This window comes from Ruegeria sp. S263 (assembly GCF_056780525.1).
Genome location: NZ_CM165558.1, coordinates 422,100 through 535,325, shown reverse-complemented (window position 1 = coordinate 535,325; position 113,226 = coordinate 422,100). Strand labels below are relative to the sequence as shown.

Annotated in this window: 110 protein-coding genes and 1 pseudogene (2 of these 111 running past the window's edge); 41 read left to right on the top strand and 70 right to left on the bottom strand. The window is 58.1% G+C overall.

What is annotated here, in order from left to right; genetic code table 11:
- Positions 1–552, top strand: partial view of a type I methionyl aminopeptidase gene (gene map / locus ACT2B1_RS02605; RefSeq protein ID WP_171122985.1) — the 3' portion only. It extends 261 nt beyond the left edge of the window; the window shows 552 of its 813 coding nt (coding positions 262–813); its start codon lies off the left edge, out of view; its stop codon occupies positions 550–552.
- On the opposite strand, the gene ACT2B1_RS02600 is transcribed toward map, so the two are convergent.
- From ACT2B1_RS02600 to ACT2B1_RS02590, 3 genes are read right to left on the bottom strand one after another with little or no spacing between them, the layout of a single operon-like run.
- The gene (locus ACT2B1_RS02600; protein WP_171122987.1) at positions 540–719 is read right to left on the bottom strand and encodes a hypothetical protein; all 180 of its coding nucleotides are present in this window, start codon (positions 717–719) and stop codon (positions 540–542) included. The two genes, map and ACT2B1_RS02600, sit on opposite strands and share 13 nt — an antisense overlap.
- Before the next feature lie 44 nt (positions 720–763).
- Positions 764–1,321: a 16S rRNA (guanine(966)-N(2))-methyltransferase RsmD gene (gene rsmD, locus ACT2B1_RS02595; RefSeq protein WP_171122989.1), complete on the bottom strand. Its 558-nt coding sequence runs from the start codon at positions 1,319–1,321 to the stop codon at positions 764–766.
- Positions 1,318–2,529, bottom strand: coding sequence for an NAD(P)/FAD-dependent oxidoreductase (locus ACT2B1_RS02590; protein WP_481668513.1), 1,212 nt, complete (start codon positions 2,527–2,529; stop codon positions 1,318–1,320). Before ACT2B1_RS02590 ends, rsmD begins: the two co-directional genes overlap by 4 nt.
- A gap of 99 nt (positions 2,530–2,628) precedes the next feature.
- On the opposite strand from ACT2B1_RS02590, the gene ACT2B1_RS02585 reads away from it, so the two are divergent.
- The 4 genes from ACT2B1_RS02585 to ACT2B1_RS02570 all read left to right on the top strand — a co-directional run bounded on the left by ACT2B1_RS02585 (position 2,629) and on the right by ACT2B1_RS02570 (position 4,160).
- Positions 2,629–3,114, top strand: coding sequence for a peroxiredoxin (locus ACT2B1_RS02585; RefSeq protein WP_171211657.1), 486 nt, complete (start codon positions 2,629–2,631; stop codon positions 3,112–3,114).
- Between the two features lie 101 nt (positions 3,115–3,215).
- Positions 3,216–3,461: a glycine zipper 2TM domain-containing protein gene (locus tag ACT2B1_RS02580; protein ID WP_171240333.1), complete on the top strand. Its 246-nt coding sequence runs from the start codon at positions 3,216–3,218 to the stop codon at positions 3,459–3,461.
- Between the two features lie 11 nt (positions 3,462–3,472).
- Positions 3,473–3,820: an EF-hand domain-containing protein gene (locus ACT2B1_RS02575; protein ID WP_254428738.1), complete on the top strand. Its 348-nt coding sequence runs from the start codon at positions 3,473–3,475 to the stop codon at positions 3,818–3,820.
- 28 nt (positions 3,821–3,848) lie between these two features.
- Positions 3,849–4,160: a hypothetical protein gene (locus tag ACT2B1_RS02570; RefSeq protein ID WP_171122999.1), complete on the top strand. Its 312-nt coding sequence runs from the start codon at positions 3,849–3,851 to the stop codon at positions 4,158–4,160.
- Here the strand turns inward: ACT2B1_RS02570 and ACT2B1_RS02565 are convergent.
- Genes ACT2B1_RS02565 through ACT2B1_RS02550 form a run of 4 tightly spaced genes read right to left on the bottom strand, consistent with a single transcriptional unit; the run spans position 4,157 to position 6,899 of the window.
- The gene (locus ACT2B1_RS02565; RefSeq protein WP_170387748.1) at positions 4,157–4,450 is read right to left on the bottom strand and encodes a 4a-hydroxytetrahydrobiopterin dehydratase; all 294 of its coding nucleotides are present in this window, start codon (positions 4,448–4,450) and stop codon (positions 4,157–4,159) included. The genes ACT2B1_RS02570 and ACT2B1_RS02565 overlap by 4 nt on opposite strands.
- Positions 4,447–5,634, bottom strand: a complete 1,188-nt coding sequence (locus ACT2B1_RS02560; protein WP_171240331.1) for a GNAT family N-acetyltransferase — start codon at positions 5,632–5,634, stop codon at positions 4,447–4,449. Before ACT2B1_RS02560 ends, ACT2B1_RS02565 begins: the two co-directional genes overlap by 4 nt.
- A gap of 45 nt (positions 5,635–5,679) precedes the next feature.
- Positions 5,680–6,447 carry a glycerophosphodiester phosphodiesterase family protein gene (locus ACT2B1_RS02555; protein ID WP_171240330.1) on the bottom strand — a complete coding sequence of 256 codons (768 nt, stop codon included), beginning with the start codon at positions 6,445–6,447 and terminating at the stop codon, positions 5,680–5,682.
- Entirely contained in the window at positions 6,444–6,899 is a 456-nt protein-coding gene (locus ACT2B1_RS02550; protein ID WP_171123005.1) for a RidA family protein, read from the bottom strand. The genes ACT2B1_RS02555 and ACT2B1_RS02550 overlap by 4 nt, the downstream gene beginning before the upstream one ends.
- A gap of 343 nt (positions 6,900–7,242) precedes the next feature.
- Here ACT2B1_RS02550 and ACT2B1_RS02545 point away from each other — a divergent pair, with 343 nt between their 5' ends.
- Positions 7,243–8,013 carry an MlaA family lipoprotein gene (locus ACT2B1_RS02545; RefSeq protein ID WP_481668996.1) on the top strand — a complete coding sequence of 257 codons (771 nt, stop codon included), beginning with the start codon at positions 7,243–7,245 and terminating at the stop codon, positions 8,011–8,013.
- Complete coding sequence (locus ACT2B1_RS02540; RefSeq protein ID WP_171124150.1) at positions 8,003–8,611, top strand: MlaC/ttg2D family ABC transporter substrate-binding protein; 609 nt, start codon at positions 8,003–8,005, stop codon at positions 8,609–8,611. Before ACT2B1_RS02545 ends, ACT2B1_RS02540 begins: the two co-directional genes overlap by 11 nt.
- A 56-nt stretch (positions 8,612–8,667) precedes the next feature.
- On the opposite strand, the gene ACT2B1_RS02535 is transcribed toward ACT2B1_RS02540, so the two are convergent.
- The 4 genes from ACT2B1_RS02535 to ACT2B1_RS02520 are packed head-to-tail and all read right to left on the bottom strand — an operon-like array spanning position 8,668 to position 12,839.
- On the bottom strand, positions 8,668–9,762 hold the full coding sequence (locus ACT2B1_RS02535) for an ABC transporter ATP-binding protein (protein ID WP_171123009.1): 1,095 nt from the start codon (positions 9,760–9,762) through the stop codon (positions 8,668–8,670).
- 3 nt (positions 9,763–9,765) lie between these two features.
- Entirely contained in the window at positions 9,766–10,671 is a 906-nt protein-coding gene (locus ACT2B1_RS02530) for a carbohydrate ABC transporter permease (RefSeq protein ID WP_171124147.1), read from the bottom strand.
- Entirely contained in the window at positions 10,664–11,536 is an 873-nt protein-coding gene (locus ACT2B1_RS02525) for a carbohydrate ABC transporter permease (RefSeq protein ID WP_170387762.1), read from the bottom strand. Before ACT2B1_RS02525 ends, ACT2B1_RS02530 begins: the two co-directional genes overlap by 8 nt.
- A 58-nt stretch (positions 11,537–11,594) precedes the next feature.
- Complete coding sequence (locus tag ACT2B1_RS02520) at positions 11,595–12,839, bottom strand: ABC transporter substrate-binding protein (protein ID WP_171240329.1); 1,245 nt, start codon at positions 12,837–12,839, stop codon at positions 11,595–11,597.
- A gap of 217 nt (positions 12,840–13,056) precedes the next feature.
- Here ACT2B1_RS02520 and ACT2B1_RS02515 point away from each other — a divergent pair, with 217 nt between their 5' ends.
- Positions 13,057–13,791 (top strand): response regulator transcription factor, encoded by a 735-nt coding sequence (locus ACT2B1_RS02515; protein ID WP_481668512.1) that lies wholly within the window; start codon positions 13,057–13,059, stop codon positions 13,789–13,791.
- Positions 13,788–15,230 carry a sensor histidine kinase gene (locus ACT2B1_RS02510; protein WP_171211652.1) on the top strand — a complete coding sequence of 481 codons (1,443 nt, stop codon included), beginning with the start codon at positions 13,788–13,790 and terminating at the stop codon, positions 15,228–15,230. Before ACT2B1_RS02515 ends, ACT2B1_RS02510 begins: the two co-directional genes overlap by 4 nt.
- Before the next feature lie 4 nt (positions 15,231–15,234).
- Here the strand turns inward: ACT2B1_RS02510 and fliP are convergent, their stop codons facing one another.
- The 4 genes and pseudogenes from fliP to fliF form a co-directional block, all read right to left on the bottom strand.
- Positions 15,235–15,966: a flagellar type III secretion system pore protein FliP gene (gene fliP, locus ACT2B1_RS02505; RefSeq protein WP_171134838.1), complete on the bottom strand. Its 732-nt coding sequence runs from the start codon at positions 15,964–15,966 to the stop codon at positions 15,235–15,237.
- The gene (locus ACT2B1_RS02500) at positions 15,966–16,253 is read right to left on the bottom strand and encodes a FliM/FliN family flagellar motor switch protein (protein WP_171123022.1); all 288 of its coding nucleotides are present in this window, start codon (positions 16,251–16,253) and stop codon (positions 15,966–15,968) included. Before ACT2B1_RS02500 ends, fliP begins: the two co-directional genes overlap by 1 nt.
- Complete coding sequence (locus tag ACT2B1_RS02495) at positions 16,246–16,842, bottom strand: FliH/SctL family protein (protein ID WP_481668511.1); 597 nt, start codon at positions 16,840–16,842, stop codon at positions 16,246–16,248. Before ACT2B1_RS02495 ends, ACT2B1_RS02500 begins: the two co-directional genes overlap by 8 nt.
- Positions 16,842–18,432 (bottom strand): annotated as a pseudogene (gene fliF / locus ACT2B1_RS02490) (flagellar basal-body MS-ring/collar protein FliF). Before fliF ends, ACT2B1_RS02495 begins: the two are co-directional and overlap by 1 nt.
- A 119-nt stretch (positions 18,433–18,551) precedes the next feature.
- On the opposite strand from fliF, the gene ACT2B1_RS02485 reads away from it, so the two are divergent.
- From ACT2B1_RS02485 to ACT2B1_RS02465, 5 genes are read left to right on the top strand one after another with little or no spacing between them, the layout of a single operon-like run.
- Positions 18,552–19,049: a flagellar basal body-associated FliL family protein gene (locus tag ACT2B1_RS02485; RefSeq protein WP_481668510.1), complete on the top strand. Its 498-nt coding sequence runs from the start codon at positions 18,552–18,554 to the stop codon at positions 19,047–19,049.
- Between the two features lie 9 nt (positions 19,050–19,058).
- The gene (locus ACT2B1_RS02480; protein WP_171211648.1) at positions 19,059–19,559 is read left to right on the top strand and encodes a DUF6468 domain-containing protein; all 501 of its coding nucleotides are present in this window, start codon (positions 19,059–19,061) and stop codon (positions 19,557–19,559) included.
- Positions 19,556–20,128: a MotE family protein gene (locus tag ACT2B1_RS02475; RefSeq protein ID WP_171123032.1), complete on the top strand. Its 573-nt coding sequence runs from the start codon at positions 19,556–19,558 to the stop codon at positions 20,126–20,128. Before ACT2B1_RS02480 ends, ACT2B1_RS02475 begins: the two co-directional genes overlap by 4 nt.
- Positions 20,129–20,171: 43 nt before the next feature.
- Positions 20,172–21,041 (top strand): flagellar motor stator protein MotA, encoded by an 870-nt coding sequence (gene motA, locus ACT2B1_RS02470; protein ID WP_481668509.1) that lies wholly within the window; start codon positions 20,172–20,174, stop codon positions 21,039–21,041.
- Positions 21,038–23,176: a hypothetical protein gene (locus ACT2B1_RS02465; RefSeq protein WP_481668508.1), complete on the top strand. Its 2,139-nt coding sequence runs from the start codon at positions 21,038–21,040 to the stop codon at positions 23,174–23,176. The genes motA and ACT2B1_RS02465 overlap by 4 nt, the downstream gene beginning before the upstream one ends.
- A 53-nt stretch (positions 23,177–23,229) precedes the next feature.
- Here ACT2B1_RS02465 and ACT2B1_RS02460 read toward each other — a convergent pair whose 3' ends face one another.
- From ACT2B1_RS02460 to betB, 3 genes are all read right to left on the bottom strand, one after another.
- On the bottom strand, positions 23,230–24,582 hold the full coding sequence (locus ACT2B1_RS02460) for an MmgE/PrpD family protein (protein WP_171240321.1): 1,353 nt from the start codon (positions 24,580–24,582) through the stop codon (positions 23,230–23,232).
- The gene (locus ACT2B1_RS02455) at positions 24,579–27,023 is read right to left on the bottom strand and encodes a GcvT family protein (RefSeq protein ID WP_481668507.1); all 2,445 of its coding nucleotides are present in this window, start codon (positions 27,021–27,023) and stop codon (positions 24,579–24,581) included. Before ACT2B1_RS02455 ends, ACT2B1_RS02460 begins: the two co-directional genes overlap by 4 nt.
- 141 nt (positions 27,024–27,164) lie before the next feature.
- Positions 27,165–28,619 (bottom strand): betaine-aldehyde dehydrogenase, encoded by a 1,455-nt coding sequence (gene betB, locus ACT2B1_RS02450; RefSeq protein ID WP_481668506.1) that lies wholly within the window; start codon positions 28,617–28,619, stop codon positions 27,165–27,167.
- A gap of 161 nt (positions 28,620–28,780) precedes the next feature.
- Here betB and ACT2B1_RS02445 point away from each other — a divergent pair, with 161 nt between their 5' ends.
- Complete coding sequence (locus ACT2B1_RS02445; RefSeq protein ID WP_481668505.1) at positions 28,781–29,110, top strand: hypothetical protein; 330 nt, start codon at positions 28,781–28,783, stop codon at positions 29,108–29,110.
- Positions 29,111–29,114: 4 nt separating this feature from the next.
- Here the strand turns inward: ACT2B1_RS02445 and ACT2B1_RS02440 are convergent, their stop codons facing one another.
- Both ACT2B1_RS02440 and trhO read right to left on the bottom strand, forming a co-directional pair.
- On the bottom strand, positions 29,115–29,618 hold the full coding sequence (locus ACT2B1_RS02440; protein WP_171123045.1) for a potassium channel family protein: 504 nt from the start codon (positions 29,616–29,618) through the stop codon (positions 29,115–29,117).
- A 75-nt stretch (positions 29,619–29,693) separates the two neighbouring features.
- Positions 29,694–30,599, bottom strand: coding sequence for an oxygen-dependent tRNA uridine(34) hydroxylase TrhO (trhO, locus tag ACT2B1_RS02435; protein WP_171123047.1), 906 nt, complete (start codon positions 30,597–30,599; stop codon positions 29,694–29,696).
- 97 nt (positions 30,600–30,696) lie between these two features.
- Between trhO and pncA the strand changes: the two genes are divergently transcribed.
- Positions 30,697–31,290 carry a bifunctional nicotinamidase/pyrazinamidase gene (pncA, locus tag ACT2B1_RS02430; protein ID WP_171240317.1) on the top strand — a complete coding sequence of 198 codons (594 nt, stop codon included), beginning with the start codon at positions 30,697–30,699 and terminating at the stop codon, positions 31,288–31,290.
- Here pncA and ACT2B1_RS02425 read toward each other — a convergent pair.
- Positions 31,287–31,820: a hypothetical protein gene (locus ACT2B1_RS02425; RefSeq protein WP_481668504.1), complete on the bottom strand. Its 534-nt coding sequence runs from the start codon at positions 31,818–31,820 to the stop codon at positions 31,287–31,289. The two genes, pncA and ACT2B1_RS02425, sit on opposite strands and share 4 nt — an antisense overlap.
- A 164-nt stretch (positions 31,821–31,984) precedes the next feature.
- On the opposite strand from ACT2B1_RS02425, the gene pncB reads away from it, so the two are divergent.
- Entirely contained in the window at positions 31,985–33,277 is a 1,293-nt protein-coding gene (gene pncB, locus ACT2B1_RS02420; protein WP_171211640.1) for a nicotinate phosphoribosyltransferase, read from the top strand.
- Between the two features lie 3 nt (positions 33,278–33,280).
- On the opposite strand, the gene ACT2B1_RS02415 is transcribed toward pncB, so the two are convergent.
- From ACT2B1_RS02415 to ACT2B1_RS02390, 6 genes are read right to left on the bottom strand one after another with little or no spacing between them, the layout of a single operon-like run.
- Entirely contained in the window at positions 33,281–34,732 is a 1,452-nt protein-coding gene (locus ACT2B1_RS02415) for an aldehyde dehydrogenase family protein (RefSeq protein ID WP_171240315.1), read from the bottom strand.
- 33 nt (positions 34,733–34,765) lie between these two features.
- Positions 34,766–36,364, bottom strand: coding sequence for an ABC transporter ATP-binding protein (locus ACT2B1_RS02410; RefSeq protein ID WP_481668503.1), 1,599 nt, complete (start codon positions 36,362–36,364; stop codon positions 34,766–34,768).
- Positions 36,361–37,176 carry an ABC transporter permease gene (locus tag ACT2B1_RS02405; RefSeq protein WP_481668502.1) on the bottom strand — a complete coding sequence of 272 codons (816 nt, stop codon included), beginning with the start codon at positions 37,174–37,176 and terminating at the stop codon, positions 36,361–36,363. Before ACT2B1_RS02405 ends, ACT2B1_RS02410 begins: the two co-directional genes overlap by 4 nt.
- A complete protein-coding gene (locus tag ACT2B1_RS02400) occupies positions 37,173–38,120 on the bottom strand; it encodes an ABC transporter permease (RefSeq protein ID WP_171211637.1) in 948 nt (315 codons plus the stop codon). Before ACT2B1_RS02400 ends, ACT2B1_RS02405 begins: the two co-directional genes overlap by 4 nt.
- A 40-nt stretch (positions 38,121–38,160) precedes the next feature.
- On the bottom strand, positions 38,161–39,237 hold the full coding sequence (locus ACT2B1_RS02395) for a ligand-gated ion channel (RefSeq protein WP_481668501.1): 1,077 nt from the start codon (positions 39,235–39,237) through the stop codon (positions 38,161–38,163).
- Positions 39,238–39,285: 48 nt separating this feature from the next.
- On the bottom strand, positions 39,286–40,773 hold the full coding sequence (locus tag ACT2B1_RS02390) for an ABC transporter substrate-binding protein (protein ID WP_481668500.1): 1,488 nt from the start codon (positions 40,771–40,773) through the stop codon (positions 39,286–39,288).
- Between the two features lie 170 nt (positions 40,774–40,943).
- Here ACT2B1_RS02390 and panB point away from each other — a divergent pair, with 170 nt between their 5' ends.
- The 3 genes from panB (at position 40,944) to glpK (ending at position 44,167) form a co-directional block, all read left to right on the top strand.
- Positions 40,944–41,783 (top strand): 3-methyl-2-oxobutanoate hydroxymethyltransferase, encoded by an 840-nt coding sequence (panB, locus tag ACT2B1_RS02385; protein WP_481668499.1) that lies wholly within the window; start codon positions 40,944–40,946, stop codon positions 41,781–41,783.
- The gene (panC, locus tag ACT2B1_RS02380; protein ID WP_481668498.1) at positions 41,780–42,622 is read left to right on the top strand and encodes a pantoate--beta-alanine ligase; all 843 of its coding nucleotides are present in this window, start codon (positions 41,780–41,782) and stop codon (positions 42,620–42,622) included. Before panB ends, panC begins: the two co-directional genes overlap by 4 nt.
- A gap of 66 nt (positions 42,623–42,688) precedes the next feature.
- Positions 42,689–44,167, top strand: coding sequence for a glycerol kinase GlpK (gene glpK, locus ACT2B1_RS02375; protein WP_171123062.1), 1,479 nt, complete (start codon positions 42,689–42,691; stop codon positions 44,165–44,167).
- A gap of 13 nt (positions 44,168–44,180) precedes the next feature.
- Here glpK and smpB read toward each other — a convergent pair whose 3' ends face one another.
- From smpB to ACT2B1_RS02325, 10 genes are all read right to left on the bottom strand, one after another.
- On the bottom strand, positions 44,181–44,657 hold the full coding sequence (smpB, locus tag ACT2B1_RS02370) for an SsrA-binding protein SmpB (RefSeq protein ID WP_171123065.1): 477 nt from the start codon (positions 44,655–44,657) through the stop codon (positions 44,181–44,183).
- 41 nt (positions 44,658–44,698) lie between these two features.
- Positions 44,699–45,241: an isopentenyl-diphosphate Delta-isomerase gene (idi, locus tag ACT2B1_RS02365; RefSeq protein WP_171123067.1), complete on the bottom strand. Its 543-nt coding sequence runs from the start codon at positions 45,239–45,241 to the stop codon at positions 44,699–44,701.
- Positions 45,242–45,450: 209 nt separating this feature from the next.
- Positions 45,451–45,864, bottom strand: coding sequence for a c-type cytochrome (locus ACT2B1_RS02360; protein WP_171123069.1), 414 nt, complete (start codon positions 45,862–45,864; stop codon positions 45,451–45,453).
- Between the two features lie 91 nt (positions 45,865–45,955).
- Entirely contained in the window at positions 45,956–46,996 is a 1,041-nt protein-coding gene (locus tag ACT2B1_RS02355) for a P1 family peptidase (protein ID WP_481668497.1), read from the bottom strand.
- An 81-nt stretch (positions 46,997–47,077) separates the two neighbouring features.
- Entirely contained in the window at positions 47,078–47,824 is a 747-nt protein-coding gene (locus tag ACT2B1_RS02350) for an SDR family oxidoreductase (RefSeq protein WP_171123073.1), read from the bottom strand.
- 60 nt (positions 47,825–47,884) lie between these two features.
- Entirely contained in the window at positions 47,885–48,304 is a 420-nt protein-coding gene (gene arfB / locus ACT2B1_RS02345) for an alternative ribosome rescue aminoacyl-tRNA hydrolase ArfB (protein ID WP_171123075.1), read from the bottom strand.
- A gap of 266 nt (positions 48,305–48,570) precedes the next feature.
- Complete coding sequence (locus ACT2B1_RS02340; protein ID WP_171240308.1) at positions 48,571–49,215, bottom strand: queuosine precursor transporter; 645 nt, start codon at positions 49,213–49,215, stop codon at positions 48,571–48,573.
- Positions 49,216–49,306: 91 nt separating this feature from the next.
- Entirely contained in the window at positions 49,307–50,191 is an 885-nt protein-coding gene (locus ACT2B1_RS02335) for an esterase-like activity of phytase family protein (RefSeq protein WP_171240307.1), read from the bottom strand.
- On the bottom strand, positions 50,164–51,027 hold the full coding sequence (gene mepA / locus ACT2B1_RS02330) for a penicillin-insensitive murein endopeptidase (protein ID WP_171123081.1): 864 nt from the start codon (positions 51,025–51,027) through the stop codon (positions 50,164–50,166). The genes ACT2B1_RS02335 and mepA overlap by 28 nt, the downstream gene beginning before the upstream one ends.
- Positions 51,024–52,391, bottom strand: coding sequence for an MFS transporter (locus ACT2B1_RS02325; RefSeq protein WP_171240306.1), 1,368 nt, complete (start codon positions 52,389–52,391; stop codon positions 51,024–51,026). The genes mepA and ACT2B1_RS02325 overlap by 4 nt, the downstream gene beginning before the upstream one ends.
- A gap of 130 nt (positions 52,392–52,521) precedes the next feature.
- Between ACT2B1_RS02325 and ACT2B1_RS02320 the strand changes: the two genes are divergently transcribed.
- From ACT2B1_RS02320 to yaaA, 3 genes are all read left to right on the top strand, one after another.
- A complete protein-coding gene (locus tag ACT2B1_RS02320; protein ID WP_171123085.1) occupies positions 52,522–52,809 on the top strand; it encodes a YggT family protein in 288 nt (95 codons plus the stop codon).
- 77 nt (positions 52,810–52,886) lie between these two features.
- Positions 52,887–54,926, top strand: coding sequence for a DNA helicase RecQ (recQ, locus tag ACT2B1_RS02315; protein ID WP_171240305.1), 2,040 nt, complete (start codon positions 52,887–52,889; stop codon positions 54,924–54,926).
- A 33-nt stretch (positions 54,927–54,959) separates the two neighbouring features.
- Positions 54,960–55,730 carry a peroxide stress protein YaaA gene (gene yaaA / locus ACT2B1_RS02310; RefSeq protein WP_481668496.1) on the top strand — a complete coding sequence of 257 codons (771 nt, stop codon included), beginning with the start codon at positions 54,960–54,962 and terminating at the stop codon, positions 55,728–55,730.
- Here the strand turns inward: yaaA and ACT2B1_RS02305 are convergent.
- From ACT2B1_RS02305 to ACT2B1_RS02280, 6 genes are all read right to left on the bottom strand, one after another.
- The gene (locus ACT2B1_RS02305) at positions 55,721–56,182 is read right to left on the bottom strand and encodes a VOC family protein (protein WP_481668495.1); all 462 of its coding nucleotides are present in this window, start codon (positions 56,180–56,182) and stop codon (positions 55,721–55,723) included. The two genes, yaaA and ACT2B1_RS02305, sit on opposite strands and share 10 nt — an antisense overlap.
- 18 nt (positions 56,183–56,200) lie before the next feature.
- Positions 56,201–58,408, bottom strand: a complete 2,208-nt coding sequence (locus tag ACT2B1_RS02300; protein WP_481668494.1) for a response regulator — start codon at positions 58,406–58,408, stop codon at positions 56,201–56,203.
- A gap of 98 nt (positions 58,409–58,506) precedes the next feature.
- Positions 58,507–60,549, bottom strand: coding sequence for a hypothetical protein (locus ACT2B1_RS02295; protein ID WP_171240301.1), 2,043 nt, complete (start codon positions 60,547–60,549; stop codon positions 58,507–58,509).
- Positions 60,546–63,308 carry a DUF4159 domain-containing protein gene (locus tag ACT2B1_RS02290; RefSeq protein ID WP_171240300.1) on the bottom strand — a complete coding sequence of 921 codons (2,763 nt, stop codon included), beginning with the start codon at positions 63,306–63,308 and terminating at the stop codon, positions 60,546–60,548. Before ACT2B1_RS02290 ends, ACT2B1_RS02295 begins: the two co-directional genes overlap by 4 nt.
- Positions 63,305–64,180, bottom strand: coding sequence for a DUF58 domain-containing protein (locus ACT2B1_RS02285; RefSeq protein WP_481668493.1), 876 nt, complete (start codon positions 64,178–64,180; stop codon positions 63,305–63,307). The genes ACT2B1_RS02290 and ACT2B1_RS02285 overlap by 4 nt, the downstream gene beginning before the upstream one ends.
- Positions 64,177–65,184 carry an AAA family ATPase gene (locus ACT2B1_RS02280; RefSeq protein WP_171123099.1) on the bottom strand — a complete coding sequence of 336 codons (1,008 nt, stop codon included), beginning with the start codon at positions 65,182–65,184 and terminating at the stop codon, positions 64,177–64,179. The genes ACT2B1_RS02285 and ACT2B1_RS02280 overlap by 4 nt, the downstream gene beginning before the upstream one ends.
- A gap of 64 nt (positions 65,185–65,248) precedes the next feature.
- On the opposite strand from ACT2B1_RS02280, the gene ACT2B1_RS02275 reads away from it, so the two are divergent.
- Complete coding sequence (locus ACT2B1_RS02275) at positions 65,249–65,827, top strand: DUF1285 domain-containing protein (RefSeq protein ID WP_171123101.1); 579 nt, start codon at positions 65,249–65,251, stop codon at positions 65,825–65,827.
- Here ACT2B1_RS02275 and ACT2B1_RS02270 read toward each other — a convergent pair.
- The gene (locus ACT2B1_RS02270) at positions 65,824–66,759 is read right to left on the bottom strand and encodes a DMT family transporter (protein WP_481668492.1); all 936 of its coding nucleotides are present in this window, start codon (positions 66,757–66,759) and stop codon (positions 65,824–65,826) included. The two genes, ACT2B1_RS02275 and ACT2B1_RS02270, sit on opposite strands and share 4 nt — an antisense overlap.
- Before the next feature lie 179 nt (positions 66,760–66,938).
- On the opposite strand from ACT2B1_RS02270, the gene ACT2B1_RS02265 reads away from it, so the two are divergent.
- Positions 66,939–67,694 (top strand): hydroxypyruvate isomerase family protein, encoded by a 756-nt coding sequence (locus ACT2B1_RS02265; RefSeq protein WP_481668491.1) that lies wholly within the window; start codon positions 66,939–66,941, stop codon positions 67,692–67,694.
- A 61-nt stretch (positions 67,695–67,755) separates the two neighbouring features.
- Positions 67,756–67,986 (top strand): DUF2798 domain-containing protein, encoded by a 231-nt coding sequence (locus ACT2B1_RS02260; RefSeq protein WP_171240297.1) that lies wholly within the window; start codon positions 67,756–67,758, stop codon positions 67,984–67,986.
- Positions 67,987–68,030: 44 nt separating this feature from the next.
- Here ACT2B1_RS02260 and polA read toward each other — a convergent pair whose 3' ends face one another.
- The 3 genes from polA to ACT2B1_RS02245 all read right to left on the bottom strand — a co-directional run bounded on the left by polA (position 68,031) and on the right by ACT2B1_RS02245 (position 71,626).
- Positions 68,031–70,826, bottom strand: a complete 2,796-nt coding sequence (gene polA / locus ACT2B1_RS02255; RefSeq protein WP_481668490.1) for a DNA polymerase I — start codon at positions 70,824–70,826, stop codon at positions 68,031–68,033.
- Between the two features lie 70 nt (positions 70,827–70,896).
- Positions 70,897–71,367, bottom strand: a complete 471-nt coding sequence (locus tag ACT2B1_RS02250) for a hypothetical protein (protein WP_171240295.1) — start codon at positions 71,365–71,367, stop codon at positions 70,897–70,899.
- Between the two features lie 82 nt (positions 71,368–71,449).
- On the bottom strand, positions 71,450–71,626 hold the full coding sequence (locus tag ACT2B1_RS02245; RefSeq protein WP_171123113.1) for a zinc-finger domain-containing protein: 177 nt from the start codon (positions 71,624–71,626) through the stop codon (positions 71,450–71,452).
- A 197-nt stretch (positions 71,627–71,823) separates the two neighbouring features.
- Here ACT2B1_RS02245 and ACT2B1_RS02240 point away from each other — a divergent pair, with 197 nt between their 5' ends.
- The 3 genes from ACT2B1_RS02240 to ACT2B1_RS02230 all read left to right on the top strand — a co-directional run bounded on the left by ACT2B1_RS02240 (position 71,824) and on the right by ACT2B1_RS02230 (position 76,250).
- Positions 71,824–74,742 (top strand): error-prone DNA polymerase, encoded by a 2,919-nt coding sequence (locus tag ACT2B1_RS02240; RefSeq protein ID WP_481668489.1) that lies wholly within the window; start codon positions 71,824–71,826, stop codon positions 74,740–74,742.
- Between the two features lie 48 nt (positions 74,743–74,790).
- The gene (locus tag ACT2B1_RS02235) at positions 74,791–75,204 is read left to right on the top strand and encodes a group III truncated hemoglobin (protein WP_171240293.1); all 414 of its coding nucleotides are present in this window, start codon (positions 74,791–74,793) and stop codon (positions 75,202–75,204) included.
- Positions 75,205–75,311: 107 nt separating this feature from the next.
- The gene (locus ACT2B1_RS02230) at positions 75,312–76,250 is read left to right on the top strand and encodes a DMT family transporter (RefSeq protein ID WP_481668488.1); all 939 of its coding nucleotides are present in this window, start codon (positions 75,312–75,314) and stop codon (positions 76,248–76,250) included.
- On the opposite strand, the gene ACT2B1_RS02225 is transcribed toward ACT2B1_RS02230, so the two are convergent.
- Together ACT2B1_RS02225 and ACT2B1_RS02220 are read right to left on the bottom strand one after the other, a co-directional pair.
- On the bottom strand, positions 76,209–76,985 hold the full coding sequence (locus ACT2B1_RS02225) for an NYN domain-containing protein (protein ID WP_481668487.1): 777 nt from the start codon (positions 76,983–76,985) through the stop codon (positions 76,209–76,211). The genes ACT2B1_RS02230 and ACT2B1_RS02225 overlap by 42 nt on opposite strands.
- 95 nt (positions 76,986–77,080) lie before the next feature.
- A complete protein-coding gene (locus ACT2B1_RS02220) occupies positions 77,081–78,193 on the bottom strand; it encodes an S-(hydroxymethyl)glutathione dehydrogenase/class III alcohol dehydrogenase (RefSeq protein ID WP_481668486.1) in 1,113 nt (370 codons plus the stop codon).
- A 130-nt stretch (positions 78,194–78,323) separates the two neighbouring features.
- Here ACT2B1_RS02220 and ACT2B1_RS02215 point away from each other — a divergent pair, with 130 nt between their 5' ends.
- Together ACT2B1_RS02215 and ACT2B1_RS02210 are read left to right on the top strand one after the other, a co-directional pair.
- Positions 78,324–78,611, top strand: a complete 288-nt coding sequence (locus ACT2B1_RS02215; RefSeq protein WP_171124060.1) for an I78 family peptidase inhibitor — start codon at positions 78,324–78,326, stop codon at positions 78,609–78,611.
- A 61-nt stretch (positions 78,612–78,672) separates the two neighbouring features.
- Complete coding sequence (locus ACT2B1_RS02210; protein ID WP_171211614.1) at positions 78,673–80,325, top strand: DUF6504 family protein; 1,653 nt, start codon at positions 78,673–78,675, stop codon at positions 80,323–80,325.
- Positions 80,326–80,328: 3 nt separating this feature from the next.
- Here ACT2B1_RS02210 and ACT2B1_RS02205 read toward each other — a convergent pair whose 3' ends face one another.
- Entirely contained in the window at positions 80,329–81,054 is a 726-nt protein-coding gene (locus ACT2B1_RS02205; protein WP_171123129.1) for an SDR family NAD(P)-dependent oxidoreductase, read from the bottom strand.
- A gap of 191 nt (positions 81,055–81,245) precedes the next feature.
- On the opposite strand from ACT2B1_RS02205, the gene ACT2B1_RS02200 reads away from it, so the two are divergent.
- The 5 genes from ACT2B1_RS02200 to ACT2B1_RS02180 are packed head-to-tail and all read left to right on the top strand — an operon-like array spanning position 81,246 to position 85,452.
- On the top strand, positions 81,246–82,580 hold the full coding sequence (locus tag ACT2B1_RS02200) for an NAD(P)/FAD-dependent oxidoreductase (RefSeq protein WP_481668485.1): 1,335 nt from the start codon (positions 81,246–81,248) through the stop codon (positions 82,578–82,580).
- Entirely contained in the window at positions 82,531–83,076 is a 546-nt protein-coding gene (locus tag ACT2B1_RS02195) for a hypothetical protein (protein WP_481668484.1), read from the top strand. Before ACT2B1_RS02200 ends, ACT2B1_RS02195 begins: the two co-directional genes overlap by 50 nt.
- On the top strand, positions 83,076–84,299 hold the full coding sequence (locus ACT2B1_RS02190) for an MFS transporter (RefSeq protein WP_171240287.1): 1,224 nt from the start codon (positions 83,076–83,078) through the stop codon (positions 84,297–84,299). Before ACT2B1_RS02195 ends, ACT2B1_RS02190 begins: the two co-directional genes overlap by 1 nt.
- Positions 84,296–84,913: a DUF3833 domain-containing protein gene (locus ACT2B1_RS02185; RefSeq protein WP_171240286.1), complete on the top strand. Its 618-nt coding sequence runs from the start codon at positions 84,296–84,298 to the stop codon at positions 84,911–84,913. Before ACT2B1_RS02190 ends, ACT2B1_RS02185 begins: the two co-directional genes overlap by 4 nt.
- The gene (locus ACT2B1_RS02180) at positions 84,910–85,452 is read left to right on the top strand and encodes a DUF3833 domain-containing protein (protein ID WP_171240285.1); all 543 of its coding nucleotides are present in this window, start codon (positions 84,910–84,912) and stop codon (positions 85,450–85,452) included. Before ACT2B1_RS02185 ends, ACT2B1_RS02180 begins: the two co-directional genes overlap by 4 nt.
- 64 nt (positions 85,453–85,516) lie before the next feature.
- On the opposite strand, the gene ACT2B1_RS02175 is transcribed toward ACT2B1_RS02180, so the two are convergent.
- From ACT2B1_RS02175 to ACT2B1_RS02125, 11 genes are all read right to left on the bottom strand, one after another.
- Positions 85,517–86,560, bottom strand: a complete 1,044-nt coding sequence (locus ACT2B1_RS02175; RefSeq protein WP_171240284.1) for a porin — start codon at positions 86,558–86,560, stop codon at positions 85,517–85,519.
- 418 nt (positions 86,561–86,978) lie between these two features.
- Positions 86,979–88,109, bottom strand: a complete 1,131-nt coding sequence (locus ACT2B1_RS02170) for an energy transducer TonB family protein (protein ID WP_171240283.1) — start codon at positions 88,107–88,109, stop codon at positions 86,979–86,981.
- Entirely contained in the window at positions 88,106–88,483 is a 378-nt protein-coding gene (locus tag ACT2B1_RS02165; RefSeq protein ID WP_171123145.1) for an ExbD/TolR family protein, read from the bottom strand. The genes ACT2B1_RS02170 and ACT2B1_RS02165 overlap by 4 nt, the downstream gene beginning before the upstream one ends.
- Positions 88,480–88,806 (bottom strand): ExbD/TolR family protein, encoded by a 327-nt coding sequence (locus tag ACT2B1_RS02160; protein WP_171124047.1) that lies wholly within the window; start codon positions 88,804–88,806, stop codon positions 88,480–88,482. Before ACT2B1_RS02160 ends, ACT2B1_RS02165 begins: the two co-directional genes overlap by 4 nt.
- 31 nt (positions 88,807–88,837) lie before the next feature.
- Entirely contained in the window at positions 88,838–89,503 is a 666-nt protein-coding gene (locus ACT2B1_RS02155) for a MotA/TolQ/ExbB proton channel family protein (protein WP_171123149.1), read from the bottom strand.
- Complete coding sequence (locus ACT2B1_RS02150) at positions 89,500–89,931, bottom strand: hypothetical protein (protein WP_481668483.1); 432 nt, start codon at positions 89,929–89,931, stop codon at positions 89,500–89,502. The genes ACT2B1_RS02155 and ACT2B1_RS02150 overlap by 4 nt, the downstream gene beginning before the upstream one ends.
- Positions 89,932–90,134: 203 nt before the next feature.
- Entirely contained in the window at positions 90,135–92,738 is a 2,604-nt protein-coding gene (locus ACT2B1_RS02145) for a glycoside hydrolase family 9 protein (RefSeq protein ID WP_481668482.1), read from the bottom strand.
- Positions 92,739–92,779: 41 nt separating this feature from the next.
- Positions 92,780–93,715, bottom strand: coding sequence for a glycosyltransferase family 2 protein (locus tag ACT2B1_RS02140; protein WP_481668481.1), 936 nt, complete (start codon positions 93,713–93,715; stop codon positions 92,780–92,782).
- Between the two features lie 2 nt (positions 93,716–93,717).
- On the bottom strand, positions 93,718–94,788 hold the full coding sequence (locus ACT2B1_RS02135; protein WP_171240280.1) for a glycosyltransferase family 2 protein: 1,071 nt from the start codon (positions 94,786–94,788) through the stop codon (positions 93,718–93,720).
- Complete coding sequence (locus tag ACT2B1_RS02130; RefSeq protein ID WP_171240279.1) at positions 94,769–95,641, bottom strand: sulfotransferase family protein; 873 nt, start codon at positions 95,639–95,641, stop codon at positions 94,769–94,771. Before ACT2B1_RS02130 ends, ACT2B1_RS02135 begins: the two co-directional genes overlap by 20 nt.
- Positions 95,642–95,734: 93 nt before the next feature.
- Positions 95,735–96,535 carry a WecB/TagA/CpsF family glycosyltransferase gene (locus ACT2B1_RS02125; protein WP_481668480.1) on the bottom strand — a complete coding sequence of 267 codons (801 nt, stop codon included), beginning with the start codon at positions 96,533–96,535 and terminating at the stop codon, positions 95,735–95,737.
- A gap of 290 nt (positions 96,536–96,825) precedes the next feature.
- Here ACT2B1_RS02125 and ACT2B1_RS02120 point away from each other — a divergent pair, with 290 nt between their 5' ends.
- Positions 96,826–99,024 (top strand): GumC family protein, encoded by a 2,199-nt coding sequence (locus ACT2B1_RS02120; protein ID WP_481668479.1) that lies wholly within the window; start codon positions 96,826–96,828, stop codon positions 99,022–99,024.
- Positions 99,025–99,085: 61 nt separating this feature from the next.
- On the opposite strand, the gene ACT2B1_RS02115 is transcribed toward ACT2B1_RS02120, so the two are convergent.
- Positions 99,086–99,487 (bottom strand): GtrA family protein, encoded by a 402-nt coding sequence (locus ACT2B1_RS02115; RefSeq protein ID WP_171123164.1) that lies wholly within the window; start codon positions 99,485–99,487, stop codon positions 99,086–99,088.
- A gap of 224 nt (positions 99,488–99,711) precedes the next feature.
- Here ACT2B1_RS02115 and ACT2B1_RS02110 point away from each other — a divergent pair, with 224 nt between their 5' ends.
- The gene (locus ACT2B1_RS02110; protein WP_371813484.1) at positions 99,712–100,698 is read left to right on the top strand and encodes a glycosyltransferase family 2 protein; all 987 of its coding nucleotides are present in this window, start codon (positions 99,712–99,714) and stop codon (positions 100,696–100,698) included.
- On the opposite strand, the gene ACT2B1_RS02105 is transcribed toward ACT2B1_RS02110, so the two are convergent.
- The 5 genes from ACT2B1_RS02105 to ACT2B1_RS02085 form a co-directional block, all read right to left on the bottom strand.
- A complete protein-coding gene (locus tag ACT2B1_RS02105; RefSeq protein ID WP_481668478.1) occupies positions 100,695–102,209 on the bottom strand; it encodes a hypothetical protein in 1,515 nt (504 codons plus the stop codon). The two genes, ACT2B1_RS02110 and ACT2B1_RS02105, sit on opposite strands and share 4 nt — an antisense overlap.
- Positions 102,210–102,333: 124 nt before the next feature.
- Entirely contained in the window at positions 102,334–103,641 is a 1,308-nt protein-coding gene (locus ACT2B1_RS02100; protein ID WP_481668477.1) for a polysaccharide biosynthesis/export family protein, read from the bottom strand.
- A 41-nt stretch (positions 103,642–103,682) separates the two neighbouring features.
- Positions 103,683–104,258 carry a sugar transferase gene (locus ACT2B1_RS02095; RefSeq protein ID WP_171124029.1) on the bottom strand — a complete coding sequence of 192 codons (576 nt, stop codon included), beginning with the start codon at positions 104,256–104,258 and terminating at the stop codon, positions 103,683–103,685.
- A gap of 513 nt (positions 104,259–104,771) precedes the next feature.
- Positions 104,772–104,984, bottom strand: coding sequence for a hypothetical protein (locus ACT2B1_RS02090; protein WP_171123174.1), 213 nt, complete (start codon positions 104,982–104,984; stop codon positions 104,772–104,774).
- 309 nt (positions 104,985–105,293) lie between these two features.
- Positions 105,294–106,697 carry an oligosaccharide flippase family protein gene (locus ACT2B1_RS02085; RefSeq protein ID WP_481668476.1) on the bottom strand — a complete coding sequence of 468 codons (1,404 nt, stop codon included), beginning with the start codon at positions 106,695–106,697 and terminating at the stop codon, positions 105,294–105,296.
- 378 nt (positions 106,698–107,075) lie between these two features.
- Here ACT2B1_RS02085 and ACT2B1_RS02080 point away from each other — a divergent pair, with 378 nt between their 5' ends.
- From ACT2B1_RS02080 to ACT2B1_RS02070, 3 genes are all read left to right on the top strand, one after another.
- On the top strand, positions 107,076–108,362 hold the full coding sequence (locus tag ACT2B1_RS02080; protein WP_481668475.1) for an O-antigen ligase family protein: 1,287 nt from the start codon (positions 107,076–107,078) through the stop codon (positions 108,360–108,362).
- A 193-nt stretch (positions 108,363–108,555) separates the two neighbouring features.
- Complete coding sequence (gene rfbF / locus ACT2B1_RS02075) at positions 108,556–109,470, top strand: glucose-1-phosphate cytidylyltransferase (protein ID WP_217350997.1); 915 nt, start codon at positions 108,556–108,558, stop codon at positions 109,468–109,470.
- A complete protein-coding gene (locus ACT2B1_RS02070) occupies positions 109,397–110,407 on the top strand; it encodes an NAD-dependent epimerase/dehydratase family protein (protein ID WP_371808231.1) in 1,011 nt (336 codons plus the stop codon). Before rfbF ends, ACT2B1_RS02070 begins: the two co-directional genes overlap by 74 nt.
- A gap of 15 nt (positions 110,408–110,422) precedes the next feature.
- Here the strand turns inward: ACT2B1_RS02070 and ACT2B1_RS02065 are convergent, their stop codons facing one another.
- The 3 genes in view from ACT2B1_RS02065 to rfbC are tightly spaced (at most 35 nt apart) and all read right to left on the bottom strand, a layout consistent with a single transcriptional unit that may run on beyond the window.
- Positions 110,423–111,745 carry a protoporphyrinogen/coproporphyrinogen oxidase gene (locus tag ACT2B1_RS02065; protein WP_171240273.1) on the bottom strand — a complete coding sequence of 441 codons (1,323 nt, stop codon included), beginning with the start codon at positions 111,743–111,745 and terminating at the stop codon, positions 110,423–110,425.
- 1 nt (position 111,746) lies between these two features.
- Positions 111,747–112,682 (bottom strand): NAD-dependent epimerase/dehydratase family protein, encoded by a 936-nt coding sequence (locus ACT2B1_RS02060; RefSeq protein ID WP_481668474.1) that lies wholly within the window; start codon positions 112,680–112,682, stop codon positions 111,747–111,749.
- A 35-nt stretch (positions 112,683–112,717) separates the two neighbouring features.
- Positions 112,718–113,226, bottom strand: partial view of a dTDP-4-dehydrorhamnose 3,5-epimerase gene (gene rfbC, locus ACT2B1_RS02055; RefSeq protein WP_171240271.1) — the 3' portion only. The gene runs 22 nt beyond the window's last position; 509 of the gene's 531 nt are visible here — the last part of the coding sequence; its start codon lies beyond the right edge, outside the window; it ends in the stop codon at positions 112,718–112,720.

The following is a 113,226-nucleotide window of genomic DNA, read 5'->3' as shown; positions in this document are numbered from 1 at the left end:
CACGGCATTCCCGGCGACAAGCGGCTAAAGGATGGCGATATCCTGAATATCGACGTCACCGTCATCGTCGACGGCTGGTTTGGTGACACCTCGCGGATGTATGTGGCGGGCAAACTGCCCCGCAAGGCCGAACGCCTGATTCAGGTGACCCATGATGCCCTGTTCAAAGGTATTGAGATGGTAAAGCCGGGCAACACGTTCGGCGATATCGGCCACGCGATTCAGGCCTATGTTGAAGCGCATCGCATGAGCGTTGTGCGAGATTTCTGCGGTCACGGCCTTGGGCGCGTTTTCCACGCACCGCCCAATGTCCTGCACTATGGCCGGCCGGGTACGGGCGCAGTTTTGGAAGAGGGCATGTTCTTCACGATCGAACCGATGGTGAATCTTGGGCGACCCGAAACCAAAACCCTGTCCGACGACTGGACGGCCGTGACGCGGGACAAGTCCCTGTCCGCGCAGTTCGAACATTCGGTGGGCGTGACGGCAGATGGATTCGACATCTTCACCCTGTCACCGGGCAACAAGTTCCACTCGACCTATTCGTCCTGATCGGCGTTCTGATCGCGCCAGAGTTTCAAGAGCAGTGTTTCAGACCCCCAAGGCGTCGCAGCGTCATGGATGAAAACCGGCGCGCGCAACGGTTTGCGCGCAGGGCCGGTATCGGCTGCGGCCTCATGTGACGATGCCCAGATCGGAGGAGTCAATACACGGTCCATGAACACAGCCTAACACAATCAGCCAAGTTCCCCAAAGGCACGCCTTATGCGTCCGAGACACCCTTCCACATCAACGTGATATGCGTATCGCCATATTTGCGGCTGTTTTGCAGGGTGAAACCTTCGGGCGGCTGCATGGGCGCGTTTTCCTCCCACACGATCAAGGCATCATCGGCGATCCAGCCGCGCAGCGCGCCGATTGCCTTTTCCCCCATGGATTTGCCGTAAGGCGGATCAAGGAAAATCAGATCGTAAGGCGCGTCGGGATTGTCACCCAACCGGGTCGCGTCGCGGCGGATCAACTGGGTTCGGTCGGTGCTGCGGGTCAGGTCGATATTCTTGCGGATCAGCCCCTGCGCCACGCGCCCGTCATCCACGAAGGTCACATGGGCGGCCCCACGCGACAGCGCCTCAAGCCCCAACGCGCCGGTGCCCGCGAACAAGTCCAGCACTCGCAGCCCGTCAAAGTCGATCTGATGGGTCAGCACGTTGAACAGGCTTTCGCGCACCCGATCCGTTGTGGGCCGCAAATGCGCGCCCGCATCGCCCTTACCGACCGAGGTTAGGGCCCGACCGCGGAATTCTCCGGCAATGATCCTCACGCTTTGAGCAGCGGTTTTAGGTCCGCTGCGGGGTCGGTCACCACGGCGGGATCAGCCGTTTTGCCCGCGTCGATCAGACGTTTGCCGACCATATAAGCGCGCGGGTCGTTCATAGCGTCCACCGCGATCAACTGATCGCCCTTGTAATACCAGAAGGACACGGTTGCGCCTTCTCCACGCCGGGTCACAACGCGATCATAGCCGGTGTTAAGACCGGCGATCTGCAGTTTGACGTCATACTGATCCGACCAAAACCACGGCGTCGCGGTATATTCCTTGGCCGCGCCCAGCATGTTCTGGGCCACGATCTCGGCCTGATCAATGGCGTTGGGTACGCTTTCCAGACGGATACGCCCCCCGGCATGAGGGAAAGACGCGCAATCCCCAGCCGCCCAGATAAACGGATCAGATGTGCGCCCATGCGCGTCGGTCTTGATGCCGTTGTCCAGCTCCAGCCCCGCCATTTCAGCCAGTTGAGTCGCGGGCGCGATACCCACGCCCACAACGACAAAATCAACGTCAATCTCTGACCCATCGGTCAGAACCGCGCCCGTCACCTTGCCATCCTCACCCAGCAAACGGTCCAGCCCGACCCCCTCGCGGATATCGGCCCCATACCCCGTATGCAGCGCGCGGAAATAATCGCTGGTCTCGGGCGCGGCGACACGTTGCAGGATACGGTCGGCCATCTCGACTAAGGTCACTTTGACCCCGCGCTTGGCGCAAACCGCCGCAGCCTCAAGCCCGATATAGCCGCCGCCCACGATCAGCGCGCGAGCGCCGTCGGTCACGCGCGGTTCCATCTCGTCGATATGGGCCAGATCGCGCACCACATGCACGCCCGCCAGATCGCCGCCAATCGCGGCAGGCAGGCGGCGCGGGTCCGACCCGGTTGTCAGGGCTAGTTCATCATAGGATATGACCTCATCGCCCAGCGAAACAGTCTTGGCCTTCGGATCAATCACGGTCACGCGCTGGCCCAGACGCAGGGTGATGTTGTTCTCGGCGTAAAAGCTCTCGGGGCGCAAGAACAGACGCTCCAACTCCATCTCGCCCAGCAGATAAGCCTTGGACAAGGGGGGGCGCTGATAGGGCAGATGTGGCTCGGCCCCGATCAGGGTGATGTCGCCGTCAAAGCCACCCTTGCGCAGCCGCGCCACCAGTGATGCACCCGCCTGCCCGGCACCAATTACGACAATATGGCTCATCTTTCCCTCACCCTGTCGAATTCCCGTGGCCTGATCCACGCGACCACCTATATTGCGGCTAAGCCCGACTCTGCAAATCCAAACGACAGGAGCATAAAAATGATTTCAACAGGTGACACGCTGCCCGACGCCACCCTGACCCAGATGGGTGCAGAAGGCCCCGAAGAGGTTCGGATTTCAGACAAGACCAAAGGGCGCAAAGTGGTGATTTTCGCTGTGCCTGGCGCGTTCACACCCACCTGCCATTCGGCCCATGTGCCCAGCTTCATGCGCACCAAGGACCAATTCAGCGCCAAAGGCGTGGATGAGATCATCTGCGTTTCGGTCAACGACCCCTTCGTGATGAAAGCCTGGGGCGAGGCCACCGGCGCGTCCGATGCGGGCCTGACCATGCTGGCCGATGCTGCGTCCGAATTCACCAAAGCCATCGGCATGGATTTCGACGCCCCGCCTGCCGGGCTGATCGCGCGGTCGAAGCGTTATGCGATGCTGGTCGAGGATGGCAAGGTCACCGCACTGAATCTGGAAGAAAACCCCGGCGCATGTGAAATTTCTGCCGGTGAGGGCCTGTTGGACGTTATCTGACACGGTCTGGCCCCGGCACATCCGGGGCCAAAACCTCTAATTAACTTGATAGACTGCCCCGTTGCGCGAATACTCGACCTGTATTCATCAGGGAGTTGTTTATGAGGCGCAAGGTTTTCGCCCTTTGTCTGGGCACAGCAGGCGCGCTAGCCGCCTGCGGTCCGGCCCCCACCCCGCAACAACAGGCCGCCCGCCAGCATGAGATCGCGTGCCTCAGCGGCACGGTCGGCGGGGCGCTTTTGGGCGGAGTAATCGGCAACCAGTTTGGCGGCGGGTCCGGCAAAACGATCCTGACAGCTGCAGGTGCTGCGGTTGGCGGGATCGAAGGTCAGAAATTCGCATGCTGAGAGGACGCGTCATGAAATTTGGGTTGGTAACACTTTGCCTGACCGTTCTGGCAGGGACCGCTATTGCCGAGACCGCAGCAGAACTGCATGAAAATGAGCTGAAAGCGATAGACGCGAACAACGATGGATTCCTGTCCAAGGACGAATTCAACGCTTTTTCCGATTATGCGTTTCAGGCAATGGACGAGGATAAGAACGGCACCCTTGGTCTGGAAGAGGCCAAGCCGTTTCTGGACATAAAACAATTCCAAAGCGTTGACCGCAACCGGGACAACCTTATCTCTCGTGCAGAATACGACGCGCAGATGAATGAGGATTTTTCATCTGCCGATCAGAACGGAAACGGACAGTTGGACTAGCGTCGGTCGAACCGGACAGGAGCGTGCAATGAACAAATGGTTTACTCTGGGTGTTCTTGGCGTGCTTGCGGCCTGCGATGTGCCACAAGCACCCGTGGTCACAGGTCCCGACGGCCAACAACAAATCCAGATCAGCACCAGCGGCCTGACCTGTTATGAGTCGCGTTGCCTCGAGATCAACCCTGCCGCCAGATCCGTGCGCATGGTCGGGAACCGTCGAACCGGAATACCCGGCAATATTGATGTCAGCGACGGCACGGTTACCCCTGCCGAATTCAGGCGTCTGGGTGAAGTCGCCAGCCTTGCCGGAGGCATGGGCTCACGCGGGGATCGCGGTTAGGCCAGGCTATCCATCTTGCGGGCAAGTTTTGCGTCAAGCGACGACAGCCCGCCGACGTCATGCGTTGAAAGCGTCACTTCGACCGTGCGGTAGACATTGAACCATTCAGGGTGATGGTTCCACTTTTCAGCAAAAATCGCCACCTGCGTCATCCAACCAAACGCATGGACGAAATCTTCGAAAATGAAGGTTTTTGTAATCGCATCCCGGTCCTTGACCATGGTCCAGCCGTTCTTGAACAGCGGGTCCAGAAGGGGGCCGCGGGTCTCGGTCGACAATAGTTCGGTCATTGCTGTTCCTCCGGGTTCGATTTTCTGAACGGGCCGTAATCCGTTAGAATCTCGATCTCTTCTCCCACTGCGTGGGCCTCGGCGTCCAGATATTTCTTGATCGCATCGGCAAAGCCGGGGTCATTCACCCAGTGCAGACTATGCGTGCGCGTAGGCAGATAGCCGCGCGCCAGTTTATGTTCCCCCTGTGCACCGGCTTCGACCCGCGCCAAGCCCTGTGAAATGGCGAAGTCGATCGCCCTATAATAGCACAGTTCGAAATGCAGGCAGGCATGGTGTTCAACGCACCCCCAATAGCGGCCAAATAGTGTCTCACGCCCGATGAAATTCAACGCGCCCGCAATCGGATACCCTTCGCGTTCGGCCAGCACCAAGGCCATGTCATCCGCCATGGTTTCGTTTGCAATATCAAAGAATTGCCGCGTCAGATATGGCATTCCCCACTTACGTGAGCCCGTGTCCTGATAGAACCGCCAGAACGCGTCCCAATGTTCAGGCCGCAGGTCATCGCCGCTTAGGGTATGGATCTGGCCTCCAAAACTGCAAGCCTGCGCACGTTCCTTTCGGATATTCTTGCGCTTGCGCGACGATAACGCGGCCAGAAACCCGTCGAAATCGTCATACTCGTCATTCAACCAGTGAAACTGCTGTGAATGGCGAACCATTAGACCCATTTCTTCGCCCGCGGCGGCCTCCGCCTCGGTGCAGAAGGTCGCGTGAATTGAGGACACGTGATTGTCTGCCGCCAGTTGTACCGCCCCTTGAACCAGAGCGGACATACCTACCCCTTCATAGCCCGGCCGAACCAGAAACCGCCGCCCCGTTGCAGGTGTAAAGGGTACCGCGATCTGCAGCTTGGGGTAATAGCGCCCGCCCGCGTTTTCATAGGCATGTGCCCAGTTGTGATCGAAGATGTACTCGCCCTGAGAATGCGACTTGGCATACATCGGCGCCGCTCCGATCAGCATCCCGTCAAGATAGGCGGTCAGATACTGCGGCTGCCAGCCGGTGCCGCGCCCGACCGAACCGCTTTCTTCCAATGCCAGCAGAAACCGATGCGTGGTGAAAGGATCAACCGGACGACCCCCGTCCAAGGCTTCGGGGCAAGCGCAACTGTCCCACTCAGCCGCAGGAATCTGCGCGAGTGAATTCAGTACCCGAACCTCAATCTGTGCCTGATCCATGTGCCCTCCGCGTCTGATCTTTATCTGTGACGGACGGGGTTAGGTTCAACCCGGATGAGCGGCCAAATACCCCTCGAAGGTCACATTATCCGCAACCTTGCGGGCCTCTGCCTCTTGTTCGGGCGTGCGGATGGTCCAGCACAGGATCGGAACGCCCTGCGCCTTCAGTTCGGATACGCGGGGGCGCGCCAGGTCGGCGGCTTCGTGGCTGATAAAGCTGGCTCCGACCCGGTCGAAATCCGGAATGCCACGCAGATGGTCGCAAACATTCTGCGGCAACAGCTCTACCTTCGGTTCATAGGCGCAGGTTGTGATCCCACGCGGCAGATGCGGAGCGATACGCGCCAGTTCCGCCACCGAATTGGGGTTGAACGACATCAGCGCCACAGGGCCGTCATAGCCCTGCAAAGCGCGGACGGTGTCGTGCTCCAACGGGCCGACATTAGGGCCCATGGCACCATCCTGATCCTTGAGTTCGATCAAAAGAGGAACCTGGCCCGCGACGATGTCCAACACCTCGTCCAGTGCTGGAATGCCGTCATCGCCAAACAACAATGGCAGCTTCGAGGCCTCAGCCGACGAAACCTGACGGATCGGACCCGATTGGCCGGTCAAACGCGCCAAGTCATAGTCGTGGAACACCACGGCCCGGTCGTCTGCTGTCAGTTGCAGGTCGATCTCGATTCCATATCCGGCCTGAATCGCTGCGCGAATGGCCGCCCGGCTGTTTTCCGGGCGGTTGTCCGAGATGTCATGCAAGGCCCGATGCGCGATCGGGGCCTGCAGGAACGCGGCTGGTAAAGCAGACGTCATGCGATCTCGAAGATACCTTCGATCTCGACCGCCACGCCCAGCGGCAACGACGCAGCACTGACGGCCGAGCGTGAATGGCGGCCCGCTTCGCCCAGCGCCTCGACCAAAAAGTCGGATGCGCCGTTGATCACCTGCGGCTGCGCAGTGAAATCTGCGGTCGAATTCACGAACCCGGTCAGCTTGATCACGCGCACCAGCTTGTCGATATCCCCACCGCAGGCCGCCTTGACCTGTGCCAACAGGTTGATCGCGCAGACCTTCGCCGCGGCGGCTCCGGCCTCGACATCCATGTCATCGCCAAGCTTACCGGTAATCAGGTCGTCATCCTTGGAAATCTGGCCCGAGACATAGACAATGTTCCCGATACGCACGAAAGGGACGTAGTTGGCGGCCGGAGCAGGCGCGTCCGGCAAAGTGACGCCCAGGCTTTCCAGTTTTGCTGCGATGCTCATGTGATGATCCTCACCTAAATTCGACTCGGGTGGACGCTAACCGGGTTCAGGGATTTGGAAAAGCACGAAACCGGCGGTTTTGGGGTTGCAGGCGCACTAAGCATAACTTCTCTTATTCCAGAGTGTTCCTCTCTGGTCACTTTACCTTGACCCTTCGTGCGGGTTAAACGCTGGCTGTTTCAATGTCTTTGTGAAACACCTATGTGTCATCAAATTGAGCCGTCAATGCGCGGCCAGAACCAGTATTGATTAAGCGTTCGGCTGTATCGCATCCGAGCATGTTGGAGTGGCAAAAACCGTGTTGAGCAGAATTCGCTTAAAGCCCGTGATCGTCCTGTCCCTTATGGCAGTTCTTGGTGCATGTGCCACACGCCCACCCGAAGGAACGCCTCCGGGGGAAACTTTCGACCCCTATGAAAATGCCAATCGGGGCATCCACAAGTTCAATCTGGGCGTTGACCGGTTCCTGTTCCGCCCGGCCTCGAAGGGATACGTCAAGATCGTTCCGGATCCGATGGTCACCAGTTTCAACCATTTCGCCGAAAACCTGACGATGCCGGGGCAGGCGCTGGATTACCTGCTGCAAGGCAATCTCAAGCAATCCGGGAATGCCCTTCTGCGGTTCGTGATCAACACAACCGTCGGCGGCGCGGGCCTATCCGATCCTGCCAGCGAATTGAATCTGCCGCCGGTGGATACGGACTTCGGCGAAACCCTGCACGTCTGGGGTGTCGGCGAAGGCGCCTATGTGGAACTGCCGTTCTATGGCCCGTCAACCCAGCGGGATTCGATCGGCGTGATCGTCAATCTGTTCTCGAACCCCATCAACTTTACCCCCGTTCGCCCCGTCGACAATATCGGTGTCTACGCCGAGGTTGTACGCCGCATGGGGGATCGGGGCCGGTTCTCGGATACGGTTGATTCAATCCTGTACGAAAGCGCTGACAGTTACAGGCAGGCACAGACCATCTACCTGCAAAACCGGCGCTTTGAACTGGCAAGGGACGATGAAGAGGCCTATTTGGGTCTGTATGACGATCCCTACGCCGAAACCGGGACCGACCCTGCCAGGGACCCCTACCTAGACCCCTACGAGGACCCCTATGCCGAGTAACCATCTGAACCGACGCCACTTTATCGCCACCGGCTTGGCTGGTGCGCTGATGACCGCCCTTCCTGCTTTTGCCCAGACCGAAGCCAGCGCCAAGGCGTTGGTTGTCAGTGTCGTGGATGAAATCAACCGCGTGATCGCCTCGGGTAAATCCGAAAAAGCGATGATCCGCGATTTTGAGAAAATCTTCGTGAAATATGCGGACGTGCCAATCATGGCGCGCTATGTGCTTGGGGCCGATGGCCGGTCCGCCAGCCCTGCGCAACTGAAGCAATTTACCAGCGCATTTCAGGGCTATATCTCGAACAAATACGGTCGCCGTTTCCGCGAATTCATCGGCGGTCAGGTCACCGTGCGCAATGCCCGCAAAATCAAGGCCGGGTACGAGGTTCGCACCTCAGTCAAGCTACAGGGATCGTCGCCGTTTGAAGTGACCTTCCTTGTTTCCGACAAGTCGGGGCGTGACAAGTTCTTCAACATGTTCATCGAAGGCGTGAATATGCTGCTGACCGAACGGACCGAGGTCGGGGCCATGCTGGATGCCCGCGGTGGTGACCTGAACCGCCTGATCAAGGACATGAACCGGAACAAGGTGAGCTGATCCGCCTCACACTCGGAATGACGCCGCCCGATCCCTGACCGCGCGGCGCTTTTGTTTTAATTCAGCCGTTCGCCAGTTTCCTTGGCAAAGTAGGACACCTTGCTCATGTCAAAGGCAAGGTTCAACTTTTTGCCAGCCTGCGCACGGGTTTCCGCGTGCAGACGTGCCGTGACCTGTTTGCCGCCCAGTTCCGAAACCACATAGGTATCGGCCCCCGCCGGTTCGACCATATCGACCAGACACTCGGCCTCTTGCACGCCATCACCTGCACGGAACCCCGCCTCGGCGATGTCTTCGGGGCGCAGGCCCAGAATCACATCCTGCGGCAGCGACAAATCACGTGCATCATTCAGCACCAGTTCACCGCCGTCGCGCGCGATGGCGATCTGGGTGCCCGAGCCATTCTTCCGCGCCTGCGCCGGGATCAGGTTCATCGCGGGCGAACCCATGAAATCGGCCACAAACAGGTTGGCCGGGTTGTTGTAGATCTCGGCGGGGGTGCCGATTTGCTGAACCACCCCGCCTTTCAGCACGACGATCTTGGTCGCCAGCGTCATCGCCTCAATCTGGTCATGGGTCACGTAAACGATCGACGCATCCAGCGTCTGATGCAGTTTCTTGATCTCGGTCCGCATCTCGACCCGCAGCTTGGCGTCGAGGTTCGACAGCGGCTCGTCAAACAGGAACAGCTTGGGATCGCGCACTAGCGCCCGGCCCATCGCAACACGCTGTCGCTGCCCACCTGACAACTGGCTGGGGCGGCGGTTCAACAGAGGCTCGATCTGCAAAAGCTGCGCGACTTCTTTCAGCTTGGCATCCTGCGTCGCCTGATCCACCCCGCGCACTTTCATGCCGAACGTGATGTTCTTGGCGACAGTCATGGTCGGGTAAAGCGCATACGACTGGAAAACCATCGCGATGTCGCGGTCCTTGGGGCTGACATGGGTCATGTCATTGCCACCAATGGACAAGGTGCCGCCGGTGATCTCCTCCAGCCCTGCGATACAGTTCAGCAGGGTGGACTTGCCGCACCCCGAGGGGCCGACCAGAACCAGGAAATCACCCGGCTCGATCGAGATGTTGATGTCCTTTAGAATCTCGGTCGCGCCGTAATTTTTATACAGATTTTGGATATCGAGGATCGGAGCCATGATTTATCCTTTCACAGAACCGGCGGTCAGACCGCGGATGAAATACTTACCGGCAACGACATAGACGAGCAGCGTCGGCAGCCCTGCGATGATCGCGGCGGCCATGTCGACGTTGTATTCTTTGACGCCGGTGGTGGAGTTTACGATGTTATTCAGAGCTACGGTCACGGGCTGCGTGCCCGCCTGGCTGAACGACACGCCGAACAGGAAGTCGTTCCAAATCTGCGTGAACTGCCAGATCACGGTCACAACGATGATCGGCAGCGACAGCGGCAGGAAGATCGACCAGAAAATCCGCAGGAACCCGGCCCCATCGACACGCGCGGCCTTAGTCAGCTCGGCCGGGATGGTGACATAGTAGTTGCGGAAAAACAGCGTGGTGAAGCCCAAACCGTAGATGACGTGGACAAAGATCAGGCCCGGAATGGTCCCGGCGATCCCCATCATGCCCAGCAAACGCGCCATGGGCAGCAAAACCACCTGAAACGGGATGAAGCAGCCAAACAGCATGAGCGAGAAGATGATGTTCGCGCCTTTGAACCGCCACTGAGCGACGACATAACCATTCAGCGCGCCCAGCAGGGTCGAGATCGCCACAGCAGGCACCGCGATCAGGACCGAGTTCCAGAAATAAGGCCGCAAGCCCTCGCACTGAATACCGGTACAGGCACCGGACCATGCGGTTTTCCAGGCATCAAAGCTGACCTCGCGCGGTAAGGATATCAGGGACCCGGTGCGGATTTCCTCAAGGCTTTTCAGCGATGTGGTCAACATCACGAACAGCGGCATCAGGTAATACAGCGCAAACAGGCCCAGCAGGACATAGAGCAACCATCGCAGGGCAATCTTGCCAGCGGCACTTTGGCTACGGGGTTCGGTTTGGGATTGGGGCATCGACAGATCAGTCATTTTTCGCCCTCAGTTCTGAGTAAAGATAGGGAACGACGATGGCAAAGACGACCAGCATCATGATCATCGCGGAAGAGGCCGCCTGACCGATATCACCGCGCGAAAACGCCATGGCGTACATGTAGGTTGCCGGCAGATCGGTCGCGTAACCCGGACCACCACCTGTCAAGGCGATGACAAGGTCAAAGCTTTTGATCGCAAGGTGGGCCAGCACGATGAAGGCCGACAGGAAAATCGGGGCCATCGAGGGGATGATGATCGCCGTATAAATGCGCCATGTGGGGATACCATCGACCTGCGCGGCCTTGATGATCTCACCATCCACGGACCGTAGCCCGGCCAGAAACAGCGCCATGACGAAGCCCGAGCTTTGCCAGATCGCGGCCATGACGATGGTGTAGATGGCGTAGTCGGGGTTCACTAGCCAGTCAAACTCGAAGTTTGTGAACCCCCAGCCCTGCACCATGGATTCGATGCCCAACCCCGGATTCAAAATCCACTTCCACGCCGTGCCGGTCACGATCATCGACAGCGCCATCGGGTACAGGTAGATCGTGCGGATCGCCCCTTCGACACGGATCTTCTGATCCAGTAGGATCGCCAGCAACAGGCCCAGCACCATCGCGATCACGATGAACAGCGCGCCAAAGATATACAGGTTGTTAATTGCCGTATCCCAGCGGGGCGAGTCGAACAGGCGTTCATACTGGATGAAGCCCTTGATCTCGTATTTCGGCAGCAGTTTCGATCGGGTTAGCGACACCCAAGCCGTCCATCCGATAAAGCCGTAGACAAAGATCAACACGGCAATGAACGACGGTGCCAGCACCACCTTGGGCAGGTGGTTTTCCAGCCATTCGGACATTTTTTCCTCCGGGGAAAGATGCTCTGCCCCGTCAGTATAGGGGGCAGAGCGTATTGGATCAGTAGCTGTTTGCCACTGCGTCCGCCAGTTGCTGAACCGCGTCAGCCGAGGACATTTCCGAGTTGAAATGCGCGGTTACAACATCGGTAATCGCACCAGACTGCGACCCACGCAATGCCATGCCATGAGCATAGGACGGCAGCAGCGAACCGCTGGCCGAGGTCGAGCCCATGTCTTCGGCCGACAGGTTTGCGCAGATGTCAAAGTCATCCAGCGCCACGTCGGTCCGTGCCGGGATCGAACCTTTGTTCAGGTTGAACACTTTCTGGAAGTTCGGCGCGACGATCAGCTTGGCCAGCAGATCCTGCCCGGCCTTCTTGTCATCTCCATCCACGTCGAACATGGCAAAGCTGTCGACATTGTACAGATAGCCATCACCGGGCGTCGACGCGCACAGGAAGTCCTCACCCGGCTTTTTGCCAGCCGCCAAGAACTCACCCTTGGCCCAGTCACCCATGATCTGAAAGGCCGCTTCGCCGTTCATCACCATGGCTGTCGCCAGGTTCCAGTCACGTCCCGAGAAGTTTTCGTCCACATAACCGCGCAAGGTCCGCATCTGGTCAAACACCTGCACCATTGTGTCCGAGGTCAGCGCCTCGGGGTCCAGATCAACCAGCGCCTTTTGGTAGAATTCCGGTCCGCCGATGCCCAGCAGTACAGCTTCGAACACGGTCGCGTCCTGCCAGGACTGACCACCATGAGCCAGCGGAATTACTCCGGCATCCATCAGCTTGACGGCAGCCGCGTTGAACTCGTCCCACGTGGTCGGCATCTCGATGCCATTGGCGGCCAGGACATCCGCATTGGCCCAGATCCAGTCCACGCGGTGGACGTTCACAGGCGCGGCACACCATGTGCCTTCGCACATCATATGACCCGCGATCGAGGCCGGCAGAACATCGGCCCAGCCTTCGGCTTCGGCAACGGATGAGATATCGGCCAGAACGCCTTCTTCATACCATTCCTGAATCGCCGGGCCTTTCAACTGAACAGCGGTCGGCGCGTTCCCGGCCAGAACACGGGCACGCAGGGCTGTCATTGCAGCATCACCGCCGCCACCAGCGACCGGCATGTCGGTCCAGGTGCCGCCATTCGAGGCGAACTCTTCCTGCAGAACGGCTACCGACTTGGCCTCACCGCCCGACGTCCACCAATGCAGAACTTCGGCTTCGGGGCCCGCCAGCACCGACGATCCGGTCAAAACCGCCATCGTCGATACAGTGGCAAATGCAAAACGCTTCATTTTCTGTCTCCTCCCTGAGAACTTACAGGCTGCCGCAGCAGCGATAACGGCCATACTGGTGTTCGGGTGCCGTCTGGCAACGTGAAATCCGCGTCAAGCCGCTGCGATGGTCCAAATATTCACCGCTTCTGTTACAGCGTGTTACGTTGACATTGAATCTGTTTCCGTTCGTTACAATTGATGACGCCAGGAGGCAGAGCACGGGAGGACGAATACTGTGAGCATTCCGCGGCTGTTGGTGGTCGATGACGACCCGGACATGCGGTCAATGATGACCCAGTTCCTGCAGCAAAACGGCTTTATCGCCCTGCCCGCCAGTTCCGAGGCTGAAATTCGCGCACACCTGAATGCGGGCCGCATCGACCTTATTCTGCTGGACGTCATGCTGGGCGATGAGAACGGTGTTGAAATCTGTTCCCGGCTGCGTGCCGAACAGGACGTGCCGATCATTCTGGTATCCGCTTTGTCGGCAGATCACCAACGCATGGCGGGGTACGAGGTTGGGGCCGATGACTACATCGCCAAGCCGTTCAATCCTCAACTACTGCTGGCCCGCGTGCGCGCAGTAATGCAACGGGCGCGCCGGACGCCTTCTCTGGCCTACCGCCGCCGGACTCGTAGCTTCCGGTTCGACGGGTGGCTCTATGACGGTAAACGGGATGAGGTGCACTCACCCGAGGGTTATCTGGTCGCGCTGTCGCAACGTGAAACGGCGCTGCTGAAGGTTTTGCTGGCCAATCCGCATATTCCACTGAAGCGCGACGAAATCGTTACCGCGCTGGACGTAACCGGCGACTCAGACAAGCCAGAAGCGCAAGGACGGGCCATCGACATGCTGGTTGGTCGCTTGCGGTCAAAGATCGAAACCAATCCGAAGGACCCGCAGATGCTGCGCACTGAGCGCGGCGTTGGATACGTGTTCGCCGCAGATGTTTCGGTGCAAGAGGAATGACGTTGCGCCTGCGCAACCTCGGCTGGATCTGGGCGGTATCAGCATTTGCCGTAGGAGTGCTCTGCGCTAGCCTGTGGTTCGCGTCATCCCGCGCCTGGACCCAGTTCCAGATGCGTTCGTTTGTTGCCGGTTTTACGATCTATGAGGACCTGCGCACCGGAATGGTCTCCTCCCCTGAGTTTTCCATCACACCTTTGTCGCCTGACAATGCAACGCTTGCAGAGAGAGGTGAGTTCAACCGCGTTCCGGGTTTTTCCGACCGCCGGTTCGTGACCAACCTGTCCATCCTGACCGACAGTTCGTCCCCACTGAGTGGACGGGAACTGACGCTGGCCGTCCTGTCTGACCGGTTGGTCTATCCGGTGTCCGATATCGTTTCCGGCAGCGATCAGACCGGCCCCGAAAAGATGGGCAACCTGACCAAACTGCTGGCGACTTATTGCAGTGAGCCCATCGTGTTCGCGCAATTCGGACGGGGGCCATGGTACCAGGTGGATGGAACGAATATCTGGGGATGCCGGGCCGCGCCTGCTGACCTGAGATTGCCGGCAATCCTGTTGGGCGTTGTCGCGCTGGCGGTGATCATGACGTCGGTCGGGAACGCGTCGGATACGTTCACACGTTTTTCCCACGCTTTGCGAGAGCGCCAGCGGCGCGGCGGTCCGGACAGTTATGACACGAGCGGCCCCGCTGAACTGCAGGACATCGTATCGGCCGTAAACGCACATCTCGAAGCGGAACGCGCGCAACTGGAAAAACGTGCAACAGTTCTGTCCGGGGTCAGTCATGACCTTGGAACGCCGGCAACCCGTGTCCGGCTTAGGGCCGCCCTGATCCCGGATGACGAGCTGCGCGAAAAGCTCGAGGCGGATGTGGATCAGATGACGGGGATGATCGAAAGCGTCCTGACCTACACGCGGTCTGAACTCAGCGTTGAAGAGCCGCGCCAGATTTCACTGACCGCTTTGGTCGAAGCGGTCGTCGCTGATTATCAGGACATGGATCTGCCGGTTACCTTGCAAAAGGTCGATCCGGTGGCGGTGCAGGGCGCGCCTTCGGTCTTCATGTCCCGCCGGGGACAAGGCAGCCTGCCCGAGACACGGCGTATGCTGGTCATGGGGCGACCGATTTCCCTGAAACGCGCCTTGACCAACCTGATTGACAACGCCCTGAAATATGGTCGCCATGCCGAGGTGCAACTGGAAACGGATGCGCGCACCGCAACCATCACAATTCAGGATAAGGGCACCGATCTGTCCGTTTCGGATATCGAAGATTTGATGACCCCGTTTCGGCGTGGATCGAATACGGGATCGTCCGATGGTTTCGGGCTGGGTCTGACGATTGCCGCGACAGTTGCAGAACAACACGGAGGCGCGCTGAGTTTCGAGGCCGGCGACAGGGGCCTGCGCGCGTGCCTGCAGATCACCCGGCAATAACAGGTCAGGTCATATAGCTGCGCACCAACGCACCTGCGATCAGGGACCAGCCATCCGCGATAACAAAGAATGCCAACTTAAACGGCAGCGATACTGTCGCTGGTGGCACCATCATCATGCCCATAGACATCAGTACCGCAGCTACAACCAGGTCGATGATCAGGAAGGGCAGGAAGATCAGAAAACCAATCTGAAATGCCCGAGCAATTTCAGACAACATGAAAGACGGCATCAGAATCGAAAGCGGCGCTTGGGGCGACAAGGCAATCGCCTCCCCCTCAGGACGCAGGGCGGCCATCGCATGAAATGTATCCGGATCTAGCCGAGCCGCCATAAAGCTTCGAAATGGCTGCAGGGCGCGCTCAAGCGCCGGTTCCACATCCATTGTTTCGTCGATCATTGGGCGAATGCCGGTTGTCCAGGCTTCGGTAAAGACCGGCTCCATAATGAAATAGGTGAGAAACAGCGCCAGGCTAACGATCAGCATATTGGGCGGAGATTGCTGCAATCCGATACCTTGTCGCAGGATAGCCAGAACCGTGATCAGAAAAGGAAAGCACGTGATCATGATCGCCAGTCCGGGCGCAAGGCTCAGCACTGTGATCAGAAGGATCAACTGGATGGTCCGCGCCGAGATCGAGCCGCCCTCTCCCAGCGAGAGCGACAGCTCTTGCGCCGCCGCCAGCGAGGGCATCAAAGATACAGCGGCCACGGCCACCCAAAGCAGCAAGCGCATCAACCGATCCCGTTCTGCAAGTCCGCAATCTCGGTCAACCTCACGGCTAGCTGACCCGCCTGATCGCCCTCCATCTCTTCCAACAGTCCGCGCGCCACCAAGTGATCGCCAACATACAGATCGACCGGGTCTTCGATCCGCTTGTCCAAGGTTAGCACCGCATTCTCACCCATGTTCAGCAAATCCCGGATCAGGGGACGCGCGCGCCCGACCGAGACCGTGACCTCGATCGGGACAGAGTCGAAGGGACTGGACTTTTCAGGTTTTGGGATTTGGTCGTCACTCATGGCTCAATGCCTCTTTTGCCTCAAAAACATACGCGTCGAATGCGCCTGAGATCGTTGCAAGCAGGGCGCTGCAATCTACCTCACGTTGGAATACACCGACCTGCAAGCGCGCTTGACCGGGCTCCAATGCCGGGTCTTCAATCACCTGGGTCTCGGAGGACAGACTCTCTGGCACCATGCTCTCCAACTCGGGCGCGCACCCTTCGGGCACAAAGGCCTGCATGGGCTGCCCGATGTGATCACGCGCCATTTCGGTCAACTGTTCGACCAGCCGGGCCGCAAAACCCCGATCCAGTGATTCGGGCAAAACGGTTCGCATTAGACTCTGGAACATCGGCTCCAACGACGTGGACATCCGTGCAATCGCTTCGTGATATGTGAAGGACATATCCTCAAGTGATTTGGCCAGAGTTGCAGACGCCTCGCCACGGTCCTGTTCCCGCGCCTGAAGCGCGTCTTCCCATCCTGCGCTGTAGCCTGCTTCAAACGCAGCCAGCCGCATTTCTTCCAGCGCGTCGTCATCCAGGAGATGCACCTTTCCTGTTCCAGCCTGCAGGGTGCAATCTTCCAGAAGGTGAGCAATTGACATCAGACCCGCTCCTCCTCTTCCTCAAGCCAACTGCGCAGGATTTCGACAGTCTCTTCCTGCTTGTCGCCGATCATCGCCCGCAGCCGCTCCACCGGATCAGCGCCGGTTGACGGAGCAAGTGCTGGTACGTTGCCTGCGGGTGCCTGCGCCTCAAGCGGAGCGAAATTGCCGTTGTCCCTGGTCGCAATCTCGCCGGTCAGGGCAGCATCTGGCTCGGTCGGCTGGGACGCAGGCAACAAGGAGGTCGCTTCGCTCGGTTTCGTTAGGATTGGGCGGATCACGAACAGGCCCAAAACCAGAGCGACAAACGCCAGAACCACCATCTGAATTAACGACATCGCGTCCAAATGCACTTTTTGCCAGATCGAAGCAGACGCCAAGGTCCCCTGTGGTTCAACCACCGGGAGGTTCAGGGACTTTAAGGTAATCACGTCCCCGCGTTCGGCGTCGAAACCAACCGCTGAGGCCACCAATTCCTCAAGCGCGGCAAGTTCAGCCTGCGGCATCGGTTCGAAGCGTTCCACCCCAGCGGCATCCACCGCTCGAGTTCCGTTCACCAGAACGGCGACAGTCAGTCTTTTGACCACCCCCGGTGCATTGTGAACCTCAAGCTCTGTCTCTGAAACCTCATAGTTCACACGTTCGCGCGTTTGCGTCGCGTTCGAGTTCGAACTCATCACCGCCCGCGCCATCGCCATCCGGCAGGTTCGACGCCACCGTTACATCCGCCGATTGGTTCCGCGCACTGTCCGAGCGTTCCTCGACATCCGTGCTGATCGCGACCCGACCGTTGGGATCAAACCGACGTTCGCGTATGGATTCCGTTTTGGTCACGGTATCAACGCTGACCTCAACAACCGCGTTTCCGGCCCCGACTCGAGCTTCGACAAGGCGCAAGACCCGCTCGCGCAACTGGCGCGACTTTTCATCAGCCGTGTCCGAGGCAACAGCATTATCCTGCGCGCCAATCACGGCCCCGCTGGAATCGATTACCGCCACATTCTCGGGCGCAAGCCCGCTGACGGCCGAGGCAACAAGAAACCGGATCGCCTTGGCCTGATCCGCTGTAATTTCCGCCCCTGAAGACACCACATAGACCGACGCCGTCGGCGCGATGCTGCGTTGAAACGGATTGGTTGATCCATTCGCGATATGCACACGCGCCTGACTGATATGCGGGCTGCCAACGATGGTCCGGGCCAGCTCACCTTCTTTTGCACGCCAATAAGCAGCATCGAACATCTGCGACGTCGTGCCAAAACCGCTAAGCGAATCCAGAAGCTCGTACCCCTGCGTTCCGTTGGCGGGCAAACCTTCGCTCGCCAGTGTCATGCGCAGTTCGTCCCGCTGCGACCCCGGCACATAGATCGAGCCGCCCCGAATCTCGTAGGGAACGCCACGGTGTTCCAGCGATCGGACGATATCCCCCGCCGCGCCACTTTCCAGCCCGGCATAGAGCAAGGTCATCGACGGTGCCGTCACCAATCGCGACATCGCAAGGACGCCCAAAAACACCAGCACAACCGCACCGGCAAGGATGATTTGTTTACGCCTGTCCAAACTAGCCCAGACAGTTCCGATCTGCTGCACGCTCACCTCCGACTCGCCGACATTCTGCCCGGCGCATCCCTTGTTTGGACGATTGCCCTTAACAATCGGTTAGTCCCTGCCGGGTTATGACGATCGCAGAACGGATGAATGAGGACCTCATGACCGACGCGACCGCAGAACAGGCAGAAATCCCGAAAAAATCGGGGAAAATGGGGCTGATCATCGGGCTGATTCTGGCGATGATTGGCGCAGCAGGCGGGTATTTTCTGACCACCTCGGGGGCGTTGCCAATCGGGACCAAGACCAGCACGCATGAGGCCAAGGAAAAAAAGAAAAATACGCCCGGAATGGCGTTGCCCGATGTTGGCTTTGTCGACCTTCCGCCAGTGATCGTTTCGGTAAATACAGGCGCGTCCCGCCACTTGAAATTTCACGCTCAACTTGAGGTGAGTTCTGAATTCCTGGGTGACGTCGAAAAAGTGAAACCGCGAATCATGGACGTTCTGAACGGATACCTGCGCGCGGTCGAAATCTCAGACCTCGAAGATTCTCTGGCGCTTATGCGTATCCGCGGACACCTGCTTCGGCGCATCGGAATAGTCGTCGGAGAAGATCGCGTGCGCGATGTCCTCGTCATGGAATTCGTACTGAACTAGGAGGCGAAGTTGGAACTGATCGCAGATATGTTGCTTGTTGCGGGGGCCCTTGGTGCGGGTTTGTACTGCTTCGTTCTGTCCCGGCGCCTGAGGCGTTTCACAGATCTGGAAAAAGGGGTCGGTGGCGCGGTGGCTGTCTTGTCGACGCAGGCGGATGAATTGAAGAAATCACTGGATGCAGCGCGGGCGGCGACTGACAAATCTGGGGATGACTTGAAGGACCTGACCCAGCGAGCAGAAACAGTTGCGCAGCAGTTGGAACTGATGATGGCGTCGATGCACGACGTCATCACGGAAGAACCCAAGCCCGAAGCCCCCACCAAAGCCGAAACTGATACTGCGCCAGAGGCCCCAGAGGCTGAGATTTCACCAGACGTCGCTCACAGAGCTGACACATCAGAAGATGATGCGGATCACGTCCAGAAACCAGAGCAAGACAGCCCCGCCAAACGACCGGTTGGCCTGATGTTCATGCGGCATGGTCGTAATCGGGGCGAGGTCACAGGATGAAGCGCGAACCTGCCAACCGACCCAAAGGTGGTGTTCTTGCAGTGATATCCGCTTTGATGGTCGGCTCAGCCGCGATTCGAGTGGGACTTGAAGCCGGACCTGCCCTCGCCAAGACCACCGAACCAACGGCATCCGAGCCCGCCAATACTCAGGTAGACCGGCCCGGGGCGCAGGAACTTCTGACCGCGCTGTTGCGCCGCGAAGAAGCGTTGAAAGACCGCGAGGCGGCGTTGCAGGTCAAGGAAAAGGCCCTGAGTATCGCGGATCGGGCCATTGCGAGCAGGTTGGTCGCCTTGCAGGAGGCCGAAGAAAACCTGCGCGAAACGCTGGCCTATGCCGAAAAAGCCGCCGAAACCGACCTGACACGCCTGACTGACGTTTATCAAAGCATGAAGCCGAAAGACGCCGCAGCCTTGTTTGAAACGATGGACCCGGGGTTTGCGGCAGGTTTCCTGTCGCGCATGCCACCCGATGCGGCAGCGGGCGTTCTGGCCGGGCTCAGCCCCGAGGCGGCTTATACGATCAGTGTCATCATGGCCGGTCGAAACGCCTCAGCCCCCCAAGAATGACCTGAATCTTAACACCCGCCTTTGACTCTGCTGGAGATCACACATGATCGGACTAATCGGAATTGTCGTCATTTTCGTCATGGTATTTGGTGGCTATCTGGCTGCTGGTGGCAAGATGGCAATTATTTTGAAATCGCTACCGTTTGAAATGATGATGATCGGGGGGGCGGCTGTCGGTGCTTTTCTGATCAGCAACGACCTGAGCGCTGTGAAACACACCGCCAAGGACATCGGCAAAGTGTTCAGGGGCCCGAAATGGAAGCCGGAAGACTATCGCGATCTCTTGTGCCTGTTGTTTTCCCTGATCCGAATAGCAAAGGCCAATCCGGTCGAGGTGGAACAGCACATAGAAGATCCCCAAAATTCATCTTTGTTTTTGGCCTACCCAAAAATTCAGTCAGACAAGGAGGCCGTTGATCTGATTTGCGACACGATGCGCTCTGCGTCGATGAACTATGACGATCCGCATCAAGTGGAAGAAGTGCTGGAAAAGCGGATGGAGGCGAATTTTCATCATGCCATGCATTCCAGCCACGCCCTTCAAACGGTTGCTGATGGCCTGCCCGCTCTGGGGATTGTCGCCGCTGTTTTGGGTGTGATCAAGACAATGGGCTCCATCGACCAGCCACCCGAAGTTCTGGGGAAACTGATTGGCGGCGCCCTGGTCGGGACGTTTTTGGGAGTTTTCCTGGCTTACGGTCTGGTCGGACCCTCCGCCGGCAAGCTGAAAGCCGTCGTTGAGGAAGACAACCATTTCTACCAACTGATCAGGGAGGTTCTGGTCGCCAATTTACACAACCACAATCCTGCAATGTGTATCGAAGTCGGACGTCAGAACACGCCCACCCATAACCGACCGGGCTTCTCCGAGCTGGAAGATGCGTTGAAAGAGCTCAAGCAGGCCGCGGCATGATCAGGGCAGGAATACTCGCAGCGGTTCTAATGGGATTGGCTCGGGCGGCAGTCGCGCAGGATGTTCCGGTTCGGTCAGGTGAACACGAAGGTTACACACGGCTGGTTGTGCAGGTGCCCGCGAACACGGGCTGGACCCTTGCACAGACCAAAAACGGCGCGCGCCTGAGCGTCGCGTTGGATGGCGTGAAATTCGATACCCGCTCGGTCTCTCGCCGGTTGACGCAAGATCGTCTGGCGGCGATTTCACAGAGCACTCCGGGAGGAGCACTGGAAATGCAATTCGGTTGCGACTGTGTCGCGTCCTCGTTTTTGCACAACAAGACGATGATCGTGGTGGATATTACTCCGGCGGCACTGCTCCCGGAAATCAGCGGCGATATTCCACCCCCGCTGCTGCCCAAAACGACCCCGGCGCAAAACCCGTTGAAGCAAACACAACTGCCGGAGGCGTTGTCGCTGCCACTATTGAGCTTGAATGCGCAACAGCTTGAAAGCCAGTTATCGACCCGGCTTCTACAGGGTGCCGACCGCGAACTCGTCGACCTCAGGATTGCTCCGGTTGGGCCCAGAGCGTCCATCGCGCAAGAACCTGTGCTTGCGCCGATGGATCCGGGCGCAAATATCACCGTGACTTCGGCTTTGGATGAATTGGATGAATTTCTGGATGCAGGCATTATCCCGAATGAACGCCAGCCTCAGTGCCTGTCCAGCGCAGACCTAAGCTTTGGGACATGGGGCGGAACGAAGCCGTTTCCAGAACTGGTGTCAGCGCTCCGGTCAGCAATGTATCAGGAATTCGATACCCTCGATGAAACGAAGGTATTGGAATTGGCAAAGCTATACGCGTCCCATGGGTTTGGCGCAGAAGCGATTCAGGCATTGGGCTTGTTGGACCCGAATTCGCGTGAATCAGAACGCATCAACGCGATCGCGCAGTATATGGACGACGGTCAAGTTTCCGGGTCAAATCCGTTCAAAGGCCAGCAAGGGTGTGACAGCGACGCGGCATTGTGGGGGGTGCTGACCGAAGGGAACCTATCGGGTGATGTTCGGTTGAAGACAGTGGAACAGACCTTCCAGCGCCTGCCGAAACATCTACGGCGTCAGGTAGGTCCGGCCTTGGCCGAGATTTTGACTGAAGGTAAGGAACTAGAGGCCGCCCGGCGCGTATTGCGGGCAATTGACCGGGTTTCGGATTATTCCACGGCAAGAGCGTCGCAGGCCAAGGCGACCGTCGCAACGGCGGAGGGCGATGGACAACGCGCCGAAACACACCTGGCGGACGTCATCTCATCTTCGGACACAACGGTAGAGGCTCCGCTGGCCCTTGCACGACTTGTCGAGAAACGGTGGTTCGACAGAGGCTCTGTTTCTGCGAAAGAAGTCGAATTGGCTGCCTCTTACGCTGTTGAATTCCGAGGTTCAGAGTTTCAGCCCATGACCCAGCGCACCCATGCAGTTGCCCTAAGCCTGAATCATGAATTTGATCAGGCGCTGAACCTTCTGGGGGAAATCCCTAAGGACGCGGAGTATGAGGTCGCATTAAACCGGGTCACGCAAATGCTGGTGGAACGTGCAGATGACACGACTTTTTTGCGCCGCACGCTGATCATGTCGAAAAGAAACACCTACGCTCTGTCGACAGAAACCGCCGTCGCGGTAGCAACCCGGTTGGCATCGCTTGGTTTTGCGGGTCCGGCCCATTCCATGGTAAGTCGTATTCAAGACAAGACGCAAAAATCGGATCGCGCGCGTGTTCGGGCCCAATCTGCCTTGCAGAGTAACCGACCGCATCAGGCGCTGCTTGAACTGGCTACAACCCCGTCTACGGATGCTGTTGATCTTAGGGCACAGGCGTTGCAGGCAACGGGCGACTTCGCCGCCGCGGCCAACGTGTTAAGGGCCTCGGGTCAGCATGAAGCGGCTAACAGATTATTCTGGTTGGCCAATCTTAATGATGAAGTAAAAACTGAACATGACGATCGGTTTAGCCAAGCCAGCCAATCCACTCAGTTCCTTTCGCAACCTTTGACCCGCAGCCCGGACAGGCCTTTGGCCGATGCCAGAGAGCTATTGCAGCACAGTGCCAATACCCGACGGGAGATTGCTGCGCTCCTGTCGAAAATTGGCTGAATGAAAACTGGAGGAATGGAAAAATTTGTTTTGTTAGAGCCTTTTTCGATCGATTATCGAGTAACGGGGTGAAAGATTAATTGTGCCAAATCAGAATAGCGGCTTGTCGGTTCGCACCATCCCAAAATGGCAGTTCGGATGGCATTCGCCCTTCGCTCACCCACCACAGGCGCGGCAAATTCTGTGTATTTGGCGATTACGTCTTCGCGTTCAAAGGGTACTTCGGGACCGCCGCGGGCATGAACATCGCCCGAATCCAACACTCGTCCATCTGTGGTCTGGATGCTTACATCCGCCCATCTGCCTTTCGGAAATCGCTCAGCGTGGCGCTTGGACCGAGAGGTATGAATGCGCGCCATGAACTCGGCAACAGACGGGTCGGCCAGGCCAGCCCCAGAAATATGCTCGACCCCAATCCGTCCGTAAATCGCCTGAACCGCCACGGCAAAGGGCAGGGAATACTGCGCCTGTGACGTCGTTTTGGGCATTCCCCCAAACAGGCACACAGCCTCATCAAAACTGTTGATCTGGATGGACAGAATTTGGTCGTGCGTCAGATCATTCGACTCCATGACCGCGCGAACCGCATCAATCGCCGCGTGCGCCCAGCGGCAGATCGGATAAGGTTTTACATATTGGTGTTCAACCTGCCAGAACTGACCCAGATCAGCCCAATGAGATGCCGCAGATTGGGCTTCAATCGTGATGGCCGGGGCGCCGGTAAATCCCTTTTCGGCTAGAACAGCGGCGGACAGCCCAACCAGAGTCCCCCAGCCAGAGCCGTCGTGCAGCATCGTTGGATTCGCAATTTCCCGCATCATTTGACTGCGCGGGCCGTGATACTCGGCGATCCCCATCGCCTGTCGCAATTGTTCCGATGTATGCTCTCGCAAGCGCGCGGCCATTGCCGCCACACCCAGCGCGTTCCACGCACCCGATGTATGATAATCGTCGACCGAGGCGTGCAGCGATAACCCGGCGCGCCCCGCAACCTCATACCCGGTGATCACGGCAGCCAGCGCGTCGGGTCCGGTCAGGTCGGGGCAATGCTCGGCGAGGGCGACTAGCGTGGGCAAGACGACAACGCCGATATGCCCCTTGGTCGGGTTGTACCCGTCATGCCCGTCCAGATTGTCGGTTTGGGTTGCCATGGCATAGGCAGCCCCTGCCATGCTGACCCGACGCCCATCGAACATCATACGCGCGCTAAAATCTTCCTGCGTGCTGGCATACAGCACTGACGCTGTTTCACGGGCGATCACCCCCGCCTCCATCGGACCAGAGGCGATCAGGATACCCATAGTGTCCAGCATCATCAGGGCGGCAGCGTCCATCGCGCTTTGCGGCAATTGGTCCGCTGTCCGGCGCAGTGCAAAATCCGCGACTTGGTCGAACGTCCCCGTCATTTTACCGGGTCCGCCACAGGTTGCCTTATGTCCCGAAGCCGCAGACCTGACGGATCAAATGGCGGCTCAGCCAAAAGCGTGGCCTTGTGCGGTCTGCCCAGGATGAAAATACTCACCGTATCTCCGGGCTGGGCAACCTTGGGGTTGGCATAGCCGATCGCCAGAGACTTCCCTACGCTGTAACCGAATGCGCCAGAGGTCACCCGCCCAATCGGCGTTCCCTCCGGGGTGAAAATCGGCTCGCCACCAGATGCATCGGCATTGGTTGCCTCCACTTCAAACATCGACAGAACCTCGCGTGGGGTATTGTCTTTGACGGCCAGATACGCGTCCTTGTGCAAGAAAACCTTGTCCAGCTTGATCAGCCCGGCTAGCCCAACTTCTTGCGGCCAATATTCCTGAGAATACTCCCGCCCCCAGGAACCGTATCCCTTTTCAATCCGCAATGACCCCAACGCGCGGCCGCCAACCGGGCCGCCGCCCAAGTCATTCGCGGCCTCCAAAAGTGCAGTATAGAGCCTGATTTGATCTTCTTCGGCGCAATGAAGCTCCCACCCCAGGTCACCGGTAAAGCTGACGCGGATGGCAAGACAGGACACACCCGCAACCTCGATCCGGCGGGACCGCATAAAGCTGAACCCTTCGTTTGACAGGTCCGCATTCGTGAGGCGCTGCAACAGGTCACGCGACTTTGGCCCTGCCACGTTAAAGCCCGCAATACGGTTCGTGGCGACTTCGAGCGTTGTACCTTCGGGCAGATCGACCATGTTGAAGAACCGCTGGTGATAGCGTTCTGCCATGCCCGAGCCGATCATCATGTACTCGTCCTCGGCAGTCTTGGTGATGGTGAAATCACCCGCAACTCCGCCGCGCACCGAGATCATGGGGGTCAGACAGGACCGCCCAATCTGAGTCGGCACACGGTTGGCGACCAGACGATCCAACCAATCATACGCGCCGGGGCCCTTGACGATGTAGTTGGCGAAGTTCGAGATGTCGATCACACCCACATGTTCACGCAACATCTGCGCCTCGCGGCCCACAGGTTCCCACCAGTTCTGGCGTGTAAAGCCGTTTGTGTCAGTCACTCCGGGTTGCTCGGCAAACCAGAGCGGGTGTTCCCAACCGCAGTTCAGACCAAAGACACAGCCCAAGTCTTTTTGCATCTGATAGGCCGGGCGCAGACGAGCGGGACGTCCCGCGCTGCGTTCTTCATTCGGGAAGTGGATGGCGAAACGGTGCGTATAAGCGTCTTGGACACGCGCCTTGGTGAATTTCTTGTCGGCCCAGTCGCCAAAGCGCGCCAAATCCCACGCAAACATGTCATATTGCGGCTCGCCCTCGATCATCCACTGTGCTGACAGCAGGCCAAGACCGCCCGATTGCGAAAATCCGGGAATGATCCCGGTGCAGCAGAAATAGTTCTGCAACTCGGGCACCGGCCCCCAGATCGCGTTGGAATCGGGCGACCAGATCATAGGGCCGTTGATCACCCGTTTCACACCCGCGGTCGCGGCGACTGGCACACGTTCGGTGGCACGAATGACGTTTTCCATGATCCGGTCCAGATCGTCGGGGAACAGATCGTGGGCAAAGTCCAGCGGCGTGCCGTTTTCGGCCCAAAACTTCATGTCTTTTTCGTAGGCACCGATCAGCAGCCCGTTGCCCTCCTGCCGGAAATAGTACTCACCGTCCCGGTCGGCGATGGATGGCAGGCGGCGGCCCAAGGCGGCGACCTCATCAATCGCTTCGGTGACGAAATACTGATGTTCGGTGGGTTGCAAAGGCAATTCGATCCCGGCCAGCGCCGCAACTTCCCGCCCCCATAGACCGCCTGCATTGACCACCCACTGCGTGTGGATGTCCCCCTTTTTCGTGCGCACGATCCACGAGCCGTCGGATTGCTGTTCAGTGCCTAGTACAGGGCAAAACCGCTCAATCGAGGCGCCCATCGCGCGGGCGCCAGCAGCATAGGCGTGGGTCACGCCCGAAGGATCGACATTGCCGCCATCCGGTTCGAACATGATGCAACGAATGTCATCGAACTGTGCCAGCGGGTGCAATTCCATCGCTTGTTCGCGGCTAATCTCGTGGAAATTCAGGCCATAGAATTTTGCCTTAGCCTCTTGCAGACGCAACTGGTGTTCGCGGTCCTCGGTCTGCGCCAGATAAAGCGAACCGGACTGGAAAACTCCACAGCCCTGCCCGGTTTCCTTCTCCAGCTCTTTATACAGGTTCATCGTATAATGCTGGATGCGGGTGATGTTGTTGTTATCGTGCAGCCCGTGGATATTGGCCGCCGCGTGCCATGTGGACCCGCTGGTCAGTTCATCGCGTTCCAGCAGGACAACATCGGTCCAGCCGAGCTTGGCCAGATGATACAGGATCGAGCAGCCGACCAGCCCCCCTCCGATCACAACGGCTTGTGCGTGGGTTTTCATCGGCGTGACCTCCTGCTGGCGCGCGAATAAACTCTTACCAGAAAGTCAGCCACAGGTTCCGGGGGCCTTATGTTCTGTTCCCGACGCAGAATGTCGGGAACAGGTAAGTTCTACCTCGAATAATTCTCAACCAGAGTTGAGTTAATACGGCGCCTCGACGTCGTTCATCGAAACATAGACGGTCTTCATCTCACTGAAGTGGTTGATCGCCAGTTTCGAGTTCTCGCGCCCCACACCCGACATCTTTGAGCCGCCAAACGGGGCCTCGACCGGGGCCAAGTTGTAGGTGTTGATATAGCAGGTACCCGCCTCGAACCCGGCCACGATACGGTGCGCGCGGGTCAGGTCGTTGGTGAACACACCTGCGGCCAGACCGAACTCGTTATCATTGGCGCGGGCCAGAACCTCGGCCTCGGTGTCGAAGTCCAGAACCGACATGACCGGGCCAAAGATTTCCTCGCGGGCGATAGTCATGTCGTCGGTGACATCGGCAAAAACGGTGGGCTGCATATAGAACCCGCCGCCCTCGATCCGGTCGCCGCCATAGACCAGACGAGCACCTTCGGCTTTGCCTTTTTCGACATAGCCCAGCGCGATGTTCATCTGGTTTTCGCTGACCATGGGGCCGAAATTGACGCTTTCATCCAGCGGGTCGCCTATTTTCGCTGCAGCCAGACGTTCGGACAGGCGGGCAAGGAATTGATCCTTGATGCCTTTCTGCACAAAGACGCGGGTGCCGTTGGAACAGACCTGACCCGAGGAGTAGAAATTGCCCAGAATCGCGCCCGAAACAGCGTTTTCGATATCCGCATCGTCAAACACGATCATCGGGGATTTGCCGCCCAGCTCCATCGTCACGTGTTTCATGTCGGCGGCGGCGGCGGCATAGACCTTGCGGCCCGTGGGCACCGATCCGGTCAGCGACACTTTGGCCACGCGCGGGTCTGTTACCAGCGACGCACCCACATCACCGTAACCCTGCACGACGTTGTAGATGCCTTTGGGGGCCCCGGCTTCGATTAGAATCTCGGCCACTTTCAGCGCGGACAGGGGCGTGGTTTCCGACGGTTTGAACACCATGGCGTTGCCACAAGCCAGCGCGGGCGCGCCCTTCCAGCACGCGATCTGTGTCGGATAGTTCCACGCGCCGATGCCGACGCAGACGCCCAGCGCCTCGCGGATGGTATAGACAAAATCTCCGCCGCCCAGCGGGATATGTTCACCGGTCAGCGAGGCCGCCAACCCACCGAAATATTCCAACGCGTCAGCCCCGCTGGTGGCGTCGGCGACCAGCGTTTCCTGCAGTGGTTTGCCGGTATCGTGGGTTTCCAGAATAGACAGCTCGCGATTGCGTTCACGCATGATGTCAGCGGCACGACGCAGAACCCGGCCACGCTCGGTTCCCGACAGCGCAGCCCATTCATTTTGAGCCATTTTCGCACTGTTTAGAGCCTGTTCAACAACTTCTGCCGTGGCGGAATGCAGCCGGGCGATAATCTCTCCGGTTGCGGGAAAGATAACGTCGATGGGGGCGCCATTGGTGTCTTCGACGTATTCGCCGTTGATAAAATGGCTCGCCTTGGGCTGGAATTTCATGACCGGGTCCTTTTCAGAAGTCTTTCTTCGGCTCTAGCTTTTATTGACTGACCAGTCAATAAACGTAAACACGGCAAACTCTCGCTGATGTGAATCACCGCCCTCTTGAATAGAAAAGTTAATGTTCCATTTATGTTCCACATAGTCAGAGGAACATTCCGATGTCTTACGCCACGCAAAATTCTGCTCTGAACGGCCCATCAAACGACTATCACTTGCTGCCCGTCACTGATCGGCAAATGCGCTATGCGCGCGCGATCGCTCATCAGTCAGCTTTGGAAATCCCTGTCGAAGCACAACGGGATCGTCGGGCCATGTCGCAGTGGATTTCAGCGCACAAACCGCATGATCCATCACCCTTTGCCAATTATCCGACCGGCAAGCAGGTGGCCTATGCCGAGCGGATTGCCCGCAGCAAACGCAGACAAATCCCGCAGGAGTGTTTTCGGGACAAACATGCGATGTCGCTGTGGATCGACCACAACAAATAGCGGATCAGTTTTCGCTGTGTGAGCGGGCGTAAATCCCTACCGCTGCGGCCACAAACAGGCCCAACAAGATATAGCCGGTGATAGCTTCGGCCACGGCCAAACCGCGACACATTCCGGCGGGGTGTAAATCCCCAAACCCAACTGTGGTGAAAGTCACGTAAGAGAAATACAAAACATCAGTTGGGCCGCGCGCGCCTACGACACACAGGTCGTAATAACCGAACGACCCATAGACAGCCGCAAAAAGAAAGGGGACGACCTGAATGAAGGAAATCCCCATCAGCAGCAGTTGCCGCCGGGGAGATTTGACCTGGGTCATGTAATACCAGGTCTGCGAAACAAGCCAGATCGTCAACAGAACGGTTGTTGCTGTGCCGATCTTGTCGCCCGCCGTGGTTTCACTTAGTCGCGACAGCCCGTACCATGCGATGAAGCTGGCGACCACCAACCCAAGGGCAGCAACCAAGGTCGACTTCCACTCTTCCAGAGTAATCGGGTCGCGGTGCATGAAACCTCCGTCAGTATGGGACACGGTTAATCATCGGGTCAGAGGCGCATACCCGCAACCTGAAAAATCAGAGGTTTAGGTCGTGCCCAGATGCTCGTGCCCGCGTTGACGCGCCAGTCCGATCTGTTTCTGCCGCTCGCGAAAACGCATTTTGTCCGCCTCGGACGTTTCGTTGATGCACCGGTGGCAGGACACGCCATGCTCGTATTCAGGGCGTTTCATATCTTCGGGCAGGATCGGACGTCGGCAGCCGTGACACAGATTGTGGGGGCCTTCGACCAGCCCGTGCCCAACAGACACACGATTGTCGAACACGAAACACTCGCCCTGCCATGTGCTGTCTTCGGCGGGCATTTCCTCAAGGTAACGCAGAATGCCGCCTTTCAGGTGATAGACATCCTCAACCCCCTGCCCCAACAGGAAGTTGGTCGATTTCTCACAACGGATCCCGCCGGTGCAGAACATGGCAACGCGCTTGTTGTGGAAACGATCCTTGTTCTCCTCCCACCACGCCGGGAATTCGCGGAAACTGGCTGTTTCAGGGTCTATTGCGCCTTCAAACGTGCCAATCGCAACCTCGTAATCATTACGCGTGTCGATCACCACAACATCGTCCGAGCGGATCAGGTCATTCCAATCTTCGGGCTCAACATAGTTGCCAACTCGGGCGCGCGGATCGACATCCGGCTGGCCCATGGTCACGATCTCTTTCTTCAGGCGCACCTTCATCTTGCCAAAAGGTGGATGATCGGCGGTGGCCTCTTTCCATTCAAGGTCCACGCATCCCGGCAATGCCTTGATATGGGCCAGCACCGCGTCGATCCCGGCACGGGGGCCTGCAATGGTTCCGTTGATCCCTTCTTGCGCAAGCAGCAACGTGCCTTTGACCGCTTGCGCGCGGCATAGCTCTAGCAGAGGAGCACGCAGGGCAGCGTGATCCGGGAATCGGGTGAAGTGATAGAGGGCAGCGATGGTATACATGCGCGCGGTCTAAACCTGCATTCAAAGAGTCGCAAGGGACCGGATTGACGCCCCCCCTGCTTGCCGCCTACCGATAAGACAACGCAAGGAGGCCCCGATGACCCACGCCCTGATCGTAATCGACGTCCAGAACGACTTTTGCCCCGGCGGCGCGCTGGCCGTGCCCGAAGGGGATAAGATCGTTGCCCCCATCAACGCCATGATGAACGCTTTCGACGCGGTCATCCTGACGCAGGACTGGCATCCGGCAGGGCATTCGTCTTTCGCCAGCTCTCATTCAGGCAAAAATCCTTTTGATATGACTGAGATGCCCGATGGCCCGCAGGTATTGTGGCCGGATCACTGTGTGCAGGGGACCAAGGGCGCAGCGTTTCATCCCGACCTGCGCAGCGACGGCGACCTGATCATCCGTAAGGGATTTCGCAGCGACATCGACAGTTACTCCGCCTTTTTTGAGAATGACCAAACCACACCCACGGGCCTTGAAGGATATCTGAATACACGCGGCCTCAGGAAACTGACCATGGTTGGGCTGGCCACGGATTTTTGCGTTCACTTCTCGGCAGTGGATGCAGCGCGGCTTGGGTTTGACGTGACAGTGCGCATGGATATGTGCCGCGCCATTGATCTGGACGGCTCGTTGGCGGCGGCCCAATCGGCAATGCGCAATGCAGGTGTGACGTTGACCTAGGGAGTCGACCCTGAATCCGCCAGGTATTTGAGTATGACAAATATGACCACGGCCAGGCCCAATGCGACACCGACCCGTGCCGGTACGGTCCGACGTTGGGGTGTTGCAGGCGATTTGTAACGCGGATTGGGTGTCCAATCGGCCACCTTTCTGCGCTGCCCGTTCCGCGGGCGGGCAGTTTTGACGTCACGCAGGAACTTCCAAAAGTCAAATTCACCGCAATATTCGCCCTGAACCCCACGATCACGAATATTGGCAAACAAGGCGCGTAGAATCCGCTCACGCTCGGCCTCGTCACGCGGACGGTAAAGGCCGTGCAGCAACTCGCTGCCGGTGGCGTCCAGACCAAAGCCTGCATCCTGGAAGATTTTGCGAATCTTCGGCGAGGTCGCACGCAAGGCGTCCGCCGTCTTCACGTCGCGGAACATCGCGCGCAATACCGGCTTTTGCGAATACCCATCCGCGCCCGCTTCCAGACCACCATCCCCCGGGTCGACTACAACGATGTCAAAATCGTACTCGAGAACCATTCACTATTTAAACCTCGTCTTCCCTTCCATACTTTTCACTAACAAGCGAAAAGAACTCACAATATGCTCGCTTTGTGACCTGACATTGTCATTGTCCCCGAACGAGCGACTCTTGCCATTCAACGCACCGATTGATCTAACAACGGAAATCGCAGGAGTTCCTCATGGTCGATATTGCGGCGCGCGTGTACAATCATAAATGGCAGATTGACCCAATTGTCCGGTCTTTAATCGACACAGATTTCTACAAACTGCTGATGTGCCAGTCAGTGTTTCGAAATAAGCCCCAAACGGATGTGGTGTTTTCGCTGATCAATCGGTCGAATCACATCCCCCTGGCCCAGCTTATCGACGAAGGCGAGCTGCGGGAACAGTTGGATCACATCCGCTCACTAAGCCTCAGCCGGGGAGAAAGCACGTGGTTGCGGGGCAATATGTTCTACGGCAAACGGCAGATGTTCCGCTCGGATTTCATGGAGTGGTTCGAGAATCTGCGCTTGCCGCCCTATCACCTGGAACGCAAGGGCGATCAGTACGAACTGACATTCGAAGGCAAATGGCACGAGGTCATGTTGTGGGAAATCCCCGCCTTGGCCGTTTTGATGGAGCTGCGGTCCCGCGCCGTGCTGAATGACATGCGCCGGTTCGAGCTTCAGGTGCTCTATGCCCGTGCGATGACCCGCGTTTGGGAGAAAATCGAACAGCTACGCGGGATTGAGGGGTTGGGCATTGCCGATTTCGGAACGCGTCGCAGGCATTCCTTCCTGTGGCAGGATTGGTGCGTCCAAGCCATGATCGAAGGGCTGGGGCCTGCGTTCACGGGTACGTCGAACTGCCTGATCGCCATGCGGCGCGAGGTTGAAGCCATCGGCACCAACGCGCACGAACTGCCTATGGTCTATTCGGCGCTGGCTGACACCGATGAGGCACTGGCGCAGGCGCCTTATGATGTTCTCAGCGACTGGCATGACGAGCATGACGGAAATCTTCGCATCATCCTGCCTGACACCTATGGCACGCAGGGGTTTCTGGATCGCGCACCTGATTGGCTGGCCGGATGGACCGGTATCCGCGTAGACAGCGGCGATCCGGCCACTGGCGCGGAAATAGCAATCCAATGGTGGAAATCGCGCGGCGAGGATCCAATGGAAAAGCGGGTGATCTTTTCTGACGGGTTGGACGTAGACAAAATCCGCGAGCTGCACAGCCAGTTTGCAGGGCGCACCAAAGTGTCGTTTGGCTGGGGCACGCTTTTGACCAATGATTTTCGCGGGCTGGTGCCCGATGACGCGCTGGCCCCGTTTTCCTTGGTGTGCAAAGCAGTCTCGGCCAATGGCCGCCCAACGGTCAAACTGTCGGACAACCCGGAAAAGGCAATGGGCCCGGCGGACGAAATCGAGCGCTACAAGCGCGTGTTCGGAGTGGGCGCGCAAGAGTCGATCGAGGTGATTGTTTAGGCTCTAACCATGGAAACTTGCCACCGTTTTGAGTTGTGAGAACCCAAACAGCGCCTCGAATCCCTTTTCGCGGCCATGCCCGGATTTCCCCACCCCGCCAAAGGGTAGTTCCACGCCGCCACCGGCGCCATAATTGTTGACGAAAACCTGACCCGAGCGCAGACGTTTCGCCAATCGCATCTGGCGAGCACCATCGCGGGTCCAAATGCTGGCCACCAGACCATAGTCGGTTCCGTTGGCAATCTGCACGGCGTCTTCCTCGGAATCAAAGGGGATCAAGACTTGCACAGGGCCGAATATTTCGTCACGGGCCAACGCGTGATCGGGCGGCACGTCAGAAAACAGCGTTGGACGGACATAGGCCCCATCGGTTGGCGCGTGCTCAACGATGCGACCCTGCGCAGCGACTTTCAGGTCCACCCCCTTGGACAAAAACCCTTCGACGATGTCCTTTTGACGGGCAGAAATCAGGGGACCGAGCCGCAAATCCTCATTCGCTGGTCCAACGGTCAGATCGGCATAGGCGTCGGCCATACGGGATTTGACCTGCTCATACACTCCACGCTGCACCAATATGCGGGATGAGGCTGAACATGTCTGACCCGCGTTCTGAATTCCTGCGTTCACCAGAAACGGCAGGGCGGCGTCCAGATCGGCATCGTCAAACACCAGTTGCGGGGACTTCCCGCCCAATTCCAGAGTCACCGGCACCACATTGCGGCCTGCCGCCTGTTGCACCAGCGCACCTGTGGCCACCGACCCGGTGAACGAGATATGGTGCACGCCTGGATGACCGGACAATGCAGCACCAGCCTCGGCACCCAAACCGGGCACCACATTCAATGCACCTGCTGGCAACCCAGCCTCTTGCGCCAGATGTGCGAAGGCAAGTGCCGTCAGACAGGCTTCTTCGGCAGGTTTCAGGACGCAGGCATTGCCCATCGCCAGCGCCGCCCCGACCGAACGGCCAATGATCTGCATGGGGTAATTCCACGGCACGATATGGCCGGTCACCCCATGCGGCTCTCGCAAGGTGTAGACGGTGTAGCCTTCCAGATAAGGGATCGTGTCGCCCATGACCTTGTCGGCGGCACCGCCATAGAACTCGCAATACCGCGCCAGCGCCACAGCGTCAGCGCGGGCCTGTGTCAGGGGCTTGCCGACATCCATCGCCTCTAAAGCTGCCAGATCATCGACCCGTTCCAATACCAACTGACCCAATCGCGTCAGGATGCGGCCCCGCTCCAGCGCGGTTTTACGGCCCCAGTCACCGTCCAGGGCCGATTGCGCGGCTTGGACCGCTGCGTCGATATCTGCAGCCTCGCCGCGGGCGATACGGCAAATCTCAGCCCCGTCAGAAGGGTTGACCAAAGGTAAGGTCGACCCCGAGGTGGGATCGACCCATGCGCCTCCGATCAGACAATGGGTTGGGTTGAACCAGAGAGGATTGGGCATTTCGATCTCCTATTTCGGCTCTAACATTTGGAATCAAGCCACCTGACTGCCGATATCTGGCAGAACAGGCGCGGCGTCGATCAGGGTTCGGGTATAGGGATGCTGGGGGTCGGAAAAGACCTGCTCGGTCTCGCCCTGCTCAACAATTCTACCGGCCTGCATCACCATCACGCGGTCAGTGATTGTTCTGACGACACTAAGATCGTGACTTATGAACAGATACGTCAGGTCATATGCCGCGCAGAGCTCAGCCAGAAGGTCGAGGATTTGCGCGCGTACGGATACGTCAAGCGCTGAAACAGCCTCGTCGAACAGGATCAGCTCGGGCCGGATAATCAAGGCGCGAGCAATAGCAATGCGCTGCCGCTGACCGCCCGAGAATTCGTGAATGTACTTGTCGGCATCTCTGGGACTGAGGCCCACGGCACTAAGCATTTCGTCGATCAAGTCCTGACGCGCGGCCCCTTTGGGCGGATTTTCCAATACGTGAAACGGTTCTGTGATCAACCGCGCGACCCGGTGGCGGGGGTTGAAACTGCCATAGGGATCTTGGAACACCACCTGCATCTTTCGCCGCACGGCTGGGTTTGGCTTGTGGCCCGCAAAAACGGGCTCCCCGTCCAGTCGGATTTCCCCGAACTGAATCTCCTCTAAACCCAAAATCGCTCGTGTTAGGGTCGATTTGCCACATCCAGATTCGCCGACCAGTCCCAAACGCTCCCCACGATTGAGAGTGAAGCTTACCTGATCGACGGCACGGTGATGACCGGGTGTATCAAACAAGCCTTTCCGGGGAAGGCGATAATCGCGGACAACCTGCGTAACCTCAAGCAGCGGGCGCGGGCTTATCGTGTCGGGTAGGGAAACCTTGTGACCAGACGCCTCGAACAGCATACGTGTGTAGGGGTGCTGCATGTCGCGCAACAGGTTTTCCGTGGCCCCTTCCTCAACAACTTCGCCGTGACGCATAACGACGATCTTGTCGGCCAGATCGGCCACGACCGCCAAATCATGCGTGATCATCAGCAAACCCATGCCATATTCGCTGACCAACCCCCTGAGCAGATGGAGGATCTGCGCCTGCGTGGTGACATCCAGCGCCGTCGTGGGTTCGTCCGCGATCAACAGCTTCGAGCGCAGCGCGATGGCCATGGCAATCACGACACGCTGGCGCTGACCGCCCGACAACTCGTGCGGATAGCGGGTCAGCGGGAAACGGTCAGGTGGCAGACCCACCCGGGTCAGAACCTCTTCGGCGCGTTCACGGGCCTTTGGGCGGGGCATCGCCTTGTGGATCAGGATTGTCTCCATCACCTGATCCCCGATGGTCTTGACCGGATTCAGCGCGGTCATCGGCTCTTGAAACACCATTCCGATCGCAGCGCCGCGCAGGGCACACATTTCAGCCTCGGGGCGGGTCAAAAGGTCATGGCCTTCCAGCCGGATTGCACCTGTTGCCTGTCCCCCGTTCGGCAGCAACTGCATCACGGCCAAGGCAGTCATCGACTTGCCCGACCCGCTTTCGCCCGTCACGGCCACAATCTCACCCGGGGCGATGGACAGGCTGACCTGTTTCAGGATCGGCACGCCGTGGATAGTCAGATACAGGTTTTCAATATCCAGCAAGCTCATGCGCGCGCCACCCTTATTCGGGGATCCAGCCAATCACGCAGACCGTCCCCTAAAAGGTTCAGACCCAGCACAGTGACGATAATCGCAAGCCCCGGAATCAGAGCCAAATGCGGGGCAAAACTGACCATTGTCTGTGCGTCGGCCAGCATCCGGCCCCAACTGGGCGTTGGCGGTTGCGCCCCCAGACCGACATAGGACAGGCCCGCCTCGGCCAGTATGCCCAGCGAGAACTGAATGGTCCCCTGCACGATCAGCAAATTGGCGACGTTGGGCAGAATATGTTCGGCTGATATCCGGGCGGCACCTTTGCCAGACACACGGGCGGCAAGGATGAACTCACGCTCCCACAGGGACAGCGCCGCGCCGCGGGTGATACGGGCGAAGACGGGAATGTTGAATATGCCGATCGCGATGATTGCGTTGACCGCCCCCGCCCCGAACGCGGCAGTGATCAGGATCGCGATGACCAGTGAAGGAAACGCAAATACTAGATCATTGCCGCGCATGATTAGCTCATCCAGCCACGATCCATTGCGCGCTGCTGCCGCCAATCCCAGCGGCACACCTAGCGCCATGCCGATACCCACTGCGACCAAGGCCACCGCAATGGACGTTCGCGCACCGACCATGATCATGGAAAACATGTCGCGGCCAAAATGATCCGTTCCGAACCAGTGCTGCGCATTTGGTGGTTGCAGCTTGTCCGGGATACTCAGCGCGGCATAGTCGTAAGGCGTCCAGACAAAAGAGACCAAGGCCGCCAGAACAACCAGCGACGACAAAGCCGCACCTAGGATCAGGTTGCGGCTCATGTCCGGCTCCTCAGGCGGGGATCGACGGCGGCATAGGCCAGGTCGACCAGAAAATTAACGGTGATGACGGCAAACACCAGCAGCATGACCACCGATTCCACAACGATCAAATCCCGGGCCGAGATCGCCTGAAACACCAACCGCCCGAGGCCCGGAAGGTAGAACACCTGCTCGATAATGATCGAACCGGCCAGCAGGAACGAGAATTGCAGCCCGATAATGGTCAGCACCGGGATCAATGCATTGCGCACGCCGTGCCTCCACAAGGCTTGCCTGCGCGTTAACCCCTTTGCACGGGCGGTGCGCATGAAGTCTTCGCCCAGAATATCCAGCAGGGATGACCGCATCACCCGCGCCAGAATCGCCGCTTGCGGCAAGGCCAGCGCGATGGCGGGCAGGGTCAGGGAATGCAGGCCGGTCCAAAACCCGGTGTCCCACCCTGCGAACCCTCCGGCATTGAACCAGCGCAGGTTGATGGCGAAGATCAGCACCAGCATCATCGCAAACCAGAAATTGGGAACCGCGATGCCCAGTTGCGTGGCACCCATCACGGTCAAATCCCCCGGTTTACCCCGTCGCGCGGCGGCATAGATACCAGCTGGAAAGGCGATCAGGGTCGACAGGGTCAGCGCGTATAACGCCAATGGCAGCGACACCCACAACCGGTCGGCGATCATCTGCGAAACTGGCGTTCGATATGTGTAGGAGGTTCCGAAATCCCCCATCAGCATCCCGCTAACCCAGTTAAAGTAACGCTGAATCTTCGAGCCATCCAATCCAAGCTCTGCACGCAGCGCGGCCAACGTGTCCTCTTGCGCGTTGACGCCCAGCATAAAGGATGCAGGGTCGCCGGGCGCAACCTCGATCACGGCAAAAATAACCGCCGAGGCCACGGCCAGGCTGATCATCAGAGATATCAGACGTTTAAGTGCATAACGGAGCATTGGTGCCACGTTAGGATCACATATCGTCCGGGTCCAGCACCTAAGGGATCAGAAGATAGGCAAAAACCGCGTAACCCACGATAGCGGCATAGCCCAAAGGATAGATCCACTTGATCGCATAGTTGTCCAGCTTGCGCGCAGCCTCTTCTCGGCCCGACACTTTGAGCTTGCGCAGGGCCACGTTGAACACAATCAAAGCCCCGGTCATCAGAAACATGCACTGCAGAACAAAATCCAGAAACGTCAGGTAACCCAGCTTGGGCAGATCAGCCGAGATTGCCCAGTTGAAGGCCACAAACACCAAAAGGTTACCTCCGGCGATTTCAATCCGCCTGCGGTATTCGTCCAGAAAGAACAGCGCCCAGCCGACGGTGATCAGCACCAGCATCGGCAGGAAAACACGGATCACATAGTAGGTCAGGTGACGACTGCCTTCAAAGACCAGCGCGATCTGATCACTGTCCTGCCCCGACAGGCCCGGAACCGTCGATGCTTCGACACGGGCGTTTCCAAGAACCCACTCTTCCTCTCCCAGCATGTCGCCCAGGCCCGAGTGATCCTCAAGAGGAAAGTAGGACACGTATTCCGATGGAAAGATTGAGACAACTTCAAAGAAGAAATCCTGCGTGTCGAACGGGTATTTGCGAAAATCGAAATGCGGGGCCTGCAACGTCAGATTGGATTTCTCGACATAGACCACACGACCATCATACCGCAGCGAGGCGGCGGACTCGTGTATCCACTTGTTTGACTGCTGGTTGTGAATGACGAAAGCGGGCAGCACGGCCCCGATACTTGCCGCGTGGTCGGCAAGTGCAGGTGGATTGAAAACCCGAATATCCCGACCCAGGGCCTGTTGGTCGAAGGCCAACGCTGGATCGGTCCATTCCACCCGCAGCACGACGACCGCGCCGTAATTCTCGGCCTTTTGGTCGACGCTGGTAATCTGGTCAATCCTGATGCCGATACCAACCTGCAAAGGGTTTTCCGGCGTGCCTGCCAGCGCATCCAGCCGCCCGCCAAGCGCGTTTTGTGCCTGCGCCTGCCCGCCCATGACCAACACGAGGCAGGTTAGGGAAACAAGCAAACAAAGGGCGCGATACACAATCATAGTCATCAGGATTCTTCTGAAAAACAGGGGCCACTCATGGAGGCCCCTGAATAGTTATTCAGACCAACTGATTTCCGTCAGGTCGATGGCGGCCGTCGGCGCGTTCTTCCACAGGCCCTGCACACCCGCCCGTGCAACACCCAACTTGGCAAGCTGGAACAGGTATCCATTGACATAGTCGTTCGAGATCAGCCTTTGGGCTTCTCCCAGCAGCTTTTTACGCTCGTCCGGGTCTGTGGTTTCGTTCAGCGTATCCATCAAAGTTTGAAAATCGACGCTGTCATACTGGAAATAGTAATCCGGACGAGCATAGATCCCGATATCCATGGGTTCCGTATGGCTAACAATCGTCAGGCCAAAATCCTTGCCCTTGAACACGGATTCCAACCACTGCGCCCATTCTACGTTGTTGATTTCGGCCTGAATTCCTACCTCGGCCAATTGTGCTGCGACGATCTCGCCGCCGCGCCGGGCATATGATGGGGGCGGCAGGTGCAGCGTGGTTTCGAACCCTTTTTCATACCCCGCATCGGCCAGCAACTGGGCGGCTTTCTTGGGGTCATAGGCCGATTTTCCGGTCAGATCGACATAGGCCGGGTTGTGCGGGGCAAAGTGGGTTCCAATCGGTGTGCCATAGCCGAACATGGCCCCGTCGATAATGGCCTGACGGTCAATGGCATGCGCCACGGCCTGCCGCACCCGGATATCATCAAACGGTGGCTGCTTGTTGTTGGTCGACAGGATGGTTTCGCCTTCGGTAGATCCGACAAGCACCTGAAACCGCGGATCAGCCTCGAACTGAGGCAGGTTTTCAGGCGCGGGGAAGTTGTCGAATACGTCCACATCCTCGGCCATCATCGCGGCAAAGGCGGCGGTGGGATCCGAGATGAACTTGAACGCGGCGGTCTCAAGCGCTGGTTGCTCACCCCAGTAATCCGGGTTTCGGTTCAGCGTGATGCTGTCGCCCTGAACCCATTCGCCAAAAGTAAATGCGCCGGTTCCGACAGGGTTGGTCTTTATGTTCTCGATACTCTCGGGGGCCACGATCACCGCGTCACCCCAAGCTAAATTGAACAGAAAATTCCCGTTCGGGGCCGAGAGTGTGACCTTGACGGTAAGGGGGTCCACGACCTCGACGCTTTCGATACCGGCGAACAGGGCTTTTTGCGCATTGGCACTGTCTTCGGCGGTGGCGCGATCAAGGCTGAACTTGACGTCTTCGGCATCCATCGTTGTGCCATCATGGAACGTAACCCCGTCGTGCAGCTTGAAGGTATAGACCGTGCCGTCCTCGGAAATCTCCCAGCTTTCCGCCAGGCCGGGCACGACCGACCCGTCACCCATGAACCGCGTCAGACCTTCGAAGATATTCGTGTACACAACCGAATCGATGGCCTGCGCCGCGGCGCTGGTCGGGTCCAAATGCGGTGGTTCCAGTTGCATTGCGATGGTTATGTCGGACTTGGCCAAAGCCTGCGTTGCAAACAGGCTGGCACCCACCGCAAGGGCCGAGGCAAAGGACCGAAACATCTGCTTTGTCATAGAAATAACTCCCCACTGAATATCCGCGACCCCTTGGTTTCCGGGCCTTTCAAAGACCAATGTCACTTTAAACCTTAGGTCAATCAAGGGATTGTTGGCGCAACCGGGGTTTCTTAGCCCGTGTCCGATCTGCTATGCCGCGCTGCAACATGAATCCCGGAGGAGCGATCATGAGCGCCACCGCCCGCAAAAAGGCCCCGAATGCCGAGGATATCCGCGCCCGTAAAGGGGGCGAACCTCTGGTCAGCCTGACCGCCTATACTACGCCCATGGCACGGCTGATGGATGACCATTGCGACTTTGTTCTGGTGGGCGACAGCGTCGGCATGGTGCTGCATGGTCTGGAATCGACCCTTGGGGTGACGATGGAGATGATGATCCTGCATGGTCAGGCCGTCGCGCGCGGTTTGAACAATGCGATGATGGTCATTGATATGCCTTTCGCCAGTTACGAGCATTCACCAAACGAGGCTTTCCGCAACGCTGCCCGCCTAATGGCTGAAACGGGCGCAGGCGCGGTCAAGCTGGAGGGCGGAGTCGAGATGGCCGACACCATCCGCTTTCTGGTCAAACGCGGCATCCCCGTAATGGCGCATATCGGCCTGACGCCGCAATCCATCAACACGCTGGGCGGCTACAAGGTACAAGGCCGGGACGACCAGGCCGAGGCTGTTCTGGCCGATGCCCAGGCCGTTGCCGAAGCGGGCGCGTTTTCCGTTGTGCTTGAGAAGGTCCCGCAACGGCTGGCCGATCGGATTACGGCTGACATCGCAATCCCCACGATTGGCATCGGTGCCTCTGCCGGGTGCGACGGTCAGATTCTGGTGGTGGATGACATGGTCGGCTTTTTCACCGCCTTCAAACCGAAATTCGTCAAACGCTATGCCGAGCTTGGCCCGCTGGCGGAATCGGCGATCGCCGAATACGCAGCCGAAGTCCGCGCACGGACTTTTCCTGCCGAGGAACACGTGTTCTCTGATCAGGCTCCGGCCAAAGGACCCGCTAAATGACTGCACCAATCCTGCGCCGCCTGACGGATCTGCGCGCGTTGACGACTCAGTGGCATAACAATGGTGAAAAGATCGGCGTCGTACCCACGATGGGCGCGCTTCATCAGGGGCATCTATCGCTGGTCGAAGCGGCCAAGGCGGGCTCGGACCGGGTGATCGTGACCATTTTCGTAAACCCCAAGCAATTCAACAACCCCGAGGATCTGGCCAAATATCCGCGCACCGAAAACGAGGACGCGCAGAAACTGGTCCCTTACGGCGTCGACGCGATCTATGTGCCCGACCCCGAAGAAATCTATCCGCAGGGGTTCGCCACCACCGTTTCCGTCGCGGGCCTGACCAATGTGATGGAAGGCGAATTCCGCCCCGGCCATTTTGATGGCGTGGCGACTGTGGTTGCCAAGCTGTTTCTGCAAACGCAGACGGATCGCGCCTATTTCGGGGAAAAGGACTATCAACAACTGATGGTCGTGCGCCGCATGGCACTTGATCTGGACATTCCGGTCGAGGTGATCGGCTGCCCCACGGTTCGCGAACCCTCGGGGCTGGCGATGTCGTCGCGCAATTTGCGCCTATCGCCGGAAGGGTTGGACATTGCCGCCAACAAACACCGGATCATGCGCGACCTTGCCAAGGAATTGGCCGATGGGGCGCAGTTCGACACTTTGGCTGCGCGGGCTGAAACGGAATTGCTGGCCGCAGGGTTTACGCAGGTCGAGTATATTCAGCTACGCTGCGCCGATACGCTTGAGCCGTTGACCCATGCATCACGCCCTGCGCGCCTGTTTGCGGCGGCCTGGGCGGATGGCGTCCGGTTGATCGACAATATTCCGGTCTGAACGCACTGGCACCCGCGTCCTTGTTTGCGCTAAAGTCCCGCAAAACGAAACGGGAGGGGCGCAGGCGTGACCTTTATTCTTGCCATTGATCAGGGCACTACATCTTCGCGGGCCATTTTGTTTGACGCGGATATGCAACGCGTGGATACCGCACAGCATGAGTTCACCCAGCACTTTCCGCAGGAAGGCTGGGTCGAGCATGACCCTGAGGAAATCTGGGACAGCGTTCTTCGGGTTTGCCGCGAAGTGATGGACAGTGCCGGTGCGACGCCGGATCAGATCGCCGGGATCGGGATCACCAATCAGCGCGAAACAACCGTTGTCTGGGATCGCGCCACAGGCAAGCCGATCTACAATGCCATCGTCTGGCAGGACCGCCGCACCGCCGAAATCTGCGCCCGTTACAAACAAGCGGGTTGCGAAGACGATGTCACCGCCCAGACCGGGCTGCTGCTGGACCCGTATTTCTCGGGTACCAAGGTGAAATGGCTGCTGGATACCGTACCGGGCGCGCGGGACAAGGCCGAGGCCGGAGAATTGATGTTCGGCACCATCGACTGTTTCCTGATCTGGCGCTTGACCGAGGGACGCAGCCATGCCACCGACGCCACCAACGCCGCCCGCACCCTGCTGTTCGACATCCATAACGGAGAATGGAGCGCCGAGATCTGTGATCTTCTGGATGTTCCGATGAATATGCTGCCCAAGGTGCACGACTGTGCCTCGGACTTTGGAACGACAACCCTGTTGGGCGGCGAGATTCCGATTTTGGGCGTCGCAGGCGATCAACAGGCCGCGACGATCGGGCAGGCGTGTTTCAAACCGGGCATGATGAAATCCACCTATGGCACCGGGTGCTTTGCGCTTTTGAATACCGGCTCAAAGCCCGTGGAATCCAAGAATCGCCTGCTGACAACTATCGCCTACCAACTCAATGGTCAGCGCACTTACGCTTTGGAAGGGTCAATATTTGTCGCCGGGGCCGCTGTGCAGTGGTTGCGCGATGCGCTGCAGATCATCGAGTCTGCGGCCGAAAGCGGCGAGCTTGCGCAACAGGCCGACCCAAACCAGAACGTCGTTCTGGTTCCTGCCTTCACCGGTCTGGGCGCGCCTTATTGGAAACCGGATTGCCGGGGTGCTGTTTTTGGCCTGACCCGCAACTCAGGACGCGCCGAATTTGCCCGTGCGACGCTGGAAAGCATCGCCTACCAGACGCGCGACCTTTGGCATGCCATGCAGGGGGATTGGGGCCAAGACACCAAGGTGACCTTGCGTGTGGATGGCGGGGCCAGCGCATCGGACTGGGCCATGCAGGGTCTGGCGGATTACTTGGGGGCTGCCGTAGACCGCCCCGTCATGCAGGAAACGACGGCACTAGGCGCAGCTTGGCTGGCTGGAATGCGCGCGGGGCTTTACCCCAAGCAACATGAATTCTCGGAAACATGGGCGCTGGACCGCAGATTCGAACCCGAGTTGTCAGAAGAAGACCGAGATGCCGCCTACGCACGCTGGCAACGGGCAGTGTCAGCAGCGATGGCATTCTGAAAAGGCTGAAGGGTCAGCTATGATCCTTCATCAACCGCTGTTTCTGACGTGACCAATCCCGTTTGGCCTGGGTTTCGCGCTTGTCATGGGTCTTTTTACCCTTGGCGATCCCGATCTTCACCTTGGCCCGACCCTTGTGATTGAAATACAAAACCAGCGGCACCAGCGTCATGCCCTTGCGCTGGGTCGCGTTCCACAGGTTCGACAATTCCTTGCGTGATACCAACAGCTTGCGGCGGCGACGTTCTTCATGCTTGAAGACCTTCGCCTGCTCGTAGGGGGCGATATAGCTGTTGACCAGCCACAACTCTCCATCATCGACCGAGGCATAACTGTCCGCAATGTTCGATCCCCCGGCCCGCAGGGACTTGACCTCGGACCCTTCCAACACGATGCCGCACTCGATATCGTCCTCGATCGCGTAATCGAAACGTGCCCGCCGGTTTTCGGCGATGACTTTGTAATTCGGGTCTGTCTTCTGCTTGGCCATGACGCGTTGATTTAGGCGGCTTAAGGCGGCCTTGCAAGCCCTCAGGTCTTAGCCGAGATGATCAGGTCGGGGCCAAAAATTGTGTCGGCATGGTTATGCAGGTAGATCTTGAGCCATGGCGTGAACCGCGCCGGGTGGCGCTGCACCTCGGCCAGAAGGTCGTGATAGTCGATCCAACGAATATCCATCACTTCGTCAGGGTTCGGCTCGATGGTCAGGGGGCCGCGCACATGGGCAAGAAAAACGTCAACCACCTCATGTTCGATCATCGAGTTGCCGACATCGGCGTGATACTCCAGCCGGTGGCGGTATTCGGGGTATAGGCCAGTGATCCCCAGTTCTTCGCGCAGGCGACGCACGGCGCATTCCGAGGGTGTCTCGCCCCAATCGGGATGGGTGCAGCACGTATTCGCCCAGAGGCCCGGCGTGTGGTACTTACCCATCGCCCGACGCTGCAGCAGAATTTCGGTGCCACGCACGACAAAGACCGACACCGCCTTGTGCCGGAGACCCTTTTCATGCGCCTCCAGTTTGTCCACGGGGGTCAACTCGCCATCAACCCAGGCCGGGATCATAATTCCCATTTGATGTCTCCTGCTACCGATCCTACTGAACGGCCGGATAAAATCTTCTGGCTGTCGCCGGACCGGCTTGGCTGTGCAGTTGCATCCCACCGGTGCATTTGAATCCACATAATTCCAAGGTGGCGCTGATCGACTTAGTTATCAACCGCACGAAAGGCCGCAGGTAGCTGCGGCCTTCGCTCAACTTCCCAAGCTTGTGGATGCAGACGTTATTCGCCCGAAACACTAACAATATAAGCGTACACATCCTCGGCACCCGACTTCAGCCGGAATGTCATTTTGGACTTGGCCGCCGTGTCATCCAGATAGGTTTTCAAGAAAGCCTTGGGGTCCTGAGCGTATTCAACAAATGTTGTCTCGTCCCAGACCAGACCGTTTTCACCTGCGGCGGCAAGGCTGTCACCATATTTGAACCCCTCAACCGTTCCGGCCGTGCGTCCGGCAATACCATAAAGGTTCGGGCCGGTCTTACCGCCCTTGACGATTACTTCTCCGGCGGGGTCGGCGATCAGGTGGCAGGACTTGCACTTGTTAAAAGCTTTCTTGCCAGCGTCTGCGTCGCCTTCAGCAAATGCAGGAACGGCCAAAAGGCCCATGAGTGCGGTTGCGAGGATGCGATTCATAGCTTTGCTCCGATACAAATTGGCTGACATGAATGGAAACCTGCAAGAGAGCAGAGTCAACGCGCAGATTGCCGCGTACGAAAGTCGGAAATCACACCGATCCCAAGTCGGCAGCAGCCGCACCATCCTGTTGGGACCAGCAAGGCAAAAGGTCGCCCTCTGCTGGCGTAGCAAGATAGACAGCGCGCGCAATTGCACGGGCGAGGCAGATCGAAGCCGCATGGCCAATCATGCCCAATTCGGGTCCGGTGCTACGGATCTCGCGCGCACCGGTGCTGACCCCGAACACCAAATCCCCGTCACCCGGCGTATGGGCCGGAACAATGGCCCGTGAGATCCCGTCGTGGGCGGCAACGGCCACGCGCTGACACTGTGACTTGGTCAATGCCGCGTCTGTTGCAACGATTGCAATCGTTGTGTTTGTCTTGTCTGGTTCGGCAGGATGCATGACCTGCACTTTACGGCTGATCACCTGCCGCCCCAGACCAGTTGCAGGGTCGGTGCCCCGTCCGCCGAATTCCCGGTCGATTTCGAAAGGCGCGGCCCAAAAATGCCTGTCGCCCGGGGTGGTGACGCTGCCCAGTGGATTCGCGGCGACAAGAGCGCCGACCGTTACCCCGTTGTCCAAAACCAATGAGGCCGACCCCAGCCCTCCCTTGTGCATCGCCGTAAGTGCGCCGGTCCCCGCCCCGCTGCTTCCAAGGTCGAACTGATCCGACGCGGATTCAAAGGCGCGTCGTCCGAGGGCGCGATAGGGGTTATCGTCCCAATCTTTAGCTCCTCCGTTCAACAGATCGAACAGGATCGCGCCCGGTACGATGGGAACAATCACGCGGCCCACCTGAAACCCTCGTCTGCGTGCGTATAAAGAGTCAGAAACACCGGCGCATGCATCCAACCCAAAGGCTGATCCACCCGAAAGGACAAGTGCATCCACCCTGTCTACGGACTTGTCCGCAGCCAGCAGATCAGTCTCGCGCGTGCCCGGTGCGCCCCCCATGACATGCACTGACGCCATAAAGGGACTGTCCGACGTCAGCACTGTTGCGCCAGACTTCAAAGCATCGTCCTGCGCATTTCCGACCAAAAGGCCGGGAACATCGGTGATCAGGTTCTTTGGTCCGGGGGTCATTTGTTTCTTTGAATTTCGGGCCGAAAAGCGCGCAGGCGCGCTGCCTCCGGCGGGGATATTTCTAGCCAGATGAAGAGCGGATCAGATGCAACGGCCACCGTCGACCTCCAAAGCTGTGCCGGTGATCATGCTGGCCTCGTCCGAACACAGGAAACACGCTGCGTTGGCCATGTCTTGAGGTGTTGAAAAACGGCCCAAAGGGATGGTGGACAGGAATTTGGCCCGGACCTCGGGCGTGTCCTCTCCCATGAACGATTTCAGCAGGGGGGTTTCGCCCGCGACCGGACAGATCGCATTGACACGCACGCCCGAGGGGGCCAGTTCCACCGCCATTGTTTTCGTTGCTGTGATCATCCAGCCCTTAGACGCGTTATACCAGTTTAGGTTCGGACGCGGTGACAGCCCGGCGGTCGAGGCCACGTTCAGAATTGCCCCTGCTCCACGCGTCTTCATCTGCGGAACAAAGGCGCGCGCCGTGAGGTAGACGGATTTCATGTTCACCGCGAAGACCCTGTCGAAATCTTTTTCGGTTACCGCCTCCAACGGGGTCGGCAAGTGGGTGACACCGGCATTGTTCACCAAAATGTCCAGTGGCCCGAGCCTGTCCGCAGCGACCGCTGCCATGTCCTGAACCGAAGGGCCGTCGGCGACATCTACCTGTTGCGCCAGGGCTTGCGCCCCAAGCGAGGTCGCCGTGTCATGAGCCGCGTCGCCGTTGATATCGGCGATCATCACACGCGCTCCTTCGGACAAGAACTTTCGGACGATACCCGCCCCAAACCCTGAGGCGCCACCTGTCACGATTGCGGTTTTTCCTTCCAGCCTCATATCCTTGCCTCCCGGTCGTCTTTGCAGGGCAGAGTAGCAAGGCACCGTAAACTTACCAGATTAATCTTCCGACACCCGACCCCGGAGCGCCTTGACGTCCGAGCGGGCCTTTTTCGCCGCCAAGCGTCGTTTTACCGAGCCGTAGGTGGGTTTTGTCGCGATACGCCGTTTGGGTTTAACCAATGCACGAGCAATCAGGTCTGCCAACCGGTCGCGCGCAATCTCGCGATTGCGGGCTTGGCTGCGGGTTTCTTCACACTGGATGACGATCGCGCCATCCTTGGTCCACCGACGCCCGGCCAGCCGTTTCAGCCGGCTTTTGACTGGATCGGGCAACGAGGGCGAGCGCGCGGCTTCGAACCGCAGCTCAACGGCGGTTGAAACCTTGTTCACGTTCTGCCCGCCCGGACCGGACGACCGCACGAAACTTTCGGTTAATTCCCAATCCTGCAGGACGATATCTTCGGTGATGCGCAACATGAGTTGGACCTTACTCGGCCAGCGCGAAAACAGAAAGGGCCGCCCCGATGGGACGGCCCTTCGAAAGTACAGGAGGTCGGGTCGGTTAGATCAATCGACCAGCCGGAGCGAGCGCTCCGCCAAGGGCTGCCTTAACAGGCGATCCCCCCGGTTGTTCCGACACCTCTCTCCAATCTCTTTCTCGACACTGGATCACCTCCTTTTCTATCTGTTGCGGTTGATAGGGATGGTGACACAAGATGCGCCATTCTCAAAGCACCTTTTTTTTACGCAGGTTGGGCGGACAGCCGCGCAACGATCACCTTGAAGGGGATCAGCGCGATCAACGCCAACGAGAGTTTTACCAACCAGTCAGCAAAGGCGAGCGTGACCCACAGCGGCGCCATCGGGCCTGACAGCATGAAAGGCACAGGCTCCCACGCCCAGTTGATCGCGGCATCGGCATTGGCACCGAAGAATGTGACCGAAGCTGAGAAGGCCAGAGTGAAGAAAATCGCGGTATCCAGAGCCGATCCAACCAGCGTCGAGACCAGCGGCGCGCGCCACCAGCGGCCACCGCGCAGCGAGTTGAACACGGTGACGTCGGTCAGCTGTGCGATCAGGAAGGCCGTGCCTGAGGCCACGGCGATCCGTAACGGCACGGCGGCGTAGGTGAAGCCGTCACCTTGCAGCATGATCTGACTGCCGATCAGCGAACAGATGATGCCGGTGACAAACCCTGCGAATACGACCTTGCGGGCCGGGCTCACCCCGTAGACGCGGTTCATGATGTCAGTGACCAGAAAGGCCAGAGGATAGGTAAAAGCACCCCAAGTCAGCAATCCGTCAAGGATCAGGAACTGGACCAGGATGTTCGAGGCCACAACGATAGTGGCCATGGCAAGAATGCCGGGTATATAGCTGCGTTGCATTTTCAGATGCCCGTTTTGACAAGGTAGCGGCGACTTGGCCAAGGGACCGTCCCAAGGCAAGCCGCGCTTCTAGACGCTTGATCAGAGACTGTCAATCGGGCAGCAGATATTCCACCAGTTCGGTGCGCTGCAGCGCAAGGAAATTGTCATCGGACACCATTGTGGCGCGCATGCGACCGCGGTCATCACGCCAGATCGACACGCCTTCGAGGTTGTCGTGCCCCCCCATTCCGGTGGTGAACAGAACTTCTTCGCCGGTGGGCGTGTCATCCTGAAGCCGCCACCGTCGAAGGCGCGACCGGAAACCTGTCAGCGACACCGAGCGTTCCAGAACGTAAAGCCTGCCGTCAGGTCCGAAATCGGCTGCTACGGGTAAAAACCGCCCGCGCTGAGGCAAAACGAATGGTGTCGACCAGACCTGCCCGCTCCAGCGGTAAACTGGAATGTCGCCATTCTCGGTTCGGCCTTTCTCGGTAAGGGTATAGAGCCGCTGTTTGCCGTCGATCGCCAGCGCCTCGAACGAGCCGTTATTTGGTAACTGGTCAAACGCTTTGGGGCGCGGCAGGACGCGCGCCTTGGATCCCGGCGCTGAATAGTGGGCGACGCGATGAACACGTTCGAACGAAACAAAAAAGCTGCCATCCGGCGCCACGGCCAGCCCTTCGGAGTCACCGGAAGACCCGATTAATGGCTGGCCTGTGCTGGACAGAACCGGCCATTTCCCTGTGACCTCGACACCGGTAATTGCATCGCCTTCGCGTAGAATTCTGGCGCGTACCAGAGTGGCCCGGTCACTCAGAACCATCAAATTTTGGCCGTCCGCAGAAACATGCAGCGCGGAAAACCCTCCGAACCAGCCAGCCGGGTCGCTCCAGGCAAAGCTGCCTAACTCAACGGCAGTCTTTGTTTCGACGGCCCAGGCCGGTCCTGCCAGACAAAACGCGGATATCAGTTGGATTGCAGAACGGCGGCGCATTGCTGGGGCAGATCGGCCAAACGATATTCTCGGCGTTTTTTCGGTGGCGGCGCATTTGGGTCTGGCGGTGGCGGGTTCAGTATATTGTTCACCCATTGCTGCGCTTCGGCGCAGCCGTCACCCTTGGGCGGCGGGTCCTGATTAACGCAGCCTCTGGACCCGCGCGGGCAGGCAAGCCGCACGTGGAAATGATAGTGATGCCCCCACCAGGGCCGAATTTTGCGCAGGTAGGCGCGGTTACCTTTTTCCTCTTTGCACATCTGCACTTTCGCGCCGGGAAAGACGAATATTCGGGCGACGCGTTTGTCCTTGGCTGCCTCACGCAGTACGGCGTGATGCTGCTTGGTCCAGTTGCCGTTGACGAACGCCCCATTGGCACGACGCAGGGAAACAGACGAGATATTCTCGCGCGCCTTGCGGCTAAGCCGCATGTCGTTACCCGGAAGCATCCAGATATCAATATCCAGACCCAACTGGTGCGACCGGTGCCCTGATGTCATCGGCCCGCCCCGAGGCTGGCTGATATCCCCGATATAAAGACCATTCCAACCCGGTTGCCTGGCCGCGAATTGGCTGAGGTCCTGCACATAATCTATCGCCACCGGGTGTCCCCAGTTGCGGTTGCGCGACAGGCGCATGGCCTGCCATGTCGGGCCTGTTTCGGGCAGTTGCACCGACCCGGCGGCACATCCGCGCGAATAACTGCCGAAAGCGGCGGGTTTTTGTTGTGAACTTTGCTTTTGTGCTCCGAATAATTGCTTGGCCAGGGGTTGCGCCCCTGCGGAGCCTGCCAGTGTGATTAAGGCCAATATTGCCAAAAAACGCTGTATTATCATCTGCTCTGATTCCCTTCCGGTTTAACCCAGCGCATCAGGAATAGACCCAGAATAAACAACAGAATGATCGGTGACACCCCCAGACGCGCGCTGCCGGTTGCGGTTGTGGCAATCCCGATCAACAGAGGCGCGGCAAAGGCCGTGGCGCGACCCGACAAACCATACAGGCCAAAGCTTTCCACCGGGGCCTTGGGATCGGTGTGACGCACCATCATGGATCGGCTAGCCGATTGCAAAATGCCGCCCATACCACCAATCAGGATGCCGCAGGCAAAGAACACAAGATCCGGCAGGCCCGATCCATCGGGCAAAGCGATGCCGAAAACCTGCGTCCGGTCCATGGATACGATCGTGACGCAAACAAGGATCAGAACCCAGATGCTGACCAAAATGACCGGTTTAGGGCCGTTTTTCTTGTCCAGCTTGCCACCGACCCACGAAAAAGCAGCGGCGGCCAGAACGCTGACGATCCCGAAGACACCGATCTTGATGAGGTCCCATTCCAGCACCAGCCGGGCGTATACGCCGCCAAAGCTGTAAAGCCCGTTCAGCGCATCACGGTAAAACATCGAAGATCCCAGATAGCTGGCTAGGCTAAGCCGGTGCCGCAGGTTGGAAATCGAATGCGCCAGCAAGCCCAGCGCGTCGCGCACCGAGCCGCGTTTCTTGGACGATGAATCGTCCCGCACCCAAAGGAAATACGGCACCATGAACAGGATGAACCACCCTGCCGTGAACGGGCCGACGAACCGGGTGCCCTGCTGCTGCGCCGCGTCCAGCCCAAAGGCCGGGTCCAGTCCGACCAGCGTCTTGCCGTTGTCCTGCTCGACAAACAAAAGCAGCATGATCGCCAATGAAATCAGCCCGCCGAAATAGCCGAAGGCAAAGCCTGAGCCGGAAATCTCACCCACTTCCTTGTCGTCGCCCAGATCGGGCAACTGCGAGTTGATGAAAATCAACGCATATTCCGCGCCGACAAATCCAAGGCCAAAGGCCGACAGCATCAGCCACATATTTGACCCATCCGGCAGCGTGTACCACAGCGCCGCGGACCCCACGACATACATGACGGAAAACCCAAAGATCCAAGGGATGCGCCGCCCTGACACATCTGCCATCGCGCCCAAAAGCGGTGCGCCAAAGGCGATGATCAGCCCGGTAATGGTCAGGCAATTCGCCCAGACCGTCTGCGCCCGTGCAGCCGCCGCCTGAGAGTCCAGCCCGGTTCCTGCGAAATATCCCGCCGCAACCCCGGCGAAATAGGGTCCAAAGACGAACGTGACCAGAAGGCTGTGATATGGCTGCGTCGCCCAGTCGAAAAACCACCAGCCCCAGATGCGCTTACGCTTAGAAATCTCTGCCATGACTGCCCCTGTTCTTGTTGTTTTTAATAAGACGGGGCTTTGGACCGTTTCGCAAGCGTTCTATTGACCCAGACTTGCTCTTTCGGGCGCGGGCGCTTACGTCTCGTCTGACGCAAATACCGGAGGCCCCATGCTGTCACTGATCCAAATCCTGTTGCTGATCCTGGACATTGTCTGGTTCATCATTCTGGCCCATGTGATCATGAGCTGGCTGATCAACTTTCAGGTTCTCAACCTGCATCAGCAGTTGGTCGCGCAAATCTGGTACGGTCTGAACCGGATACTTGAACCCATCTACGGCCCGATCCGCCGGGTTCTGCCGAATATGGGCGGTCTGGACCTGACGCCTCTGGTCGTTCTCGTCGGCGTCTATGCGCTGCGGATCATCCTGATCAACAATATGGTCTATTTCGTCTGACCTCTTGTTCACCGAATCTTAGTATGTGATTGTCCTGTCATAAGAGCAGATAAACCTAAAAACAGGGCAATCCCCACATGTTCGACGCCGCGCCCCTGCTGCGAGATGTCTTTGGATTCGACGACTTCCGACCGGGTCAGGAAGAGATCGTCGATGCCGTGACGGCGGGCGAAAACGTGCTGGCCATCATGCCGACGGGTGGCGGGAAATCCCTGTGTTTCCAACTGCCTGCCCTACTTCGCGACGGGGTAACGGTGGTCATCTCGCCTCTGATCGCCCTGATGCGCGACCAAGTACGGGGCTTGCAAGAGGCCGGGGTTGAGGCCGGCGCGCTGACCTCGGGAAACACCCCCGAGGAAACCGATGCCGTGTGGGAGGCGCTGGAGGCTGGGCGGCTTAAACTACTTTACATGGCGCCCGAACGTCTGGCCGCCGGGTCGGCACTGGGGATGTTGCGGCGTATCAATGTCAGCCTGATCGCCGTGGATGAGGCGCATTGCGTCAGCCAATGGGGCCATGATTTCCGCCCGGATTATCTAAGGATCGGAGAGTTGCGGCGCGCGTTGAAGGTGCCCTTGGCGGCCTTTACCGCCACGGCGGATGCCGAAACACAGGACGAGATTGTCGAGAAGCTGTTCGACGGCACCGCGCCCCGCAAATTCCTGCGCGGATTTGACCGACCCAACATCCATCTTGCCTTTGCCGCCAAGGACGGGCCACGCAAACAGGTGCTGGATTTTGCTGCTGCGCGAAAAGGGCAATCCGGCATCGTCTATTGCGGCACCCGAAACAAGACCGAAGTGCTGGCCCAAGCCCTGCGCGCCGAGGGGCACTCCGCCTGCCACTATCACGGTGGCATGGACCCCGAGGATCGCCGCAATGTCGAAACCCGTTTCGCGCGCGAAGACGGTCTGATCGTCGTCGCCACCGTGGCCTTTGGCATGGGCATCGACAAACCCGATATCCGCTGGGTCGCCCATGCGGACCTGCCCAAATCCATCGAGGCCTATTATCAGGAAATCGGACGCGCAGGCCGCGATGGTGGCCAGGCTGAAACGCTGACCCTGTTCGGCCCCGATGACATCCGCCTACGCCGCTCGCAAATCGACGAAGGGTTGGCCCCGGCTGAGCGCCGCATGGCCGACCATGCCCGGCTGAACGCTCTGCTTGGACTGGCCGAGGCGCTGGTTTGCCGCCGTCAGACCCTGCTGGGGTATTTCGGCGAACAGGCTGCGCCCTGCGGCAAATGCGATCTGTGCGACACCCCGCCCGAGGTGTTCGACGGTACCACTCCTGTGCGCATGGCCCTATCCGCCATCCTGCGCACCGAGGAATGGTTCGGTTCGGGTCATTTGATCGACATCCTTCTGGCCAATGAAACTGAAAAGGTCCGGGCGCGGCGACACGACGACCTGTCCACATGGGGCATCGGCAAGGACTGGTCCCGCCCGCAATGGCAGGCAATTTTCCGGCAGATGATGGGGCATGATCTGGTCCGTCCCGATCCTGACCGCCACGGCGCGTTGCGCATGACCGAGGCAGCCAAACCGATCCTGAAGGGCGAGGCGCAGATTAACTTGCGCAAGGACACAATCCGCAAAGCCACCCGCCGCCCGGCCGTCAAAGCGATGGTTGCCGAAGAAGACGCACCGCTGCTGTCGGCGCTTAAGGCCAAACGCCGCGCGCTGGCGGAATCACAGCGGGTGCCCGCCTATGTGATCTTCCCTGACCGCACCCTGATCGAGATGGCCGAGACCCGACCCATGACGTTGGACGACTTGGCCCGGATCGGCGGCGTGGGCGCGAAGAAACTGGAACGCTACGGCGATACCTTCCTTGAGGTGATCGCGGGCGAAGCCGCCGCGCTGCACCCCGCCCGCCGCAAACTGGCCGGGCGCGATCAGGGTGAGATTTTCGATCAGCTTCTGGCGGTTCAGAACGATCTGGCGCGCGGTCCAGAAGGGATCGACAAACCGCTGACCTGCTCGGCCTCACAACTGGCCAAGGTGGCGCAACTGCGGCCCGGCGATCAGCGCGGGCTGGAACAGGTGCTGGGCGACCGTCGTCACGAAAGGTTTGGCGCGGCCTTTCTGGACGTGTTGGAACAGGCGGGCTAGATACGCCGTATCAGGCAAGAAAAGAGGGCGGATATGCTGGTAGTGATTTCCCCGGCCAAGCGGCTGGACTGGGCCGAGCGCGACGCGACAGTCACCCAACCCGATTTCCAGGACGACGCGATCCGGCTGTCGAAAACCGCCCGCAACCTGACGCTGGGCGATCTCAAAAAGCTGATGGACCTCAGCGATGATCTGGCGCGTTTGAACCGCGACCGGTATCGCGCCTTTTCCGATGCCCCCGAGGCCGACCTAACCCGCCCTGCCGCGCTGGCCTTTGCCGGGGACACCTATCAGGGGCTTGAGGCTGCATCGCTGGATGCCGATGAAATGGCCTGGGCGCAGGATCACCTGCGGATTCTGTCGGGGCTTTACGGCGTGCTGCGCCCTCTGGACGCCATTCAGGCCTACCGGCTTGAGATGGGCAGCAAGCTGAAGACCCGACGCGGCAAGAACCTGTATGAGTACTGGCGCGACCAGCTCAGTAAGGCGCTGAACGCACAAGGCGCGCAGATCGGGTCAGACATTCTGGTGAATTGCGCCAGTCAGGAATACTTTGGCGTTGTCGATCCCAAGGCGCTGAAGCTGCGTGTGATCACACCTGTGTTCATGGAGGACAAGGCGGGCACCCCCAAAATCGTCAGCTTCTTTGCCAAGAAAGCGCGCGGCGCGATGGCGCGATACATCGTGCAGCACCGCCTGACCGATCCTGCGGGGCTGTTGGACTTTGACACCGGCGGCTATGCACACCGGCCCGAGTTGTCGACCGAGGACAAACCCGTCTTCGTGCGTCCGTATCAGGCCTGAGCCAGCATTGACCGGTCGTAAGCGACCAGTTCAACCGTATTGCCCTCGGGGTCTTCGGTGAAAATCCCGCGCCAGCCAATCCAGTTGAATTGCTCAACCCGGTAGGGCTGACCAATTTGTTCATACCAACGCGTGACAGCGTCTTGTTCTTCGAAAGGCAGCGACAGGGCGATGTGATGCAAAGCCGACGCGCCGCCGGTCACCGGGGATTGATCACCTGTGGGATGCAAGCCCGGACGCGGGGCGGCTGTATGGTGGAACAGGGCCAAAACCTGAGTATGCCCGCCGAAACCCTGCGCGATCTCGAAAAAAACGATCGCACTGTCATGGTCGCCGCTCAGACGCTGCAATCCGATCACTGTTTCATAAAATTCGACCATCGCCGACATATCGGCGCATCGAATGGCTATCTCGCCCAGCGCGCGAGGCTGAAAACCACGTTCATTTAACATGAGTTCAGCCTAATTTGGTTATGGCTGTCCGGCAACGACTGCCTGAGTGCCCTCCGGTTGATGCGTCAGGATCGCTTGTTGGATTTTCTGTTTTTGCAGAGGTTTGGTTAGGTAGTGGTCCAAACCTGCCGACAAGATCCCCTGATCATCTCCTGACATCGCATGCGCGGTCAACGCGACAATCGGAACATGGCGGCCTGTCTCAATCTCGCGCCTCCGGATTTCACCGGTGGCCTGCTTTCCGTCCATTTTCGGCATGGAAATATCCATAAAGATCAGGTCCGGATCGAAATCACGATGGACATCCACGGCTTCAAGTCCATTTCCGGCGAACCGCAGTTCGATGTTCAGATCCTTGACCATTTTCTTCAGGATCAGTTGATTGGTCCGGTTATCTTCGGCCGCCAGAACACGCATCAAACGCCCGGCCGAAGGCACGTTCGCGTAATCGGGTTCGACGGTTTCTGGTACAGCTATTTCTGCGGGTTCGGCCCGTGTTTCCTGACCAAGAGCGGTCAGGTGCGTATACAGTTCAGCCCGGGGAATGGGTTTTTGCAGAACGCCTTCGATCAGATGTCGGGCCGGGTTTGCGTGGATGACGGCGGGATTGGCTGACATCACCACAACCGGCAGTTCGCCCCACCCGCGATCTTTCAGGATGGTCGCCAATTCCAGCCCATCCATATCCGGCAGATCGTGATCACACAAAAGCAGGTCAACAGTATCGTCAACTGCGGCCAAAGCCTCTCCACCAGACGAACACACCGTGACACGCGATCCCAACCGGCCGAGCTGCTTCGACAGGATGGCCCGGTTGACCGCCAAATCTTCAACAACCATCACGTGGTGCAGACCCCCACCCAGATCCGGAGGGGCAGGCTGAACGCCTTCGACGGTCGGCATCGACACGCGGAACCCGAAACACGACCCACGCCCCGGTTCACTTTCTACCCAGATCGTACCGCCCATCAGCGTGATCAGACGTTTTGTAATGGCCAGCCCCAGCCCGGTTCCTTCGAACTGGCGGTTGCGTTCATCTTCGACTTGATTGAACTCACCAAATATGTGGTCGATCTTTTCCGGTTCGATCCCGATCCCAGTGTCTTCGATCGCCACGTGTATATCGCAGGTCTTGGTATCGGTATTGGGCACCCCGGTAACGCGGATCAGAACATGGCCGTTGGCGGTGAATTTCACCGCATTGCCCACCAGATTCGTCAGAACCTGACGAACACGACCCGGATCACCAACAAATAGCGTTGGAAGGAACAGGTCATAGTCGACCAGCAGCGTCAGACCCTTGTCACGAACACTTGGCTGCAAAAGCATCGCAACCTCAAGAATACAGCGTTCAAAGTCAAACTGCTCAGGGTGCAGGATCAGCTTGTCCGCCTCGATCTTGGAATAGTCGAGAACGTCATTGATGATGACCAGCAACGCCTCACCCGAGTTGCGGATCGTGTTAAGATAGAGCCTTTGTTCCTCGTCCAGAGGGGTTTCAGTCAGCAGGTCAGTCATCCCGACAATGCCGTTCATCGGGGTGCGTATCTCATGGCTCATATTGGCCAGAAATGCGGACTTGGCGCGGTTTGCTGCTTCGGCCCGTTCGCGCGCGGCCGTCAATTCGGCCTCATGCCGGACCGAGGCCGAGATGTTCAGCGCCAGACTTACAACATCGCCACCATTGCCCCGCTGGTCGATCAGCTTGACATAGTGACCATTCCACAGGCGAATAATTTCCGCGTTGGGATGTGGTTGTGACCAACGGGCCAGCATCCTCCGGATCCAGTCCGGTGCAGCCTTGGAACCCAGATCAATCAGCCCCTCAGCGACCAAAATCTCAAGTATCCGTGGATATGCGACGCTCGGCGCAACTTCGTCGATCCCGTCAAACAAGCTAAGGTAGGCCGTATTCGCCCCGATCAGGCGGTTATCGCCGTCAAAAAACGCAAACCCGTCCTGAAACGTCTGAATTGAATGCCATAAGCGCCGTTCGGCCACCTCAATTTTGGCATTGGCCAGCGTCAGGTCGGATTTGACCTTTTCATTCTCACCCCGAACCGTTTCCACCTCGGCCTGCGTTTCGCCGATGCGCTTGGTCAGGGCCATTGCATGCAGGCCCAGCTTGCGGTTGGCGGCGGACAATTCGGCCTGCTTCATTTCCAAAAGACGCTCTGCCGCCAGACGTGCGCGTCGTTCCTGTGCCAGTTTTGTTGCAAGACTCATCTTTGGTCATCCCGGACTAACCCGAGATCAACATCCAGCCAGAGCGTGAAGAAGTGTTTAAGCGCTTACCGCGCAGTTCGGATCACAGGCGCGGGCCGTCAACGACGCCCCTCGCGCAACCAACCGCCCAGCAGGAAGCCGCCCGCCAGAAGCAGCACCAACCACGGCGGCAGCAAACCGGCCTGCGTGACGTCCCGAGTTTCATAAGCGTCGCGCGGCGTCAGGCCAATCCAGCCGCGCCCGGATGCCGGTCGTCCCGCACGCACGTTGCGGATCGCGGGCAGGCCGTCCTCCAACTTGATCGCCCCACCGCGCAATTCAGCCAGCAGCGGATCCAGAACGTCCGAGGTTGCGATGGTGCGCTCAAATTCTTTCGGCGCGGCCGGACCTAAACCGATAACGGCGGACAACTCGCCTTCCTGCAAACGGTAAAGTCCGATTTCCGGCCCAAAATACTGTGCCTCGAACCGGCCGGGGGAAATCATGTCGAGCGTGATGTCCAGCGTTTCCCCATTCGGGCGCGTGACCGTAACTGGACCGACCTCATCCTCAAGGGTCTGCCGAATGATCCGCATGATCTGGCCGTTGGCTTCGGCCCACAGCGCTTCTTCCTCAAGCTCGGGTTCTTTCATCATCCAATGCGCTAGCCGGCGCAGCAGTTCAAGCTGCGGCCCGCCCCCCTCGAACCCACGACTCCAAAGCCACGCATGATCCGAGGCCAGCATTGCCACGCGGCCTTCACCCACACGATCAAGAACCAAAAGCGGCCTGTCTTCAATCCCGGTCATCAGCAACTCGCCCGAGCGGTGCTTTACGTCGATCTGGCGCAACCACGCGCCCCATTGTTCGGAATCGCCAAGATCAGTCGTGACCGGATGGCGATGCCCCAGATCGGTCACCATCGGGACAAAGCGTTCCTCGATCACCCGTGCGGTTGGCTGCGCCGGTAGGATCGGTGCCAGGGGCGAGCGAAAGATACTGTCCGCGCTGGCAAAGTCAGGCCCGGCCGCGATCAGGACGGCACCGCCGTCGTTAATATAGTTGTTGACGTTGTCCAGATAGATCGCAGGTAAAATGCCGCGCCGCTTGTAACGGTCAAAGATGATCAGATCGAAATCGTTAATCTTTTCCAGAAACAGCTCTCGAGTTGGGAACGCGATCAGCGACAACTCATCCACCGGAACGCCGTCCTGTTTCTCAGGTGGTCGCAGGATTGTGAAATGCACCAGATCGACCGAGCTGTCAGACTTCAGCAGGTTGCGCCATGTCCGCCCGCCCGGATGCGGCTCGCCCGATACCAACAGCACGCGCAAACGATCGCGAACACCGTTCATCTGGATCAGCGCCGTGTTGTTTCGGTCTGTCAATTCACCTTCGGCTTCGGGCACCGTGAATTGAATGACATTACGCCCGCCATGGGGCAGGCTGACGGGCAATTCCACGTCGACACCGATAGGGATCGAGAATTGTTGGGGCTCGGCACCGTCGACCGAGATTTCAAGCGGCGCGCTGGTCGCGCCAGCCGGGGCTGCACCGCTATCTTCTACGCGCAAGGTCAGGGTGACCGGCTCACCGATAATGGCAAAGGCGGGGGCATTTCGCACAATCAAGCGGCGGTCCCAGTCGGTGGCGCGCCCGGTTTGCAGCAAATGCATCGGCGCTGGCAGGTCGGGTGCCTGATCTGCATCGTGCACAATCCCGTCGGATACCACAAGAATTCCTGCGATCCGCGCGCGCGGTTCTTCGGCCAACGCCTCGTTCAGCGCAGCCATGACCTGCGTACCTTCGTCGCCGTCGCCATCACCGACTTTGATCCGGCGCAGCTCGGTATTGTCGCGCGACTCGATCTCGGCCGCCAGTTCTTCGGCTGCCAGCGCGGTCTGCTCGGCGCGGTCCGAAAGGGTCTGACTGGCGCTTTCATCCTCGATCATCAACACGATGTCCGTCAGGGGCGCGCGATCCTCGATCTGGTAGACTGGACCAGCCAGCGCACCGATCACGACAAGGGCCGCCAAACCGCGCAGGGCCCAACCTGACAGACCCTGCCAAAGGGCCAGAACCACCCCGGCAAGGGCTACCGCAGCAACGGTGGCCAAAACAGGCCACGGGATCAGGGGATCAAAGATAACGGTTCCTGTCATTGTCCCAACCTGTCCAGCAAGGCAGGCACATGCACCTGATCCGATTTGTAGTTCCCGGTCAGGACATGCATCACCAAATTGACACCAAAGCGATTGGCCAGCTCTCGCTGACGCTCACCTGCATAGCCGCGTCCAACGGGCAACAGGGCCTGTCCGTTGCGGTCAACGGCCCACGCTCCGGCCCAGTCGTTGCCGCCGATCACCACTGGCGTCACGTTATCGTTGAGGTTGCGGAACGGCATCCCCTCGATCTGTTCGGCATCCAGTGGCGCGGCCTCGACCCAGACCTCGGTTCCGGCGTAGCGCCCCGGAAAATCCTGCAGCAGATAGAACGCGCGCGTCAGCACGTGGTCACGCGGGACAGGCTCTAACGAAGGAATATTCAAGGGCGCGGCCAACTGCTGCAATTTGCGTCCATTGGGGCTGGAGGCGCCAAACCGCGCCACATCCGAATCCCGCGTATCAAACAGGATCATCCCACCCGAGCGAAGGTAAGCGTTGAGCTTGGCGTAGGCTTCGGCAGACGGTTGCGGTTGCTGGGGGGTAATGGGCCAGTAGAGCAAAGGGAAAAAGGCCAGCTCATCCCGTTCCAGATCAACGCCGATCGGCTCGGCCGGTTCGACAGACGTGCGATAGAATAGGGTTTGTGCAAGACCCCGCATTCCGGCACCTGCAATGTCATCGACCTGCGCGTCACCCGTCAGGACATGCGCCAGCACCAATTCCTTGGTGGCGTTCAGCGCAAAATCGGTATCCGCGGGCGTCTGCGCGTCTGCTTGGGGCACAAACAGCAAAACTCCGATCGCAGTGGCCGCGGCCTTGGCCAGACCCAACCGTCCTGACAGCGCCAAAGACGCAATGACATCCACCGTCAGCAACAGCAGCGCAAGGCTGAGCAGGATACCTCCGATGGGCGTTTCCGTGCTAATTTCCTGCCCCTTGATAGGCACATCCGGTGGCCAGACCGCAGGGCTAAGCATCGTGTCGCTGGTCAGAATATTCAGCGCCAGCTTTTGCTTGCCGCTTTCGTAAAGCCCCGGACGCAGATCTGGGCCAATTGCACCCGACACAAGATCGACGCCATCAACGCCCGACAGATTGCCGGCATCAGACAAGGTGCCAAACCCATCCATCACCTGAATTGGCTCCCACGTGGTGCCCTGCAACTGGGACTCCTGCCGAGACTTGGCGGCCGAGGCGACGGCCAGCCGATCCAGCATTTCGACAAATAGGCCCGACAGGGGAAGGCTGGACCATTCTGCATCAGCCGTCACGTGGAACAGCACGACCTGACCCAGCCCAAGCGCCTTGCGGGTCACCAATGGCGTGCCGTCCGACAAAGATGCAATCACGCGATCCGCCAGATTAGGGTCTGGTTGCGCCATGACCTGCGTGGTCACAGATACATCTCCGGGGACCTTAAGCCCATAAAACGGTGAGCTTTCGGGGAACGGTGCAAGCCCCTTGGCCTCACCCCAGCTCATCGCGCCGCCAACGGATCGTCCGCCGCTGCGCAGGCGGACAGGCAGCAGGATATCTTCCTCATCACGGCCCAGATCACTGGCGGCCATACGCGGTCCGGCAAAGCGCAACAGCAAGCCACCTTCTTCGACCCATTCAACCAGTGCCGATTGTTCGCCCCCGGACAGTTTGGCGACATCGGCCAGAACGATCACATCCGGGTTGGCCGGCAGTACGTCCAGCAATCCGCCATCAACAAAATCCGCTGTCGGGATCAAAACCTGCGTCAGGTAATGCAACGGTGACAGCAACTCCAAACCTTCGCGGTTCCGCGTCCCGGCGATCAGGGCAACTTCGCGCCGCCGCAGGCTGTCATCGGTCAGTGTCACAGCCCCCGCAGACCGTTCACCTTGAATTTCAAACCGCGTGATCCGCGCGCGCAGTTCTGACGGCAGGGCCAGTTCTATCTGGGCCTGCGTTTCGCCACCTGCAAATTCCACCTCGGCAGATTGAAGAACCCGCATCACCCCGGCCGGGTCGCGGCCCTGCGCCAGAACCGTGATGCGTTCAGCCGGGCCCGCCTCGGCCCGTTGCGCGGTCAATTGAATGACGCCATCCTGATAGCCAGCCGGCAATAGTCCAACAACCGAGGATGGCGACTGATACACAGTGACACCCCCGCGCGCCTGCAAAGCCGCAAGGATCGTTTCGCTGCGATCATATGCCAGACGGTCACTGAACCAATGCGTTTCAAATTCACCTTCAACCTCATCCAGCGCGGCCAAAGCCTGTTCAATCTGCGGCAGCGTAGGCTGCCATGGCATCGGAACCAGCCCAGGCAATCGACCGCTCCACGCCTCGGCGGCCTGAAAGACAGGGACTTCGGGAACCGTCAGGTTAAGGATCGCGACCGTGCGCCCGGCACGCCCGGCCTCGGTCAGTTGCGCGTCGATCTGGTCCAGCGTCGAAGACCAACGGGATGCGCCCGCCCAGCTTCCGTCCAGCACCAACATCAATGGCCCTGATCCGGCTTGCTCTCGGGACGGGTTCAGAACCGGGCCAGCCAACCCGATGATAATCGCCGCCGCTGCCAGCATGCGCAAAAGCAGCAACCACCACGGGGTGCGGTCCGAAACGCTTTCTTCATCCTTCAACCCAAGCAGTAGTGTGACCGCCGGAAACAGTCTGCGGATCGGCGCTGGTGGCACGGCGCGCAGGATCAGCCACAGGATCGGAAGGGTCAAAAGACCCAGCAACACCCACGGTGCGGTAAATCCAATGCCCGCCAGAACCGTCATGCCGTTCCCCCGTCCAGCGCACGATAGAGCCACAACAGAGCCGCTTGCGCGCTGTCACCCGTGTGGTGCAGACCAAGCTGCCATCCGGTCGCGCGACACAGTTGCGTCAGCGCGTCCTTGCGACTGGCGAGACGCTCTAGATAGCGGTCCCGCAACTCTCCGGCCTTGAGGGTTTCGTGTCGCGCTGTGCCGCCAACGCTTTCAAATATGGTCCGCCCGCGATAGGGAAAGCTTTCCTCGGTTGGGTCCAGAACCTGCAACAGGACACCGCGCACGCCCCGGTCGGCGGCTTTGGTCAGGGCCAGTTCGACCTCATCCATCGGCCCGAGGAAATCGGAAATGAAGACGGCACGCGCATGTGGGATCATGGCCCTATGTTCGGGCGGGGCGTAATCGGCTGCGGCATCTTCGGACCAAGCCTGCGCCAGCCGCACGATTTGCGCGTTGCCGCGCCGGGGCGGAAGGGTTGTTCCGGTCAGTCCGACACGTTCCCCGCCGCGCACCAGCAGGATCGCCGTTGACAGACTAAGCAGGCGCGCCCGGTCCGCTTTGGTGTGCAGGGATTTGTCGGACGCAAACCGCATCGACGCGCCCTGATCGACCCAGAGCATCACCGATTGCGCGATCTGCCACTCGCGTTCACGCACGAATTGCTGATCCCCCCGCGCAGACCGCCGGTGGTCGATCATCCGACGACTATCTCCGATCTGCGCCGGTCGGTACTGCCAGAAATCATCACCCAGACCGGACCGCCTCCGTCCGTGATCACCCAGCAGGACGGTTCCCGCCAGATGTTCGGCCCGCGCCAACAGGGGCGGCAGCCGGGACGCCTCGGCCTCGGATCTTTCACGAAGGGTCAGCGCGGCATTCACGCCGCAGCCTCGGTGCGGATCAAGCCGGCAGCAGTGCTTTCGATCAGCTCAGCTAGGCTGTCCCCGCGTGCACGCGCCGCAAAGTTCAACGCCATCCGGTGGCTGAGGACTGGGCGGGCCATGTCCAGCACGTCCTCGGCATTAGGGGCCAATCGCCCCTGCAGCATCGCCCGCGCCCGCACCGTCATCATCAGCGCCTGCGCCGCACGTGGACCCGGCCCCCATGCAACGGTTTCGGCAACACGTTCAGACACACCCGCCTCATCCGGGCGGAAGGCACGAACCAGATCGAGGATCAGTTCAACGACCGAGTCGCCCACCGGCATCCGGCGCAAAAGAACCTGCGCAGCCAGCAATTCCTCTTTGGTGAAAATCTCATGCGCGTCGTCTTCCTCGACACCCGTGGTGGCCAGCAGAATGTCACGCTCGGTTTGGCGATCAGGGTATTCCACGTCAATCTGGACAAGGAAGCGGTCCAACTGCGCCTCGGGCAGCGGATAGGTGCCCTCTTGCTCAATGGGGTTCTGCGTTGCGAGCACGTGAAACGGTGTTCCAAGAGAACGATCTTCGCCCGCCACCGTCACCGTGCGTTCCTGCATCGCCTGCAACAGCGCCGATTGGGTCCGAGGGCTGGCGCGGTTGATCTCGTCTGCCATCAGCAACTGGCAAAAGATCGGGCCAGAAATGAACCGGAAATGGCGGCTGCCATCTTCGGCGGTATCCAGAACCTCGGACCCCAGAATATCGGCAGGCATCAGGTCCGGCGTGAATTGGATGCGGTTGCCGTGCAAGCCCATCACGGTCGACAGCGTTTCAACCAGTCGCGTCTTGCCCAGACCGGGCAGACCGATCAGCAACGCATGCCCGCCGCACAGCAGCGCGGTCAGGGTCAGGTCCACGACCCGTTCCTGTCCGATAAAGCGGCGGGTGATCGAGGACTTGGCCTCTTGCAGTTTGGTTTCCAGCGCTTCGATCTCGGACACGAGGTCGGCAGGTTCGGTCATGACTTTCCCTTCCGTGGACTAATATGGTTGAAGTGTATCGCGCGAAAAGGAAATGGCAAAAGTAATGAGCGGACAAAAACCTGTGACACCCTCTCCTGATGGCATTGCGGCATCAGTCAAAGCCGCCAAAACCAAGGGCTTGCCCCCGGTTCACCTGTGGAATCCTCCGTTTTGTGGCGATCTGGACATCCATATCGCCAAAGATGGCTCTTGGTCTTATCTAGGGTCACCGATCAACCGGTTCGAGCTTGTGAAGTTATTTTCCTCAATTCTTAAGAAAGAAGAGGGGAAATATTATCTTGTCACCCCGGTCGAAAAGGTGGGAATCACCGTCGAGGACGCGCCCTTCGTCGCGGTCGATTTCGATGCGACGGGCACCGGCGCGGCGCAGGTGCTGACTTTCACGACACATGTCGGCGATACCGCCATCGCAGGGCCAGATCACCCGATCCGCATTGTTATCGACCCTGAAACAGATGAACCCGCGCCCTACATATTGGTGCGTGCCAACCTCGAAGCGCGGATCGACCGCAAAAGTTTCTACCGGCTGGTCGACATTGCCGAACACAATGATGATTGGTTCGGCGTCTGGTCAGATGGACAGTTTTTCCCCCTGATCCGGTCCGAGGACTTGCCGGACTAAGCCCGGCGCACCACCCGACGATCTTGCGCCAGCACCACGGCCACAGCCACGATCCCCGCGCCCAGCGCGCGAGTCCAGTTCCACTCGTCCCCCAGCACAAGCATGATCAACATCACGTAAAACGGCGCGATGTTGATGTGGAACGACGCCAGCGCCACGCCGATTTTCCCGACCGAGGCGATAAAGAACACCTGACTCAGCCCCATCGAGATCAGCGCATAGATCACCAGCATTCCCGCTTGCTGCATATCAACCGGAGCCGTGGGGATGACATCCATACCCAACTGCCCTGCCGTGAAGAACAGAAAGAAGGCCACGACCAACCCGCCCACGAATGTAATGGTACTGCGCCCGGTCTGGCTGAGTTCTGGAAAATCCCGCGCGGTTGCCATGCTGGCCCAGCAGAACAACCCCGTCGACACAATGGCACACCCTGCGCCAAGCCCTAGTTGAGCGGGGGCCACCGCGCTGGTTGCGATTAACCCACCGATGATCGACACTAAGACTCCGATGGCAAAATTCCACTTCAAACGTCGCGTACCCGTCGCCAGCTCCAACAGAGTCGCAAACAAGGGCGCGCACGAGGCGATGATGGCCACGGTCACCGGGTCGGTCAGCTTTTGCGCCAGAATGATCAGGAACATCCCAGCGCCCAGCGTTCCACCGACCAGCATCGCATGCCCCCAACGGGCGCGCAGTACGCGGGTCGGCCCGTCAAACAACACCCAGATCGGCACCATCACCAACACCGCAATCGCCAGTCGCGCCACCAAGAGCGCGACGGGGGGCCAGCTTTGCAACAGCACCTCGGCCGCCGGAAACCCGGCTGCCCATGTCAGCATGCTTGCCACCGCCAAGCCATTGCCGGGCAAGGCAGAACTGCGCCCGGCAGACACAGAAAGAGTGTTCCCGCGCACGGGGTCAGGGCTCATTGCCATGGTGTCAGACCTTTTGTTGGAACGGCGACCGAAAATGATTCGCCGCATTGTCCCGAATGTCTCTGAATTGCCCCGGGCGATCTGGCCGATTTTCGACAATCTGTCGTTTTCAGTCCCTTTCCCTGAAATCACCCGACAGCTAAGGTCCGGTCACCAAAAACCCGGACCTGCCAATGCCCAAATTTGCCGCCAATATCTCGCTGCTCTTTGCAGAACTTCCCTATCTCGACCGGTTTCAGGCGGCAGCAGAAGCCGGGTTTCAAGCCGTTGAGATTTTGTTTCCCTATGATCTGGCCGCCAAGGAAACGCGGCGGGCCTTGCTGTCCAATGGGTTGGACCTTGTCCTGATCAACGCGCCGCCACCAAATTACACGGGCGGACAGCCGGGCTATGCAGCAATCCCCGGCGGCGAAGCGCGGTTCCAATCGGATATTCGTCGCGTGATGCGTTACGCCGATGTACTGAAACCGGGGCTGATCCACATCATGTCGGGCTATGCCTCGGGCCGCGATGCGCTGGACTGTTTCGTGGAGAACCTGAAATGGGCTGCCGATTTCGCACCCCTGCAACAGTTCACGATTGAGCCGCTGAACCCAGTTTCGCAGCCAGACTATTTCCTGAACGACTACGATCTGGCTGCTGATGTTCTGAACCGCGTAGACCGCCCCAATATCGGGCTGCAACTCGACAGCTTTCACGCCCATATGATTCACGGCGATGCACTGGACGTGTGGAGCAGGTTCAATGCCAACGTGGTCCACGCTCAAGTTGGCGCGGCACCAGACCGATCAGAACCCGGGCGCGGGCCAACCGATTTTCCTGCCCTGTTCAGCGCGATGGATGATGCAGGATACGCAGGATGGGTCAGCGCCGAATACGTGCCCTCAACACCGCAAACGATCAACAGCTTGAAGTGGATGCGCGCCTAGCTCTGGCATTTGCGTTATAAATACCGCAGATGAAAGAAACCGAGACCATAGGATTCGATCAATGCTCCCTGCCCGCTATGCCCGCGCTCTGTTCAGCCTGATCATGTCGGGCCTGATGTCCTGCATCGTCACAGGCATCGCCACGGTTAAGGCGATCGGGTTGGGGCCAAACACGGCGGGCGACTGGATGGCATCCTGGGCTTTTTGCTGGCCGATCGCGTTCTCGGTTATCTTGATTCTCGGCCCCACAGTGCAACGGCTGGTCAATCGCCTAGTCAGGCCGCAGGACTGACCCGCTGCGAAGAGGACCTATTAGGCCTGATGAGCAGCGCGCCCTTAATGCGCCTCGGCCCAGTTGGCCGCCTGCCCGGCATCCACGCTCAGCTTGACATCCAGTTTCACCGCCGGATCAGACGCGCCTTCCATCACGTCGCGCGCCACGCCGATCACCTGATCCACCGCATCCTCGGCCACTTCGAACAGCAATTCGTCATGCACCTGCAACAGCATCTTGGCGGGTAGCCCGTTGATCGCATCCGGCATCCGCACCATCGCGCGCCGGATCACATCCGCCGCTGTCCCCTGAATCGGCGCGTTGATCGCCGCCCGGCGCGAAAACCCAGCATGCGGCCCCTTGGCGTTGATCTCGGGCGTGTGGATCTTGCGGCCAAACAGCGTCTGGACATAGCCATGCTCTTTGGCAAAGGCGACAGTGTCATCCATATAGGCTCTGATACCTGGAAAACGCTCGAAATAGCGGTCGATAAAGCCCTGCGCCTCAGCCCGTGGAATGCGCAGGTTACGCGCCAGACCAAAGCCTGAAATCCCGTAGATCACACCAAAATTGATTGCCTTGGCCTGACGACGAATATCCGGCGTCATCTCGTCCAATGGCACATCGAACATCTCGGAGGCGGTCATGGCGTGAATGTCCAATCCATCCGAAAACGCCTGTTTCAGGGTCGAAATGTCAGCGATATGGGCCAGAATCCGCAGCTCGATCTGGCTATAGTCGAGGCTGACCATCACATTGCCCGGCTCGGCGATAAACGCTTCACGAATGCGGCGGCCTTCTTCGGTGCGCACCGGAATATTTTGCAGGTTCGGATCGGTCGAGGCCAAACGGCCCGTGTTGGCCCCCGTGATTGAATAAGACGTATGTACCCGGCCCGTATCGGGGTTGATATGGGTTTGCAGCGCATCCGTATAGGTCGATTTCAGCTTGGACAACTGCCGCCAATCCAGCACCCGGCGGGGCAGTTCATGCTCGGTGGCGAGGTCTTCGAGAATATCCGCCCCGGTCGAGTATTTCCCGGTTTTACCCTTTTTTCCGCCCTCAAGTCCCATCTTGTCGAACAGAATCTCACCCAGTTGCGCGGGCGAGCCGACATTGAAGTTCTCACCGGCCAGTTCGTGAATTTCAGCCTCTAACCCGGCCATTTTCTGCGCAAAGGCGTTGGACATGCGCGACAGCACATCGCGGTCCACCTTGATCCCGTGCATCTCCATTTCCTTGAGGACCGGCACAAGAGGACGCTCCAGCGTTTCATAAACTGTCGTCACTTGCACCTGATGCAGTTGCGGCTTGAACAGCTTCCACAAGCGCAGCGTGATATCCGCATCCTCGGCGGCGTAATCGGTGGCCTCATCAATCGGCACCTTGTCGAAGGTGATGGCCGATTTGCCGGACCCTAGCAGCGGTTTGATCGGAATCGGCGTGTGGTTCAGGTAACGCTCGGACAGCGTATCCATACCGTGCCCATGTTTGCCGCCATGCATCGCATAAGACATCAGCATCGTATCGTCGATCGGTGCCACGTCCACACCATAGCGCGCGAATATCTTGGCGTCATACTTCATGTTCTGTCCAATCTTCAGGATCGACGGATCCTGAAGCATAGGTTTCAGCAGTATTAGAGCCTCATTTAACGGCATCTGCCCCTCGGCCAATGCGTCTGAGCCGAAAAGATCATCAGCGGCTCCGTCGCGGTGGGTTAGCGGGATGTAACAGGCCGAGCCCGCCTCAACGCACAGCGAAATGCCCACCAGATCGGCGATCATTTCGTTCAATCCGGTGGTCTCGGTATCGACGGCTACCCAACCGGATTCATAGATGCGGTCGATCCACGCCTGCAGCGCTGCTGCATCCCGAACGCACTCGTATTTCGCGGCGTCAAAGGAGATATCCTCGGCCTCAGATACAACCTCGGGCGCGGGGGCATCGGCGATCACCGGGGCCTCGGCCCCCAGCTTGTCGGCAATGCGTTTGGTAAGGGTGCGGAACTCCATATCCGCCAGAAAACCCAGCAGCGTGTCTGGCTCGGGGTCCTTCACTTCAAGATCGTCCAGCGTGAAGTCCAGCGGGGTGTTTTCGTCCAACTGCACCAGCTTTTTCGACAGCTCAATCTGGTCGCGCTTTTCGATCAGGGTCTGGCGGCGTTTGGGCTGCTTGATCTCTTCTGCGCGGTCCAGCAGCGTTTCCAGATCGCCATATTCGTTGATCAGCAAGGCGGCGGTCTTGACTCCAATGCCCGGAGCGCCCGGCACGTTATCCACGCTGTCGCCTGCCAGCGCCTGCACATCGACCACCCGTTCGGGTCCGACGCCGAATTTCTCGAACACACCATCACGGTCGATACGTTTATTCTTCATCGCGTCCAGCATTTCCACGCCGCCGCCAACTAACTGCATTAAGTCCTTGTCGGAACTGACAATCGTCACGCGCCCACCCGCGTCACGCGCCTGAACGGCCAGCGTGGCGATGATGTCGTCGGCCTCATACCCCTCCAACTCCTTACAGGCGATGTTGAAGGCGCGAGTGGCTTCACGGGTCAGAGGCATCTGCGGTCGCAGGTCCTCAGGCATGGCCTCGCGGTTGGCTTTGTACAGGTCATAAAGATCATTGCGGAACGTGTGCGAGCCCTTGTCGAAAATCACCGCCACATGGGTAGGCGCGTCGGGTCCGGCGTTCCCCTCGACATATTTCTGCAGCATGTTGCAGAACCCCGAAACGGCGCCGATCGGCAGCCCATCGGATTTGCGCGTCAGCGGGGGCAGAGCGTGATAGGCCCTGAAAATAAAGGCCGATCCATCGATCAGATGCAGGTGACATCCTTTTCCGAAATTGCTCATGCGCGCTCTCCCTGTCGGTCAGGGATGGTTCTGCCACAGGGCCGCGCGCGTGACCAGTCAGGAACGCGGCTTATCCACCAAACAGACCGCTGAAAACGTCCGAGAAACTGTTCAGCAGCGCCATGATAACCAGCACACCGAGGAAGGCAAAAAATGCAAAGGCAAAGAACTGAAACAGGATCGCACCCACACCGATGACAACGCCTGCAATAGCCGGGCGTCTCTTTTCGTGACGCAGGATACCAACAACGGACAAAACAATTGCCAACCCGCCCAACATGGCGACCCCGATACGCAGGAAATCGTCCAGATCACGGGCCTGCGCCACCGGTTCGGGCTGCTCAATCCCGGCCGCGGCGCGCAGCGTGGATTTACCGATCTCGGCCGCCAATTCCCCCAAAGAAACCCCGGTGGATTGCTGCGGCGCGAACGGTCCTGCCCAGAACACAAATAGCGCTGCAAACAGCGCAATCGACGCAAGGCTAAACCCTGTCCAACCAAAAACAGGATTTGCTGTGTCAGTAGCGTGAAGGTCAGTCATCACTCTCACCCGGGCTGGTTCCGGTCGAGCCTTAGAACAAAAAACGCGGCGAGATTTTGGCGTTCATTCTTTGTAAGGGCGATCAGCCCTGATCTGTGCCCTTCAGGACATATTTGCAATCGCAATAGGGGCATTCGACCCAACCGGTATCCTCGGGGATTTGCAGCCACACGCGCGGATGGCCCAACGCGCCTTCGCCGCCGTCACAGGCAACTCGGGTGGTTTCCACGATCTTGGTTTCCGGCGCTTCGATGGTCACGGCTGGCGATCCTTCTTCGGTTGTCGGCCTCGCGGGGCATGTGTGACTGCGTTTATGAGCGATGCGCAAACCGGGGGCAAGTGCCGCGTGTGAGATGCGGCAATCAGGATCAACTGTGACCTGGCAAAGCCAAGCGACCCGCTTCCTGCGCAAAGGACTCGAAAAAGAACAAAACGTGAATATAATATGGAATCGCCATGTATGCCGAATTGTCGATCACGTCGAACTTCACCTTTCTCACCGGGGCATCCCACCCCGAGGAATACATGGAGCGCGCCGTGATGCTGGGCCTGCCTGCCATTGCGATTGCCGATGACAACTCGGTGGCCGGGATCGTACGCGCCCATACCCAAGCGCGCGAGATCGCCCGAAAGGTGCGCGAACGTGTGGAATGGGAAGGGCAGAACACGCCCATAGGCCCAACCTGCCCCGATCATATCCCCAAACCACCCTCATATCTGATCCGCGCGGTGCCGCGCCTGATCCCTGCGGCACGGCTGATCTTCACCGACGCGCCCACCGTCACCGCCCTGCCGCTGAACCGGCAGGGTTGGGGCAACCTGTGCCGTATCCTGTCTGCGGGCCGTCTGCGGGCCGAGAAAGGCGACTGTATCCTGCACCTGTCCGACCTGATGGAATTCTCTGACGGTCTCCACCTGCTGCTCTGGCCACAACCGACCCCGTCACAGGGCGGCGCGAGCCCTTGGCGGACACAGGCACAACGGTTGACGCGCCGCTTTGGCAGGCGGATGCATCTGTTGATGCATCCCCGGTATGACGGTGCAGACAGTGCGTATTTCTCTTTATTAGAGACTGAATCAAAGCAACTTGGCATCCCCACAATCGCCAGTGCCGCGCCGATGATGCACCACGGGGCCCGTCGCAAGCTGGCCGATGTGCTGACCGCCATCCGCCTGCGCCGCAAGGTCGATGATTTGGGCCGCGACGCGCTGGCCAATGGCGAACAGCGCCTACGGTCCGAGGCCGAGATGTTACGTATCTTCAAGAATCATGAAGGCGCCATCACCCGCGCCCATATGCTCAGCGAACAGCTGCAATTCTCGCTGGATGAGCTGCGCTATGAATACCCCAGCGAGGGCAGCGATCAGGAAACCCCGACCCAGCGCCTGCACCGTCTAGCGCATGAAGGGTTGAAATGGCGTTATCCGGCTGGGGCCTCGGAAAAAGCCAAAAAGATGCTGGCGCACGAGCTGACCCTGATCGGCAAGCTGAAATATGAGCCCTACTTCCTGACCGTCCGCGACATCGTTCATTTCGCCCGCTCGCGCGATATCCTGTGTCAGGGACGCGGATCTGCGGCCAATTCGGTGGTCTGCTTCTGTCTCGGCATCACCGAGGTCAGCCCCGAGATGGGTACGATGGTGTTCGAGCGCTTCGTGTCCGAGGCGCGCGATGAACCGCCCGATATCGACGTCGATTTCGAACATGAACGCCGCGAAGAGGTGATCCAGCACATCTATGACCGCTATGGCCGCCACCGCGCAGGGCTATGCGCCACCGTGATCCATTATCGCGGCAAGCGTGCGATCCGCGAGGTCGGGCGCGCCATGGGCCTGACCGAAGACACGATCTCGGCCCTGTCCTCGCAGCTATGGGGGTTCTTCTCAGCCAAGGGACTTGAGGCCGAACGGATGCGCGAGATCGGCCTTGATCCCGAGGATCGCCGCCTAAAGCAGACTCTAATGCTGGTCTATGAGATCGACGGCTTCCCCCGGCATCTCTCGCAACATGTGGGTGGTTTCATCATCACCGAAGGACGCCTGGACGAGCTTGTCCCCATCGAAAACGCCACGATGGAGGACCGCACAGTCATCTGTTGGGACAAGGACGATATCGACAGTCTGGGTATTCTGAAGGTCGATGTCCTCAGCCTTGGGATGCTGACCTGTATCCGTAAGGCATTCGATCTGATCACACAGCACCACCAGACCGGCTATACCCTTGCCACCCTGCCGCCCGAGGATCCCGAGGTCTACGATATGCTGTGCAAAGCGGACTCGGTGGGGGTGTTTCAGGTGGAATCACGTGCTCAGATGAACTTCCTGCCCCGGATGCGGCCCCGCACTTTCTATGATCTGGTGATCGAGGTCGCCATCATCCGCCCCGGCCCGATTCAGGGCGACATGGTCCACCCCTATATCCGCCGCCGGAACGGAGAAGAAGAGGTCAGCTTCCCCTCGGACGCATTGGGTGAGGTGTTGGGTAAAACACTGGGCGTGCCGCTGTTTCAGGAACAGGCGATGCAGATCGCCATCGTCGGCGCGGGCTTCACCCCGGAACAGGCGGACCGGCTGCGCCGATCGCTGGCCACGTTCAAAAAGCACGGCAATGTCAGCGAATTCCGCGCGCTTTTCCTGCGCGGGATGAAGCGCAACGGTTACGAACAGGATTTCGCCGAGCGGTGTTTTTCACAGATCGAGGGCTTCGGCTCTTACGGCTTCCCAGAAAGCCACGCGGCCAGTTTTGCGCTGTTGGTCTATGCCTCAGCCTGGATCAAATGCCACCATCCGGGCATCTTCGCCTGCGCACTGCTGAACTCGCAGCCAATGGGCTTTTATGCCCCTGCCCAGATCGTGCGGGATGCCCGCGAACACGGGGTGCAGGTGCGGCCGGTCTGCATCAATGCCAGCTTCTGGGACAATGTGATGGAACCCGACGGTCATGGTGGGCTGGCCCTGCGGCTGGGGTTCCGCCAGATCAAGGGCCTCAGCGAGGAGGACGCCAGTTGGCTGACCGCCGCGCGGGGCAACGGCTACACTCAGGTGGATGACGTCTGGCGCCGCGCAGGCTTGGGGCCATCGGTGATCGAACGTCTGGCCGAGGCCGATGCCTTCGCCGCCTGCGATCTGACCCGGCGCGAGGCTCTGTGGCAGGCCAAGGCGATTGCGACCGCGAAACCCCTGCCGCTGTTCTCACAGGATCTGGAAGGCGAGACGCTGGATGAACCCGCAGCCTACCTGCCGCAGATGACATTGGGCGAACAGGTGGTCGAGGATTACGTCGCCACCCGTCTCAGCCTGAAGGCGCATCCGGTGGCCCTGATCCGACATCTGCTGACGCCCGAGCCGCGCGAAAAAACCACACCTGTTGCCTGACCTCCGCCCCGGATATGCCCCGGGCTAGAGTCGAAACCTGAGACCACCATGACCAGACCCACCTTGCCCCCGCGTTTTCCTGCGACACCGGACCAGATCAACGCGCAGGTCCACGCCTTCTATGCCCGCGTGCGCGAGGATGCCGTTCTGGGGCCGGTGTTCAACAAGCACGTCCATGACTGGCCCGCGCATGAGGACAAGATCGCCGCCTTCTGGCGCAACGCCATCCTGTTTGAGCGCAGCTATGACGGTAATCCGCAGCGGGTCCATATCGAGCGGCCTGACGTGCGCCCCGAGATGTTCGCCCACTGGCTGGACCTGTTTGAAGAGGTCGCCAGCCAGACCCTGCCGCCTGAAACCGCCACCCCATGGGTCGCGCTGGCGCGCAGGATCGGCGTAGGGATGAAGGCAGGCGTTCAGTCCGCACGCCAGCCAAAAGACGCACCGCCGATCTTGCGATAGCGCCCCAACCAAAAACCGATGTTAGCGGTAAAATTGAGGCTACCAGACTCGGCTAAATAGGGGTAAGCAACAGGCAACCCACCTGACATACTACCGAGACCTTCGGGATGACCACGCAAAACAACACCCTCAAGGGCCTTGGCTATGCTTTTGCAGGCTTTGCGGTCTTTGCCAGCCATGACGCCCTGATCAAGGTTCTGGGTGGCACCTACTCGGTGATGCAGATCATCTTTTTCGCCACGCTATTCTCGTTTGTACCAATGGCGGTGACGATTCTGACTGACCGGACCACCGGGAATTTCCTGCCGCATCACCCTTGGCTGGTTCTGTTGCGATCCGGCCTGATGGTTACGGCGATGTCCTGCGCGTTTTACTCCTTTTCAGTCTTGCCACTGGCCGAGGTTTACTCGCTGCTGTTTTCCTTCCCGCTGATCGTCACAGTCCTGTCGATCCCCATTTTGGGAGAGGTCGTGCGCGCCCAGCGCTGGGCCGCCGTTGGCGTCGGTCTGATCGGCGTGCTGATCGTTTTGCGCCCCGGGGCGACGGACATCACACTTGGCCATCTTGCCGCCCTGACCGCTGCGTTCTGCAGTGCGTTTGCCTCCGTTCTGGTGCGCAAGATCGGGAACGAGGAACGCTCGGCGGTGCTGATCCTCTACCCTATGTTACTGGCCATCGTGGTGATGAGTGTGGCCCAACCCGCGGTCTACCTGCCGCCCTCGCTGCTGCATCTGGCGATGATGGCGCTGGTTGGTGTGTTTTCAGTGATCGCCCAGCACCTGATCATTCTGGCCTATCGCGCCGCGCCAGCCGGGGTCGTCGCGCCCAGCCAATACAGCCAGATCATCTGGGCCACGCTGTTCGGCATGGTCTTTTTTGGCGAGCGGCCCGATGGCTGGGTCGCGGTCGGAGCCAGCATCATTATCGCGTCAGGTGTGTTCGTCGTCTGGCGCGAGAGCCGGGCGAACACCTCGTCTGTCAACACACCGGTTCTACGGGTGCGGTCACCTCGTTCGGATACGGGGGCGACGCGGCCGGGGGCGTAACGCGATCCAATTATTTTCCAAATATCGCAACCTGAAGTTTCCATTCGCGTCGGCTTCATCAAAACGACCGAGACCGCGAACCAGATCGCTCAGCTTGGTATAGCCATAACTGCGCGGATCAAAGTCCGGATAAATCTTACCCAGTTGCCGTTCCACTAAGGGCAAAGTCGCCCACCCATCGGGATCGTTTGTGGTATTGACCACATTTCGTATCAACTGAAACGCGTGATTTAGGCTCTGTTTTCCTTTTGCTTCACCATCTTTGATTGCGGGTACGCAAGGCGCGGTATCCCGCTTAATATTCTCGATATAGATGAACCGATTGCAGGCTGCGACCAGCGATTCCGGTGCCTTGCGCTCGCCTATCCCAAAGACGTCCAGCCCCTGTTCGCGAATGCGATTGGCGAGGCGGGTAAAATCACTGTCCGAGGACACCAGAACAAAACCACTGAACCGCTCGGAATGCAGGATATCCATCGCGTCGATGACTAATGCGATATCGCTGGAATTCTTGCCTATCGTATTGGCGAATTGCTGATGGGCAACAATTGCATATTTAGCAAGGGATTTGGCATCCCAGCCTTGCGGTGCGCCGTTCGAGAAATCACCGTAGATACGGCGCAAGCTGGCTTCACCCAATGTGGCAATTTCTTCAAAAATCTCTGCCGCATGTTTCGCAGGCACATTGTCTGCATCAATCAGAACCGCAAGGCGGTCAGCATTCCGTGTCGTCAATTCAATCCCTCAACCTGAGATGGTATTCTTGAGGATGAATGTAAGAACAAAAAAGGGCGGACAAAAGCCCGCCCTGTGAATTTATTTTTTCTATTTCAGTAGATTACGATCGATCTGATGCTTTCACCCTTATGCATCAGGTCGAACCCTTGGTTGATATCATCCAGACCCATCGTATGAGTGATCATCGGATCAATCTCGATCTTGCCTTCCATATACCAGTCGACGATCTTGGGCACGTCGGTCCGGCCCCGCGCGCCGCCGAAGGCCGTGCCGCGCCACGAGCGCCCGGTGACCAGTTGGAACGGACGGGTCGAGATTTCGGCCCCCGCTGGTGCCACGCCGATGATGATCGATTCACCCCAGCCCTTGTGCGCCGATTCCAGTGCGGCGCGCATCACGCCCACATTGCCGGTAGCATCAAAGGTGTAATCCGCGCCACCTTTGGTCAGATTGACCAGATAGGGCACCAAATCGCCTTCGACCTCGGCCGGATTCACGAAATCGGTCATGCCAAACTTGGTGGCCATTTCCACCTTGGCAGGGTTCAGATCAACGCCGACGATCTGATCGGCCCCGGCCAGACGAAGGCCCTGAATCACATTCAGACCGATACCGCCCAGACCGAACACGATGGCGCGGCTGCCGATTTCCACCTTGGCGGTGTTGATGACGGCTCCGATCCCGGTGGTCACGCCGCAGCCGATATAGCAGATCTTGTCGAACGGCGCGTCCGGGCGCACCTTGGCCAGCGCGATTTCCGGCAGAACCGTGTGGTTCGAGAAGGTTGAGCAGCCCATGTAGTGTAGGATCGGATCACCATCCAATGTTGAAAAGCGCGAGGTCCCATCGGGCATCAGGCCCTGGCCTTGTGTTTCACGGATCGCCTGACACAGGTTGGTCTTGGGATGCAGACAGTATTCACACTCACGACATTCAGGGGTGTAAAGCGGGATCACATGATCGCCCGGCTTCAGGCTGGTCACGCCCGGGCCGACCTCGACCACAACGCCCGCACCTTCATGGCCCAGAATCGCGGGGAACAACCCCTCGGGGTCGGCGCCTGACAGGGTGAATTCATCCGTGTGGCAGATACCGGTGGCCTTGATCTCGACCAGAACCTCGCCCGCTTTGGGGCCTTCAAGGTTTACATCCATCACTTCCAAAGGTTTGCCCGCCTGAACGGCGACGGCGGCACGGGTACGCATTGTGCTTGTCTCCCTGTCTTATATGCCTCGACCCTGCGTCAATTGCAGGGTGTTTTCAACTGTGCTTTCGTGACAGATTGGCTAATTGTTTGATATTGCAGTAACGACGTTGTCACGAGGAGAAACGCCAATGCACCGATTTTTACCCGCGCTGGTCCTGTTGGCAGCCTGTGCAGAGACCCCCGCGACCGAAACAGCGGCGACTCAGCCCGAAGCTTCTCCGGTTGATCTGGCCTTTTGTCAGGGCGAGACATTCGCCGATTCCGTCGGCCAACCGGTCTCGACCATTCAGGCGCAATTGCCTGAACGGTCGCGCATCCTGGGGCCCGATGGGATTGCCACGCAGGATTACCGCATTGACCGGCTGAACGTGTATGTCGATGGCGCAGGGATCATTCAACGTCTGACCTGCGGGTAAGCGTGGACTCGGGGCGTGATTCTCGGATAAGAACAAAGTGGGAACATTTTGATGTCTGCCGATGCCCAAACGCCGAATACTTTCACTCTGGTTCCCCCGCCTGGGGGCTGAACGGCTGGTCCGCGCCGCGCGGGGGCTGCAGGATGGGCCTTTGGCTGTGGTGGCCGAACAGTCGAACATGCAGGTTGTCACCTCGCTGAATGATCAGGCGCAGGCCGCCGGGTTGCGTGTCGGTCAGCCTGTGCGCGATGCCCACGCCATGTGCGCCGCCCTGATCACCCGCCCCCGCAACGTCCCGGCCGAGGCGGCGTTCCTGACCGCGCTGCGCCGTTGGGTGGGCAAGTTCAGCCCGTGGGTGGCCGAAGAAGCACCGGATGGGTTGATCGTTGACCTGTCGGGCTGCGCGCATCTGTTCGGTGGGGAAGAGGCGCTGCTGAACGTGATTGAGACCGACTGCGCTGATATGGGTCTCAGCGTGCAGATGGGCATCGCCGATACGCTGGGCGCAGCTTGGGCGCTGGCGCGTTATGCCGGGCAAGAGGCTACATCGGACCGCAACGGCGACGCCATCAGCCAAGAGGCGCGCGCCACCCGCGCCCGCGCCACCAAGCGGCGGCACTGGACCAAGGGCGGGGCCGCGCCGCAGGTGATGGCATTGGGTGGAGGCGCGCGGATTGCAGCACCGGGGCAATCTTATGGCGCGCTCAGCCCCTTGCCCATCGCGGCGCTGCGGCTTGAGGATCAGGTGGTGGCGCAGTTGAACCGTCTGGGCCTGCGCCGGATCGGCGACCTGCTGGGGCAACCGCGTGCCTCACTGGCCCGACGGTTCGGGCGCGGGCTGGTGCTGCGGCTGGATCAGGCGATGGGCAGCGCGCCCGAGCCGGTCTCACCCGCCCGCCCGCCGCATCACTTTGCGGTGCGGATGACTCTGCCCAACCCGATTGGCCTGACCGAGGATGTGATGGCCGCCATCGACCGGGTTCTGCCCATCCTTTGCTCCAAGCTGGAGGAGAAAGCCCGCGGGGTACGAACATTACGGCTTGAGGCACATCGTGCCGATCAGGCAGCCGAGGTTATCGAGGTCGGTCTGGCCCGCCCGAGCTATGACAAACATCGCATTCGCCCTTTATTAGAGATGAAAATTGATAAGATTGACGCGGGTTATGGCATCGACATGCTGCGGCTTGAAGCGGTGCAGACCGAACCGATCCACGCGCGCACCATGACCGGCCATGCCGAAGCACGCCGCGCCGTGCGCGAGCGGTTAGCGGGCAACACCGCCGTCGAGGACCTGATCGGTAAACTGGGCGCACGGGTCGGGTTGGAGGCGATCACACGACGGCACCCTGCGGCCTCGCACATCCCCGAGAAGACCGCGCAGGTGCTGGCTGCCGCATGGTCGGAACCTGCGCGCGACTGGCCCGCGCCGCCGCGCCCGCGCCCCTTGCAGATGTGGCAACCCGAACCGGTGATGGCCCCAGACACTCCGGACGTGCCCAGCACCTTTCGCTGGCGTGGGCGCGACTGGCAGTTGGCACAAGCGACCGGCCCGGAACGGATCGCGCCGGAATGGTGGCTGGACGACCCCAACTGGCGCAGCGGCGTGCGCGATTACTGGGTGGTGGTGACCGAACAAGGGGAACGGCTCTGGCTGTTCTACGGACATGGCGGCACCATGTCAGCGGGTTGGTTTTGCCACGGTCAGTTTTGTTAGAGTCTATTTTCCGCGATAGACAAGAATATCAGGCAGATAGTCGATCAATCGGATCACCCAGGAAAACGGAGCAGGGAAATCAGTACGGAACCGACGCCGCGACATCGCCTTGACCACGCGATTCGCGGCATCCTCGGGCGTCATCAGCATCGGCATCTTGAAACTGTTCTTCTCGGTCAGGCGGGTTTTGATGAAGCCCGGATTGACGATCCGCACGGTCACGCCAGTTCCAGCCAGATCGTGTCGCATGGTTTCCGCCAATGAAATCAACGCCGCCTTGCTTGCCCCATACCCGATAGCGGCTGGCAGACCATGATACCCCGCCAGGGACCCGATCAAGGTAATTTCACCGCGACCGGCTTGAACAAATCCCGGAACTGTTTCCCCCAACACGCGAATGGCACCCAGATAGTTGACATCGCTCATGGCCAGGGCCGCTTCGGTGTTCCAGTCAGCACTACGCATCGGATCATAAGCGCCCGCATTATAGACCAGCCCATCAACAGGCCCGGCCTTGGCTACTGCGTCACGAACTGAGTCTAAATCGGTCACATCCATCGGTATGGACCGAGCATTGGGAAGCGTTGCGCAGATTTCGTTCAGACGATCGGCATTGCGCGCGGACAGGATCAGGTGCGCCCCCTGATGGTTAAGCGCGTCGGCCAGAGCGCGCCCCAAGCCCTCGCTTGCGCCGATAATCCAATAGGTTTTTCCTTCAAAGCTGCTCATGCGACGACCGTTTCGTTTCGTGTGATGCTTTTACGGCCACGCCAAGGCAATGGATCACGCGCCGGGACCGGAAACAGGCCTAAATGCCTAAAGATCTGGCAATATTCATTGCTGAAATTCTCATAACCCGATTGATCCACCCCGGCCCTTTCTGCGTATCTTATTGTAAAATGTCACATAACGAGGCTTGAATGTTCGACGAATCCCGGGGCGTCCGGAAAAAAATCGCAGTAATTGGCGCAGGAATCTCAGGTCTCTCCGCAGCTTACTACCTTTCAGAAAATAACGACGTGACCGTCTTTGAGGCCGAACCCAGACTGGGTGGCCACGCCAGAACGGTAATGGCGGGCAAGAATGGCGATCAGCCGGTGGATACCGGTTTCATCGTCTTCAACTATGTGACCTACCCCTATCTGACAAAACTGTTCGATGAGCTGAATGTCCCCGTCATCAAATCGGAAATGAGTTTTGGCGCGACAATCGACAATGGCCGCATCGAATACGGCCTGAACAATCTGCGTACATTGACAGCCCAGAAACGCAATCTGGCGCGTCCGGCATATTACAAGATGATCGCGGACATCCTGCGGTTCGGCAAAGAGGCCCCTATTGCGGCGCAGGATGATGACACCACCATCGGTGAATTGGTCGACCAACTGCGTCTTGGTCACTGGTTCCGCCATAATTACCTGATGCCGATGTGTGGTGCGATCTGGTCAACCCCGGTCGAGTTCGTGGATCAATTCCCGGCTCGATCTCTGGTTCAGTTTTTCCGCAACCACGCGCTTTTGGCCAGCGGACGCGCCAAACAGCATCAGTGGTACACGGTCAAAGGCGGCAGTATCGAATATGTCCGCCGCATCGACGCCGCCCTGCGCGGGCGCGGCTGCGACATCCGTCTGGCCGCCCCTGTCGATCACGTGCAGCGCGACGAGGCCGGTGTCACGGTTCACAGCCAAGGACATATCGACCAGTTCGATGAAATCATTCTGGCCACCCACTCCGATCAATCTCTGGCCATCCTCGGCGATAGTGCGACACCTGACGAAAGGGACGCTCTGGGCGCGATCCGGTATCAGCCGAACACCGCGATCCTGCATTGCGACCCCCGCCAGATGCCCCGGAGACGCGCGTGCTGGTCCAGTTGGACCTATCGCTCGCAAGCTGGAAACGTGGGCGTGACCTATTGGATGAACCGTTTGCAGAACATCCCCGACAGCGATCCATTGTTTGTATCGCTGAACGTGGGTTCAGACATTCCTGCGGATAAAATTTATGACCAGGTCGAGTTCGCCCACCCGGTATTCGACAAGGCCGCCCTAAAGGCACAAGGGCAAATCCGCGAGATGCAGGGACAGAACCGAACCTGGTTTGCCGGTGCTTACAACCGGCACGGTTTTCACGAAGACGGGATCGCCAGCGCGATGCATGTCGTCGGGCTTTTGAACGGCGCCCCGCAAACCCTCGGAGCGGAAAATGGCATTCTTGCAAAAGATCCGGCCATCCCTGTCTCAGCGGATCTGTGATACCTGCTGCGCTGCACTGGTATCCCTTACGGTACTGATACCGGGGGGGCTGGCGGCCTCTCCGATCTCGCAAAACCTGTCCAACCCGCAGCAGGTCGGCAGCGCGACCTTTCGGTTTCTGGGCATACCGGTTTATGACGCGCAGCTTTTCACTCCGAACGGCGCGGCGTTCAGTTGGGACGCCGATTTTGGCCTCAAGCTGACCTACCGGAAGACCCTCAAGCAAAAGGCTCTGGTCGAGTCTACGTTGGAAGAGATGGCGCGGCAAGGGAATCCAGCACCGTCGCAAAGCGCGCTTGAGGGTTGCTATAAGGCGGTCGGCAAGGGCGATAGCTATATCGCGATATCAGAAGGCCCCAACAAGGTCGGGTTTTGGCGCAACGGACAAAAGACCTGCACGCTGTCCTATCCCGGCGCAAAACGGGCCTTCATGTCCATTTTCCTCGGCGCAGACACACGGAGCGCCAGCTTTACCCGTCAGTTGAAGGGGCAGTGATGCTGTACCCGCGCGTCAGTCTCTATGCGCTGATGCTCGCTGCGGCGGGTATTCCGCTCTATATTCACTTGCCACGTTTTGCTGCCGTCAATCTTGGTATTGGGCTGGGGGTCATCGGAACCGTGCTTTTGGTGATCCGTCTGGTGGACCTGATCCAAGATCCGTTGATCGGCTGGGCCATAGATCGCTGGCCAAGGGCGCAGGCACTGTTCGCGACACTGGCCGCACTTGGCCTCGCCGTTGGGTTTCCACTACTGTTTTCGTTGCCCGATGGGGCAAAACTGTCCGTGTTAGTGTCTACTCTGATACTTCTCTTTTCCGCCTACAGCCTTGGGACAATCCTGCTCTACGGCCGCAGCGCCACGCTGGCGAAACACCCCGAGGCCAAAGAGCTTATGACCCTTGCGGCTTTTCGCGAAGGCGGGCAATTGGCCGGAGTCGTTCTTGCCGCAAGCGCACCCGCCCTGTTTGTGGCCTTTGGCGCGGGCGCTCAGGGCTATCCTGCCTTTGGACTGTTTCTGGGCGTTCTGGCCATCGTCACGCTGATCTTGACCTTTCCTATCTGGCAGCGCACCCCGATCACCGGTCAGGGATTGTCTGTTGCTGGGTTAGGCCAGTCTGGGGCGCTGCGTCTGCTGGCGCTGGCGCTGATCAACAGTTTGCCTGTTGCGATAACATCGACCCTGTTTCTGTTTTTTGTGGAAGACCGTCTGCAACTGCGCGGAATGGCCGGTCCTCTGCTGATCCTGTTCTTCCTCAGCGCCGGGGCGAGCGTTCCTTTGTGGGCACGCCTTAGCAATCGAATTGGGTCGAAACAGACTCTGATGATCGCGATGCCGCTGGCGATTGCTGGGTTTATCGGCGCAGCTACATTATCCGCCGGAAACCTGACCGGGTTCGCCCTGATCTGTCTGGCTTCAGGTGCGGCGTTGGGTGCGGACATGGTCGTGCTGCCCGCAATGTTTTCGGTCGCCCTGACCCGTGCCGGTCTGAACGCGTCGGCTGCGTTTGGTATCTGGTCCTTCGCAGGCAAGCTGGGCCTTGCTCTCGCGGCCTTCTTCACTCTGCCGTTGCTGGAACGCAGCGGCTTTACACCGGGACAAACCAATTCGGCGGCGGCGTTGCAGACGCTTAACCTCGCCTATGCCGTTTTGCCCTGCATCCTGAAACTCGGCGCGTTCGGAATGGTCCTGACGCTGCCAACTGAGGTATCAGCCAAATGAACCTTGTCGTAACCCTTCTACTCGCCATCCTCGCCATTCTTGTCGCCAGAGGCCGCCTTCTGAGTTTTCGCGCGCAATCGCCTGCGGACTATGCCGGGACAGGACCCGCATTCAAAATGAAAGAGGCGCTGAACGGTGAAATCCTGTCCGAGGGGCTGATCTATGGACCCAACGGCAAGATGTCGAACAGCTTTGTCGCCCGCATGGTCGGGGAATGGGACGGAAATACCGGAACGCTGGCCGAGTACTTTACCTATTCCAACGGCAAAGAAATGACCCGCAAATGGTATCTGACACTGGGCACCGGGAATACCTTTACCGCAACAGCGGACGACATCGTGGGTGAAGGGAAAGGTACGATTTCGGGGGCGACCGTCAAACTGACCTATCGCATCATCCTGCCCGAAGACGCCGGAGGGCATACGCTGGATGTTACCGACTGGATGTACCTGACCGAAAACGGGGTGATCATGAACAGGTCCGAGATGCGCAAATTCGGCATCAAGGTCGCTGAACTGGTTGCCACGATGCGTCCTGCACTGGAAACCAAGGCTGCCCATCTGAACGGCGCGAATGGCTATTACAGCACAACAGAAACGAGGACGGTTCAATGAACTGGCGGCGTTTTCTGATCTGGGCGATTGCGATTGTCGGTGTGACCGTTCTGGCATCCTGCTCGGCCAAACCGCGCGTGCCCAAAACCTTCTTGTCTGACCGCCAGTTGAACCTTGAAGAGTTCTTTGAAGGCAAGACCGTCGCCTATGGTCAGTTTCAGGACATTCTGGGCAACGTCCCGCGCCGGTTCGCCGTCGAAATCGAAGGCACATGGGACGGCGAAACCCTGACGCTGGTTGAGGATTTCGTCTATGATGATGGTGCCAAGGAACAGCGGATCTGGACGCTGACCAAAACGGGTGAGGACACCTGGACCGGTACCGCGCCCGGCGTTCTTGGAACCGCCAGCGGAGTAGAGCGCGGAGACACGTTTAACTGGAAATACAAGATCGACCTGCCCGTCAAGGACGGCACGATGCGGGTCAATTTCGATGACTGGATGTGGCTGCTGTCAGACGATCGCCTGCTGAACCGCGCCTATGTCTCGCGGTACGGTGTCCGGTTGGGCGAAGTCATTCTATTTTTCGAAAAGAAGTAGAAAGCTGAAACAAGAAAGGGCGGGTCAGACGACCCGCCCTTGAACCTTGATGGTTCAGGTCAACTTAGAAGTTGAACTGAGCACCGAAGTCAGCACGGATGCGACCATCGTCGTCACCGTCCTTGATCTCGCCGACTGCGCCGCGCAGCGATGCACCGCCGCCCAGGTCGTAGATGGCGCCAACACCGATGTTGCGGGTGTCGTCGTCAGCCGAACCGTCGCCGTAAACCAGCTGCAGGGTAGTTGCTGCGCCCAGGTCGTAAGAAACCGAGAAACCGTAGGCGGTGCCGTTTTCCGCGTCGTCGATGACGTCATCGTCTGCAACGAACAGGGTGCCGTAGAAGTCGCCCAGTTCAGCGCCCAGCGTGAAGACGGTCAGGCTTTGGTCTTCGCCGTCAACCAGATCCGTTTGACCATAGGCCAGCGATGCAGTGATGTTGTTGAAGACGTAGCTTGCGAAGATGTCCCAACGGTCCGCGTCTTGGGGTTGACCCGCCAAAGCCAGGGTACGCTGGTCATACGAAGCACCGAACGACAGGTCGCCAACTGCGTACTGGAAGAACACGCCGTTTGCGCCCGAACCGGTCGAGCTGTACTCGAGGAACGAGTAGTTGACGCCCGAGTACTGACCCAGGAACTGTTCCAGGCCCGGCTCGGTACCGAAGTAGTCACCCAGGTTGTCGAACGAACCCGAAACGTTGCCGGCGTCAACGCGCAGACCGCTGTAGATGACCGAGAAACGTGCGCCGTTCAGACCAGCTTCGTTTTGCTCGCCATTGCCCGAGTCGTCGTCAGCTTGCAGACGAACACGGCCCTGGAATTCAACGCCGCTGTCGGTTTCGACGTTTGCGTCGATGTTCAGACGGAAGCGCGAGACCAGGATGGTGTTGTCGGTGTCGACGTCTTCAGCCACGGCGTCCGGGTCAGCTACGCCGCCGGATCCGCGAACAACGTCGCCGCTTGCTGTGGTGGTGAAGTTCGCAACCGTGCCGGTGCGGTCTTCTTGGTAGCCAACACCAAAACGGCCGTAACCGCTGAACCGAATTTCAGCCGCGGCAACGCTTGCAGTCGCAAGCAGCGCGGTCGATGCAAAGAGTACTTTTTTCATGGTTTATCCATAAGTTTTGAGAGGAGTGTAGCCACAAAATTGCGGCTGGCCGCGTCTTCAAAGAAAATCCCTACGTGCACAATGGGTCCGCAGCATTTCAAATTGAGAGCGCGGAATTCTGTTGCATGTTTGCACAACATTTTTTTCGAAACACAAAACCATTTTGCGTGTGTTTACAGGCGGTTCAGGGTTGTCACCGGAATCGTTACAAAAATTTGAACACAAAAATACAAAACCACCCCTTTAAATCTGGGCAAGTGTACCGTCGGCTGAAATTGTAAGTTCTTCAAGCATTTGAAATTTTTACCTAATTCGAACAGTCCAGCAAGAGAATCCTGCTCGAAAAGGCATTGGTGAAGGGCCTGAATCGGCGCAAGTTGCACGCCCGGCTGTGCAATCAGCCCACCTGTGGGATCCTTCAATTGCTTGTATAGAAGAACGAGAGTTTTCGGCTTGCCCCACCCGGCGGCGGCGGGAAGGGCGAGGCCGCCCGCACCTGCGCTCTGGCTGCGCGGTCCACTTCGGGCGATCCGGAGCTGTCCACGACATCAACCCAAGCCAGCGATCCATCCGGGTTGATCTGGAAAAACACCTGCGCAAAGCCGCGCGCAGACACAAACACCACCGGCGCGCGGTTTAGATGTACCAGCACCCGGCCCGCGTAATTGGTCGTGTTCGAGTTCCCCGGTCCGCGCCCGCCAGAGCGACTGCCGGTATTGCCCGAGGTGAATGCGTCAATCCCCCTGCGCCGGTAAGTGGTCAGTGGCGACTCTACCTCCTGCGACGGAAATCTAAGCGCGCTGAAATCCCGCGCACCGCCTTGAACCCCCTGTCTTTGCGGAGCGGGTGTGCGCTCTGGTCGCTGCGGGCGTATCGAAGACGTCACCGCAAGGTCTGAGGTTTCGCCGGTGTCGTCCGGGGATTCAGCAGACGTCGGCAGATCGGGCTCAACGGCTTCGTTTTCCAGCGGCACCACTGGGGCAGGCGACACTTCGAGGACAGGCGCGACTTCGGGTGATGGAAGTGCGGCAAGCTGTTGCGGCTCTGGCTCCACGGGTTCAACCTGTGTTGCAACCACGTCAGGCGCACCTTCGGGCGTTTCAACAACCTCGGACGGCTCAACCGGTGGCGTCTCGTCCACCTCCTGACTGGCGGCGTCGTCACCTTCTGACGTATTCTCGGTCTCAGCTACATCCGGTTCAACAGGCTCGGTCGCAATCGGTTGTACGACCTCTGCATCCCCTAAATCCGGCGAGGGTGTCACCTGCGGGTTGTCAGACGCAACAAGCGCCTCGCTGACGGGCACCTCGGGCGGTTCTTCCGGCGCTTCGACCGGCGGTTCAGGCGCTTCGGGCGGTTCTGGCTCAACTGGTTCGGCAATCACTTCGGCAAGGTCTTCGAACGTGTTGCCCAGCGCCACGGAGTCCGCCGGGCTTTCATTAGTTGGTTGTTCCGACAGGCTTGGGGCCGTGAACGTCAGGCCCATCACGTGAATAAACAGCGATACAAGAATGGCCACAGCCGCTATGACGACCGACCCCCGGATCATTCCAGCGCCTTCTCGGTGACAACATAAACCGATGTCGCGCCCAGCCTGCGCAATTCGCCCGTAACCTCGATCAGTCGGGGGGCGGGCGCTGCGCGATCGGGAACGATCCGGACCGCGCCGGGTTCGCGACCCTCCATATAGGCTTGAGCGTCGGTCGTCTGGCCTCGAAAACTGATGCGGCCATCCTCATGCAGGATCAGGGCATCGGGCGGTTCGCGACCTTCAAGATCCGATGTGTCGACAAGATCCAGATCAGGATCCAACGGAGGCGCCACGGTTCCCGTGATCAGGAAAAAGATCAGCATCAGGAAAACGACGTTGATCAGCGCGATGGTGGAATCGCGTTTGCGGTGGGGACGCATCGACCGGATCATTCCAACACCAATACGTTGAGCTCGTCACGCCCACGCAGCCGGACCAACAGGTCAACCAGACGCTGCGACGTCGTATCGGGATCGAGGCTGACAAGAACTTGCCCGGTTTCAAGCTGATTACCCAGCTCATCCAGCGTGATCGGCGCACCGTTCAGATCAAGCCGCTCGGTTCCAAGCTGCACAAAATGCCGCTCTGCCGGGGTTTCTGAGGCCGCGCCTCCACCTGTCGCATTGCTCAGCTCGATCTCGCCGTACTTGGCGAATGTTGATGACAGCATGAAAAACAGAAGCAACAGAAAGATAACGTCGATGAGCGGGGTCATCGACAATCTTCGCCTGACGAACGGTGCAGGGTTACGCATGCTCGGGCGCGACGGCTGTCGCAGAGGTATCAACCGGGCCGGGAATACCCTGACCCGGCACCAGCACCGTGCGCAGCGCCTTGTCCGCGAAAACCCGTTCACGCGCCGTACGGCTTTCGAACCAGGACAGAACCATCGAGGTCGGCATGGCAACAGCGAGACCAACGGCCGTCGTGATCAGCGCAACCCAGATACCACCAGCCAGTAAGGACGGATCAACCGTTGAGCCTGCGGACTGAAGGCTGCGGAAGGCTTCGATCATGCCAAGCACAGTGCCGAACAGACCCAGCAAAGGCGCAAGCTGGGCCACGGTGTCCAACAGCCGGAACCCTCGCTCCAAACCTGCCAGCGCCAGCCCCGCCTCTGCGTCCAGCCGTTGATCCAGCCCCGGCGTGTCCGGCGCGTCCATAGCAACCCCGACAAGCGGAGCAAGATAGCTGCGGCTCTCGGCCAATCGCGCACGCGCGCGCCGGACATCACCGTCATCCCATGCCGCAAGCGCCTGAGACAGAACACGGTGCCGCCCAACGCCCGACACAGCAAACTGCCAGAGTTTGTAGAGCGTCACTGCAAGTGTCACCACGGACATTGCGATGAGAATTCCAACAACCGGCCCGCCAAGGGCCAGAATTTCGCGCAATGCATCCAGCGGGCTCATCCAAGTAACTCCACTTCTGTCCGGCTGTTCAGTTTCAGCGTGTCATCGCATAATTGACTGTCCGCGCCTGCAACAACGCAGGTGTTTGCACCGTTAATCAACGCCCGACCCACCCCCGCGCATGTCATGCCCGGCAAATCGAACTGACGCACGCGCGGCCGACCAGCGGGCAGATCGCGAAAGTTGAACAGCGACAGGCTGACCACGCTGCCCGAAGCATCGAAAATCACCGTTTCGAAACTTGCGGCGTCAATTTCGGAACCGGTCTTGTTGTCAATCAGGAACGTCAATCGGCAGGCCCCTTCGACATCCTGAAGGGTGTTCAGTTCCAGCAACAGCCCGGTCTGGTCCGCGCCCTCGGACTGCGCTGCTGTTGCAAGTGGTAGTGAAACGAATATCGCGGCAAGCACCACACGGCGAAACTTCATTTGCGCGCTCCCAATTGTTCGACGCAGTCATCAGCAACCGGCATGTCTGACGGGCGCTGTAACCGTCATATCCAAGACAGTTAGGGCACGAAAGGGTCACCGACACCATTGTGACCCCACGAGATTACGCGTGCTCGGATTTCCGCCGTTGATAGACAGCCATAGAAGCCGCACCAATGAGAGGCCCGGAATTGGGCCGATGTCTACCCGTCATGCTCGGGAGGCGCCTCTGGTGCTTGGTAATTGACCATGGCGCAGGCGATCAGCCATTCCATCGCGTTGGCCTTGATATCGTGCTCGGACGAGATCGCGATTGTTCGGCTTTCGAAAATCTGGGCATATTTCGGCCAGGCCAGTTGATCGGCCGGGTAAATTGATCCGTCAGTCTTTTGCTGTTCCCATTTGTGCATGACACCGCCAGCGACACCAAAGCTGATCTGGCCGGGAATGGGCGGTTTGCCCCTCCCGTCAATCAACAACGGATCAGCGTAATCCCGACGACCCAGGCCCTGCACAAAGCTTACATTTGAGGGATTGCACCCCAATCCGAACCACATCCCTTCGACCACCGCCGCCTGCATTTCAGGCGGAAGCTCACCATTGGCCGCAAAGTACAGGGCGAAATGCGCCGCCCGCCAATTCGACCCCGGCCCAAACCGAAGCCAACCCGGACCCCACGGATAGGTCGCGGTGCTGTGCAATCCAAAATCACGCCCCATCCGCTCGGCCCGTTTGACGCGGTACCTAATCCAGCCTTTGATCGACTTGACGATCTCGGGGTTTGTTGGCCTGCCTTCCTGTCCCGCCTGAAGATAATCATAATACGAGAACTGGAAGATTTCCCGTTGAATGCCTTCGGCGGGATCATCAGATAAGGGCTCGAACGGGTTGTTATCCTCGAAAACCTTCAAGGCCGTCGCGTCGCCGCTGGCGCGGTAGATACTTGCGGCAGCCGCGACACGGGATCGCGACACGACGCTCACCCATTTTTCCGGTTTTGGCTCGGTCCCGTCTTCGTTCAGTGGGGCGGGTGCATAAGGATTTTTTGACAGAAACTCCTGTTCGGCCCAATACCAGGCGCGGACCGCCTCATCTATGAGACTATCGCCCAGGGTGATGTCACCGCACACGTGCTTGATAACGTGGCCCAGTTTCGCCGCACTAAAGGCAAACCAGTACGAGGCCCAGTCTTCCGGCCCATAGCTGTACGCAATCTGAACAGGGTTCCATGAAACCGAGCCGAATATCCCCGAATTCGAGTATTCAACGCCTCCGCCTATGCCGCCATCCTCGCGCTGGGTTCTGCGCCACAGGGAAATGCCCCACAATGCCTCGTGTATAAGATCGGGCAGAACTGTCTGTCCGTCCCCGCGATCGTCGCTGTTCTTACGGGCGCGCACAGATTCATCGGAAAATGATTTGCCGCTTTCGGGAATATTAAGGTCCAGCGTCCGGGCATAGTCGAACGCCTCGACGATATGCGCCATGTGATAGACGACATCGGTGTGCTGAATACGGCGATCCCAATCCCCTGCGTCGTGCCATCCGCCCCAGGCATTTGGGTTGAGGTCCTCGGACCATGCAGCGGTGGATCCAGAAAGACCCGCGTTTCCGATTGGTTGCTCGCGCAGGATCTTGAAAACGCTCGACCCGTCATAGCCCTCGGATGTTCGCCCAAGCTGTACGTCGGTTTGCCACACCACCAGCCCGTCTTCGGGGTGGCCATTGCGAGGTCGGGTTCTGCCTTCGCCATATGGCTCGGCAATTTCGCACCCCGATCTTTGATGATAATACCAGCGCGCGGCCAACCTTAGCGCATCGGCATAAGGGGTATCGGAAACCTTGAATGGAAAGGATTCCCCTAATCCATCGACGTGCAGGTGATAGTCGCCATTCCTGTCCAAATCCGAAAAATCAGCCTGATAGATATCACAGCCATTGAAGTTCTCTTCATTCCAGTGCGGTTCGGTCGCGGGTTTGACAAGCTCCAGCGTGCCGGTGCGCACAACCGTACGGTCCACCTCATCAATCAAGCGCCAGCCGGTTTGTTCGGTCAGAATGACATCGGTGTTGCCGGGCATTCCGTTCTGATCATGCCCCCACCACTCGCCGACATAGGCTTTTTTTGGGCCCTTCACCGGATAGCCTGCCTGACAGACGTGCACGGCTTCGCTGAAGGCTGTGACGGGCTTGTGCCCTTGGATGGTCGCGACAGTGGGTCCTTTGAAGGAAAGCTCTGCCCCTTGCGGAATTGGTTGGTCCAACACGAAAGTCAGAATGTGACGCTTGGTGCTGTCCCATCGGCGGACGTCCAGTGCCTCGGTCCGGATCGGGGTAGACTTGCGATACAACGCGACAACGGTGACGGGTTGTCCATTGACGGTAACGCTCCAACCTTCCGGCTGGTCTGCAAGCGCGTGCTTCTGATGCGGCTCTGATCCGGTGCGGAAACCAGACAGCCTGCTATCGCGCACCACTTTGGGCCACGCCGTGAAAAGCTGCGGCTGGGTCACGTTTGCATCGCCCGAGAAATACCCGTCCAGCCCGTTGAGCCGACCGACCGAACCAAATGAGACATAGGGGTCAGGAACCCATTCGCGATTGTCTTCGGGTTTGACCGCCACTGGATCGGATCTTTCGAACAGCGTGTCGATGACCGTGATCTGAACGGTGTCATCACCCACGAAACTCAATTGGGTTTCGGTCTGATTGTCCGCGCGCAATGAAGAAACCAGCGCGATCGCAATCGGGGCGGACACTGCCAGAGCAGTACCCTGGAGCAATATGGCACGTCGCGAGAACATCATGAGCCGCATTCTCTCCCGGGATCAAACAAAGCGAGCGTACCTCATTTCGCCGTCCGATCCAAACTCTGCAGGAAACGCCAGATCAGGCGGGGGCGCAGCAGGCTGTCGGGGTACAAAACAGCACCGCAGGCGCCTTCGAACAGAGCGGCCGATTTGCGCCCGTACTGGTACTGATTTCGCACGCCCGACCAGAAGATATCAATTTGCCGCGCACGCAGAAGCGACCGCAACCGCAACCCGAACCGTTCTTTCATCAAAGGATTCACCGCAATTTTTTCGATACACGGTACACGCCGCGCAAAGGCCGGGCCGCGCGCCCCGAAATTGGCGCCACTGGCGACTTGGCGATAGTTCAGCAATGCAGGCCCCTGCACGACGGCGAATTCACCCAAAAGGGCCAGGCGGCACCAGAATTCCCAGTCTTCGCCATTGACCAAAGACTCGTCGTACCCACCGCAGCGTTGGGCGCTTTCGGTTCGGACGGCTAGTGCCCCCCCATTGACCACAAAGTTCTTTCGCAACAACGCGGCCAACTGATCCTGATCAGGCACAAGGTGGCGGTTGTCGGCCCCGCGCATAGGGTGCCCGTCCACGTCGATCCTCTGCACCCCTGCTACGGCGGCAATGGCGTCGGAGTTTTTCAAAGCTTCGTAAAACGTGCCCAACGCCTGCGCATGCAGCAGGTCATCAGCGTCCAGAAACAGAACAAACTTTCCTTTGGCCCGGCTCAAGCCAAGGTTTCGGGCCGCGCTGACACCTTTGGCCGGGCCGTCCACGGCGTGAAACCTGTCGTCCGATTGGGCAAAACGATCCGCAATCTGTCGGGTGTTGTCCGTTGAGCCATCGTCGACGCAGATCGCCTCAAAATCAGCAAGGGTCTGGTCCTGCACACTCTGAAGCGTTTCTTCCAGAAACCGCTCCATATTGCGGGCCGGAATGACAATCGAAAAGACCGGTTCGTCAGAGGTATGCGCCACAATCACCCCTCCTTCACGCGGTCGACTTTGACGGCCGCGCTGCTGTATTCGGCAAAGTCAAAGCGCAGCAGCCCCGCAACCATGCCCGCCCCCCTGAGGATTTCGAGCCACCCCCTGTAAAACCTGGCCCGAGAGCCGAAGCCGAGGCACAAACAGGTCAGCGCACCCCAGCCCATGGCCGCAACGCTTTTCAGGGCGCGCGTCGCGATACCCCGCCGCCGGATCAGGGCGATGCGACTTAACGTGTTGCCCATTCGGAACCACCGTCGGCCAAGCCAGCGCATTGTCATGCGGTTTTCAGGCACGTCATCCCATACCAACGCATCTGCTGCGGCCCGGATCGTTCCACCGCCGTCCCGCAGCCGAGAAAAGAACTCTTCGTCTTCGCCCCCGGTGATATTGAATCGCGGATCGAACCGCAGGCCACGTTCCCGAATGATTGCCGCATCCGCCATCGCGTTATTCGTCGCCGCAGCCGGCAATGCAGCCCCCTGCACATAAGGTCCCATGCGAAAAAGATTAAGCGCCTCGATCCAGTCCGGTGGTGGTTGCCGGTACCGGGGATCTACGGTCCCTTGCACAGCTACGGTGTCCGGCAGAACCATCGTTTGCAGCATCTGCGCCAGCCAGTCCTCGGACGCTTCTTCATCATCGTCCAGAAAGGCGATGTAATCTGCGTCAGCCGGGGCTTCGTTCAGTGTCCGGTTCCGTGCAGACACGATTCCGCGTTCGTATTCAATGGTGTAGATGACCGGCCAATGGCTGAGTTTTCCGATATCGCCCAGTGCCTCGGTCGCTGGCGCGTCAGGCGCGTTATCGGCGATCACCAAGGTCACACGAATTCCGGGGGCTTCTAGTACTTGCCGGTTCAGGCTTTCGACCAAATTCCGCAGTCCTTCAGGCCGCAAGTAGGTTGCAATGCAAATGGCGATATGCGGCGCGGCTTTATGTGATTGTTCACCCATCATCGGCGAAGCAAGATTCCGCTCTTGCAGTTCCGGTTTCTTGCACCGGTCCTGTCTGGGTTTTGCGTCGGCGATGATCCTTGCATGGTTATCCCTTTTGCTCGGCATCCGCTGGTCGCAGATCGCTCCAGGTGGACCAGGGCAGGGTTTCACGCCCTGTAAGTTCGGCCACAAATTCCATGTCGGGCCTGAACTGGTTCGCCAGCCTTTCCCGCGTTTCAGATGTGGGAGGCGGAACCATGATGTTCAGATGCTGCTTGTTCATCGACAACATCTGTTTCAAACCCGGAAGAGTCTTCAGCTTTTTCACCCCGTCACCCATTCCCAGCGATCGCATCATATCGCCACCGAACCGAAGCGACTTTTGCAAAGTCTTGTTCCTGTAGGTGATGTTTTCATGAAATCTTTCTGAAATCGCCTCTGACCCTTCCCGGGCCGAAAGTCCAAGATGCCCGCAAATCTGATCATAGGACTCGTCTGGACTTGCAGCCACTTCTTCGGAAAACAGCACCAGCAAGGCGTCCCGGTCAAAGTGCTGCAGCCAGTTTTCCAGATTGGTCTTGTACTGGCTTTGCTGCACATAGGCGGGGTTTTGGGCCAGACCCGCCTCGACCGAAGTCGAGGGCGCAATGTGGCCTTTGCGAATCTCATGCAAATGGTTCGAGAACACGCGCCCAATCGGATCCCTGAGGATGCAGATCAGCTTGAGGTCCTTGTTATAGGCCCGCGCCCGCCGGGGCGCATCTGAACTGAAGAAGTAGGTTGGAGAACACTCTCCACATATGTTTCCGGGCGGGGCGTCTGCGAAACAGCTTTCGTACCATGCATAGCCCCGGTCAAAATTCGCGGTGAAGAAATTCAACTCTTTGGTGTCATTCGTCGTCACCGAACTGTGTTCGGACAACACGTGATGCAGCCAAGTCGTCGCGGCCTTTTGCGCACCGATTCCTATGAAATCCACCTTCCCCACACGAAATCCCTTCTGAACAAACCAACTTACCAATACTTCTGGCAAAACTCCGGGAAATTCAGTTCAGCCAGTCTTTGCGCCTCTCTACCTACGCTCGAACCGCTTCGGCACATCTTTTCTAAGCACAATGCTCAACGCATGCGGCAGCGTCCGCATCTGCCTTCTGAACAGATACCGCGGACCGGTCGCCATGCGATGCAACCACTCTAGCCCCATTTTCTGCATCCACAAAGGCGCGCGCGGATAATCCCCGACGACAAAATGAAAACAGCCGCCGCAGGTCACTATCCAGGCACAATGATCCAGTTTTGAGGCTATGTGGCTGGCAAACAACTGCTCTTTTGGCTTTCCAAGCCCGGCCCACAGGATATCGGCCTTGCTAGCGTTGATGTCGGCGATAACGGCCTCTTCCTCTGACGCATCAAAATACCCGTTTCGCCGGCCCACGACCTTCAGACCGGGATACAGGGCGGTCAACTCTTCAGCGCATCCGCGATTAATCTCTTCGGTGCTGCCCAGAAGGTAGAATCCCACATCGTTCTTCGCCGCCGCCGCAGCGGCTGAGTGAATGAAATCGGTAGTGGCCGTGCGTTCGGGAATGCCCTTGGACCCCTGTGTCCACTTCGAGGCCCAGACCACGATCTGCCCATCGGCATGAATGATATCGGCCGCGTCTATCGCCTTGGCGAATTGTGCATCTTCGGCATAAAGCGAGATTCCCTGTGCGTTCGAATCGAACACTGTTAATGTGCGGTGGTTTTGCCCGGCCCTGCGCCGTTCGACATCGTCCAGCATCGCCGACGTAAGCTCGGCGTCGCTGACGAGAGCGACGGGCATACCGCCTACAATTGTGTGCGACAAACGCTTGTCGAGAATCTTGTTCATCTCATAGCCAACTGGTTAAAACACATACAGTAACGGCAGGTTATCAGGACTGCCGATTCTCGCTAATACATACTCCACGAACTGCTCAGTTAATCGGCGCAGCCCCGTGCGAATTAGCAAACCCTCCTAAACTTCCTATCTTTTCGCAGCCAATCATGGTTTTCTAGACCCATTGTTGACGCCATCTGTTGATTTCACTGTTGATACAAGCCCGCTAACACTATGCTCGGGCCTATCCTTACCGCACGTTGTTTTTTGTCATGACTGATCAGTATCGCCGAGGATTAGATGTGGAGCTCTCTGGGACGGGTCTTGCTTCGGCAGGCGACCCAGAGCTTAGAACGCTGTCCAATATTGCCTGGGCCATAAGGCGCTCACTTCCGTGGATCATAGTAATGGGGTTTGTGGGTGCTGTTATAGCATACATTTTCACGTACACCTCGGACACAAAATACACGTCCAGCGCAAAAGTCATGATGGAAACCCGTGTTCAGACCGAAACGCAGTTCACGCCTTACGTTTCAGGCCTGCCGCTTTCGCTGACATCGCTGGAAAGTGAACTTGAGCTTTTACGCTCTACCGACTTGATCGAAGGTGTTGTCGACCGGATGCAGCTTTATCTGGATCCCGAATTTTCTGGGGAAGACACCAGTATCAACCTGTCGCCAATCGCACTGGCGCGTAGCCTAAAGAATAGTCTGGTCGACGCCCTGAGCGGTGATAATGACGAAGTGGTGGGCAGCGATTCCTCGGCGGAAGAGCTTGCGCGGGAAACGACCATTGAGAACCTGCTAAAATCGACACGGATCGAACAGATTGGCGATATTTCAGCGGTCTACCAGATTCGCGTCACGGCGAAGTCACCGCAAAAGGCGGCCGACATCGCCAACAGCCTTGCGTCAGAATACCTGTCAAATCTGACGACCATGAAACGCAATGATCTGGTCCAATCCCAGAGTTGGCTTACAACGCGGATCGGGCATTTGCGGGATGATCTGAACAAACTGAGCTCGGATCTGGAAACACATTCTATCGAAATCCCTTATTCCCCGGACGAATACGCAACCATCAAGGCCCAGCGCATTAAGGCCGAGCGGCGCGCCCAACTGGTGGAAAATGAGCTGGCCCGGATCAAAGAGCAAACCAGCGCGATCCACACCCTGCGCGCGCAAGGAAAATCCCAAGAAGCGATCGACTTTGCCAAGAAAATCGGGTTGCTTCCGCCGGACCTTGGACAGGATGCCAATACCGAGGAAGCGCTAAAGCGCCTCAGTGCCGCGCAGGACATTGCCGAAAAACGGGTAGAGCAGTTGGACGACCAACTGAACGACCTGAACCGCAGCATCGAAGTGTTCCGCGCGCAGCAGGCCGAACAGGTTCAGCACGACTCGGTCACCAAGCGGATCGAAAATGAAATTCTGGTCACCGAAGCGATTTACCGGGACTTCGTATCCCAGCTTGGGCGCAGGGCCGAACAAGGTGATTATCTGGACGCTGGTGCGCATCTTATCGAGCGGGCCCGTGTCTCGGTCGACCCGTCGGAACCCAAGCGGTCGCAGACATCCATCGGCGTGATGTTCATGATCATCTTCGCCGGTCTCGGCTGGACCGTGATGCGCGAAATCTTCCAAAAGCGGCTCAGAACCACCTATGAATTCGAAAGCGCAACAGGGGTAAAACTGTCTGCGATCCTTCCCGAGATCAAAAACGCCCCGCAATTCGAGGCGTTCTTTACCAATGACGGAAAGCTGGACCCCGAGTTTGTGCGATATGGCAAAAAGCTATTGGCCAGCAGTGACGTTGGATTGCGATCCCTGCGCCAGCAGGGCGAGCCGTCCTTCTCGCAAGCGGTCGAGTTTTTCTCGAAAAGTCTGGACGGCAAGCCCAACCAGAGCTTCTCGAACAATGGGTGCGTCATCTTCTCTGGCGCGTCCGCGCTGCCGGATGAAGGGAAAACATCATCCCTTCTGTTGATCGGATCCGTCTGCGCCAAGACAAAATTCCGGACGCTGATTATTGATTGCGATACGGTCGCGTCTGCTTATCGAGATCTGTCAAAACTGTCGGTCGATGAACTGAAATACTGCACCGCTAATCCCTCATCCTTTCAGGAACACATTGTTGCGACGCCTCAGGATGGGTTGGATATCCTGCCGCTTGCCGGCAATCTGGATTCCGAGACAAAGGTATCGCTTGTTGAAGAGTTCCTGCGCTCTCCGGCCTTCATTAATTTGTTGATCACCCTGTCCGATATGTACGAAGTGATCCTTCTGGACACACCGCCCCTGCTGGCGGCGGTGGAATCTGCGTATCTGTCACAGATTTCCCAACGGGTCATTTTGTTTACAAGATGGAACGACACGCACAGAAATTCCGTCTTTCAAGCGATACGTGAGTTGGAAAACGCTGATGTCAGACCTGCGGCCCTGGTTGCGACGCGTGTCGATCTGAAACGCGCCAAAAAATATGGTGATCCCAACCTGGGATAGCGCCTGACACAACAAGTTTTCCTGTAGGCATTTTCAGACTGCACATGTTGCTAGCCCGTTTTCATTGTTCCGTGTTCTGGCCCGACCCCAAAATGCGCCGCGAGAACAGAAAGTTTATAACCATCCCGGCCAGCGTCGCTGGCACCAATGCAATGACCGGATAGGCACCTGCTGTCTCGTTGAGGCGGATCAACGCCACGAACACCGCGTAGTTCACCGCCAGACCAAAGCTCATTGCCAACACATAGCTTGCGAATTCTCTCAGTGTCGGACGGCTGACAGTGGCGAACGTAAAGGTCCGGTTCAAATACCAGGTTGTCGTGACGGCCCCGCAGAAAGAGATAATGCGCCCGATCTCGGGGATCAGTCCAAACCACTCGGTTGTCAGCAACAGCAGACCGGCATCCACGAAGAACGCGATACCACCCACGATTACGAACCTGAAAAACTGAGAGGAAGGCATGTTCACAAGTCCATCGTCGCCATTGATAAAACAATCTCATTTCAAGTGGCCGGGCTTTTCTTGGACCCCACCGAAAGCTCTGGAAAGACCGCAGCAAATTGGCCGCAAAACAGGTTAGAGCTTTGACCCTTATGTCAATTTTTCTTTTGGCATAGGCGAATATCTGGTATCCCAAAACATATTCTGTCAATCCGTGTTTTTTGTTTTTTTGGAGGATGAGTGCCGTGTTGAAGGAGGAGGCAGCTTCGGGTGTGAAGGGTAGCAACCCAGATCACGTTGCTTCGGATGATACGGTTCGGATTGCGATCATTTTACCCTGCTACAACGAAGAAGCGGCGATTGAACTGACCGTTTCTGAATTCAAGGAAGCCCTGCCAGACGCCGACGTGTATGTGTTCGACAACAATTCATCGGATGCGACGATCGAGGTGGCACAGCGCGCGGGCGCGACCGTCCGATCCGAAACAAATCAAGGCAAGGGAAACGTGGTTCGACGCATGTTCGCGGACGTGGAGGCAGACGTTTATGTCATGGCCGACGGCGATGCCACCTATGACGCCAGCAATGTCACTGAACTGATCGCATTGCTGCGGAACAACAACCTGGACATGGTGAACGGGGCACGAAAACACTCGGATGACGCAGCCTATCGGCCCGGCCACAAGTTTGGCAACCGGATGCTGACTTCATTGGTCAAGCTGTTCTTTGGCCGAAACCTTGAGGACATGCTGTCGGGGTACAGGGTGTTCAGCCGACGGTTCGTCAAAAGCTTTCCCAGTATGTCCAGCGGGTTTGAGATCGAAACCGAACTTACCGTTCACGCACTTCAGATGCGGCTTCCGATTGATGAGGTACAGGTCAAGTATCGCGCACGGCCCGAGAATTCGGTGTCCAAGCTGTCGACCTACGGAGATGGCTTGAGAATCCTGCGCATGATCGGCTTTCTGGTGAAGGAAGAGAAACCACTGTTGTTCTTTTTCTCACTCGCCGGGCTGATCTTCATCCCTTCGGGCCTTGTGTTCCTATCGGTGCTTTTGGAGTTTCTGGAAACAAGTCAGGTCGCACGGTTTCCATCCTTATTCGCAGCACTGACCGGGTTCCTGATGTCAATTGTCTGTATCGCCTGCGCCCTGATCCTCGACACCGTTTCGCGCGGCAGAAGAGAGGCCCGCCGCCTCAGCTATCTGCAGTATGAGGCCCCCAAACCCTAAGATCCGGCGCGACGCTGATTGATATGAAACACAAGGTAGGTCGCCAACAGCGGCAATAGCCAGACAACGCGCGCCTGATACCGGTGATGCGGATCCGACAGAACGCCGCACACCACCGCATTTACTACAAGCGTCGCCAAAATCAGGATGCCCAAAGCCAAGGCCGCGTCTGAAACAGGTCGTGACGCGTAGATGTAAAACACTGTCATCAAACTGAAGGCCGCAACCACATAGATCAGGGTTGACAATGCAACAAACGGATAGGCTCCGGTGACGGCCTTCGAGTCCCCGTAATTTTTCAGATCGACCTCGGACATGAACAGCGGTGCCTGCTCACGAAAGACCCGCTTGGCCGTTTCAAACTCGTACAACCCGAACAGGCCGAACTGTTCGGCCGAGTTTTTTAGCGACGCCGCGATTTGCATCCCCGGGTATTCCAGTGCCGCCGTCAGAAAAACCGAGGCGTCCTCATTGCTGAGTTGCAGCTTGGTGTCCGGATCGGACGACCGGAAAAACCCGTCCGGGTGCCACAGAAAATGCTGCGAGTCCCGGCTTTGTAGCGGAGCCGCGCCGCAGATTGTGAACCCGTGCTGTTCGCAGTCATTGTCAATTAGTTCCGCAACCGGTCCATCTTCGATCCCCCGTGCGGTCAAAAAGGGGATGCTTTGCGGCCAGCTTCCGAACATGGTGAAGGCGACATAGGCGAACAGGAAAACCGCAAACACACCTGCGCCAAAGGCGGAACATGATACAAGCAGACCGGAAAACGTGGGCCTGAGCCGCGGCCAGATCGACATGAACAACAAGATTGTCAGCAATCCGAAGATCACCAGAATATGGCTGTTATGAAAGGCGGCGGCGGCGGCCAACGTGACCCAACAGAACACTTGCTGAAGGACCGACAGATTCTTTCTGCCGTAACACAGAAGAAACAGGCAAATAGGTGCCAAAGCCGCAAATATGTCCGGCATGGTGTAAGTCGAAAAATACGGCAGCGGTGTCGCCAAAGCGCAAATCGCCCCGGCGGCCAGATAAGGTTTTACAGGATCAACTGGGCACAGCTGCCTGACCGTCAACCACGCAGCATAGCCAACTATGAGCGACTGAAAAAACGCTAGCAAGTAAGGCTGAACACCGAAAAAGACGTACACGAAAATCCCGTAATATGGGGACCGTGACATGGGTACCGCGAACTTGCCGCCGTTTTCCGAGTTTCCCGGTTGCGCAGTTGTCTCTTCATTCGCGCTCTGCGCTTGTGATCCGGTGTTTTCAGCGATCAACTCTTCGGCAGGTTTTCCGGCAATCGTCTGAACCACCGCTTCACCCGCCTTGTGATACCCTTCCGTGTCAAAGAAAACGAAAGGAAACCCGTTTATGGCCGCTGGCAACATCTGCATGACCGCAAATGTGACGACCAGCATCAAGGCCTTCAAAGTGGTCATGTTCGCTGTATCTGATTGCGGGGAAACACCGACACCAATGGACGCCACGCTGGATGCTTCGTTTTTCATGCTAAAAACCACATTCGAAATTCGTTACCCGTTTAACAACTATGGCGAGGCGGACGGACACCCGCTTTTCAAATTTGCGCCGCGCCGAATGTGCCTCCTCTGACTGGTGATGTATTTGCTGGGCTCACTCGGTCAGAGGCGCTTCGGGCAGCAACTCTTCAACCTTGATCTCCAGGCTGTCACCCGGAAGCAAACGTGTTTGCTTGTCCCCCTGAACCGCCTGCAATTCACCTTCGATCAAACGATAAATTCTGACCGTGTAGTCGATGTCGGTAATTAGACTATCAATCCCCATCTCATTGGACGCCCCGGCCAGATATTTGGCGATCGTGTCCATTTGCAATGTCGATTCCCTAATGGCCAGATTCGCATCCCGCCGCTCCTGCAACAGACGCAAAGACCGCTCTTGTTCGTATTGTTCGCGATCCCGTCTGAGCCGGGTCAGGACCAGACTGGTCGCAGCAAGGTCCTCGTCTACATCCAGCAGACGTGTTGCGGACAGAACGGTTGTACGACGGGTGTCGGCGATACGAGAACCCGGCGCCAGACCACGATCCACAAGACTGATGACCCGCGCTTCTTCTTCTTCGTCGGCAGCCAGCGCCTTAGCCAGTTGGAATTTTTGCTTTTGAAGGATCGCGATACGCTCGCCTGCCTGTTCCTCGGCATCTTCAAAGAAATGCCGTTCACCCGCTTCATTGGCCAGGTTCACCGTGCGAATCTTAATCTGTTCAGCGATCAGATCTGCCAGAACTGTTTCCGATACGGAAACATCATCAATCATAGGCTCGGGGTGGTTCATATTTTGCAACAATTCAGTTGTGACACGCCATTTCCGGGTCAGCGCTTCCGCTTGGTCCAGCGCCGCCTGACCATAGGCTGTTTGCCAGCGCATCAGTTGAATGGGGTCAATGGTGACGTCATCGGTCAAAAGCTGGCTTCTGACACCGCCAGCCAGCGCGACGGCTTCGCGGGCTGTGACACCGGGTCGATAATCAATCTGGCCAGTCCGCGCGACATCCCCGCCAATGATGATCGGTAGATACCCGTTCCGGGAAATCTCAATCTCATCACCATCCAACTGAATGATGAATATCTCACCGTTGTTGTTGTATTGCTTCACGATTTTGCCAGAGGCGTCCAGGCGCACGCGCTGCTCCAGTTCCTCCAGCGACAAACCCTGTGCTTCAAACTGACCAAGCCATTGCAGGTTCACGTAACCATGTACGTCTATTACCGATTCGAATGACAGGTAATCCAGTCCTGTAAACGTCACACGGACGTTATCGCCGGGCTCAAGATCGAAATCCGCAAGGGCGGCTCCGGCGTAAAGAGTAAAAAATATCGCAACCAGGCCACGAGCAAACGACCGAAATTGATCGCCAATCCAGCCGGACGCCTTTCCACACAAATCACACAGTACAAATGTCATCTCGGTCACCACTTAACATGCAGGCAACAAGCCCGGAAATTTCAGTAACCGGTCGCGTTACACACTGCGCCTACGGTTCGGAAGAGAATCTTGAGGTCGAACCAGAACCCGATTTGCCTTGCATAGTCGCTGTCAAACAGCGCGCGATGCGAGAACTCTACATCGTTGCGATCGGAAACCTGCCACAGACCGGTGATTCCGGGCTTCATCAAACCGTATTCGAGACCCGGATATAGAACCTGCTGTTCAGGCAGCATCGGACGCGGGCCAACCAGACTCATATCCCCCACAAGGACGTTCCAAAGTTGCGGCAGCTCATCCAGCGATGTCATACGGATGAACCGGCCGAACCGTGTGACCCGTGGGTCATTTTCCAACTTTTGATGCTTGCGCCATTCAGCGGCCGCCGCCGGGCATTCTTTCAGATGTTGTTCCAGCATCCGCTCCGCATTCGGAACCATCGAGCGGAATTTCAGAAAGTCGAATTCCTTGCCGCCGATGCCCACGCGTCTTTGCCGGTAAATGGCCGGACCACCATCCAGTTTAACAAGGATCGAAATGACAAGAATGATTGGCAGCACAAATGGTGCACCGATCAGGATAAGAAAGATGTCCAACAGACGCTTACCCTTGACGGCGTAAAAACTTTTTAAATTGCAGAACTCGACAACTTCAGAAATAGAGTTTTGATTTGGTTTGCAAATTTCAGAATCTTCTATCCGAATAGAACTTCGAACATGGTTCATAATAACCCCCAAGACAACACAACAGCACTCAAAACGTCAGCGACAAAACATGCCACATACGCTTCGCCGCACGCTGCTCCGTTAAGTGCGGATGCAGAGGCGACTACAAATTCTATTCGCTCGAATTTGGGGTACAGCGCACCAAGTGCGTGATCCCACCCATGTTATAACCCGACTCGGTGCCAACACCGACCGGGATTATTGCCCCGCAATATGATCGCACCTTTAAAATAAAGAGACAACTTATTTGTTGGAGTTTATCGGAGCTCACAAACTTTTGCATCGAAACAGGGCATCATGGGGGTCAGCAGATGGCCAACCGACTGCAATAGTTTCCAAATTGGAAACAGTAAGGCGCATTTCTGCGCACCGTTTCCAAATTCGTTACTGACCGATCTTCGAGGGCAGTTTACTGAACACTTTCAGGCGCAACTTACGGCTGAACGTGAAATGCAAAACGGCAACCAGAAACGGCGTAAAGCATCCAATCAGCAATCCACCCAGCACGGCCACCCCCGTGCTTGCGCCCGTGAGAATCAGCGCGACACAGCACAGAACGGCAACCAGCGGCCCAGAGAGAAGATAAACGATTACCATCTATTACGTTGCTCTTGTTCGGTCTTTTGTCATCTTTATTTCACCTGCCATTTTGACCTCATGCTCTTGTGTGCTCAGGCAGTTGGCTTTGAATATAGATCGCCCCACACGATAAGCCATCAAGTGACACAAAATCTTGAGATCAGTGACAATCTAACATCATATTCAGCTAACCACGAGGGACCCAATCGCCCGATTCAAGAAACCCATGGCAACTGGGCAAAATTATGCCCACACACTGAAGGAACTGTGGCCAAACAGAGGTTAATATATTGTTAAGTATAATTTTTCCGCAGTGGCAAAGTTCGGCTAACGCGCCCGAGGCCGTATTCTATTCCAGACTGTGACAGCCGCGGTTTGCCGAATGAGTACAAGAGTGACGAACATCGCCAAAGACCCAGCCAAAAGCAAAGCGGCCTGAACGAGCAGCGTTGTAGCGTCTTCAGCCATCACACCGAACGGCACAAAAATCAGCCCCCCTGCAAAGGCTTTGGTCAATTCCCGAACGGGGACTTTCAGCGGATCGACCTTTCGTCCGATGTAGAAATACACGACAAAACTGACAAGGCTGCTGACCAGGAACGCATAAGATGCGCCGGGGGCTCCGAACAGGTTGATGACAGCCAGCGACAGCAGGGCATGCACGATCAGCGTCCCGAACGTAATGACCAGTTGCAAGCCGGTCTTTTTGGACCTCATGAACGAATAGCTAAAATAAGCCCCCTGCAGGCCCGTCACAAAAGCCGCGATTGCCAGAACACGCAGGTATCCGGCCGTTTCCTGAGCAAAGCCGTGGTCAAACAGCAGGTTCGCGAATACGTCTGCCGCGCTGACCAGCGCCACGACAATGGGCATCGAAATCAGCATCAGGAACGAGAAATAGCGATCAAGAACCGAGTCGGAATGCGCAATTCCCTTAACCTCGTGCGCTTCAAAAACCGACGGCGCAACCACATTCGAAAGCGTACTCATCGTCAGCACAAGGGACCGCATGGTCAGCGCCTGAGCCGCCGCAAAATAGCCGGCCGCCTCGATCCCCACCAGCACCGCCAGCAACGATTGGGTAGACATCGCACGAAAGACCGAGGTTGACCCGACCACGGCCAATGGAAAGCCAAAGAAAAGGTATGTTTTCGCCTCGGCCCGTTTGGGGAAATAGACGCGCGACCGTCCGACCGTAACAAGCACCGCATAGGCCCCTGTCAGCGCGGCACCAAGCGAAATTCCGATCACGGCGCTTTCGTAACCGCCGCCATTGACGATGAATGCGACGGCCAAAGACACGCCCAGCGCATGACGCAGCAGTGTCACGGCCGCAAATTTCGGCCCTTCGTTATACTGCCGCAAGCAAACGGCGCCGATCTCGTGGATCGCATGGCTGATGCAAAACACGGCAGCATAGAAAAAGCTGTTTGCCCAGGCAAAGGGCAGAATGACGTAGGACATCGCCACGATTGCCAGCAAAGCAAAGACAATCAGGACGGCAGCCCCCAGAACCGTTCCGATAGTTCTGCCTTCGAACTCCTTGGCGTGGTGAAAGCGCCCGACTGAAATCACCAGCCAAAAGAATGTGAACGAGAACAACAGCGTGCCCAGCAGCAGGGTCAGGGTATAGCGCCCAAACTCTACCGGCCCCAGCACACGCGTCATCACCACGAGGATCACAACAGACAGGAATGCGGACAGCATTCTGGGAACAAAATACCACGTCATGAAAGTCCGTTATGCGTAATAGGGCGCGGAGCCGTCATAAAAATACCCAACCGTCAGAAGCTTACATCAACTCATAAGACACAATGCACCCGGAAGTTTTCACATGGGGCCGCTCCCATCAGCTTGCGGGCCAATTCCTGAAAATGCCTCGTGACTACCCGGCGCAGAAACCGAATTTGTTAAACCATATTCCGCGCGCGATGTCGATTTGCTGAAATTATTGGTGAAACTGGGATTTGCCGCGCGCAAACCATCACGGAAACAGCACGAAGATGGACTCAGGCCGTTGGGCTTTGCTAGGCTTGGCTTTGTAGTTTTCTGAGTGATCTGTTGAATCGCGTATTCAGCATTTGGGTATTTGGGTTTGTTGGCCGTGTCATGAGGCATTCCTTTAGCAATATTCCCTATCAGCAGGTGGCGGGCACTTCGTTCCACCACAATGTCCTGCTGATCTGCATGGTCTTTCTGATTCTGGTCGGATCGGACCTTCTGTCTGTCGTCCTGTATCGCAACAACCTTGCCAATCGGATCGAGATCCTCACGCTGCTGCCGATCCTTGCAACCGTTGCTCTTTACTATCGACACCTGTTGCGCGGCGCATTCGCCTCACCCGAAATCGCGCTCATGATTATCATTGCCATTCTGTCTGCATCCTGGAGCGATTACCGATTGCTTACGATGGAGCGCACCGTTCCCTTGGCGGCGACCACCCTGTTTGGCCTGACCTTGGGCAGCATGATGTCCATGCGGGGTCTGGTGCTGTTCGTGGCATTGTATTTTGCCCTTTCCATGGCCCTGTCCCTGGCCGCCATCGGAGCGCTTCCGCAAGCACGTGGATTGCCGCCGTGGGAAAACTCGTGGAACGGCATCTATCTGCACAAGAACGAGCTGGGCGCGAATTCAGTAATGGCAATTCTGTCGTCATTCTTCGCGATGAAGATCACGACCGGACGGCTGCGCATGTTCTTTCAGATCACAGCAGGTGTAGCGGTTGTTCTTTTGATTGCCTCCGATTCAAGAACGGCGCAGATCATCGGGCTGTTTGTGATCTCGGGTTTCCTCATTACCAAAATAATGCCCCGGCTCGAGTTTCTATGGGCCTTGGGCTTCATACTGTTTTCCGCGTTTGTGATTGGAATGGGAACACTTATCCTGGCCTCCGACATTGCCGAGCCACTATTTGCGATGATCGGGCGTCAACCCACGCTGTCCAACAGGATTCCCATTTGGGAACTGACCTGGCCCTATGCCATGGATCGGTTTTGGTTGGGATATGGGTATGCTGGCTATTGGCACGACGCGGCCCCCCATATGCGCATCTACGAAAATCAGTACCAGCTTGGATTCACGCCCTACTATTCGCATAACGGCCTGATCGAAACCTGGCTGAACATCGGTTTTGTTGGCGTCGTGCTGCTGTTTCTTGCCTTCTTTCGGTTCTTCAGCTCGGTGTTTTACTGCATGCGACACCTGAAACCCCGGGATGACTTTGTCCTCGTGTTCGCGCTGAGTGTGGGTTTCATCTTTCTGAATATTACTGAAAGCAACGTTATGGGGCGTCTGGACGGGATGTGGATCCTGCTGGTCATGTACATGACCAAAACGAATCTTGTCGCCAAAGCGCTGGTCGCAGATTTCAGGTTGCGGAGCGCGTCATTGGCATGAGGTACTTCTGCGAAGATAGACAACAGGTTTTTGGGCAGTGCGCTCAAATCAAATCCATCAATTCGATGCCGCCAGCCTTAATTCAAGGCCTCAGGTTTCAACGATTGACAGCGGCCTGCCCTGTATTGTCGACTTTGACCATTCGTCGTTTTGAATCTTTTTTCCAACTTTTGTATCCGTTCGGGAGGCACCATTGAAAACAGCCATTTTTGCAGGTGGTAAGGGTTCTCGCCTGATCGAGGAAACCCGCGTTCGCCCCAAGCCATTGGTCGAAATCGCCAACCGGCCGATCCTGTGGCATATCATGCAGCACTATTCGACCTATGGGCATCATGACTTTGTGCTGGCCCTTGGTTACATGGGTGACCTGATCAAACGCTATATTTCCGATCTGTGTCAGTATGACGGGAATCTCAGGATCGACTTTGCCAAGCGCGAATTGTTCGGCGAGCCCGATTATCACAACAGTGTTCTGGATGCGCAGATGCCGCCCTGGACAGTCGATCTGATCGACACCGGGACGGAAACCATGACAGGCGGGCGACTGGCCCGACTGCAACCGTATCTGGGCGACGAGACGTTTATGCTGACCTACGGCGACGGTGTTTCAAACGTCGATCTGGACGCTCTTGTTGCCTTTCACAAATCACACGGAAAGCTGGCCACGATCACGATGGTGCGCCCGCTGACGACATTCGGGCATCTGCAAGTGCGCGAGGACGGGTTGGTCGAAGGCTTCATGGAAAAGCCCGAGACAGCCGCCGACTGGATCAATGGCGGGTTCTTCGTGCTTGAACCCGAAGTGTTCGACGCCGTCGCCAGCGTGAATGGCGACGAGATTATGTGGGAAGAAGGACCCCTGCCCAAGCTGATGGAATTGGGTGAGTTGATGGCCTACCGCCATCCTGGTTTCTGGTATTGTATGGACCATCTGGCGGATAAACGCCGGCTTGAGGAGATGTGGAAAAATGGCAACCGACCGTGGGCAACATGGGAAAATTCAAAAGGTTCTGTTAACGGGTCATCTCGGCTACGTGGGGACGGTCACCGCCCCGGTATTGGCCGAGGCGGGAATCCAGGTGACTGGGTGCGATATAAATCTCTTTGACCGGGCCGATTTCGCCCCCGGCGGTGCCGTTCCCGAAATCCCGAACCTGGGCAAGGACATTCGCGACCTGACGGTTGACGACCTCGAAGGTTTTGACGCGGTGGTGCATCTGGCGGCCCTGTCGAATGATCCCTTGGGACAGCTTCGCCCCGGCCTGACACAGCAGATCAACCACGAAGGCACGGTCCATGTGGCGAAGCAGGCCAAAGCCGCCGGTGTGCGTCGGTTTGTTTTTGCGTCCTCCTGCTCGAACTATGGCCGGGCCGGAGAGGATTTTGTCGATGAAGATGGCCAGCTTAACCCACAGACGGATTACGGCGTATCCAAGGTTCTGGCCGAGCGGGACCTGAAGCCACTGGCAGATGACAGCTTCACGCCCACTTTCCTGCGCTTTGCGACCGCTTATGGTGCAAGCCCCCGAATGCGGTTCGACATTGTTCTCAACAACCTGATCGCACATGCCTATACCTCGGGTCGCATTCTGATGATGTCAGATGGCACGCCGTGGCGTCCGATCATCCACGTCGAAGACATGGCCCGTGCCTTCCTCGCCACGCTCGAAGCCGATCCTACCGAGATTTCGGGCGAGGCGTTCAACGTTTGCCGAACCGAAAACAACTATCAGATCCGCGATCTGGCCGAGATCGTGGCCGACACGGTTCCGGGTGCGAAAATCGATTATGCGGCCGATGCCGGGCCTGACAATCGGTCATACCGGGTCAGTTCAGCCAAGATCGAAAAGTCCATCCCGGGCTTTCAACCCAAATGGGACGCAGTCCGGGGGGCACAGCAATTATATGATGCCGTCAAAGCCTGCGACCTGCAGGTCGAGGATTTCGAAGGTCGCAAGTACAAACGTCTGGCCCAGTTGGAGGCCCTATTGCAGGAAAACCAACTGGATCAGGACTTTCGCAGAACCGTGCCGATCGCTTCGTGATCGGCACGCGCCGCGCTAGATGGCCTGAAGCTCTTGAATGACGGTTCGGGCGCCCCGCTCACCGGATTTGAACGCTTCATCCGTCCACTGATAACCCCACTCCCCGAACCGCCCAACATAGGTAATGCCAACCTCGTCCAGCCACTTGTGAACGATTGGCAGAGCTTCCTCGCGGTCAAGGTCGAAGATGATGTTGGCGTGAGTAATCAACCGGGCATCCGTGTGCAGAATCTTTTCGTCCTCGGCGATCAGGCCAATTTTGACGAGGTCATCAATCACCGGCTGGATCAGCTCTTCGGGCGCGACGTCCAGCGGCCTGTATTTATGTGAATAGTAGCATTCCGCTTGAATAGAGCCGCATCCTGGCGGGCAAGTCCGGGTCGACATCTTGTGGGGGAAGCTCAACCGGGTAAAGACGATGTCCTCATCGTAAATATATGTCCAAGTCGCAGGCGTGAAATCGTCGCGCGCCAGCCCGATATTCACAGTCACACATGTGGTACAGGCCAGTTTTGCCGCAGCATCCAGAACATGCTGGGGCGCCCCTTTGACCATGGGGATCAGGTCAGGCAGCGGGATGGATGAAATCAGCTTGCCATATTCTTCGGTCACGCCGTTTTCAAAACGGACAGTTTTTGCAATGGGATCAATGGCGACAACCTTGTGATCCAGATGCAGGTCAGTCTTTTTCAGGAACGGCTTGAGATAGGAAATGAACCCACCTTCGGTCGGGTAGCGGAAGTCGGTGATATAGTGCACGTCCGGCGTTTCCGCGAAAACCGCGCCGCGGATCACCTCTTCCATCGACGGGCGGTACAAACGCGGCCCCATCCAGACCGTGCTCATCTGATCGGCGTCAACGGTATGGTATTTCTTGCCATAAACCGCTGGAAAATGCGTGGCAAAGGTCTCACCAAAGACCGAGATTAGCCATTCCAGATAATTGGCGGGTTTTTCCACCACGTCCTGCTTGGAGGCTTCGATAAAGTCCAGAATACAATGGGTTTTCAGCTCATCCGGCAAGTTGTGCAAATTCGCCTGCGCCGGATGTTTGACCCATGCGCCGTGGTAATAATTGTTCACGTAAGCCTGCAGTTTCTCAAACTTGCCATCCACATTGCTTGAAAACAGCTCTTGAATGCGGGGGTCCTTCGAGAACGAGATATGCGGGCCGTCGTCAAAGATGAAACCGCTGTCATGCGCGAATGTCGCGGTATGACCACCGGGGAACGGGTTTTTGTCATACATTCTGCTCGTCACGCCCTCAGAATGTAGATGATGCGCAGCGCCGAGTCCGGCCATGCCAGAGCCAAGGATAACTATGTTCTCGTTACTCATATCAGGATTCTTTCACAATTTCGCGGCGCCACCAGGCGATGGTATCCGCAACTCCGGTTTCCAAATTAAACTTCGGGGACCAACCCAGCTCGCGACACAGGCGCGAGTTGTCAGCCTCGACCAAGGGCGGATCACCTGCGCGTGCTTCCCGTGCGCCCAACCGAACCAAGTCTTCGGCGTCGATCTGACGGGCGATCTCGGTTATCAGGTCGGCCAGCGGGATCGCGGTGCCGCTGCCGATATTCAGCGGGCCTTGCAGATCGCTGCCCAGCAGATCAACCAAAGCGCGGGCAACATCGTCGACATGCAGAAAGTCCCGTTTCTGACGGCCATGCGTGCACAGGGCTTCGCGACCTTCCAGCAGCGAAACGATCACATCCGCCGCAAGCCGTTTTGGGCTTTCACCCGGTCCATACAGGAAGAACGGCCGCGCCCATGCACCAGATAGCCCCAGCGCAGCACACATCCGTTCAAATACAACCGAAAGGCCAGCTTTGGCCGCGCCATATTCCGTGGCCGGAACCAGCGGAGTCACGCCTTCGCGCAGTTTGACGGGCGCACTCCAGTCATACTCCATGCACGAGCCGCAAAACACGACACGCTGCCCCCCGGCCTCGGCAAAAGAGAACAGCAAATCCACCGAATGCTGTACCCAGCGAAAGTTTTCCAGCGACTGCTGGTTGCCCGGCCCCATATACCAGGCCAAGGCCAGCAAGTGGCTGGGCTTCTGGCCCTGCAACAAGTCTCTGACCGCAGCGGTATCTTCCATGTCGACCTTTACCCACTCCACATCGCCATCCATTGGCGGCGGTGGATCAGTTCGATGGGTCGCGATGACCCTGTACCCGGCAGCAGCAAGGTTTCGCACACAAGCCCGACCGATGAAGCCAGAGGCACCCGTGACCAGCACTTTTGAATTTTGGGTCTTCAAATTCATCTGGTTTCAAGCTCCGGTCACAGAATCTGTGGGCGTTACGTGTCTAGCAGAGGCCAGGACGCGTCCTTTTCGGAAACAATACTGACTTTAATGGGCCATTGTATCCCGAGAAAAGGGTCATCGTATCGAATCCCCCCCTCCACACCGGGCGTGTAGAATTCACTGGCGGAATAGAACGCCTGCGCGCCGTCCGTCAGTGCAAGATAGCCATGCGCAAACATCTCTGGCACGTACAGCGCACGACGGTTCTGCGCGGACAGCTCAATTCCGAAATGCTGGTGATAGGTCGGGCTTTCCGGCCTTAGATCGACGATAACGTCGTAGATAGCGCCCGAGATACAACGCATGAACTTGGCCTCGGCCGCAGGTGCGTTTTGGTAATGCAGGCCACGGATCGTTCCCTTTTTCTCGTTATATGAGAGGTTTACCTGTGCGACCGCTGGTTTGAGGCCGTGCTGTTCGAATTCCTCAGCACAGAAGGCGCGGGCAAAAAAACCGCGATCATCCGAGATTTCCTGCAGATCGACAACAAAAGCGCCCTGCA

Coding starts and splice junctions, on each gene's coding strand:
- ACT2B1_RS02600 (WP_171122987.1), bottom strand. CDS start 719: ATGGACCGTGTATTGACTCCTCCGATCTGGGCATCGTCACATGAGGCC.
- ACT2B1_RS02590 (WP_481668513.1), bottom strand. CDS start 2,529: ATGAGCCATATTGTCGTAATTGGTGCCGGGCAGGCGGGTGCATCACTG.
- ACT2B1_RS02585 (WP_171211657.1), top strand. CDS start 2,629: ATGATTTCAACAGGTGACACGCTGCCCGACGCCACCCTGACCCAGATG.
- ACT2B1_RS02580 (WP_171240333.1), top strand. CDS start 3,216: ATGAGGCGCAAGGTTTTCGCCCTTTGTCTGGGCACAGCAGGCGCGCTA.
- ACT2B1_RS02575 (WP_254428738.1), top strand. CDS start 3,473: ATGAAATTTGGGTTGGTAACACTTTGCCTGACCGTTCTGGCAGGGACC.
- ACT2B1_RS02570 (WP_171122999.1), top strand. CDS start 3,849: ATGAACAAATGGTTTACTCTGGGTGTTCTTGGCGTGCTTGCGGCCTGC.
- ACT2B1_RS02565 (WP_170387748.1), bottom strand. CDS start 4,450: ATGACCGAACTATTGTCGACCGAGACCCGCGGCCCCCTTCTGGACCCG.
- ACT2B1_RS02560 (WP_171240331.1), bottom strand. CDS start 5,634: ATGGATCAGGCACAGATTGAGGTTCGGGTACTGAATTCACTCGCGCAG.
- ACT2B1_RS02555 (WP_171240330.1), bottom strand. CDS start 6,447: ATGACGTCTGCTTTACCAGCCGCGTTCCTGCAGGCCCCGATCGCGCAT.
- ACT2B1_RS02550 (WP_171123005.1), bottom strand. CDS start 6,899: ATGAGCATCGCAGCAAAACTGGAAAGCCTGGGCGTCACTTTGCCGGAC.
- ACT2B1_RS02545 (WP_481668996.1), top strand. CDS start 7,243: ATGGCAGTTCTTGGTGCATGTGCCACACGCCCACCCGAAGGAACGCCT.
- ACT2B1_RS02540 (WP_171124150.1), top strand. CDS start 8,003: ATGCCGAGTAACCATCTGAACCGACGCCACTTTATCGCCACCGGCTTG.
- ACT2B1_RS02535 (WP_171123009.1), bottom strand. CDS start 9,762: ATGGCTCCGATCCTCGATATCCAAAATCTGTATAAAAATTACGGCGCG.
- ACT2B1_RS02530 (WP_171124147.1), bottom strand. CDS start 10,671: ATGACTGATCTGTCGATGCCCCAATCCCAAACCGAACCCCGTAGCCAA.
- ACT2B1_RS02525 (WP_170387762.1), bottom strand. CDS start 11,536: ATGTCCGAATGGCTGGAAAACCACCTGCCCAAGGTGGTGCTGGCACCG.
- ACT2B1_RS02520 (WP_171240329.1), bottom strand. CDS start 12,839: ATGAAGCGTTTTGCATTTGCCACTGTATCGACGATGGCGGTTTTGACC.
- ACT2B1_RS02510 (WP_171211652.1), top strand. CDS start 13,788: ATGACGTTGCGCCTGCGCAACCTCGGCTGGATCTGGGCGGTATCAGCA.
- fliP (WP_171134838.1), bottom strand. CDS start 15,966: ATGCGCTTGCTGCTTTGGGTGGCCGTGGCCGCTGTATCTTTGATGCCC.
- ACT2B1_RS02500 (WP_171123022.1), bottom strand. CDS start 16,253: ATGAGTGACGACCAAATCCCAAAACCTGAAAAGTCCAGTCCCTTCGAC.
- ACT2B1_RS02495 (WP_481668511.1), bottom strand. CDS start 16,842: ATGTCAATTGCTCACCTTCTGGAAGATTGCACCCTGCAGGCTGGAACA.
- ACT2B1_RS02485 (WP_481668510.1), top strand. CDS start 18,552: ATGACCGACGCGACCGCAGAACAGGCAGAAATCCCGAAAAAATCGGGG.
- ACT2B1_RS02475 (WP_171123032.1), top strand. CDS start 19,556: ATGAAGCGCGAACCTGCCAACCGACCCAAAGGTGGTGTTCTTGCAGTG.
- motA (WP_481668509.1), top strand. CDS start 20,172: ATGATCGGACTAATCGGAATTGTCGTCATTTTCGTCATGGTATTTGGT.
- ACT2B1_RS02465 (WP_481668508.1), top strand. CDS start 21,038: ATGATCAGGGCAGGAATACTCGCAGCGGTTCTAATGGGATTGGCTCGG.
- ACT2B1_RS02460 (WP_171240321.1), bottom strand. CDS start 24,582: ATGACGGGGACGTTCGACCAAGTCGCGGATTTTGCACTGCGCCGGACA.
- ACT2B1_RS02455 (WP_481668507.1), bottom strand. CDS start 27,023: ATGAAAACCCACGCACAAGCCGTTGTGATCGGAGGGGGGCTGGTCGGC.
- betB (WP_481668506.1), bottom strand. CDS start 28,619: ATGAAATTCCAGCCCAAGGCGAGCCATTTTATCAACGGCGAATACGTC.
- ACT2B1_RS02445 (WP_481668505.1), top strand. CDS start 28,781: ATGTCTTACGCCACGCAAAATTCTGCTCTGAACGGCCCATCAAACGAC.
- ACT2B1_RS02440 (WP_171123045.1), bottom strand. CDS start 29,618: ATGCACCGCGACCCGATTACTCTGGAAGAGTGGAAGTCGACCTTGGTT.
- trhO (WP_171123047.1), bottom strand. CDS start 30,599: ATGTATACCATCGCTGCCCTCTATCACTTCACCCGATTCCCGGATCAC.
- pncA (WP_171240317.1), top strand. CDS start 30,697: ATGACCCACGCCCTGATCGTAATCGACGTCCAGAACGACTTTTGCCCC.
- ACT2B1_RS02425 (WP_481668504.1), bottom strand. CDS start 31,820: ATGGTTCTCGAGTACGATTTTGACATCGTTGTAGTCGACCCGGGGGAT.
- pncB (WP_171211640.1), top strand. CDS start 31,985: ATGGTCGATATTGCGGCGCGCGTGTACAATCATAAATGGCAGATTGAC.
- ACT2B1_RS02415 (WP_171240315.1), bottom strand. CDS start 34,732: ATGCCCAATCCTCTCTGGTTCAACCCAACCCATTGTCTGATCGGAGGC.
- ACT2B1_RS02410 (WP_481668503.1), bottom strand. CDS start 36,364: ATGAGCTTGCTGGATATTGAAAACCTGTATCTGACTATCCACGGCGTG.
- ACT2B1_RS02405 (WP_481668502.1), bottom strand. CDS start 37,176: ATGAGCCGCAACCTGATCCTAGGTGCGGCTTTGTCGTCGCTGGTTGTT.
- ACT2B1_RS02400 (WP_171211637.1), bottom strand. CDS start 38,120: ATGCTCCGTTATGCACTTAAACGTCTGATATCTCTGATGATCAGCCTG.
- ACT2B1_RS02395 (WP_481668501.1), bottom strand. CDS start 39,237: ATGACTATGATTGTGTATCGCGCCCTTTGTTTGCTTGTTTCCCTAACC.
- ACT2B1_RS02390 (WP_481668500.1), bottom strand. CDS start 40,773: ATGACAAAGCAGATGTTTCGGTCCTTTGCCTCGGCCCTTGCGGTGGGT.
- panB (WP_481668499.1), top strand. CDS start 40,944: ATGAGCGCCACCGCCCGCAAAAAGGCCCCGAATGCCGAGGATATCCGC.
- panC (WP_481668498.1), top strand. CDS start 41,780: ATGACTGCACCAATCCTGCGCCGCCTGACGGATCTGCGCGCGTTGACG.
- smpB (WP_171123065.1), bottom strand. CDS start 44,657: ATGGCCAAGCAGAAGACAGACCCGAATTACAAAGTCATCGCCGAAAAC.
- idi (WP_171123067.1), bottom strand. CDS start 45,241: ATGGGAATTATGATCCCGGCCTGGGTTGATGGCGAGTTGACCCCCGTG.
- ACT2B1_RS02360 (WP_171123069.1), bottom strand. CDS start 45,864: ATGAATCGCATCCTCGCAACCGCACTCATGGGCCTTTTGGCCGTTCCT.
- ACT2B1_RS02355 (WP_481668497.1), bottom strand. CDS start 46,996: ATGACCCCCGGACCAAAGAACCTGATCACCGATGTTCCCGGCCTTTTG.
- ACT2B1_RS02350 (WP_171123073.1), bottom strand. CDS start 47,824: ATGAGGCTGGAAGGAAAAACCGCAATCGTGACAGGTGGCGCCTCAGGG.
- arfB (WP_171123075.1), bottom strand. CDS start 48,304: ATGTTGCGCATCACCGAAGATATCGTCCTGCAGGATTGGGAATTAACC.
- ACT2B1_RS02340 (WP_171240308.1), bottom strand. CDS start 49,215: ATGCAACGCAGCTATATACCCGGCATTCTTGCCATGGCCACTATCGTT.
- ACT2B1_RS02335 (WP_171240307.1), bottom strand. CDS start 50,191: ATGCGCCGCCGTTCTGCAATCCAACTGATATCCGCGTTTTGTCTGGCA.
- mepA (WP_171123081.1), bottom strand. CDS start 51,027: ATGATAATACAGCGTTTTTTGGCAATATTGGCCTTAATCACACTGGCA.
- ACT2B1_RS02325 (WP_171240306.1), bottom strand. CDS start 52,391: ATGGCAGAGATTTCTAAGCGTAAGCGCATCTGGGGCTGGTGGTTTTTC.
- ACT2B1_RS02320 (WP_171123085.1), top strand. CDS start 52,522: ATGCTGTCACTGATCCAAATCCTGTTGCTGATCCTGGACATTGTCTGG.
- recQ (WP_171240305.1), top strand. CDS start 52,887: ATGTTCGACGCCGCGCCCCTGCTGCGAGATGTCTTTGGATTCGACGAC.
- yaaA (WP_481668496.1), top strand. CDS start 54,960: ATGCTGGTAGTGATTTCCCCGGCCAAGCGGCTGGACTGGGCCGAGCGC.
- ACT2B1_RS02305 (WP_481668495.1), bottom strand. CDS start 56,182: ATGTTAAATGAACGTGGTTTTCAGCCTCGCGCGCTGGGCGAGATAGCC.
- ACT2B1_RS02300 (WP_481668494.1), bottom strand. CDS start 58,408: ATGAGTCTTGCAACAAAACTGGCACAGGAACGACGCGCACGTCTGGCG.
- ACT2B1_RS02295 (WP_171240301.1), bottom strand. CDS start 60,549: ATGACAGGAACCGTTATCTTTGATCCCCTGATCCCGTGGCCTGTTTTG.
- ACT2B1_RS02290 (WP_171240300.1), bottom strand. CDS start 63,308: ATGACGGTTCTGGCGGGCATTGGATTTACCGCACCGTGGGTGTTGCTG.
- ACT2B1_RS02280 (WP_171123099.1), bottom strand. CDS start 65,184: ATGACCGAACCTGCCGACCTCGTGTCCGAGATCGAAGCGCTGGAAACC.
- ACT2B1_RS02275 (WP_171123101.1), top strand. CDS start 65,249: ATGAGCGGACAAAAACCTGTGACACCCTCTCCTGATGGCATTGCGGCA.
- ACT2B1_RS02270 (WP_481668492.1), bottom strand. CDS start 66,759: ATGAGCCCTGACCCCGTGCGCGGGAACACTCTTTCTGTGTCTGCCGGG.
- ACT2B1_RS02265 (WP_481668491.1), top strand. CDS start 66,939: ATGCCCAAATTTGCCGCCAATATCTCGCTGCTCTTTGCAGAACTTCCC.
- ACT2B1_RS02260 (WP_171240297.1), top strand. CDS start 67,756: ATGCTCCCTGCCCGCTATGCCCGCGCTCTGTTCAGCCTGATCATGTCG.
- polA (WP_481668490.1), bottom strand. CDS start 70,826: ATGAGCAATTTCGGAAAAGGATGTCACCTGCATCTGATCGATGGATCG.
- ACT2B1_RS02250 (WP_171240295.1), bottom strand. CDS start 71,367: ATGACTGACCTTCACGCTACTGACACAGCAAATCCTGTTTTTGGTTGG.
- ACT2B1_RS02240 (WP_481668489.1), top strand. CDS start 71,824: ATGTATGCCGAATTGTCGATCACGTCGAACTTCACCTTTCTCACCGGG.
- ACT2B1_RS02235 (WP_171240293.1), top strand. CDS start 74,791: ATGACCAGACCCACCTTGCCCCCGCGTTTTCCTGCGACACCGGACCAG.
- ACT2B1_RS02230 (WP_481668488.1), top strand. CDS start 75,312: ATGACCACGCAAAACAACACCCTCAAGGGCCTTGGCTATGCTTTTGCA.
- ACT2B1_RS02220 (WP_481668486.1), bottom strand. CDS start 78,193: ATGCGTACCCGTGCCGCCGTCGCCGTTCAGGCGGGCAAACCTTTGGAA.
- ACT2B1_RS02215 (WP_171124060.1), top strand. CDS start 78,324: ATGCACCGATTTTTACCCGCGCTGGTCCTGTTGGCAGCCTGTGCAGAG.
- ACT2B1_RS02210 (WP_171211614.1), top strand. CDS start 78,673: ATGCCCAAACGCCGAATACTTTCACTCTGGTTCCCCCGCCTGGGGGCT.
- ACT2B1_RS02205 (WP_171123129.1), bottom strand. CDS start 81,054: ATGAGCAGCTTTGAAGGAAAAACCTATTGGATTATCGGCGCAAGCGAG.
- ACT2B1_RS02200 (WP_481668485.1), top strand. CDS start 81,246: ATGTTCGACGAATCCCGGGGCGTCCGGAAAAAAATCGCAGTAATTGGC.
- ACT2B1_RS02195 (WP_481668484.1), top strand. CDS start 82,531: ATGGCATTCTTGCAAAAGATCCGGCCATCCCTGTCTCAGCGGATCTGT.
- ACT2B1_RS02190 (WP_171240287.1), top strand. CDS start 83,076: ATGCTGTACCCGCGCGTCAGTCTCTATGCGCTGATGCTCGCTGCGGCG.
- ACT2B1_RS02185 (WP_171240286.1), top strand. CDS start 84,296: ATGAACCTTGTCGTAACCCTTCTACTCGCCATCCTCGCCATTCTTGTC.
- ACT2B1_RS02180 (WP_171240285.1), top strand. CDS start 84,910: ATGAACTGGCGGCGTTTTCTGATCTGGGCGATTGCGATTGTCGGTGTG.
- ACT2B1_RS02175 (WP_171240284.1), bottom strand. CDS start 86,560: ATGAAAAAAGTACTCTTTGCATCGACCGCGCTGCTTGCGACTGCAAGC.
- ACT2B1_RS02170 (WP_171240283.1), bottom strand. CDS start 88,109: ATGATCCGGGGGTCGGTCGTCATAGCGGCTGTGGCCATTCTTGTATCG.
- ACT2B1_RS02165 (WP_171123145.1), bottom strand. CDS start 88,483: ATGATCCGGTCGATGCGTCCCCACCGCAAACGCGATTCCACCATCGCG.
- ACT2B1_RS02160 (WP_171124047.1), bottom strand. CDS start 88,806: ATGACCCCGCTCATCGACGTTATCTTTCTGTTGCTTCTGTTTTTCATG.
- ACT2B1_RS02155 (WP_171123149.1), bottom strand. CDS start 89,503: ATGAGCCCGCTGGATGCATTGCGCGAAATTCTGGCCCTTGGCGGGCCG.
- ACT2B1_RS02150 (WP_481668483.1), bottom strand. CDS start 89,931: ATGAAGTTTCGCCGTGTGGTGCTTGCCGCGATATTCGTTTCACTACCA.
- ACT2B1_RS02145 (WP_481668482.1), bottom strand. CDS start 92,738: ATGATGTTCTCGCGACGTGCCATATTGCTCCAGGGTACTGCTCTGGCA.
- ACT2B1_RS02135 (WP_171240280.1), bottom strand. CDS start 94,788: ATGCCGAGCAAAAGGGATAACCATGCAAGGATCATCGCCGACGCAAAA.
- ACT2B1_RS02125 (WP_481668480.1), bottom strand. CDS start 96,535: ATGAACAAGATTCTCGACAAGCGTTTGTCGCACACAATTGTAGGCGGT.
- ACT2B1_RS02115 (WP_171123164.1), bottom strand. CDS start 99,487: ATGCCTTCCTCTCAGTTTTTCAGGTTCGTAATCGTGGGTGGTATCGCG.
- ACT2B1_RS02105 (WP_481668478.1), bottom strand. CDS start 102,209: ATGAAAAACGAAGCATCCAGCGTGGCGTCCATTGGTGTCGGTGTTTCC.
- ACT2B1_RS02100 (WP_481668477.1), bottom strand. CDS start 103,641: ATGACATTTGTACTGTGTGATTTGTGTGGAAAGGCGTCCGGCTGGATT.
- ACT2B1_RS02090 (WP_171123174.1), bottom strand. CDS start 104,984: ATGGTAATCGTTTATCTTCTCTCTGGGCCGCTGGTTGCCGTTCTGTGC.
- ACT2B1_RS02085 (WP_481668476.1), bottom strand. CDS start 106,697: ATGACGTGGTATTTTGTTCCCAGAATGCTGTCCGCATTCCTGTCTGTT.
- ACT2B1_RS02080 (WP_481668475.1), top strand. CDS start 107,076: ATGAGGCATTCCTTTAGCAATATTCCCTATCAGCAGGTGGCGGGCACT.
- ACT2B1_RS02065 (WP_171240273.1), bottom strand. CDS start 111,745: ATGAGTAACGAGAACATAGTTATCCTTGGCTCTGGCATGGCCGGACTC.
- ACT2B1_RS02060 (WP_481668474.1), bottom strand. CDS start 112,682: ATGAATTTGAAGACCCAAAATTCAAAAGTGCTGGTCACGGGTGCCTCT.